Raw genomic sequence first — 113,261 nt, 5'->3', positions numbered from 1 at the left:
CTGATCTGCTGGTTGCTGCACCGGCCGCTGCTGGCCGCGCGCAGGCACCACCGGCGCGCGCCCGAGTGACCGCTGTGGACACCCCGGGCCGCCTGCTCGCGGCGCTCACCGCGGTCGCGCTGACCGCGTGCGCCCCCGCCCCCGCGCCCGCCCCACCCCGGGCACCGCTGCCCGGGCCGGCGCCGCTCACCGCCGAGCGGGTGCGGCCCGTCGGGCTGCGCATCCCGGCCATCGGGGTCGACGAGTCCGCGCTGGTCCCGCTCGGGCTCACGGCGGGCGGCGAGCTCCAAGCGCCCGCCGACTTCGCCCGCGTCGGCTGGTTCACCGGCGGCTCCGCGCCGGGCGACCCCGGTCCGGCCGTGCTGGCGGGCCACGTCGACTCCCGGAACGGGCCCGCGGTGTTCGCCCGGCTGCGCGAGCTGCGCCCCGGCGACCTGGTCGAGGTGCGGCGCTCGGACGGTGCCGACGCGGTTTTCGCCGTCGACACCGTCCAGCGCCACCCGAAGGACGCCTTCCCCACCGGGGCCGTCTACGGCCCGGTCCCCGGCGCGGCCCTCCGGTTGATCACCTGCGGCGGCGTGTTCGACCGCCGCCGGTCGTCCTACCGGGACAACGTCGTGGTGTTCGCGTCGCCGTCCCGCTGATCCCGCCCGGTTCGTCCGGTCCATCCAACCGGACCGACCGATCCGCGCGCCCGCTACCCCAGTCCGCCGAGGAACGCGCCGGTCACCGACACCGCGGGCGCCGACGTGCCCGCGTCCTCGACCAAGATCGCGAACGCCACGTTCCCACGGTAACCCGCGAACCAGCCGTGGGCTTGCGCACCACCGCCGAACTGGGCCGTCCCGGTCTTGCCCGCCACCGCGCCGTACCCGCGCAGCGCCTTGCCGCTGCCCGCGGTGACGACCTCGCGCATCATCGATTGCAGGTTGGCCACGACCGCGCCCGACGGTCCACGGTACCCCTTGCGGACCACGGTTTTGGTATCGACGAACAGCTGCGGGGTCACCGCGCCGCCGTGGGCGACCGTGGCCGACATCAGCGCCAGGCCGAACGGGCTGGCCTGCACGGTGCCCTGGCCGATCGAGTTCTCCACCTGCGCCGCCGTGCTGTCGGCCGCGACGACCTTGCCCGCCTGGGTGGTCAGCCCGGGCACCTCGAAGTCGGCGCCCAGGCCGAGCTGCTCGGCCGCCTTGGGCAGCGCGTCCATCGGCAGCTTGGTCGCCAGGCCCGCGAAGGTGGTGTTGCAGGAGTCGGCGAACGCCTTGTGCAGCGGCACGTCGCCGTCGTCGAAGCCCGCGTTGCGGATGGTCCGCTGGCCGAACACCGCCGACCCCGGGCACGGCAGGACCGTGTTGACGTCCGCGGTGCCCGAACCGAGCACCGCGGCGGCGGTGGCGACCTTGAACGTCGACCCCGGCGCGTAGAGCCCGTTGAGCGCCTTGGGCGCCGACCCGGCCGCCTGGTTCTGCGCGACGGCCAGGATGCCGCCCGTCTTGGAGTCGATCGCGACCAGGTACGCGGGCTTGGACACCGAGTCGACGGCCTCCTGCGCCGCGTACTGCGCCTTTACCGACAACGTCGTCTTGACCGGCCCCTTGGCGGGCTTGACCACGCCGAACAGGTTCTCGATCTCCTTGCCGCCCGCGTCGAGCAGGGCCACGCGCACCGCGGGCTCCGCGGTGCCACCGTTGGTCGCTCCGCCGCCCGCCGAGTCGGTGGCGGCGAGGGCGCGGGTGAGCAGCGGGGCGAAGTCGCCGCTGTTCGGGATCTCGACGCCGTCACGATCCACCTTCCCCTGCGCCGAAGCGGAGTCCAGCACGACGACGAACCGGTTCCCGTCCACCAACTTCGGGTGGACGATCGTGGGCATCCAGTGCACGACCCAGGCGCCGTTCGGCGCCTTCACCATCGGCAGCTCGCTGGAATACGCCCACGACTGACTCCTGAGCGACCAGGTGAACCGCAACCCGGCGGTGGCGCGGTCCCCCACCTCCGCGGGCTGGGTGACGACCTCGACCTGCACGCTCTTGGCGTCGACCGTGCCGACCAGGGCCTGCAACCCCTTGGTCGCGGCGGCCCGGTCGTCCGTGTACATCCCCGCGCTGACCAGGTTGTCCGCGCTGATCGCCGTGGCGAAGTCCCGCGCGACCTCCGGTGCCGAAACTGGCAGCACGGGTGGGGCCTCGGTGGTCGTCGTGAACGCGGGCACCTCCGGCGCCGCGGTCTCCTTCGGCGGCTCCGCCTTACCCGGTACCAGGAAGAAGACGGCAGTGGCGATCAACGCCACCGCCACGACCCCGCTCAGCACCAAAACCCAACGTTTGCGCGTCGTGGACACGCCTACCCCCAAATCCCCCAAAGAACACGCGACTATCGCGCGAACGGGGAACACCTTGCCAGGAACCGGCTTTCCCCGACCGGATCGGCCGGGGAAAGCCACCTTTCCGACGCCTTCTCGTTACGCCTTGCGCACATTCACACGCACGAGCAGGCCATCTCCGACAGTGCCGGAGACACCGTCACCCGCGCCGACGCCCGCGAATTCGACCACATCGGCCAAGGTCTCGCCCGCCACGTATTCACGGTATTCCCGAATAGGCGCCTCGGCGTCCGGCGCGGCCGAAACGTCGACGGTCAAGGCAATCCGGTCCGAGACCTGCAACCCGGCGTCCCGGCGGGCCTGCTGCACCAGGCGCACCGCGTCGCGGGCCACGCCCTCGGCGGCCAGCTCGGCGGTGACCCCGGTGTCGAGCACGACCAGGCCCGAGCTCGCGGGCAGCTCGGCGGTGGCGCCCGCGTCGGTGGCCACCAGCCGCCGCTCGTACTCGCCCTCCAGCAGCTCGATGCCCGCCGCGACCACGGCCCCGGTCTCGGTGGTCGACCACTCGCCCGCCTTGACCGACCTGATCACCTTCTGCACGTCCGGACCCAGCCGCGGGCCGCAGGCGCGGGCGTTGACCGCCAGCTCGAAGTGGCCGTGCGCGGCCACGTCCGTGGTCAGCTCCACCGCCTTGACGTTGACCTCGTCGCGGATCAGGTCGGTGAACGGCGCCAGCACCTCGGCGTCGTCCGCGGCCACCAGCAGCTTCGCCAGCGGCAGCCGCACCCGCAGCTTGTTGGCCTTGCGCAGCGCGAGCGCGGCCGAGCAGACCTGCCGCACCCGGTCCATGCCCGCGACGAGCGCGTCGTCACCGGGCAGGTCGTCGGCGGCGGGCCAGTCGGTCAGGTGCACCGAGCGACCACCGGTGAGACCGCGCCAGACGACCTCGGTGGTGAGCGGCAGCAGCGGCGCGGTCACCCGGGCCACGACCTCCAGCACGGTGTGCAGGGTGTCGATGGCGTCGGTGTCGCCGTCCCAGAACCGGTCCCGGGAGCGGCGCACGTACCAGTTGGTCAGCACCTCCAGGTACTCGCGCACGGTCTGGCAGGCGCCGGAGATGTCGTAGTTGTCCAGCGCGGCGGTCACCGACTCGACGAGCTGCCGGGTCTTGGCCAGCGCGTACCGGTCGAGCACGTGCGGCGAGTCGGTGCGCCAGGTGCCCTCCTTGCCCTCGGCGTTGGCGTAGAGGGCGAGGAAGTAGTACGAGTTCCACAGCGGCAGCACCGCCTGCCGCACCGCGTCGCGGATGCCGCGCTCGGTGACGACCAGGTCGCCGCCGCGCAGGATCGGGCTGGCCATGAGGAACCAGCGCATCGGGTCCGACCCGTCGCGGTCGAAGACCTCGTTGACGTCCGGGTAGTTCTTGAGCGACTTGGACATCTTCTGCCCGTCGTCGCCCAGCACGATGCCGTGCGCCACGCAGTTGACGAACGCGGGCCGGTCGAACAGCGCCGTGGCCAGCACGTGCATGGTGTAGAACCAGCCGCGCGTCTGGCCGTTGTACTCGACGATGAAGTCGCCCGGGTAGTGGTCCTCGAACCACTCGCGGTTCTCGAACGGGTAGTGCACCTGGGCGAAGGACATCGCGCCGGACTCGAACCAGCAGTCCAGCACCTCGGGCACCCGGCGCATGGTGGACTTCCCGGACGGGTCGTCCGGGTTGGGCCGGGTCAGCTCGTCGATCGCCGGGCGGTGCAGGTCGGTCGGGCGCGCGCCGAAGTCGCGGGCCAGCTCGTCGAGCGAGCCGTAGACGTCCACGCGCGGGTGGTCCGGGTCGTCCGAGACCCACACCGGGATCGGCGAGCCCCAGAACCGGTTGCGGGAGATGTTCCAGTCGCGGGCGTTCTCCAGCCACTTGCCGAACTGGCCGTCCTTGATGTGCCCCGGCACCCAGTTGATCTGCTGGTTCAGCTCGACCATCCGGTCCTTGAACCGGGTGACCGCGACGAACCACGACGACACCGCGCGCTGGATCAGCGCGTTGTCGCAGCGCCAGCAGTGCGGGTACGGGTGGTCGTAGGTCTCGTGGCGCAGCAGCAGCCCCGCGTCCTTGAGGTCGCGGATGATCTGCTTGTTGGCGTCGAAGACGTGCACGCCCTCGTACGGCGCGACCTCGGCGGTGAACCGGCCGTGCGGGTCCACCGGGATGACGACCTCGATGCCCGCCGCGTCGGTGACGAGCTTGTCCTCCTCACCGAAGGCGGGGGCGATGTGCACGACACCCGTACCGTCCTCGGTGGTCACGTAGTCCGCCGCCAGCACCTGGTGCGCGTTCTCGCGGCCGACGAAGAAGTCGAACGGCGGCCGGTAGCGGGTGCCCAGCAGGTCCGCGCCCTTGTAGCGCGCCAACACCTCCGGGTCCTCGCCGAGTTCCCGCGCGTACGCGCCGACGCGGGCCTCGGCCAGCAGGTAGCGCTTCTCACCCGCGGACACCACGACGTAGTCGACGTCCGCGTGCACGGCGGCGGCCAGGTTGGACGGCAGCGTCCACGGGGTCGTCGTCCACACGAGAGCCTCGACGCCGTCGAGGTCCGTGCCCGGGGCGATCAGCCGCAGCCCCACCGTGACCGCCGGGTCCTGCCGGTCGCGGTAGGTGTCGTCCATCTTGGTCTCGGTGTTGGACAGCGGCGTCTCGCAGCGCCAGCAGTACCAGAGCACGCGGAAGCCCTCGTAGACCAAACCCTTGTCGTACAACGACTTGAAGGCCCACATGACCGACTCCATGTAGTCCAGGTCGAGGGTCTTGTAGTCGTTGTCGAAGTCGACCCAGCGGGCCTGGCGGGTCACGTAGTCGCGCCACTGGTCGGTGTAGCGCAGCACCGAGGTGCGGCAGGCGTCGTTGAACTTGTCGATGCCGAAGGTCTCGATGTCGCTCTTGGACGAGAAGCCCAGCTGCTTCTCCGCCTCCACCTCGGCGGGCAGGCCGTGGGTGTCCCAGCCGAAGCGGCGCTCGACGTGGCGCCCGCGCATGGTCTGGTAGCGCGGTACCAGGTCCTTGACGTAGCCGGTCAGCAGGTGGCCGTAGTGCGGCAGGCCGTTGGCGAACGGCGGGCCGTCGTAGAAGACGAACTCGTTGGCGCCGTTGTCGCCCGCGGGGCGCGCCTCGACGGACGCGGTGAAGGTGCGGTCGGTGGACCAGTAGTCCAGGACCGCGGTCTCCAACTCGGGGAACGACGGCTGGGCGGGCACGGTCGGCTCGCCGGAAAAGGCCCTGGGGTAACCCATGGGTGGTACTCCTCGTACGGATCGGTCGGACCCACACGGGGACGACTCGCGCGGACCTCGTTGCCCTCGCGCGCCGCGGTACCACCCCGCTTGCCGCGGGCTCGACGCCCGCGACCACTCGTTCGTCCGGCTGTCACGGGCCGGTCCCGTCCGGTTCTACTGGGGCTGACGCCCGTTCTTCCGGAGGCTCCCCGGTGATAGCCGGATCAGCGCCATGTGCCCTCGAGTCTAACCCTCGTCCGCAACCGGCTTTGCCGCGCGGTCGACCGCCACCCGGATGAGCAGGTACAGGACCACCGCGTTGAGCAGGTGCCAGGCGAAGTGCGTACCGAGCGGGAAGCCGCCGCAGACCCGGGAGTCGACCGTGCGCAGCGCGAGGGACACACCGAACACCACCGCGGTGCCCGCGAACCACAGCGCGTAGGCGCGTTCACCGCGCACGGCCAGGATCACCGCGAACGCCACCATGCCGAGCAGCGCGGGCAGGTACGCGCCCGCGCCCGCCAAGGCGCCCCCACCCGCGATCAGGTTCACCAGCACGGCGAACCCGACGAACAGCGGGCAGCCCAGCCAGGCCCACCGCCACGGCAGTTCGAGGAACAGCTTCGGGAACACGACCACGTACGTGATCATGAAGACCAGGATCGGCGTCACGTCCATCGCCGCCGCCCACCGCGTCGCCACAGTGTGGAAGGTGAAGCTCCCCAGCGCGATCGCCACCAGCACCACTACGAGCGCCCGCACGCACCACGGCGCACCCCGGCGCCGAACCTCCCTATAGGCGAAGAAGGCCGCGACCAGGAACGCCGCGTTCGTCCACGCGTTGACCGGCTCGGACCAGAACTCAGGCCCCGTGCGCTCGCAGTAGGCGTCCACCGGCATCGCGGTCACCCTTCCGGTTGGTCCTGTTCCCCAGGCAGGGCCTCATCGAACACCGCAGGCCGGAAGACACGCCAGACCGCCGCGGTCAGCACGACCATGGCCACCCCGGCGACCCAGAACGGCGCGGTGATGCCGTACCCCCGTGCGATAAACCCACCGACCAGTGACCCGATGCCCGCACCACCGATGATCAGCAACATGTAGACGCTGCCGACCCGACCGCGCAGGGCCTCCGGTACCGCTCGCTGCCGCGCCGAGGTCAGCACCACGCCGAACACCGAGCCGTGCACCCCGAACACCAGGATGACCGCGCCTGCGACCCACGGGTCCGTGGTGGTGGCCAGCAGGAAGTGGGTCGCGGTCTCGATCACCAGCCCGACCCGCACCAGCGGGCTGTCGCCGAAGCGGCGGCGCAGCCACGGCGCCACCGCGGACCCGATGAGCCCGCCCGCGGCGGTCGCGGCGAACAGCAGGCCGAACCCGACCTCGTCGAGGCCGAGCCGCTGCTCGGCGTAGAGCACGAGGATCGCCAGCGTCGCCATCAGCAGCACGTTCATCAGGCACAGCGACACCGCCATCGCCCGCAGCAGCCGGTGCGACCACGCCCACCGCACGCCCTCGGCGATCTCCGCGCGGATCCGGGTGCCCGCCGCGCGCGGGCGCGGCGGCGGCCGGTGCCGCAGGGTGCCCGCGACCACCGCGCCGACCAGGAACAGGCCCGCGTCCACCCAGAACGGCAGGGCGACCGCGACCGCGAACAGCGCGGCCCCCATCGGCGGGGCGACGAGCATGTTGCCGACGATTCCGACCGCCTGCTGCCGGGCGTTGGCGGTGGGCAGCGCGGCCACCGCGACGATGTCGGGCACCAGCGCGCTGGCCGCCGTGTCGACCAGCGTCTCGGCGGTGCCCAGCAGGAAGAACACCGCGTAGACCAACCACACGGTGAGCGCGTCCACGGCGATCGCGGCGACCAGGACCCCGATCAGCGCGGCGCGGAAGGCGTTGACCGCGACCAGCACGCGGCGCCGGTCCCAGCGGTCCACCAGCGCGCCGCTGACCAACGAGAACAGCAGCCACGGCAGGTTCTGCGCGAACGCGGCGGCACCGATCGCGACCGGGTCGCGGGTGAGCGAGGCGACCAGCAGCGGCCCGGCGGCGATCACCACGCCGTCGGCGAGGTTGGTCGCCGCGGAGGACCACCACAACCGGGTGAAGTCGGGCCCGGGGCGGGTGTCGGTGGTCACATCGGCCATCAGCCCAGGATGCCGACGCCCCCGCTCCCGTGGGGGAATTCGGGGGTGACGCCGGTCACCCCGCGTCGGTGGGGCGCGGCTGTCGGGGACCCCGGCCCTCGCGGTGCCGGGCGGCGAGCACGGCGTCCGGGGTGCAGATCGCGCAGGGGGTGAACCCGAGTTCCCTGGCCTCGGCGGCGGGCAGGGTGATCGACGGGCGGGCGCCCAGCCACGCGCAGCGCGGCAGGTGGTAGCGCGGCCGCTCGTCGAGGACCCGCACGTCGACCCGCAGGTCGGCGACGATCAGCAGGTCCGCCGCGTCGGTCGCCTCCTCCGGCGGCTCGCGGTCCGGGTCCAGGTTGGTCGGGAGGTCGGCGAGCGCGACGGGCTCGTGCTGCCCGGAGTCCTCGAACCGCGACGGCGGCGCGTGGAAACCCGTGGCTTCGAGCTGGTCGTCGCCGATGTCCGCGGACCGGCTGCCCGAAGTCCGACTGCCCGAAGCCGGACTGCCCGGGGTCTGGCTGCCCGGGGTCTGGCTGCCCGAGGTGTACCCGACCGGGGTCCGGTTGTCCGGGGCCCGCTCCGGCGGCGCGTCCGCGCCGAGCCAGGCGAGATCGCCGGACGGCGGTCCCTGGTCGGTGAACGGGTCGACGTCGAGGTCGTCGCGGTCCGCGGCGGCACCCGTCCCGGCGGGGGACGAGGCGATCCCGGTGTCGCGGGTGGCCGTCGGTTCGGCGTCCGCGGCCGCCCGGCGTCGGCGGCGGGCGCCGACCCAGTCGACCACCAGGATCACCGCGGCCACCACCGAGATGGTGACCGAGATCCAGGCCCACAGCGTGTTGGCCGTGGTGAGCGCGGCGATCAGCAGCCCGAGGGCGGCGAGCACCAGCAGCAGGACGAGGGCTAAGACCATGGGTCCGCAGCCGAACGGCCCCGGGCGCGGTGAGCGGGGCGGACCGGGTTCACCCGGTCACACCACCCCCGCGCCCGAGCCGTCAGCCAGCCTCGGCCCGGGGGCCGAACGAGTAGCCGCTCTGCTGCCCCGCGCGCGCCTCGGTGGTCGGCGCGGCGGAACCCCGGTCGCCCAGCTCACGCAGGCTGGACTCCAGGAAGGTCTTCAGGCGGGTGCGGTACTCGCGCTCGAACGTGCGCAGCTCGTCGATCTTCTTCTCCAGCGTGGTGCGCTCGGCCTGCACCGCACCGATGATCTCGGTGTGCTGGCGCTGGGCGTCGCGCTCCAGCGTGGTGGCCTTCTCGCGGGCCTGCCGCTCCAGCGTGTCGGCCCGGGTGCGCGCGTCGTTGAGCATGGTCTCGGCGCGGGTGCGCGCCTCGTTGACCATGGTGTCGGACTTCGCCCGCGCCTCGGCCAGCATGCCGTCGGCCTCGGCCTTGGCCTCGCCGGTGAGCCGGTCGGCCATCTCCTGGGCCAGGCCGAGCACCTTCGCCGCCTGCACGTGGTGGTCGCCGCCACCGCCGGGGCTGGTCTGCTCCAGCGAGCTGGGCGGCGGGACCGGCTGCAGGCGCCGGGGCTCCTCGGGGGCCCGCACGGGCGCCACGGAGGCGCTGGAACGGGCGTCCTCGAGGTCGGCGCGGGCCGACTCGAGCTGCGCGTCGAGCTGCTCGACCTGCGCGCGCAGGTCGTTGTTCTCCTCGATCAGGCGGGACAACTCCACCTCGACCAAGTCGAGGAACGCGTCCACCTCGTCCTCGTTGTAGCCCCGCTTGCCGATGGGAGGCTTGCTGAACGCGACGTTGTGCACGTCAGCGGGGGTCAACGACATCTGATCACCTCACGCACTCCAGGGCTGCAGGCACCCAGGTTTCCCCGTCACCTGGGATACGCCAGTCGCATCAGAATGAACACGACCAACAGCAGCACCATAATCGATAGGTCCAGGCCGACGCCGCCGATCCGGATCGTCGGGATGAGCCGACGAACCAAACGCACCGGAGGGTCGGTCACTGTGTAGATGGTCTCCAGCGTCACCGCAACCCCACCCGCCGGACGCCACTCCCTGGCGAACATCCGGACCATCTCCACCACGACGCGCGCGGTGAGCAGCAGCCAGAAGGCGAAGAGCACCCAATAGAGGGCGAGGAGCAGTGGTTCCACGGGTCAACTCTGCCATCACTCAGCTCCGGGAGGCGAATCCACCCTCGGCCAGCCTGCGCTTGTCCTCCGCCGTCGGGTCGACGTTCGGCGGTGAGATCAAGAACACCTTGTTGGTGACCTTGTCCATGGCGCCGCGCATGGCGAACGCGAGCCCGGCGGCGAAGTCGACCAACCGCTTGGCGTCCGCGTCGTCCATCTCGGTCAGGTTCATGATGACCGGGCGGCCGTCGCGGTAGTGCTCGCCGATGGTCCGCGCCTCGATGTAGCTGCGCGGGTGCAGCGTGACGACCCGGCCGAGCGGGTACGCCGCAGGCGCCTGCGGCTCGGGCGCGCGGGTGCGCGGTCCCGGGTCGCGGCGGGCGTCCACGGCCAGCGCCCCGTGGGTCTGGGCGCCGTGGTTGCCGGTGTCGGCCTGGGCCGCGGGCGACCACACCTGCCGGGGCCGGGGCCGCTCGGCGGGCTCGTAGTCGTCCTCGATCTCGTCCCGGTAGCCGGGGCGCTGCTGCCCGCCGAACCAGCGGCGGCGACCGCCCTGGTACTCGTCGAACTCGTCGTCCGCGGCGTACTCGGGGCGGTGGTAGCCGCGCCGGTCGTACTCCTCGGCGTCGTAGTCGTCGAGCTCGTCGGCCGGGACCATGCCGAAGTAGGCCTTCAGTTTCTGCAAGGTACTCATGGCGTTCCTCCGACTCCCCGAGCGTGGCCCAGCGCTTGCGACTACCACGTCCCGGTCGAACTCAACCCGGGCGGCCGACACTGGTCCTGTCCCGGCCGATCTTGCCCATCGGGGACCGTTCTTGCTATGGGGAGGCTAACCCGCGGCCCCCCAGCAGGGCGGTTCCGACACGCACGCACGTCGACCCGTACTCGATCGCGTCCTCGAGATCGTTACTCATGCCGCAGGACAGCTCGACGGCCGAGGGGAACTCGGCCCGCAGCCGCCCGGCCGCATCCGCAAGACGTGCGAACGCCGCCCGGGGTTCTGTGCCCAGCGGCGCCACGGCCATGATCCCGCGGAGGCGAAGATCACTCGATCGAATTACCCGCTCGGCGAGCTCCGGGAGCCCGTCGAGTGGGCAGCCGCCGCGCGCGGGGTCGCCGTCGATGCTCGCCTGGAGCAACACGTCGAGCGGCGCGGTCCGCTCGCCCGCCGCGATCGCGTTGGCCGCGGCGCGGCCCAGCGCCTCGGCGAGGCGGTCGGAGTCCACGGACTGCACCTCGGCCGCCCAGCGCACCACCGCGCGGGCCTTGTTGCGCTGGAGGCTGCCGACCATGTGCCAGCGCGGGGCCGCGCCGGGGCGCAACGCGGCCACCTCGTCGGTCTTGGGCCCGGCCTCCTGCTCGCGGTTCTCGGCGAGGTCGCGCACACCGAGGTCGAGCAGCGCGGCGGCGTCGGCGGCGGGGAAGGTCTTGGTGACGGCCAGCAGCCGCACCCCGGCCGGGTCCCGGCCCGCGCGGGCGCAGGCGGCGTCGACGCGGGCGCGGACCTCGGCGAGGTTGGCGGCGATCTCGGCCGCGCGGCCGGTGTCCCGGTCGGTCACGGCTCCACCCAGGTGACCGCGGCCAATCGCCCAGTGGTCCCTTCCCTGCGGTGGCTGAACAGCGCGCGCTCCTCGTTCGTGCACCGCGGGTCGATGCCGATGCGCGCCACGCCCGCGTCGGCGAGCTGGCGCCACAGGCCCGCGCGCAGGTCGAGCCCCGGGGTGCCCTTGCGGGTGCGGCAGGCGCTGCCGGGCACGTGGCGCTCCACATCGGCCTGCATGTCGGCGGGCACCTCGTAGCACTCGCCGCAGATCGACGGCCCGAGCAGGACCTCCAGCCTGCGCACGTCCGCGCCCGCCTCGGCCATCGCGGCCAGCGCGGCGGGGACGACGCCGATCCGGGCACCGACCCGGCCCGCGTGCACGGCCGCGACCACACCCGCCTCGGGGTCGGCGAGCAGCACCGGCACGCAGTCGGCCACCAGCACGACCAGCGCCAGGCCGGGCTCGGCGGTGACCACGGCGTCGGTGGCCTCCAGCTTGTCCGGGGCGGGCTCGCGCACGACGGCGGCGGTGCGGCCGTGCACCTGCTCCATCCACACGAGACGCTCGGCGGGCAGCCCCAGCTCCCCGGCCAGCCGCGCGCGGTTGGCGGCCACCGCGGCCGGGTCGTCCCCGACGTGGTCGCCGAGGTTGAACGACTCGTACGGCGGCGCGGACGCCCCGCCCTCCCGCGTGGTGACCACCCGACGAATCCGCACCCGTGCTCCCGTCCCTCGTCCGTGCCAGCCAACTTAGCGCGCACACGCCGAAGACCCCGGCGTGGGCCGCCGGGGTCTTCGGTCTGTCTCCGAGCGCGCTGTCCGGCCGCTTACCGGCGCATGAACGGCGGGACGTCGACCTCGTCGTCCGGGTCCTCGGTGACCGGCACGTGCCTGCCGCCGATCCCGCCCTGCCGCGCGGCCTGGTACTCCCCCGCCCGGTAGGAGCTGGGCTCCGGCTGGACCTGTGAGTGCTGCTGCGGCAGGTGCACCGGCTGCGGCGCCTGCTGCACCGGCTGGACGTGCTGCGCCTGCTGGACCGGCTGCGCGTGCTGGGTGTGCGCGGGCTGGACCGGCTGGACCTGCTGCACCGGCGCGGGCTGGTAGGCCTGCTGGGTCACCTGCGGCTGGGGCGGCTGGACCTGCTGCACCGGCGCGGGCGCCTGCTCCACGGGCGCGGGGGCGACCGGCGCCTGCGCCGCGGTGTTCGACGCGGCGCCCGCCCGGGACCCGAAGGCCGTCGGGTCGAGCTTCTTGTGCGTCGGGCCGCCGCTGTCGAAGCCCGCGGCGATCACCGTGACCCGGACCTCGTCGCCGAGGGAGTCGTCGATGACCGTGCCGAAGATGATGTTGGCCTCGGGGTGCGCGGCCTCCTGCACCAGCGACGCCGACTCGTTGATCTCGAACAGGCCGAGGTCGGAACCGCCCGCGATGGCCAGCAGCACGCCGTGCGCGCCGTCCATCGAGGCCTCCAGCAGCGGCGAGTTGATGGCCTTCTCGGCGGCGGTGACCGCCCGGCCCTCGCCGCGCGCGGACCCGATGCCCATCAGCGCGCTGCCCGCGCCGGACATCACGGACTTGACGTCGGCGAAGTCGAGGTTGATCAGACCCGGGGTGGTGATCAGGTCGGTGATGCCCTGGACACCGGAGAGCAGGACCTCGTCGGCGGAGCGGAACGCGTCCATCAGGCTCACCCCGACGTCGCCGAGCTGCAGCAGCCGGTCGTTCGGGATGACGATGAGCGTGTCGCACTCGTTGCGCAGCTCGGTGATGCCGTCCTCGGCCTGCCGGGCCCGGCGCTTGCCCTCGAAGGAGAACGGCCGGGTGACCACGCCGATGGTCAGCGCACCGAGCTTGCGCGCGATGGAGGCGACCACGGGCGCGCCGCCGGTGCCGGTGCCGCCGCCCTCGCCCGCGGTCACGAAGACCATGTCGGCCCCCTTGAGGACCTCCTCGATCTCCTCGCGGTGGTCCTCGGCGGCCTTGTGCCCGACCTCGGGGTTGGCGCCCGCGCCGAGACCGCGGGTCAGCTCGCGGCCGATGTCGAGCTTGACGTCGGCGTCCGACATCAGCAGCGCCTGCGCGTCGGTGTTCACCGCGATGAACTCGACGCCCTTGAGGCCGACCTCGATCATCCGGTTGACGGCGTTCACGCCGCCGCCACCGATGCCGACGACCTTTATCACGGCGAGGTAGTTGTGCGGGGGCGTCATCGAAGCCGCCTTCCTTTTCGTGGTCCTGCTGTGCGGATCCGGACCCTCGACCTCAACCAGAGAGTGAGAGTTATGTCAACCCCGGACCTGGCAAGGAAGGTATGCACAGGACTCGCCGCGATCCAGCCGCCACGCCGTGGGAGGTCCCGGTTGTTCGTCACCGACCGTGCAAGATCACCGTTTCACTCGCCCGTGGCGCCGTCCAGCAATTCGCGGATGACGTCGAGGTGGCCCGCGTGCCTGCCGGTCTCCTCGATCATGTGCAGCAGCACCCAACGCGGGTTGAGGCGCTGGTCACCGCGAAAGGGGACGGTGTCGTCGAGCGCCAGTCCGGCGATGATCTCGCGGCTGCGGGCGCACTGCTCGGCGTAGTCGGCGAGCAGTTGGTCCAGGGTCAGTTCGGCGGCGATCTCGAACTCGCCGTCCGGGTGTTCCTTGCTGTAGGGGGCGCGGTCGGGGTTGCCCGCGAGCGCGGTGTCGAACCAGTAGGCCTCGACCCAGCGCAGGTGCGAAAGCAGTCCGGCGACGGTCATCAGCGGCGAGGGCAGCACCGAGCGGTGCGCGTCCGCTTCGGACAGGCCCTCGGACTTCCGGGCGATCGTGGCGCGGAGGAAGTCGAGGAAGGCGTTGAGCTGGTCGAGTTCGCCGCCCGCGTAGGGCGGGGCGACTCGGGTATCCGGTGCGGTCATGCGGCGGAGTCTGGCGGACCGGGACCGGTGGCGCACCCGGGTTTAGCGATCATCCATTCCGGACACCGCACGGTCGGGACGCCCGCGCCTAGGAGATGGTCGGGAAGTCCGGGGCGGCCACGTCGAAGGTCTTGCCCTCCTGGGACAACAACGCGGCCAGGACGGCGGATTTGCGCCGGGTGTTGTCCGAGTCGCCCCACTTGACCGCGCGGCCGTCGGCGAGGTTCAGGCGGATGTCGCTGGGCGTGCGCGCGGTGACCGACACGACCTGCTTCGACAGCTGCGGCGGGATCGCGGCCAACACCGTCACCGCGCCCCTGGTCGCCTGCTCGCCGCCGGAGTCCAGCGTCGGCAACCCGGCCGGTGGCGCCTTGAGCACGCCGTAGTCGACCGCGGCCGCGTCGAGCAGGTGGGCGCCGTCGTGCGCGACGACGACCGCGACCGGGGTCCGCTCGGTGATCGCCACCTCCAGCGTGCCGGGGAACGACCGGCGCACCTCGACCGTGCCGACCCTGGGCAGCTGCCGGATCCGGGTGGCCACCTCGTCGGTGTCGACCCGCACCAGCGGCGTGCCGCTCTCCACGGCCGCCGCGGCGCGGACCTCGTCCGGGGTGAGCCCCTGGACACCGGTCACCTCGATCGCGCGCACCCCCAACACCGGGGTGAAGAACACCAGGCACACCACGACGGTGACCACCGCCATGGTGCCCAGCACCGCCCACCGGCGGGTGGACAGGACCGGCAGCGCGGTCGCGGTCCGCACCGGTCGGCGCGCGGCCTTCCGGCGTGGCCCGCGCCGCGCGCGGCCACCCACCCGCCCGGGGGCGGCGCCGGTCACGGGGTGCCCGACCCGGGTTCCAGGGCGGCGAGCACCTCGGGGCCGAGCATGGTCACGTCGCCCGCGCCCATGGTGAGCACCAGGTCGCCCTCGCGCACGAGCCCGGCGACCAGGCCGGGTACGCGGTCGAAGGCGGGTTCGTAGTGCACCTGACCGGCGGGCAGGTCGACGGCGTCGGCGACGAGCGCGCCGCTGACACCGGGCTCGGGCTCCTCGCGGGCGCCGAACACGTCGAGCACGACGACCTCGTCGGCCAGGGACAGGGCGGCGCCGAACTCGCGCGCGAACGTCTTGGTGCGCGAGTACATGTGCGGCTGGAACACCACTACGACGCGCCCGTCGCCCGCGGCGGGCCGGACCGCGCGCAACTGGGCGTCGACCTCCGTGGGGTGGTGGGCGTAGTCGTCGTAGACGCGCACCCCCGCCGCCGCGCCCTTGTACTCGAACCGCCTGCGCACGCCGCCGAACGCGGCGATGCCCGCGCCCAGCCCGGCCAGCGGGGCGCCCAGCTCCAGCCCGGCCAGCAGCGCGGCGAGCGCGTTGCCCGCCATGTGCTCACCGGGCACCGCGACGCCCAGCTCGATCTCCTGGCCGTCCAGCGACACCCGGGCCAGGCCACCGCCGTCGGCGGGCCGGTAGTCCAGCAGCGTGGCGTCGCCCGGCGCGGTGGCGGCCCGGCCGTAGCGGCGCACCCGCAGGCCCTTGGCGGCGGCCCGCGCGGCCAGCGCCACGGCACCGGGGTCGTCCGCGCAGGTGATCAGCACACCGCCGGGGGCGAGCCGGTCGAGGAACCGGTCGAACACGGCCACGTAGGCGTCGACGGTGCCGTGGTGGTCGAGGTGGTCGGCCTCGACGTTGGTTACCACCGCGACCGACGGGGTGAAAGCCAGGAACGACCCGTCGCTCTCGTCGGCCTCGGCGACGAAGATCCCGCCGGTGCCGTGGTGGGCGTTGGCGCCGGACTCGTTGAGGTCGCCGCCGATGGCGAACGACGGGTCCAGGCGGCAGTGCTGCAACGCCACGGTGAGCATCGACGTGGTCGACGTCTTGCCGTGGGTGCCCGCGACGCACGCGACGCGGTGCCCCGCCATCAGCGCGGCCAGCGCCTCCGACCGGTGCAGCACGGGCAGGCCGCGCCGCCGCGCCTCGACCAGCTCCGGGTTGGTCTCCTTGATCGCGGTGGACACCACGACCGCGGTGGGACCGCCGGGCAGCAGGTCGAGGTTGTCGGCCGCCTGCCCGACGGCGATGCGCGCGCCCTGGGCCCGCAGCGTCAGGAACGCGCGGGTCTCCTTGGCGTCGGAGCCGGACACCGCGTGGCCGCGGGCGAGCAGGATGCGGGCGATGCCGCTCATGCCCGCGCCGCCGATGCCGACCAGGTGCGCGCGGTCGAGCGGGTCGACCTGGCGCGCGCGGTCGAGCGGGCCGCTCACGACGAGCGGCCCGAGTGTTTGAACGCCGCGTCGAGGACCATGCGGGCCAGCACGTCGGCGGCCTCGCGGTGCCCGGTGCCGCGCGCGGCGGTGGCCATGTCGACCTGCCTGCGGTGGTCGGTGAGGATCGGGACGACCAGCTCGGCGACCTTCGACGGGGTGAAGTCGGCGTCGTCGACCAGCAGCGCGCCGCCGTTGCGCACGACCGGCTTGGCGTTGTGCGCCTGCTCGCCGTTGCCGATCGGCAGCGGCACGTAGACGGCGGGCAGGCCCACCGCCGACACCTCGGCCACCGTCATGGCGCCCGCCCGGCACACGACGGCGTCGGCCGCCGCGTAGGCCAGGTCCATGCGCTCCAGGTAGGACACCGTGACGTACGGCGGCCTGCCGGGCACCGACTGCACCGCGAGGGTGTGCTTGGGGCCGTGCGCGTGCAGCACGCCGATGCCCGCGTCGGCCAGGTCGCGCGCCGCGCCGGAGACCGCGTTGTTGATCGTGCGGGCGCCCTGCGAGCCGCCGAACACCAGCAGCGTCGGGGCGTGCGGGTCGAGGCCGAAGAACTCCCGGGCCCGGGCGCGCAGCGCGGCCCGGTCCAGGTTGATGATCGACTCGCGGAGCGGGATGCCGATCACCTCGGCGTCGGGCAGGCCGGAGTCCTCGACGGCGACCGCGACCCGCTCGGCGAACCGGGCGCCGACCTTGTTGGCCAGGCCGACCTTGGCGTTGGAGTCGTGCACGATGATCGGCACCCGGCCGCGGGCGGCCAGGTAGGCGGGCAGCGCCACGTAGCCGCCGAAGCCGACCACGACGTCGGCGCCGACCCGGTCGAGCACGTCACGGGTGGTCTTGACCGCCGAGCGCACGCGCAGCGGCAGCTTGAGCAGGTCGAAGTTCGGCTTCCGGGGCATGGGGACGGGCGGGATCATCTCCAGCGGGTAGCCGCGCGCGGGGATGATGGTCTTCTCCAGGCCGCGCTCGGTCCCCAGCGCGACCACTCGGGCGTCCGGGCGCAGCCGCCGGACCGCGTCGGCCAGCGCCAGCGCGGGCTCGATGTGCCCGGCCGTGCCACCCCCCGCGACCACCACGCACGGGCCCTTGCGGGTCGGCTGACTCCCACCGGTGGGACCAACGGTCAACGACGTCCTCCTTTAGGTGCCCGCGGGTTACCGCGGGTTGCCTTCTGCCGGGCCTGGGGCGCACCCGCCCGGCTGTATCCCTGTCGTTCCGGGGCCCGCCTGCGACCCTCCGCCTGCGGCACGTTCCGACGGGGCGGAACGCCCCCGCGCCGGTCGGCGCCCCGCGGCGGGGCGGTCGGTCGGGCGGGCTTGCGCTTCTTGGGCGGCTGGTACGGGTCCGGCGCGGGCAGCTTCATGAGCTTGCCGAAGCGCCCCGGTCCCTGCGAGCGTAGCGCCGACACCGCCTCGGGCTCGTGCCGCGCGCAGTTGGCCAGGATGCCGAACACCATCATGGTCACCACGACCGAGGTGCCACCCGCGGAGATCAGCGGCAGCGTGATGCCGGTGACCGGCAGGATCCCGATCACGTAGCCGATGTTGATCGCGGCCTGGGCCACCAGCCACACCGTGAGGGTGGCGGCGACCATGCGGATCCACGGGTCGATGTTGCGGGTGGCGATGCGCATGCCGACCACGGCCAGCATCGCGAACAGGCCCAGCACGGCCAGGCAGCCGACGAAGCCGAGCTCGTCGCCGATGAGCGCGAAGATGAAGTCGTTGTGGATGTTGGGCAGGAAGTTCCACTTGGACGGTCCCTGCCCGAGGCCCCGGCCGAAGAACCCGCCGTCGGCCAGCGCGAGCTTGGCCTGCTGGGCCTGGAACGCCTTGCCGCTGAGGTCCTTGTCCGGGCTGAGGAAGCTCAGCACGCGGTCGAGGCGGTAGGTGGTGCCGACCGCGAGGAGCGCGACGCCCGCGATGCCCCCGGCGGCGAGCGCGCCGAAGAGCCGCATCGGGGCGCCCGCGAACCACAGCAGGGCGGTGAGCACGATGCCGAGGGTGATCGTGCCGCCGAGGTCGGGCTGGAGCATGACGAGCGCGAACATCAGCAGCGCCACCGGGAGCACGGGCACCAGCAGGTGCCGGTACTTGTGCAGCACGGCCTTCTTGGTGACCAGCACGTGCGCGCCCCACAGCGCCAGCGCCAGCTTGCACAGCTCGATGGGCTGGAAGGAGATGGGGCCCAACCGGAACCAGCTCTGCGCGCCGTTGCTCTTGACGCCCAACGGGGTCAGCACGACCGCGAGCAGCACCAGGCCCACGACGATCGAGGACGGGCTCAGCGCGCGGATGCGGGCCAGGGGGACCCGCAGGCACACCCAGAACAGCACCGCGCCGATGAGGACGTAGAGCAGCTGCTTCTTGAAGACCGTGTAGAGGCCCGCGCCGGTGTTGAGCGACACCACCGGCGACGCGGACAGCACCATGACCAGGCCGAGCACGGTCAGCAGCGTGAAGATCGCCAGCACCACGTGGAAGGAGGCCAGCGGCCTGCCCAGCCAGCCGGTGAGCGCGACGCGGATGGCGCTGACCCGGCGGGGGACGCGCGAGGCCCGCCGCGGCCGGGCGGGCGCGGTGTCCGGGACGGCGACCATCACCGACCCCCGGCGGGGCCGCTGTCCCTCTCGCCGCGCCACCGGTCGACCGCGGCGACGAACGCGTCGCCGCGGTGGGCGTAGTTGGCGTACATGTCCAGGGAGGCGGCGGCGGGCGCGAGCAGTACGACATCACCCGATCGTGCCATTGCGCCTGCCGCGCGGACCGCTGCGATCATGGCCTCATCGTCTCCCGGAGCCACCCGCTCGACGGGGACATCCGGGGCGTGTCGCGCCAGTGACGCGGCGAACACGCCCGCGTCCGCGCCCAGCAGCACCACCCCGCGCAGCCGCCCGGCGACCCGCTGGACCAGGTCGTCCACGCTCGCGCCCTTGAGCTGGCCGCCCGCGACCCACACCACCGACCCGAAGGCCAGCAGCGAACCGGCGGCGGCGTGCGGGTTGGTCGCCTTGGAGTCGTTGACGAACTCGACGCCGTCGACGGCGCCCACCGGGACCGCGCGGTGCGCGCCGGGCACGAAGGCGCGCAAGCCCTCGCGGACGGCCTCCGGCGGCACGCCGTGCGCGCGGGCGAGCGCGGCGGCGGCGAGCGCGTTGGCGACGTTGTGCGGTCCGGCCGGTCGCACGTCGGCCAGCGCGGCGAGTTCCTCGGCCGCGTTGGCCGGGTCGGCGACGAGAGCCCGGTCCACCAGCAGGTCCTCGACGAGCCCGAGCTCACCGGGCCGGGGCACGCCCAGGCCGAAGCCGACCCGGGTGCCGTCGTGCTCCGCGGCCAGTCGGGTCGACCACTCGTCGGCGAGGTTGTGCACCACGGTTTTGGCGCCGTTGTGCGCGCGGCCCTTGGCGCGCGCGTACTCCTCTAGGGACCCGTGCCAGTCGAGGTGGTCCTCGGCGACGTTGAGCACCACCGAGGCTTCCGCGCGCAGGGAGGACTGCCAGTGCAGTTGGAAGCTGGACAGCTCCACTGCCAAGACCTCGTGCCCGGCGCGGATGGCGTCGACCACGGGCAGGCCCACGTTCCCGCACGCGACCGCGTTGAGACCGGCGGCCTTGAGGATCGACTCCAGCATGCAGACGGTGGTGGTCTTGCCGTTGGTGCCGGTCACGACCAACCACGCGGGCGGTTCCGGCAGCCGGGCCGACATCCGCCAGGCCAGCTCGATCTCGCCGATCACCTCGACGCCCGCGGTCGCGGCGGCGACCAGCAGGGGGCTGGTCGGGTGCCAGCCGGGGCTGGTGACCACGAGGTCGGTGCCCGGTGGCGGTTCGGCCAGGCCCGGGACGAGCGCGGCGCCGGTGTCGGCGAGTTCGGCCAACCGGTCGGCGTTCGCGTCGGTCACGGTGACCTCGGCGCCCATCGCGACCAGCGCGGCGGCCACCGAGCGCCCCGTCACCCCGGCACCGGCCACCAGGACCCGGCGACCGGTGACCAGGCCCGCCCAATGCTCCCCGGGGGTCACCGGCCTCCGCCCGCGGCGAGCCAGTCCGCGTAGAACAGGCCGAGGCCGAACATCGCGCAGACGCCCGCCAGCAGCCAGAACCGGATGATGACCGTGGTTTCCGCCCACCCGGCGAGCTCGAAGTGGTGGTGGAACGGCGCCATCCGGAACAGGCGTCTGCGGGTGGTGCGGAAGATCGCGATCTGCAGCACCACGGAGACCATCTCGACCACGAACAGACCGCTGATCACGATCATCAGCAGCTCGGTGCGGGTGGCCATGGACAGACCCGCGACCAAGCCGCCCAGCGCCAGCGAGCCGGTGTCGCCCATGAAGATCTTCGCGGGCGCGGCGTTCCACCAGAGGAAGCCGATGCACGCGCCCATCGCCGCCGCGGCGACCACCGCCAGGTCGAGTGGGTCCCGGACGTCGAAGCAGGCCGCCTCGGCCACCCGCGAGCAGTCGTGGCTGAACTGCCAGAACGAGATGACCACGTAGGTGCCCATGACCATCGCCGACGAGCCGCCCGCGAGGCCGTCGAGGCCGTCGGTGAAGTTCACCGCGTTCGACCAGACGCCGACCGCCAGGTAGCAGAAGACGATGAAGCCGATGCCGCCGAAGGAGACGATGGAGATGTCGCGGACGAACGACAGGTTGTCCGAGGCCGGGGTGAGCTGCCGCTCGTCGGGGAAGCGCAGCGCGAGGATGGCGAAGGCGACCGCGACGACCAGCTGGCCGACCAGCTTCGCGGTCTTGTTCAGGCCGAGGTTGCGCTGCTTGCGGATCTTGATGAAGTCGTCCAGGAAGCCGACCAGGCCCAGGCCGGTGGCCAGCATCAGCACCAGCAGGCCGGAGGCGGTGGGGCTGTCGCCGCGCTCGGACATGGCGTTGGCGACGTGCGAGGTGCCGTACCCGGCCCACATGGCGACGATGATCGCCACGCCACCCATCGTCGGGGTGCCGCGCTTGCTCTTGTGGCCCTGCGGGCCCTCCTCGCGGATCTCCTGGCCGAAGCCCTGCCGGGAGAAGACCCGGATCAGGTAGGGCGTCAGCAGGATCGACACGACCATGGCGATCGCCGCGGCGATCAGGATGGACTTCACTGGGCGTCCTCCGCGAGCAGCGCCTCGGCGACCCGCCACAGCGCGGCGGACTTCGACGCCTTCACGAGCACGAGGTCACCCGGCGCCAGTTCGGCGCGCACCAGCGCGACCGCGGCATCGACGTCCGGCACGAGTACCGACTCCTCTCCCCACGAGCCCTCCAGGCTCGCCCCCTGGTGCATGGCGCGGGCTTGGTCGCCCACCACCACCAGGCGGTTGATGTCCAGTCGAACGGCGAGCCTGCCGATCTCGTCGTGCCCCCGCACCGACTCGTCGCCGAGTTCCGCCATCACCCCGAGGACGGCCCAGGACCGGCGGCGGTTGCCTGCCCGCGCCATGGTGGCCAACGTCTTGAGCGCGGCGGTCACCGATTCCGGGTTCGCGTTGTAGGCGTCGTTGATGACGGTGACGCCGTCCGCGCGGGTCGTGACCTCCATGCGGCGGTCGGAAACGCGTTGTGCGCCGGTGAGCCTGTCCGCGACCTCTTGCGGCGTCGCGCCCAGCTCCAGGCCGATCGCGGCGGCGGTGAGCGCGTTGCCGACGTGGTGGGCGCCGTGCAGGCCGAGGGTGACCTGGGCCTCGCCCTTGGGGGTCACCAGGCGGAAGCTCGCGCGGGCCTGGTCGTCGAGGGTGATGTCGACGGCGCGCACGTGCGCGCTCTCGGCGACGCCGACCAGCACGACCCGGGCCCGCGTGCGGCTCGCCATGGCGGCGACCAGCGGGTCGTCGGCGTTGAGCACGGCCACGCCGTCCTCCGGCAGCTGCTCGACCAGCTCGCCCTTGGCCTTGGCGATGTCCTCCCGGGTGCCGAACTCGCCCAGGTGCGCGGTGCCGACGTTGATCACGGCGCCGATCCGCGGCGGGGCGGTGTGGCACAGGGACGCGATGTGGCCGGGTCCGCGCGCGGAGAGTTCGAGCACGAGGTGCTTGGTGTGCTCGTCGGCGCGCAGGACGGTCCAGGGGTGGCCGAGTTCGTTGTTGAACGAGCCCGGGGGCGCCACGGTGGCCCCCGTCGGGGCCAGGACCTGGGCGATGAGGTCCTTGGTGGAGGTCTTGCCGGAGGACCCGGTGACGCCGACGACGGTCAGACCGGCCTCGATGAGCCTGCCCGCGACCAGGCGGGCGATCTTGGCGAGGGCCGCCATGACGGCCGCGCCCGAGCCGTCCTTGTCCGCCGCGAGGGCGAACGCGCGCGTGTGCGCCTCGGACACCGGGGGGACGACCACCGACGGGGCGTCGACCGGGCGGGCGGCCAGCACGGCGACCGCGCCCCGCTCGACGGCCGCGGCGGCGTAGTCGTGGCCGTCGAAGGCCGCGCCGGGCAGGGCGAGGAACAGGCCGCCGGGGGTGACCTCCCGCGAGTCGAACTCGACGGTGCCGGTGACGACCTCGGTCCCGTCCACGTCGTGCAGGGTGCCGCCGACGGCGTCGGCGATCTCGCGCAGGGTAAGTCCGATCATCGGTTCGTGGCTCCCAACCGCTCGCGGATGGCCGCGGCCAGTTCGTCGCGGTCGGAGAACGGGTGCACCACTCCCGCGACCTCTTGTCCGGTTTCGTGCCCCTTGCCCGCGATCACCACAACGTCGCCGGGACGGGCGTTGGCCACGGCGGTCGCGATGGCGAGCCTGCGGTCGCCGATGTCGACGACCTCCCCGCGCTGGCCGTCGGGCACGGCCACCGCGCCCGCCAGCATCGCGGCGCGGATCCGCGCGGGGTCCTCGGAGCGGGGGTTGTCGTCGGTGACGACCAGCAGGTCGCTGCGGCGGGCGGCGGCCTCGCCCATCAGCGGGCGCTTGGCGGTGTCGCGGTCGCCGCCGCAGCCGAGCACCGCGATGACGCGGCCCTCGGTGCGCGCGCGGACCGCGTCCAGGGCGAGCGCGACGGCCTCGGGCTTGTGCGAGTAGTCGACGACGGCGGTGAAGTCCTGCCCGAGCGCGACGCGCTCCATCCGGCCCGGGACGCGCACCTCGGCCAGACCGCGGACGATGGCCTCCAACGGCACGTCCACCGCGTGCAGGACACCAGCGGCGAGCAGCGCGTTGGCGATGTTGAACGGACCCGGGATCGGCAGGGTCGCGCGCACCGGGCCGCTGTGCGGGGGGTGCAGCAGGAAGGACTGCTCACCGGTGCGGGAGACCTCGACCTCGGAAGCGGTCCAGGACGCGTCGCCGGTGGTCGAGACGGTGACCGTCTCCGGTCTGACCAGCCTGCGGCCCCACTCCTGGTCGACGCAGACCACCTCGGCGGCGGAGCGGCCGTCGAACAGCAGCGCCTTGGCCTGGAAGTAGTCCTCCATGTCCCGGTGGAAGTCGAGGTGGTCCTGGGACAGGTTGGTGAACGCGCCGACGGCGAAGCGGGTGCCGGAGACCCGGCCCAGGCTCAGCGCGTGGCTGGAGACCTCCATCGGCACGTGCGTGACGCCGCGCTCGAGCATCACGGCGAACAGCGCCTGCAGGTCCGGGGCCTCGGGGGTGGTGAAGGCGCTGGCCAGCCGGGCGCCCGCGATGCGGGTCTCGACGGTGCCGATCAGGCCGGTGGTGATCCCGGCGGCGACCAGGCCCGCGTCGACCACGTGGCTGGTGGTGGTCTTGCCGGACGTGCCGGTCACGCCGAGCACGCGCAGCGCCAGTGACGGCTCGCCGTAGACCCACGCGGCCACGGGGCCGAGCGCGGCCCTCGGGTCGGGGTGCACGAGCACGGGCACGCCCGCGTCGCGCACGGCGGGGCGCTCGGCGCCCGCCTGGTCGGTGAGCACCGCGACGGCGCCCGCGGCCACGGCCTGGGCGGCGAAGTCGGCCCCGTGCGCGCGGGCACCGGGCAGAGCGGCGAAGAGGTCTCCGGGGAGGACATGCTGTGCGCGCAGCGTCGCGCCCGTCACGACCACATCGGACGACCGGGCCGCGGTGCGGCTGCCGGTGTCGTGGCCGGTTCCGGCGCCCTCGACCGCGGTCAAGCGCGCGTCCGCGCGCGCGAGCAACGCGGCGAGCGGCACGGGCTGGGTCCGGGTGGGGCGAGGCGGCGCTGTGACAGCCTTGCCTTCGAGCTTGGCGGGCACGTCGCGGAAGGCTACCCGCGCACGCAGGGCGACCACGCGGCCCCTCGATCGCGGGCCCCCGAGGGGATGCGGTAGGCGACCGAGCGGTGGCCGCCCCCGCCCGCCCCGGTGCTCATCCCCCACCGATCGACTTGACCCTGTTTTCGCACGTCAAACCCGGTTTCGAGCCACCTGGTTCGAACATGCGTTCACTCGGATCCGCGTACGGCCGCGGTCATTCCCCGCCGTCGCCGCCGACCGTCCCGCGCGGACGATCACGGCTGGACCAGGGGCACGATCGGGGCCTGCTCCTTGGACAGCGGGATGTTGTAGCGCTGGGTCAGGAACGCGGCCACGTCGTGGAAGAACGGCGCGGCCGAGTGTCCGTCCGATGTGGAGTACACGGGCGTGTCGTAGACCATGCCCACCACGAACCGCGGGTCGTCCGCGGGCAGGATGCCCGCGAAGGTGATCCAGTACTTGCTGTCGCTGTAGCGGCCGATCGTCTGGTCGTACTGCTGCGCGGTGCCCGTCTTGCCCGAGATCTGGTAGCCGGTCACCGCGGCACCCGGCGCCGTGCCGCTGTTGCCACCGGGTGCCTTCTGCATCACCGCGCGCAGCATGTCGCGCGCGGTGCGGGCGGTTTCCGGGCCCACCACGCGCACGCCCTCGGGTCGCGGCTCCTCGATCCGGGTGCCGTCCGGGGCGATCCTGGCCTTCACGATCCGGGGCGGCACGCGCACGCCGTCGTTGGCCAGCGCCTGGTACATCCCGGCCATCTGCAGCACGGTCATCGACAGGCCCTGGCCGATGGGCAGGTTGCCGAAGGTGCTGCCGGACCACTGGTTCCGCGCGGGCAGCCGCCCGGCGCTCTCGCCCGGCAGGCCGACGCCGGTGCGCTTGCCGAGGCCGAGCCGCTCCAGCATGTCGGCGAAGCGGTCCGGACCGACCTGCTGGGCCAGCAGCAGCGTGCCGACGTTGGAGGACTTGGCGAAGATGCCCGCGGTGGTCATGTTGAGCCGACCGTGCGACCACGCGTCGCCGACCGTGCGGTCGGCCACCTGGATGGACCCGTTCACCGCGTGCATGGCGTCGGGGGTGGTGACCCCGTACTCCAGCGCGGCCATCGCGGTGACGACCTTGTTCACCGACCCCGGCTCGTACGGCGTGGTCACCGCCGGGTCGTTGAGCGCCTGCCCGCCCGGCGAGGTCGACGGGTCGAACGTCTTGTCGTTGGCCAGCGCGTAGACCTCGCCGGTCTTGGCGTCGAGCACCACCACGCTCGCGCTCTTGGCCCCGCTGCGCTTGGCGTACTCGGCGGCCTTCTGCTGCACGAAGTACTGCAGGTCGGCGTCGATGGTCAGCTCGACGTCCGAGCCGTCCACGGCGGGTTTCACGTCCCGGCCGGAGCCGGGCAGGACCACGTCGGAGCCGCCCTCGGTCTCCACGACCTGGCTGCCGGGCGTGCCCGAGAGCTCGGAGTCCCGCAGCATCTCCAGGCCGAAGAGGCCGTGCAGGTTCTGCTTCTCGGCGGGGTCGTTCATCCGCCAGTTCGCGTACCCGATCACGTTGGCGGCCAGCGACCCGCCGGGGTACTCCCGCCGGGCCCGGGCCTCCAGGTTGAGGTCGGGGTGCAGGTCGGAGAGCTCCCGGGCCTTGGCCGGTTCGACGTTGTTGGCCAGGTACACGTAGGAGTTGTCCGACCGCAGCTTGGTCAGCAGCTCCGGCTCGGACACCGCCGACCCCAGGATCCGCGCCATGTCCCGGGCGATGTTCGCGGTGTCGTCGTCGAACGACAACTGCTTGTTGGGCGCCAGCTTCTTGTTGGCCTCCGCGGTCCGCGCCCGCATCGCCTTGGGGCGGTAGGCGATGGACCGGGTCTCCACGCTGAAGGCCAGCTCCACCCCGTTGCGGTCCACAATGGACCCGCGGGTGGCGGCGATCGGGATCCGGGTGATCCGCTGCTTGGCGGCCTGCGCCGCCAGCGCCTCGGACTGGAAGCCCTGGACCTGCACCAACTTCAGCCCGGCCACCACCAGGGCGGCGATCAGCAGGAACCGCGTGACCACCACCCGCACCCGGTGGTCCGACCCAGCCGCCCGCTTGCCGACCCGCCGCATCCGGCCGGGCGAGACCCGTTCCCGGACGGCCACACCGCCCTTGCCCGGGCCCTGCTTCCCACGGGGCCGTCCCTGCCCGCTCTCGGGACGCCACCCCCCGTTTCCACTAGTACGGCCCCCACCCGCACGCCCGGCAATCCCCCGCCCATCACGCGCTCCGGCACCACCGGCACCACGCCCGGCGCTCACGCTCCGGGCAGTCCCGCCCGCGCGCCCGCCGGCATCACGACCCGCTCCACCGGCGCCACCACGCCCGCTCACCGCGCGCGGCTCACCCGCGCGCCCAACTCCGCCCCGGGGATCCCCCGCGCGTCCGCCCCCGGCCCGGCCACGCGCGTCACCGGCGGCACCCCCGCCGATCCGCCGCTCGTTCCCCCGCCCCGCACCGCGCCCGTCGTCCCCACGGCCACCACCCACGTCCCCGACTCCCCGCTGCTCGCCACCACGCCCTGCGCCCCGCTGACCGGCTCCCCCCGCCCCAGCGCGACCGGTTCCACCCGCCCCGCGTCCGGTGGAACCCGCTTGCCCGGCACGCCGCGCCCCGGAGCCGCCCGGCACGGCCCCACCGCGCGCGGACCTCCGGTTGGTGCCACCGTCCCGGCCGTCGTGGTCCCCGCGGCCGCCCTGCCCAGAACTGTCCCGTCCCATCACGACCACCTTCGTCCCCGCACCGCACCGGACAGTTCAACGCACCGATCACCCAGGCCCGCACCACGACGCCCCGGCCACCCATCGCCCCGGACAACGCGCCCGCCGACCCGCTCGCTCTTTCGATCCCGGGGACCAACGCCCCGACTTCGGGTACCCCGCGCCCCGCACGCCGCCCAGCGCGGATCGCGACCGCCCGCGACACCGGCGGAGTTCACTCGCCCACCGGCGAAGGCCACCCACCGGCCGACGCGATCGGCGGCATTCCCGCCCGGCATCCGCCGCCACGCGTCGGCGCGAAGTCGGCCGCCCGTCGCGGTCCCCGGCGTTGTCCCGCTCGACAAGGGCCTACCAGGGGCACCGGCCGGTGCGGGCAGGCCACGGATGGTGTGGGAGTGATCGCGCTCGGTGGTCGGTTCCGCGCGCACGCCGGTGCTGTGCCGTCGCATGGCACGACCAGTGCGCACAGCGCTCTCCCCGCCCTCGCCGGCCCGCGCTCCCACACCGGCCACCGGTGTGCCGACCGGCGCTCCACTGTGGAGCACGGCAAGCACCTGTCCGTCCACACCGGTTCCCGGTCCGCCCCGGGTCCCGCTGCCCGTCCCCGCCGTCGAGGACGGCCGGGTCTACCTCGCCCCGTCAGCCACCACCGGTGCCCGGCTGGGGGTTCCCCTCCGGCGCGGGCGGTGTCCCGGCCGGGGGCTGTTCCCCCGCCGGGGGCTGCTGGCCCGGGTCCGGCTGGGTCGGGTCCGGTGTGGCCGGTGCCGGTGCCGCGGGCTTCGGCGTGCCGACGACCTTGATCCGCCCGTCGGGGGTGACCACGAGCCACGCGGCGTCGCCCGCGGGCACCATGCCCAGGGCGCGGGCGCGGTCGGCCAGCGCGGGCGCCGACTCCTGCTTGGCCACGTCCTGCTGCAACCGCTCCACCTGCTCGGCCAGCAGGGTGGCCGCCTGCTTGGCGCCCTCCAGCCGGTACGAGTCGGCGACGGCCTGGGTGGTCAGCCACAGCGTCGCGGCGACGCCGACGACCAGCAGGCTGATGATCAGCACCACGAAGCTCGCGCGGCCGGAGGTGTTCTCCTGGGTGGCCGCGGCGCGCGCGGTGGAGTGCGACCGGGCCGCGCCGTCCCGCTGCGGACGGCGGGCGCGTTCGACGACGCCGGGACGGCGCTCAACCGCGGGGGGCGCGTCCAGCACCTCGACGCCACTACGCCCGCGCGCCGCGGATCTGCGCGGTGCGGTGCCCTCGGTCTTCTTCCGCGCACCCGTCCGCGTGGCGCCCCCGCGCCCCGCGGTCGAGCCCGCCGAACCACGCGTCCCCAACCCCAACCCCCCGCTTACCCCGGCCCGCCACCCCGACGGACCCCGCGTCCCCGCACCGGGACGGTCTCGCTCCACCTCGCCCGAGTCACCCTCAGGCGGTTCCCCGTCCCACTCGAGCCCGGGTTCGTCATCCCCACCGGATCGGTGGGTCGCGTCCACCTCGGACGGGGCGGGCACGACCTGCTCGACCCCGCCGTCCTCCGGATCGGTCCCGCTCTCGTCGCGCCGGGACCGCGGGTCCTCGGGCTCGGTCGGGCTCGGCGCCCGCCGCCCGAGCCGCCAGAAACCCCCGGGCTGCACGCGCTCGGTGGCGCGGCGGCGCCGGGGGACGCGGGGCGCCGGTTGTTCATCGCCGGGACGGCGGGACTGCTGCGGCAGGTGCGCGGAATCGGTGCCGGGCACGGTGGTCATGTGGCCTCCCGGATTCGTTCCGCGGCGCGGAGCCGGACGGACTGGGCGCGGGCGTTGGCCGCGACCTCCCGCTCGTCGGCGACCTCGGCGCCGCGGGTGAGCAGGCGGAAGTACGGGCGGTGCTCGGGCAGTTCGACCGGCAGGCCCGGCGGCGTCGTCGACTTGGCCAGGTCGGTCAGGCACCGCTTGACGATGCGGTCCTCCAGGGACTGGTACGACTCCACGACGATCCGGCCACCCACCCGCAGCGCGGACAGGGCGGCCGGGATGGCGCGCCGCAGGACGTCCAACTCGGCGTTGACCTCGATGCGCAGCGCCTGGAACGTGCGCTTGGCCGGGTGGCCGCCGGTGCGGCGGGTCGCGGCGGGCACGGCCGCGTACAGCAGTTCCACCAGCCGGGCGCTGGTGGTGAACGGCTCGCGGTCGCGTTCGGCCACGACGGCCTTGGCGATGCGGGAGGCGAAGCGCTCCTCGCCGTAGTCGCGCAGGACGCGGGTGAGGTCGCCCGCGGTGTAGGTGTTGAGCACGTCGGCCGCGGTCTGCCCCGTGGTCTGGTCCATCCGCATGTCCAGCGGGGAGTCCCGGGCGTAGGCGAAGCCGCGGTCGGCCACGTCGAGCTGCATGGACGACACGCCGAGGTCGAACAGCACCGCGTCCACCCGGGACAGTCCCAGCCCGGACAGCGCCTCGGGGAGTCCGTCGTAGACGGTGTGCACGAGGTGCACCCGGTCGCCGTGCCTGGCCAGCCGCTCCCGGGACCTGGCCAGCGCGTTCGGGTCCCGGTCGAGGCCGACCAGGACCAGCTCCGGGTGCGCGGACAGCAGCGCGTCGGAGTGCCCGCCCAGGCCGAGGGTGGCGTCGACCAGCACCGCGGGTCGGTCGGCCAGGACCGGGGCGAACAGCTCGATGATGCGCTCCAGCAGCACCGGCTCGTGCCGTGGCTGCTCCGTCATGGGCACACCTCGGTGCCGACGACCACGGAGCTCACCAGGTCGCCCGCGGCGGGCGGGCGGTCACCGTCGCGGGGCGCGTCCACCAGCCGCCAGGCGTAGTCGCGGTCGTCCCGCTCGCGGGCGTGGCGGGGGCGGGTGGGTTCATCCTCGACCAGGGTGACCCCGCGGCCGTGGGCCGGGTCGGGCTTGGCGTGCGCGCCGGTGCCCGGCACCAGCCGCAGCGGCCGGTCGACCGCCCGGGAGTCGGTGTCGGACCGCGGGTCGTGCGACTTGTACGACGTCGGCGGGTCCGCGGCGATTGGGCGCGCGGGGGCCGGACCGGTCCCTGCACGCGCTCTCATCGCCGAACCTCTCTCCCACGCACCGCCCGGACACAACGGGTGCCGCCAGGTCCCCGCCCGCTCGTCGGACCTGGCACCGGGGAAGGTGTGCCAGGGCCGAAAGCGAGCGGACCGAGGCCTCACGGCACCCGTGCCTTCTCTCGTCCCAGACCCGTCAGAACACTCCGGGCAGGACCTCCTCCCGGGCCTGGGCGTAGCTCTCCTCGTGCTCGTCCAGGTAGGTCTGCCACGCCTGCGCGTCCCAGATCTCCAACCTGGTGATCGCCCCGATGACCACGCAGTCCTTGGTCAGGCCCGCGTACTTGCGCAGTTCCGGTGCGATCGCGACCCGCCCCTGGCCGTCGGGTCGCTGTTCGTCCGTTCCGGCGAACAGGTACCGCTGGTAGGCGCGGACCGCTTCGTTCGTCAGGGGTGCCGCGGCGACCTTGCGTGCCATGTCCTCGAACTCCGCGCGCGGGAACACGTAGAGGCAGTGATCCTGACCCTTCGTGACCATCAACCCACCCGCGAGCGCTTCCCGGAACTTGGCGGGCAGTGTGAGCCGCCCTTTGTCGTCGAGCTTGGGGGTGTGCGTGCCGAGGAACATCCCGACACCCACCTCCCCACCGATACCGATCGCATCGGCCATGGAGCCCCCGTGTGCCCCACTTGGCGCCACAGTACCCCACTTTTCACCACAGTCAACGCGAATCGCGTGGGTTCCGGCGCCGCTCCATCAGCGTTTTCCCAGCTAGAGTGCGGGTGGGCGCGGTGGGGCGCGGTGGGGGGCATGACCGGCTCGGGTTACCCGGGAGCCGTCCCGGAAAGCGTGAAACGAACTTCGAAACGGCGTCACGAATCGCGCGAACCGCATGTCACGGCCATGAGTGGGGTGTCGTGGGGGACCCGGGGGCGGCCCGGTGGGGCGTCGTGGGGCGGTCGCCGCGCTCACCCATTCGGGTAGCGCTCGCGCCGTCGCACCCCGATCACGCAGAGTCAACGAACTCGGCGGTCCACCCACGGCCGTCCGGCCCAGCACCCGCCACCGGACCGCCCACGCCACCCCACGGGCCGCCCGGCGGGACGCGGCGGACACCGCCGCCGGACCAACCCCGGCGGGGGCCGCGCGTCCTACTCGACGCAGTCCGTCACAGGTGGGTTCCGGGCGGCGCGGGCACCGGTGGACCGGCCCGAGGGCCCGCCCGGCGGACAACCTGTGGAACCCCGGTCGCCCGCACCCCGTACGACCTACCCTGGCAAGATCGGACCGGCGCGGACCGCGCGGCGGCGCCGTGGACGACGTTGGGTACTTCGCCCTTGTTTGACACACTTCATGGCAGGCTGTCGCGGCCACACCCCGGTGTGGCGGGCGATTGTCCGGGCGCGGGCCACCAGCCCCCGTCCCGGCGGGCCCCGGTGGCGCCGGGCGAGCCGGACAGCCGCCGAGATACCAGGAGGTCGCGTGACGTCGAGTACCCCGCCCACCGCTCTGCCCGGTAGCCACTACCCGGGTCCGGGCGGCGAGCCGTTCGCGGGGCAGAACGGGCCCTACGCGCCTCCCGGGCACCAGCACGCGCCGCAGCCGCACCCCGGCCAGCAGGCGCCGCAGCCGCACCCGGCGCAGTACGCCCCCGCCCAGCACGCCCCGCAGCACGGCCAGCACGGCGCGGGCCAGCACGGCACCGGTCAGCACGCGCCGGTGCCCGCGGGCCCCGGCGGCAAGCTGGAGGAGCTGCACGCGATCACCCAGCGGATCGCGGCGAACGTGGAGCGGGTGCTGGTCGGCAAGCCCGAGGTGGTGCGCATCGCCCTCGTCGCGCTGCTGGCCGAGGGCCACCTGCTGGTCGAGGACGTGCCCGGGGTCGGCAAGACCTCGCTGGCCAAGGCGCTGGCCCGGTCCATCGACTGCTCGGTCAGCCGCATCCAGTTCACCCCGGACCTGCTGCCCAGCGACGTCACCGGGGTCTCGATCTTCAACCGGCAGACCAACGAGTTCGAGTTCCGGCCCGGCCCGGTGTTCGCCAACATCGTGGTCGGCGACGAGATCAACCGCGCCTCCCCCAAGACCCAGTCCGCGCTGCTGGAGTGCATGGAGGAGCACCAGGTCACCGTCGACGGCAACACCTACGAGCTGCACTCGCCGTTCATGGTGATCGCCACGCAGAACCCGATCGAGATGGAGGGCACCTACGCGCTGCCCGAGGCCCAGCGCGACCGGTTCACCGCGCGGGTGTCCATCGGCTACCCGGACCCGCAGGCCGAGCTGGCCATGGTCGACGAGCACGCGGGCCACGACGTGTTCGCCACGCTGCGCCCGGTCTCCGACGCCGACCAGGTGCGCGCGATGATCGAGACGGTGCGCGCGGTGCAGATCACCCAGGAGGTGCGCCGCTACGCCGTCGAGGTCGTCTCGGCCACCCGCAGGCTCTCGGAGATCCGGATCGGCGCCTCGCCCCGCTCCACGCTGCACCTGGTGCGCGCGGCCCGGGCGCAGGCCGCGCTGTCGGGCCGCGAGTACGTGGTGCCCGACGACATCCACTCCGTCGCGATCCCGGTGCTGGCCCACCGCCTGGTGCTCACCCCGGAGGCGCAGGCCTCGCGCCGCTCCCCCGCCGAGCTCGTCCGCGGCCTGATCCAGCGGGTGCCGGTGCCCCAGGCGACGCCGGAGGGCGGCGCGCAGTGGTCCACCGCCCGCGGGCGCTGAGGGGCAGCCGATGCGCGGAGCCCTGTCCGGCCTGACCACGCGGGGCCGGTGCCTGCTGGCCGCGGGCCTCGCCGCCGCGCTGTGCTCGGTGATGCTCAACGAGCGCGACCTGCTGCGGGTCTCGGTGTTCGTGGTGGCGCTGCCGCTGCTGGTCTGCGTGTTCACCGCGATGACCAGGGTCGGCCTGCACGCGCGCAGGCACATCTCGCCGCTGCGGGTGCCGGTCGGCGGCCGGGCGGACGTGGCGCTGGACGTGCACAGCACGGGCAGGCTGCCCACGGTCGGCCTGCTGGTCTCCGACGGCGTCCCGTACGCGCTCGGCGGCAAGCCGCGGTTCCTGATCGAGCACCTGCCCCGGCACACCGGCACCCAGCTGCGCTACTCGCTGCAGCCGATGCTGCGCGGCATCCAGCAGCTGGGCCCGCTCAAGGCGACGGTCACCGACCCGTTCGGCCTGGCCGAGTTCGAGCGCGAGCTGGCCGGGGTGTCGCGGCTGGTCGTGGTGCCCCGGGTGGTGGCGCTGTCCGGGTTGCCGGGCGGCTCCGGCCTCGGCTCGGGTGACGACGGCTCGGTCCGGCTCAACGCCGGTCAGGGCGAGGACGACGCCATCGTGCGCCCGTACCGGCAGGGCGACGACCTGCGCAAGGTGCACTGGCGGTCCACGGCCAAGCGCGACGAGATGATGGTCCGGGTCGAGGAGAGCCCCTGGCGCGGCGGCACCACGGTGCTGCTGGACCGGCGGATCAGCGGCCACCGCGGGGTGGGCGCGGCGTCGAGCCTGGAGTGGGCGGTGTCCTTCGCCGCGAGCATCTGCGTGCACCTGCACCGCCACGGCCACCCGGTGCGGCTGGTGTCGGAGACCGGCGCCGTGCTGGTCAGCGACGCGGGCGACGGCGGGCACAGCGACGCCGCGGTGCTCGACGCGCTGGCCGCGCTGCAGCCGGTGCACCAGCGGGAGATCTCCTGCCCGGCGGACCCCGGCCACGGCCAGGAACTGATCGCCATCCTCGGTGCGGCCACCCCGGACTCGATCAGCAGGCTGATCCGGTACCGCACGCGCGGCGTGCGCAGCATCGCGGTGCTGCTGGACACGCCCGCCTGGGGCGCGGGCGAGGACGACGACGTGGACCCGAGGGCGACGGGCGCGCTGCTGGCCGCCGCGGGCTGGGGCGTCACCACCGCCCGCCCGGACGTGCCGATGGGCCAGGTGTGGGGCGGCGTGTGCCGCACCGGCACGCGGCGCGGCGATTCGATGATCGCGGGAGCTGGTTCATGAGCGAGCGGACGACCGCGCAGGCCCAGTGGTCGACCACGGTCACCCCGGTGGTCGCGGCGGTCACCACGCTGTGCGCGTCGACCGCGCTGTCCGGGGTGATCGAGGGCGCGCGGTGGCTGGGGCACGCGGGTGTCGCGGTGATCGTGGTGACCGCCATCGGCCTCGGGCTGCGGGCGCTGCGCACGCCGACCCTGCTGGTGGTGCTGGCCCAGCTGGTCGGCCTGCTGTGCCTGCTGACCGCGCTGTTCACCGACAGCGGTGTGCTGGGCCTGTTACCGGGCCCGGACGCCTTCGACGCCCTGGGCCGGGTGCTGACCGACTCGGTGGAGGCGGTGCGCACGGGCGTGCCGCCGGTCGCCGAGACCCGGCCGGTGCTGTGCCTGGTGGTGATCGCCATCGGCCTGGTCGGGGTGCTGGTCGACACGCTCGCGGTGGCCGCGGGCACCCCGGCGGCCTGTGGCCTGGTGCTGCTGTGCGTCTACGCGGTCCCGGCGTCGCTGGCCGACGACCTGCTGCCCTGGTGGTCGTTCGTGCTGGGCGCCGGGTCGTTCGCGGTGCTGCTCGCGGTGGACGGCACGCACCGGCACCGGCTCTGGCGCAACCAGGCGGCGCTGCCGACCCGGGGCGCCGGGTTCGGTTCCCCGACGGCCATGGTGTCCTCGGCGCTGGTGCTGGGCCTGCTGGCCGGTGGGCTGATCACCGGGATCGGCACGGTTGGCAGCCTGCCGGGCGACGGCACCGGCGGCGGCACCGGCGGCGGGCTGGCGCTCAAACCGTTCACCAAGCTGCGCGGCATGCTGGAGCAGGGCGGCAACCGGGAGCTGCTGCGGGTGCGCGGCCTCGGCAACGAGACCCGCTACCTGCGCGCGCTGACCCTGCCCCGGTTCGAGCGCGACGGCGGCTGGGTGCCCGCGAGCGCGCTGGCCACCAACGTCCGCGCGGCCGGGCCGCTGCCCGCGGCCCCCGGCGACGACGGCCAGGGTCCGCAGACGCGCATCGAGATCGAGCCGATCAACTACGAGGACAACTGGGCGCCGGTGTACGGCACCCCCCGCCAGATGTTCGACCTGCCGGACAACATGTTCTACGACCTGGGCGGCGGGATGGTCTACGCGCGCAACGCGCGCAAGCTGGACCGCTACGTCGAGGCGGCCGACCTCAGCCAGCCCACGGCGGGCGACCTGCGGCTGGCGGGTTCGGACTTCAGCGAGGTCCACGAGATGTACTTCGACGCCGAGGGCATCGACCCGCGGGTCGTGCAGCTGGCCAAGGACCTCACCCGCGACCAGCCGACGATGCTGGACAAGGTGCTGGCGCTCAAGACGCACTTCACCAACTCGGCCAACGGCTTCAAGTACCAGACCCAGACCGGCCAGGGCAGCGACGAGACCGCCCTGCGGGACTTCCTGTTCGACTCGAAGGTCGGCTACTGCGAGCAGTACGCCTCGGCGATGGCGCTGCTGGCCAGGGCGGTCGGCATCCCGTCGCGGGTGGCCATCGGCTACACGGCGGGCTTCCTGACCGGCGACTACCGGTCGATCACCACCCAGGACGCGCACGCGTGGGTGGAGGTCTTCTTCCCCGACCACGGCTGGGTCACCTTCGACCCGACGCCGCTGTCGGACGGCCGCACGTACAACCCGCCCTACGCCAGCTCCCCGCCGAGCTCCGGCCCGGCGACGGGGGTCAGCGAGGAGAAGCCGCCGACCGCGACCACCACCACCGCGGCGGCGCCGCGCACGGACCCGGGCAAGGACCAGACCCCGCAGGCGGGCGCCAAGACGCCCGGCGAGGTGGCGACGCCGTGGTCGTGGCAGGCGTGGACGGCCCTGGGGCTGGGCGTGGTGGCGGCGGCGCTGGTGGCGCTGGCCTACGCGGCGCGATTGCGGATCGCGCGACCGCTGGCGATCGGGGTCGGCGTGCTGGCGCTGGTGTTCCTGCTTTCGCTGCTGTCGTGGTGGCTCAGCGCGCTCCTGGTGCTGGCCGTGCTGGGCGCGGTCCCGGCGCTGGTCCGGGACTGGCGCAGGCGGCAGCGCCGGGACGCGGTGCTGGGCGACTCGCCGGACGCGGCGTCGGCGGCCTGGACGGAGCTGCTGGCCGAGTCGTGGGACCGGGGCACGCGGGCGCCGGACACCGACACGGTCCGCACGGCCGCGCGCAGGCTGGTCAAGGAGCACAGCCTGGACGACGGCAGCAAGCAGGCGCTGCGCACGGTGGTGAACTCGGTGGAGCGGTCGTGGTACGGCGGCAGGCGCGACCGGGACCCCGAGCTGGCGGCGGCCTTCGACGAGGTGGTGCGCGGTCTGCGCCGCTCGTCGCCGCTCGACTGGCGCGGCAGGCTGTTGCCCCGCTCGGTGCTGCGGCCCCGCAAGCGCAAGCGCGGGGACGACGAGAACTGAGAGGCACCCCGGATTCGGACTCGGGTGGCCGTCACACCCGCTGCGGTGTGGCGGCCACCGCCGTTCCAGGGGCGAACGGGAAGCCAGGCAGGCCCGCGCACTTCGGCCCGCGACCGGGCGCCATACCGCGGGGTGGGGTCCGACCTGACCCCGGACATGGCTGTGCGCCGGGTCCGCGTGGTGCGGTTCCCGGCGCTAAGCCGTGGGTTCTGCTGAGTTAACGCTCGTCGTCGAAGCGCTTCTTGAAGCGCTCCTCCATGCGTTGCGAGAACGAGCCTCGGCGGTGGTGGGCGGCGGCGCCGCCACCCCCGCCCGCGGACTCCTGACCCGACTCCGTTTCGGAGCCGCCCTGGCGCAGCGCCGTCAGCGTCAGCAGAGCGCCGACGAACATCACCAGGAAGCCGAGCAGGCTCACCACGGGGATACCAGCCGGTTTGAACGGCAGCATCACACCGAGCACGAGGAGCGCGACCCCCAGGACGAACAGGGCGATACCCTGCAGCCTGCGCCGTCGAGACGGCTTGCGGAGACGGGCACCTCGGACGGTGGAGGCGAACTTGGGATCCTCGGCGTAGAGCGCGCGCTCGATCTGGTCGAGCAGTCGCTGCTCGTGCTCGGAGAGTGGCATACGTTCCTCCTCCGGCACAGCGGTCGCGGGCGCCGGGCGATCACGGTTGCCGCCGGACCCGGCGGGCACTCCTCGGTGGGGGTGTCGCCTCCAGGATACGGGGCGTTTCCCCCCGCGACTACCCGATCCCGGATCACGACGTGGCCGCTGTTGCCGGGTTTGCCCGGGTGTCCTCCGTACGGGGTAGCGCCCCGGCGCCGGGAGGCGTCTCGTGACGCCGTTGCGCGTCTTGTCGATCACGCTCCGCCCCGGTGGCGATCGGCGCCCCGACCAGCGGCTCCGGGATGGCGAAGGCGTCGACCAGGGTCCCGGCGTGCGGGCGCAGGCCGCGGCAGAGGTCGTTGACCGCGCCCGTGACGGCTTTCGCCCGGGTCGTGCTGAGCCTGCCGTGGCCGAGGAACCAGTCGAGGTCGGCCTCCACCGCCGAGAGCACGTGCAGGTCGCACACCCGGTTGAGCAGGGCGGCCGCGTCCGGGTCGGCGCACCGGTCGACGCCCGCGACGAACGCCTCCAGCACGACCCGCTCGACGTGCACGCGCGCGGCCCGCAGGACGTGGTCCTGGGCGTTGTTGAACACCTCGAACGCGTCGGCGCCGGGTGCCCCGGCCCGGCGCAGTCGGCGGGCGAGGGTGTCGAGGACGTGCTTCTCGCGGTCCTCGAACAGCCGCAGGTGCCAGCCGCGGTCGAGCAGGTCGGTGTCGTCGTTCTGCGGGCTGACGGCGGAGACCAGGCGCTCGATGAGCGATCGGGCGGCGGTGCGCTCGATGACGGTGCCGACGAACTGGTCGGCGATGAACCGGGCCATGCCCGCGGTGCCCAGGTCGTGCACGTGCTGGCGGTAACCGGTCAGCAGGCCCTTGGCGACGAGTTGGTAGAGCACGGTGTTGTCGCCCTCGAACGTGGTGAACACGTCGGTGTCGGCCTTGAGCTGCGGCAGCCGGTTCTCCGCGAGGTACCCGGCGCCGCCGCAGGCCTCGCGGCAGGTCTGGATGGTGCGGGTGGCGTGCCAGGTGGTGGCGGCCTTGAGCCCGGCGGCCCGGGACTCCAGCTCGCGTTGGCGGCGGTCGTCGGGTTCGTCGGCGAGTTCGTGCAGGGTCGTGACGAGCTGTTCCTGGGCGAAGTGCAGGGCGTAGGTGGTGGCCAGGGCGGGCAGCAACCTGCGCTGGTGGGCGAGGTAGTCGAGGAGGACGACCTCCTCCGGTTCCCCCGGGCGCGGGAACTGGCGGCGTTCCAGCGCGTACCGCACGGCGATGGTGAGCGCGCTCTTGGTCGCGCTGCCCGCCGCGCCCGCGACGCTGATCCGGCCGCGGATGAGGGTGCCGAGCATGGTGAAGAACCGCCGCGAGTCACCCTCGACGGGGCTGGTGTAGGTGCCGTCGGGGGCCACGTCGCCGTAGCGGTTGAGGAGCGCTTCCCGGGGGACGCGGACGTTGTCGAACCAGAGGCGGCCGTTGTCGACGCCGTTGAGGCCCGCCTTGCGCCCGCAGTCGGCGATCCGGACGCCGGGCAGCGGGGCGCCGTGCTCGTCGCGCAGCGGGACCACGAGCGCGTGCACGCCCCGGCTCTCGCCGCCGGTGATGAGCTGCGCGAAGACCACGGCGGCGCGGCCGTCGCGGGCGGCGTTGCCGATGTAGTCCTTGCGGGCGGCCTCGTGCGGGGTGTGCACGACGAACTCGCGGGTGACGGGGTCGTAGGTGGCGGTGGTGCGCAGGTTCTGCACGTCGGAGCCGTGGCCGGTCTCGGTCATGGCGAAGCAGCCGGGCAGGTCGAGGTCCATGATCGCGCGCAGGTAGCGGTCGTGGTGGGGCTCGGTGCCCAGGGCCGCGACGGCGCCGCCGAACAGTCCCCATTGGACACCGGCCTTGACCATGAGGGAGAGGTCGCCGAAGCCGAGCATCTCGAAGGAGGTCAGGGTGGCGCCGGTATCGCCGTCGCCGCCGTGGCTCTTGGGAAAACCGGCGCGGGGGTAGCCCGCTTCGGCCAGCTCCTGAAGTTCGGCGTAGACCTGTGCGCGGTGCTCCTCGGTGCTGAGGTCGTACGTGTGGGGTGAGGGCAGTTCGGCCATCCGTTGCCGCGCGTCCCGCCGCACTCGCGCCCATCGGCCGTCGAGCACCTCGGTCAACCGGGCTGTCGCACTACCGTCCATCGTGGCCTCCTTCTCCCCCGACGCTAACCGCGCGGGGCGGCGTGCGCCGGTCGTGGCGATGGGGTTTCCTGGGGCCATGGACGCCGTGTCTGCCCTCAAGCAGATAGCCCTGTACCTGGAACGGTCCGCGCAGCCGACGGGCAAGGTCCGCGCGTTCCGGCGGGCGGCGGCGGTCGTGGCGGAGTTGCCCGCGGGGGAACTGGAGCAGCGGGTCGCGGCGGGCACGCTGACCGCGATACCGGGGATCGGGCAGAGCATCGCCACGATCCTCACCGAGACGGTGCGGCTCGGTGAGCCGACGTACCTGACCAACCTGCTGGCGGAGAACGCGGAACCGGTGGCGGGCGGCACAGCCCTGCGGGCCGCGTTGAAAGGCGACTGCCACACGCACTCGGACTGGAGCGACGGCGGCAGCGGCATCGAGGAGATGGCCCGCGCGGCCATGGCCCTGGGCCACGAGTGGATGGTGCTGACCGACCACTCCCCGCGCCTGCGGGTGGCCCGCGGCCTGACCGCCGACCGACTGCGGCGGCAACTGGAGGTGGTGGCGGAGCTGAACGTGGCGCTGGCCCCGTTCCTGGTGCTGACCGGGATCGAGGTCGACATCCTCGACGACGGCGGCCTGGACCAGGAGGAGGACCTGCTGGCGGAGCTGGACGTGGTCGTCGCCAGCGTCCACTCCAAGCTGCGCATGCCCGAGGCGGAGATGACCGAGCGGATGTTGACGGCGGTGGCCAACCCGCACGTGGACGTCCTGGGCCACTGCACGGGCAGACTGGTAACGGCCAAACCCCGCCCCGAGTCGACCTTCGACGCCCGCGCCGTGTTCACCGCCTGCGCCGAGTACGGCGTGGCGGTGGAGATCAACGCCCGCCCCGAACGCCGCGACCCACCCCGCCGACTCCTGAGCCTGGCCTCGGACCTGGGCTGCGCCTTCGCCATCGACAGCGACGCCCACGCGCCGGGCCAACTGGACTGGCTGCCCTACGGCTGCGAACGGGCGGAGGACTGCGGGATCACCGCGGACCGGATCATCAACACCCGCACAGCCGACGCCCTCCTGGCAGGCATCGCCGCCCGCGCGAGGTGATCACGGCGCGACCCGCACCCACCGAACGCCACCGGGCCGCCCCCGCCGGTCGCCAGGAGACCGCTGTCGCCGTCGTCTTCGGCGTAGTAGGCGACCAGCGTCATCACGCGTTTTCGTTGGCAGGCACCTGAGCCATGTCGCGAAGGTGCCGAGCGTGCCCGATTTCGGCAGGCATCCGCCGATCGCTTCGGCGGGCCGGGGCAGGAGCACAGTCGGGCCGGAGGGATTCCGGGATGGGAGCAGGCCGAACCGGGTACATCGGCGCGCCAGTCGGTACTCCCGCGCCGCGGGGCCGATCCGGGCGGGTGCTGTTCAGGCGGTTATCTGGTCGTCGGTCAGCGTGCGGCGTTCTACGGCCGCGGTGAACTCTCGGAGGCCGTAGAGGAGGGCCGTACGAGCCTGGTCCGGCATGACGGCCAGGACCTGGGCCAGATCGGATCTTCGCGCCGCTCTCAGCCGGTCCAGCAGTTCCCGCCCCCGCACCGTCAGCACGATCTCCACTTCCCGCCGGTCGGTGACCGCGGCGTGGCGGTCCAGCAGGCCCGCCGTCTGGAGGCGGTCGCACAGGCGGCTCGCCGAGGACGGGATGGTGCCCAGCTCCTCGGTCAACCTCGTCAGGTTGACCGGTTCCAGTGCCTCCACGAAGTGCAGCGCCCGCAGCTGCATCGCGGGCACCTTCGGGTAGACGTCCGCGTTGGCCCGGGTCAGGACCAGGCCCAGGGCCCGCGCGGCGACCTCGGTCTCGGTTGCCTCGTCCGGTGCCGTGGGGGACATGCGCCCACTCTCGCACACCCGCCGGTCGATCCGGGCGAATCCCCCACCGTCACGCGGGTTCGGGGGCGCCGCCGAGGAGGGGGATGACGGCGTTGAGGCCGGTGATCGCCAGGATCCTGGACAGGAACGGGGGTACGCCGTCGAGCAGCACCCGGGCGCCGCGGGGCAGGGAGCGCTTGTGGGCGGCGATGAACACGCTCAGGCCGCTGGAGTCGATGAACGTCAGGCCGCCGAGGTCGACGACGATCTCGGCGTTGTCCTCGATCAGTTCGAGCAGGGCCCGCTTGAACTCGACGGCCGTGTGGGTGTCCAGCTCGCCCTTCGCGCTGACCACCAGCCGGTCGCCGTCGGTGCTGACGGTGTGCGAGAAGTCCCTCACGGGCGGCCCGCCGTGAGCGCGCCGTCGGTCCAGTGCCGGTCGACCAGGTCCCTGGCCAGCGGGAAGTCGCGCAGGTCGGCGGCCAGCAGCCTGCCGAGCTCGTCGACCAGCCCGGGCTCCACGCCCCGGGCGAACAGCAGGGCCGCGGTCCAGGCCGCGGTCTCGGACAGGGTGGTGGGGTCGCCGGTGAGCAGGGCCGACCAGACCGCGTGCAGCGCCTGGTTGACCACGTCGACCGCCACCGCCGCCACGCTGTCGAGCGGCAGCTGCTCGGTGGTCACCACCTGCGCGGCCAGCGCCCAGCGCTCGCGCAGGCCGGTGAACAGCCGGTGGTGGATCAGTTCCAGCGCGGCCTGCTCCCCCACCGCCGGGCCCGGCAGGGGGGCCGCCTCCGGCACCACCGTCGGCAGCTCCGCCACCACCGCGACCGCGTCCCGCGCGCTCGCCGCCCACGCCGTGGCGCCCAGCGCCGTCGCGCGGCGGCCGTCGACGCCGAACGCGGATCCGCCGACCACGACCGGGATCCCGGCGGACGTGCTGGCCTCGATGAACCGGCGCGTGGTCGGCAGGGCGCCCAGCACCGAGCAGCTCACGGCGGTCGCGTCGGGCCCCAGGTCCTGCAGGTACTGGCTCAGCCGCAGCGGCGGGGTCGACGCGCCCAGCAGCGTGACCTCCCAGCCCGCGCCGCGCAGCGCGGTGCCGACGATCATCGCGGGCAGCGCGTGCCACTCGCGTTCCGCGCAGGCCACCACGACCCGGCCGCGGGTCGCGGGCACCCGGCGTGCGTAGCGGGCGACGGCCTCGGTGGCCGACACCGCGACCGCGGTGGCCGCGTGCTCCTCGGCGACGGTCCACTCCCCGCGTTGCCAGCGGTCCCCCACAATGCGCTGCGCCGACGAGATCACGTCGACCAGCACCGTCGCCGGGTCCACACCGTCGTCGAGCAGGCCCTCGACCGCGGCGACGGCCGCGTCGACGTCCACCGAGGCGAGCGCCCCGTCGAAGCGACCGAGCGCGTCGAGCACGGCGTCCGACTGGTCCGACTGCTCTGCCAAAACCGCCTACCTCTCGCAGGACACCGCGAACAGGGCCATGTCGTCGTGCGCCCGACCGCCGAGGTACTCCACGACGTCCCGCTCGACGGCTTCGCACACCACCGCGGGGCTCGCGCCCGCGTACGCGGGCAGCAGGGCGCGCAGCCGGTCCATGCCGTAGCAGCCGTCGGGGCCGCGGGCCTCGTAGATGCCGTCGGTGAACATCAGCAGCGTGTCGCCGGACTCGAGGCGCAGCGCGGTCTCGGTGTAGGCGACGTCCGGGAGCACGCCCGCGACGGTGCCCGCGACCTCGGTCTCCACCACCGACCCGTCGGCGCGCACCAGCAGCGGCGGCGGGTGGCCCGCGACGGCGAGGGTGACCTCGGCGGAGCGGCCGTCGGCGGCCGGGCGGACCCGCGCGCACACGACCGTGACGAACCGGTCCGAGTCCTCCTCGTAGAGGACGGCGTTGAGCGCGGCCAGCACACCGCCGGGGCGCCGGTCGAAGTGGTACGCGGTGCGCACGCTCTGCCGGGCGCGGCCGGTGAGCACCGCGGCCTCCACGCCCTTGCCGCAGACGTCGCCGAGCACCACCAGCCAGTCGTCACCGGAGCCGTGCACGTCGTAGAAGTCGCCGCCGATGTCGAGGTGCTGGGCCGCGGCGCGGAACCGGGCGGCCAACCGCAGGCCGTCGGGGCGCGGCAGCACCGGCGGGCGCAGGCCCGACTGGAGCACGGACGCGACCCGGGTGCGCTCCTCGTAGAGCCGCGCGGAGTCCAACGCCGTGGCGGCGCGAGCGGCGACGACCTCGGCGAGCGCCACGTCCTCCTCGGTGAACCCGCGGCCCGCGCCGCGCACCAGGACCAGCACGCCGACGGTGGAGCCGCGGGCGGTCAGCGCGACGCCGAGCACGTCGGCCGGGCGCAGCGCGGTGGCCTCGGACCGCAGGCCGTCGTGCGGGATCATGCTGTCGAGGCCGTCGGCGTGGCCGGTGTCGACGACGTGCAGCAGCTCGGAGCGGCCGGAGCGCAGCACTCGGGTGAGCCCGAGGTCCTCGGCCTCCGCGCGGTGCACGGCGGTGGAGAACGTGGGGTTCTTCCCGCCGAAGAGGGACAGGCGGCTGGAGCTGTCGTCGGCCATGGCGAGCATGACCCAGTCCGCCATGCCCGGCCGGACCAGCGCGAAGAGGCGCAGGATGGTGCGCCGCAGGTTCAGCGAGCCCGCGAGCTGGGTGGTGACCTCGGCGGTCAGCGCGATCCGCTCCCGGGCCCCGGCGAGCAGTTGCTGGTCGCTGAGCAGGGAGCGCGTGCCGTGCTCGGCCTCGGCGGGTGCCGCTCGCTCACCGAGCGGCGGTGCCTGCGCCCCCGGCGCGGCGGGCTTGCTGCCCGTCATCGGTCACTCCTCGCTTCTTCGGTCGAGGACAGCGGAGGGGATCAACGGTACTAGCAACCGCGGGCGGGCTACTTCGCGGACTCGCGGTGCCGGGCAACCGGTTCCACCATCCGACCGCCGACACCCGACCCCGCCGGGACGGCGAAGTCGGCCCACACCCACTTGCCGACGCCGTCGGCCTCGTGCCCCCACGCGTGGCTGAGCGCGTCGACGATGGTCAGGCCGCGGCTGCGCTCGGACAGCAGGCTCGGCGGCTTGCGCACCGGCACCTCGCGGGTGTCGTCCCAGACCCGCAGCCGGACCCGCGGCGCGACCAGCGACAGCTCCACTCGGATCTCGCCGACGCCGTGTTCGATCGCGTTGGTCACCAGCTCGGACGCGGCCAGGATCACATCGCAGACCAAGGTCTCCACCACACCCCACGAGCGCAGCGCCGCGCCCACGAACTCCCGGGCCTCCCCCGCGGACCGGCTGGCAGAGGGCAGGCGGGTGGCCAGTTGTCGCACCCGTCCGCCGTTCTCGGCCTCGTGGCGCACCCGGCCGTCGTTCGCCGCCTCGCTCACGTTCTCCGCACCACCCCTCGCGCGCACCGCGCGTCGGTCCAGCATCCCTGCCCGCGCTGTCCCCGTATCCCCCGGTCCCCGGCGGGACCCACGTGCCGAGGGGACAGCACGACGTTCACGCCGGGAGGGATACCCCGGTCGGAATCGGGTGAACCAACCGCGGGGTGAACAGCGTCGACCGCACCACCCACCACGAGCCGCCCCGGCCCGGTCTCGGTGCCGGGGCCGGGGCCGGGGCGCGCCGCCCGCCGGTCCCGGGGACCGGCGGGCACGCGGCCGATCGGTCCGGGCGCGGGCCCGGACCGGGAAGCCGTCAGGCCTTGTCGGAGCCCGCGAGGCCGAAGACCTCGGCGAGCCCGGTGATCTCGATGATCCGGCGGACCCGCTCGTGCGGGGAGTCCAGCACCAGCGAACGGCCGGACTCCTCGGCCTTGCGCAGCGCGGCGACCAAGACCCGCAGCCCGGCGGAGTCCATGAACTCCACTCCGGACAGGTCCACCCGCACCCCGCCGCCGGGCTGCGCCAGCGCGTCGTCGAGGGCCTGCTCAAGCTGCGGCGCGGTGGCCAGGTCCACCTCGCCGGTGACCTCAACGACAACCGGGTCGGTGCCCGAGCTGTTGATCTCCACTGTCTGTCCTTCCCTCACCGCAGGCGCATGCGCCGCGCTCCCGCGCGGCCGTCCACGCCGACGTCACAGTAGTAGTCGCCGCCGCACCGGGCCGGACGCCCGGCGGCGGGGTACCGATCGCCCCTCGTCAGACGGCCGAACGGCCGGTTGCCGGGTACGCCGTTTCGGGCTCCGGGCCCCGGGGTAGTTCCCGGTCGAACCCGCTGTGCGGAGCGGGCACCGAGGAGGGACCGACCATGGCCGAGATCACGCGACTGCCCAAGCCCGTCTCCGACGAGTGGTCGTGGCAGCTCAACGGCTCCTGCCGGGGCGCCGACAGTATGATGTTCTTCCACCCCGACGCCGAGCGCGGTCCCGCCCGGCACGCCCGCGAGGAACGCGCCAAGGCCGTCTGCCGCGCCTGCCCGGTGCTGCAGCAGTGCCGCGAGCACGCGCTGGCCGTGCAGGAGCCCTACGGCATCTGGGGCGCGATGGGCGAGGGCGAGCGCCGCACCCTGATCGCGCAGCGCAGGCGCTCGCTCCGCGTCTCCTGAGCGCGGGCGGCACCCCACGGGCCCGACGGCGGCGCGTGGGGTGGGTAAACCCGGCAGTCTTCGGCTCGTGCGCCGCGGACCGCGCGCGGACCACCGCTGTCGTGACCGCCACCCCCGTGCGGGGACTGGCGGTGACGAGACCGGTGGCCGCGCGGGCACTGTCGAGCGGCGCAACTCAGCCCGCCAGCGTGTCCTCGCCGAGAGCGGCGCGCAGCCGCTCCAGCGTCTTCGCCAGCAGCCGCGACACCTGCATCTGCGACACCCCCACGCGGCGGGCGATGTCGGCCTGCGACATGCCGCGGAAGAAGCGCAGCACGATGATCTTCTGCTCGCGCTCGGGCAGCTCGGCCAGCAGCGGACCGAGCGCGCGGCGGTTGTCCACCTCGACGAGCCGGTCGTCCTCGTAGCCGAAGCGGTCGCCCGCGGGTTCGGCGAGCCGGGCGTCGAGCGAGGTGCCCTGCTTGGCGGCGCTGGCCACGAGCGCCTCGTAGACCTGCTCCTTGGTCAGCCCTAAGTGGTCGGCCAGCTCGCTGGGCTTGGGCGCGCGGCCGAGCTTCTGGCTCAGCTCGTTGCGGCCCGCGGCGACGGTGACGTGCAGTTCCTTGAGCTGGCGGGGCACCCGCACGGCCCAGCCGGTGTCCCGGAAGTGCCTGCGCAGCTCACCCATGATGGTGGGGATGGCGAAGGCGTAGAAGTTGCCGCGCTCGGCCTCGAAGCGGTCCACGGCCTTGATCAGGCCGATGGTGGCGACCTGGACGAGGTCCTCCAGCTGGTCACCGCGCCGGTCGAACTTGCGCGCGAGGTTGCGCGCCAGGTCCATGTGGTCGGAGACCAGGTCGCCGCGCAGCTGCGCGCGGCGCGGGTCGTCCGGGGCGAGCGCGGCCAGCTCGCGGAACCGCTCGACGTCCGAGCTGTCCCGGTCCTCCGATCTCGGTTGGGAGGTCACCGCGGGTCAGCCCCGGCGGGGCCGGGCACGGCCAGCAGCTCGACGCGGATGCGGAAGCCGCCCTCGACGGGCGCGACCTCCTCGGTGACGGAGGTGGCCAGGGCGGTCAGGATCTGCCAGCCCATCGCGTCGGCGGACGGTGGCTGCCCGTGCTCGGCGTCGACCTCGGCGCGCACCCGGATGCCGTGCTCCGCGGGCTCGAACCGGCAGACCAGCGCGCTGTCCCCGGCGGCGGCGCGGACCAGCAGCGAGCAGGCCTCGTCGACGGCCATCCGCAGGTCCTCGATGGCGTCGAGGTCGAAGTCCATGCGCATCGCGATGTCGGCCGCGAAGGACCGCAGCAACGGCACCTGCTCGGCGTCGGCCCACACGCGGACGTCGACGTCGCGCACCCCGTGGGCACGTGAGACCGGGCTGGTTTCCACCTCAGACACGCTGCTCCTCCTGCCGTCCTGGCACTCGCGGTGGACCGTACCGCGCTTGTCGAAATGGTGGAGCGGGGTGGGACTCGCGCCCAGCGGGCACCTTCGCCACCCCGCCCCACAGCGAGAAGTTCGCGGGGCAGGACCCTGCTGACTGTTACCCCTCCACCTCCCACCTCAAACGGGTGATGCGGAGAGATTTCGCGACCGGCCATCGCGCCAGGTCAGACCGCCGGGCGGTCAGCGGTCGGGTTTGGGTTCGGTGGCGCCCGCGCGGTCCGGGTGGGCGCCGAGGAGGGACGCGGGGCGGATGGCGGCCGTGCCGAAGCGGGTGCGGGCCTTGTCCGCGGCCTGGTCCGCTTCCCGCCACCCCTGCGCGGGCGCGTCGATCGCCAACTGCTCCGCCCCGTCGGTGGACAGCTGCTCCACCCGGATCCCGATGAGCCGGATGGCGCCGGGCGGGGTCTGCTCCGCCAGCAGCTGCGCCGCGGTCCGGTAGATCTGCTGGGTGACGTCGGTCGCGACCGCGAGCGTCTTGGCGCGGGTGATGGTGGTGAAGTCGGCGTACCTGACCTTGATGGACACGGTTCGCCCGCGCAGCCCGCGTTCGCGCAGGGTGGCGGCCGTGCGTTCCGAGAGGCGGAGCAGTTCGCGGCGCATCAGGTCGCGGTCGAAGTGGTCGACGTCGAAGGTCTCCTCGGCGCCGATCGACTTCTCCGCCGTCTCCGGGACCACCGCGCGGTCGTCGTGGCCGCGGGCCAGGGCGTGCAGGTGCTCGGCCATGGCGGTGCCCAGCAGCCTGCGCAGCCGGGGCAGCGGGGCCGCCGCCACGTCGGCGACGCGTTCGAGGCCGATGTCGACGAGGCGTTGCGCGGTCTTCTTGCCGACGCCCCACAGCGCGGAGACCGGGAGGGGGTGCAGGAAGTCGGTGAGGTCGGCGCGCGGGACGACCAGCATGCCGTCGGGTTTGCCGAGGCCGGAGGCGAGCTTGGCGATGAACTTCGTCGGGCCGACACCGACCGAGCAGGTGATGCCGTGCTCGGCGCGCACCCGTCGGCGGATCTCGGCACCCACCTCGGCGGGCGTCATCCGCAGCCGCCGCAGGGCGCCGGCGACGTCGAGGAACGCCTCGTCCAGGCTGAGCGGCTCGACCAGCGGGGTGACGTCGCGGAAGATCGCCAGCACCCCGGCGGACACCTGCTGGTACAGCGCGAAGGTCGGCGGCAGGTAGACCGCCTGCGGACACAGCCTGCGGGCCTGGCTGGTCGGCATCGCCGAGCGCACGCCGAAACCGCGGGCCAGGTAGTTCGCCGACGACACCACCCCACGCGGGCCGATCCCGCCGACCACCACCGGCCGGTCGACCAGTTCGGGGCGCTCGCGGATCTCCACCGACGCGTAGAAGGCGTCCATGTCGACGTGCAGCATCGGGCACCCCGTGTCGTCCGGCCACGTGTCGTCGCGGCCGGGGCCACCCACCGCCCGGAACCGCTCGACCAACCCCCGCGGCAGGTCCCCGCTACGCCCCATGGCCCCAGCGAACCACAGACCCCCGACAGGGGATCAGCGCCGGGCGACGCCGTGCAGGCGGGTCGCGATGTCGCGCAGCGGCGGCGTGACGGCCGCCACGACCTCCAGCTCGGCCAGCGCCTCCGCGGCACCCGGGTTGGCCTCCAGCACCGACCCCGGCACCAGGTCCGCCACCACCGACTGGCCCTGCACCAGCTCCACCGCCAGCCCCGCGCCCGCCAGCAGCGCGCGCAGCCCCTCGGTGTCGAACCGGCGGACCAGGCCGGTCGCGCCGAACGCGCCGGTCTCGTGGGTGAGCAGTTCGCGGGCCTCGGTCAGCTTCCCGGACACCGCGCGCTGGAGCACGGCCGCGTACCGGTTGGCCACCAGCACCGACAGCGCCCCGCCCGCGACCAGGGACCCGGCCAGCGCGGCGACGGTGGCCGCCGGGTCGTCGACGACCTCCAGCAGCCCGTGCGCCAGCACCACGTCGGCCGACCCGGGCTCGACGAGTTCCCCGAGGGCGTCGCTGTCGCCCTGCACGGCGGTGATCCGGTCGGACACCCCGGCCTCCGACGCCCGCCGGTGCAGCGTGGCCAGCGCGTTGGGGCTCGGCTCGACCACGGTCACCGCGCAGCCCCACACGGCCAGCGGCACGGCGAGCACGCCGCTGCCGCCCCCGACGTCGAGGACGCGCGGCGCCGCCCCGCCCCGCCGCTCGCGCGCGGCGATCAGCTCGGTGTCGAGCACACGGCGAACAGCATCCGGTCGCATGGGACGAACTGTAGAGACTGGGAGCGGGCGTTCCCGAACCCGGCCCACCGCGGGTCCCGCGAAGTCCGGACGCTGGGTCGGGTTCGTGGCAGCAACTAAGGTCTGGGGTGTGCAGACGGTGGCAGTGCTCAGCCTCAAGGGCGGCGTCGGGAAGACCACGGTGGTGCTCGGGCTGGCCTCCGCGGCGCTGCGGCGCGGCGCCCGGACGCTGGTGGTCGACCTCGACCCGCAGTGCAACGCCACCACCACCCTGGACCCCGCCGAGACCGAGGCCACGCTCGCCGACGTGCTGGAGACCCCCCGCCCCGCCGTGCTCCGGGCGGCGATCGCGCCGTCGGCGTGGGGCAACGAGGTGGACGTGATGGTCGGCTCCGAGGAGCTGGAGTCGCTCAACGACCCGGACCCGGGGCTGCGCAGGCTGGAGAAGCTGGGCCGGGCGCTGGCCGAGCTGGGGTCGCTGCTGGCCGACGGGGAGCTGCCGTACCAGCTGGTGCTGCTGGACTGCCCGCCGTCGCTGGGCCGGTTGACCCGGTCGGCGCTGGTGGCCGCGCAGGGCGCGCTGCTGGTGACCGAGCCGACGCTGTACGCGGTGTCGGGGGCGCAGCGGGCGTTCGAGGCGGTCGAGCAGACCCGCGAGGAGCAGAACCCGAACCTGGTGCCGCTGGGCGTGGTGGTCAACCGGGTCCGCACGCACTCCTACGAGCACCAGTTCCGGATCGCCGAGCTGCGCGAGAGCTTCGGCCACCTGGTGATGCCGGTGGCGCTGCCGGACCGGCTCGCGGTGCAGCAGGCGCAGGGCGCGTGCACGCCGATCCACCACTGGCACACGCCGGGCGCGCGCGAGGTGGCGCTGGCGTTCAACCTGCTGCTGGCCCGGGTGCTGCGCACCGGCGGGCGCGGCAGGCACCAGGCCATAGCGTGGCCGGAGGACGAGGCGTCGGGCGAGTGAGCCGCGATGCCCGAGGGTGACACGGTCTACCGGACGGCCGCGCGGCTGACCGAGGCACTGGCCGGACAGGTGCTGGCCCGCGGCGAACTCCGCCACCCCCGTCTGTCCACTGTGGATCTCGCGCGGCGGGAGGTCACCGGTGCGCGCACGGTCGGCAAGCACCTGTTCCTGCGCTTCGACCGGAACCTGAGCTTCCACCACCACCTCGGCATGGACGGGCTGTGGCAGATCACGGCACCGCGGGCGCGGTGGCGCCGGGCCGTCCACCAGGCCAGGGCCGTGCTGACCACGGCGGACCACCAGGCGGTCGGCTTCCTGCTGGTCGAGATGAGCCTGGTCCCGACGACGGAGGAGGACCGGCTCGTCGCGCACCTGGGCCCGGACCTGCTGGACCCGTCGTGGGGCGCCGAGCACGCCGCCTCGGCGCTGGCGCGGCTGACCGCGGACCCGGCGCGCGAGATCGGCGACGCGCTGCTGGACCAGCGGGTGATGGCCGGGGTGGGCAACGTGTTCAAGGCGGAGATCTGCTTCCTGCTCGGCGCGTCGCCGTGGACGCCGGTGTCCGATGTGGACTGCCCACGCGCGGTGTCGCTGAGCCGGGAGCTGTTGGACCGCAACAAGATGAGCGTCGACCGGATCACCACCGGGGACGCGCGGCGGGATCGGCAGCTGTGGGTGTACGGGCGGCGGACGTCGCCGTGCCTGGTCTGCGGCGGACACGTCGTCACGACGACGCAGGGCGAGGCGCCACGGGAGCGGGTGGCGTACTACTGCCCGCACTGCCAACCGGGGCCGACCCCTTAGACCCCTTGGGTCAGCAGAAGAGAAGCCCGCACGGTTCGCGCGTTGTCGTGCGCGTGGTTCGGGTCGTAGTGGTAGTTGGTGGAGTTGTAGTCGTGGTGGGCGCGACAGTCGTAGTGGGACTGTGGGTGGTCGTGGTGGTGATGGTCGGGGCTGCGGTCGTAGTAGTGGTGGTGGTGGTACTCGTCGGCGGGGCCGACGAACTCCCCTCGGGAGCACTGGTCGACGTCTGCGCCGTCGAGCTCTCCCCCACCGGTGGCGGTGGGGCGACGTCCGTGGGGATAGCCTGAGCGGACCCGGAGGCCGGGATGGGCACCGGCACCACCTCCGCCGCGGGCTTGGGCGCCGGGAGTCCGCCGGACGCCACCCCGATCCCCTCGGTGAACAACACCGCCGCGGCCACACCGAGCACAACACCCGCCGCGATCCGTCCAGGCCGATCCGCTAACGCTCGCACCCTAGGCACACCTTAGTGAGTGATATTCACACACGCTGTGTATGTGGTTGGTCACCCTAGCATCGTCCGACCGGGTGACGGGAGAAATCCGTTTGTCGCCTCCCGGCGCAGCGCCTAGGTTCGGTGGTACACGAGAGAGGAGGTGGTCCAACGGTGTATTCCCATAGGACTCGTGAGGTGGCTGTCCGCTAGGACCACCCCATCCGTCAAACGATGGCAGCCGGCCTGACGCACACGGCTGACACCGGGCCAACCCGGTGCCGTAGGGCGCGGGCGCGTGGTCGGCGAATACCAGGCAGTCACCCAGCCCTCGGGCATCCGGGACCCAGTCCGCCCCGGACCCGTCCGCCGCCTTGTCGGACGGGAGCGCGCCCGGGGGCTGTCCTATACCCGGCCCCGGCCACCACACCCCACGCGAGGCAGTGGCCGCCTGCCGCGGGCGCTCCCCACCGGCCACCACGTCCACCGGAGCCGACCCCGCGACCACCGATCTCCGGCTCCCGATTTCCACCGCGCTCCTCGGCACACCACCGGCACTCGGCAACTCGCGGATCGCCGGCGTCACGCCCGAGCACCCGCGGCCCAACCGGTCACCACAACCGATCAGCCGCTACCGATCAGCCGCAGGCGCACTCCCCCATCGCGACTTCCCCTGAGCCGACCCCGGCGACCACGGATCCCCGAGGCCGCTGCCGGCATCGTGGCTCCGCACCCCTCCTCGGCACACCGCCGCCGCCCAGCGATTCACAGCGCGGATCCGCGCATCACCCCTGAGCACGCCACAGCCCAACCAGGCACCACACCCCACGCGAGGCAGTCGCCCCAGCCGCAGGCGCTCCCCACCCACCGCGACTCTCACCTGAGCCGATCACGCCTACAACGATTCCCGGCACCGTCGCGGGCGTCATCGCGCAGCTCGGCGGCCAGACCCCGCTCGGTCTGGCCCGGCGGTTGGCCGAGGTCGGCGTGCCGATCGTGGGCACCCCGCCGGAGGCCATCCACCCGGCCGAGGCCCCGGCGCCCGCAGCCGCCAACCGGACAGCCCGGTTCCCGCACCGCCACCGACCGACAATTCACGCGGATCACCCGTCCCGGCACCGCGCCCGAGCGCCCCGCAGCCAACAGCCACCACCCCACGCGAGGCCGTGGCCGATCGGTGACCTCCACGACGCCCACCAGCCCCACAGGCGAACCAGGCGCCCCGCGCGACGCGACGGCCCACCCCGTTCTCCGCCTGACGCGCCTTCCGCCCAGTCGACCCCGCCGCCCGTCAGTCCTCCGCGCTCTCCACCTGTTGCAGCTTCCGCCAGGCCAAGCCCGCCGCGCGCTCCGCCGCCTTGGCGTCTCGGCGGGCCGTCTGGAGGGTGCGGCGGGCGTCCAGTTCCGCGTGTTCGGCGGCGTCCAGCGCCGCGTTGAGTTCGCGGACCCGGGACTCCGCCTCGGCCACGGCCGTCTCCGCGTCCCCCACCGCCCGGTCGGCCTCCGCCCGCTGCGCCTCCGCGTCCTTCACCGCTGCCTTGGCCTGCGTCAGCGCCGCTTTCCGGCGGGCCGACGGCGACTCGCGGCGAGGTGCCGGGTCGCTGCGCGGCGCGATGGTCAGGCCCGGCCACGGCTCCGCCACCACCAGGTCGCGCGCCGCGGCCAGGCGGGCCGCGCGCAGCCGTTCCCCGGATGACGGGTCGGCGACCGCGGCGGACAGCATCTCCGCCAGTTCCCTGGTGATCGCCTCGCTCAACGCCTCGCCCGCCAGGGTGACCAGCCGATCCACCAACCGCGTGCGTTCCTGCACAAGTTCCCGCAGGCGGCTGCCCGCGCCGTCCTCGTGGGCGGTGCGCAGGCCGTCGCCCACGGCCAGCAGTTCCTCGACCTCGTCCGGGTGGGCGCGCACCAGGCGGTTCAGCAGCCAGGCCGCGGTCGTGGGCTTGGGCAGCTTCTCGATCCGGGCGGCGGCCTCCCGGTCACCCGCCGCGCGGGCGGCGCGGGCCAGGTCGCGGCGGGCGGGGACGAACTCATCCCTCGGCAGGGTGTACAGGTCGTCCTCCGTCACACCGTCCATCATGGTCCAGGTGACCGGGTGACACGATGGGGTCCGTGGTCTACAAGCAGCTCCTCCGCCGCACCCTGTTCTCCCTCGGCCAAGGCGACCCCGAGGTCGCGCACGAGCGCACCATGGCCGCCCTGGTCCGGCTGTCGAAGGTCCCCCCGGCGGTCACCGCCCTGCGCCGCGCGTTCGGCGGGAAGACCCAGCACACGGTCTTCGGCGTGACCTTCCCCGGGCCGGTCGGGCTCGCGGCGGGCATGGACAAGGACGGGCGGGCGCTCAAGGCGTGGCCCGCGATGGGGTTCGGGCACGTCGAGGTCGGCACCGTCACCCGGCACGCGCAGCCGGGCAACCCGAAGCCGCGCCTCTACCGGCTGCCCGAGAGCGAGGCGATCATCAACCGGATGGGCTTCAACAACGCCGGTGCCGACGCGCTGGCCGCCCGGTTGGCGGAGGTCGGCCCGGTCGGCGTGCCGCTGGGCATCAGCATCGGCAAGTCCAAGGTCACCCCGGTGGACGAGGCCGTCGAGGACTACCGCCACTCGCTGCGCGCCCTGCACCCCTTCGGCGACTACTTCGCCATCAACGTCAGCTCCCCCAACACCCCGGGCCTGCGCGGCCTCCAGGACCGCGCCGCCCTCGACGCCCTGGTCGGCGAGCTGCGCCGGGAGTCCCAGGAGCTGTCGAGCACGCCGAAGCCGCTGCTGGTCAAGATCGCCCCCGACCTGACCGACCAGGCCATCGCCGAGGTCCTGCAGGTCTGCGCCGACCACGGCGTCGCGGGCGTCATCGCGACCAACACCACCCTGGCCCGCAACGGCCTCACCGCCGCCGAGCGCCCGGTCGGCGCCGAGGCGGGCGGCCTCAGCGGCAGGCCCCTCGGCCTGCGCGCGCGCGACGTCGTGGCCTTCGTCGCCAAGGAGACCGGCGGCGCGCTCCCGGTCATCGGCGTGGGCGGGGTCTTCGACGTCGACGGCGCCCTGCGGCTGCTGGACGCGGGCGCCGACCTGGTCCAGTTGTACACCGGTTTCGTCTTCGAGGGCCCGCAGCTGGTCCGGCGGATCAACCGCGCGGTCGCGGCCCGGTAGTCCGGCCGTCGCGGCGGGTGCGGAGCCAGCGCAGCAGCGGGTACGCCGTGACCACCGCGACCGCGCCCCAGGCGATACCCCCGACCGTCACGCCCCCGATGGCGATCTTCAGGTCGCCGACCCCGGCGACCACCGCCACCGCGACCACGGCCAGGTTGACGGGGTCGGCGAAGTCCACCCGGTCGGTGAACCAGATCCGCACGCCGACCAGCGCGATCATGCCGTAGAGCAGGATCGTGGCGCCGCCGAGGACGCCGTCGGGGATGGTGTTGACCAGCGCGCCGAACTTGGGGCTCAGGGACAGCGCGATGGCGGTCAGCCCCGCCACCCCGTACGCGGCGGTCGAGTAGACGCGGGTCGCGGCCATCACACCGATGTTCTCCGCGTACGTCGTGGTGCCGGAGCCGCCGCCCGCCCCGGCCAGCACGGTGGCCAGGCCGTCGGCGATGAGCGAGTCGCCGACGCTGCCGTCGAGGTCGCGGCCGGTGACCGCGGCGACCGCCTTCACGTGGCCGACGTTCTCCGCGACCAGCACCAGCACGACCGGGATGACCAGCAGGATCACCGACGGCCGCACCTGCGGCGCGTGGAACTCCGGCAACCCCAGCCAGGCCGCCGAGGACAGCGCGTCGAGCCGGTCCTGGCCGAGCGCACCGCTCACCGCGGCCACGACCCAGCCGACGACGATGCCCGCCAGGATCGACAGCCGCGACAGCAACCCGCGCGCGACCACCGCGCAGGCGACGATCACCGCGAGGGTCAGCAGCGCGATCCACGGCTGCGCGGCGAACGACCGGGTGGCCGCGGGCGCCAGGTTCAGCCCGACCAGCACGATCACCGCCCCGGTGACCACCGGCGGCATGACCGACTCCAGCAGCCGCACGCCCAGCGCCTTGACCGCGACCCCCACGCCGACCAGCAGCAGCCCGGCGACCAGCACGCCGCCGAGCTGCGCGGCCATGCCGTCCTGGGCGGCGGCGGTGAGCGGGGCGATGAACGCGAACGACGAGCCGAGGTAGCTGGGCACCCGGTTGCGGGTGATCACCAGGAAGAGCAGTGTGCCCACCCCGGAGAACAGCAGGGTGGTGGTCACGGGGAACTTGGTCAGCGTCGGCACCAGCACGGTGGCGCTGAACATGGCGGCGACGTGCTGCGCGCCGAACCCGATGGTCAGCGGCCAGCTCAGCCGCTCGCCCGGGGCGACGACCGCGCCGTCAGGGACACGGCGGCCGTCGCCGTGCACCGACCACAACGCCAACGCTGCCTCCGCCGCCCGCCCCGCCGACTCGCTGCCGTGCATGGTGCCACAGCACGTAGTCGGCAAGTCGATACGACACCGTGATGTTCACACAAATGACCTAGCGGCTGTCGAGCCCACTGGGAATTCGTGACGGAACGTCAGCGATGCCAACTCCACGCGGTCAGCCGCGGTGGATCCAGGACAGCGCGAGTGCGTACGGGTCGCACGTGGCGCCGCGACCGGAGCCGATCCAGGAGACCGCGGTGTCGAGCAGGCAGCCCGCGCGGGCCCGGTCCAGGCCCATGCCGTCGGCGATGACCCAGAACTCGGTCTCGTAGTCGACCATCCTGGCGACCTGCGTGGTGACGCTGGTGCGCAGTCCGGTGGCGTCCATCGTCGAACCCTCCTCTCGCGGGTACCAGTGGTGACACGGATTCGGCGCCGCCGCATGATGCGCCTGACCGGGTGACAACGATCACCGCCCGTCGACCGGTTCGCCGGCTCGCTGTGCCGAACGGGTGAACCCACCCGCCGCCGCGGACCCCCAGGACCGCGGCGACGACACCGACCATTGTGGACGGCCAAGGAATCCTCGGACGGTCTTTCGATCCAGTTCGAACGAACCGGCCTACCGGCCGGGGAACTGGCGCAGCGCCTCGGCCACCCCGGTCAGGTGGTCGGCGGCCTCGGTCAGGTCCGGCCCGCCCTCGGCGAGCGCCGCGACCGCCGCCCCGGCCGCCACCAGCAGCCCCCGGTACGCGGTCAGCCGGGCCTCCATCCGCCCGTGCAGGGTGCGGATGTGCTCGGTGAGGCCGTGCGCCTGCGCGGACCGGGCCACCTCGCGGGCCCGCTCGACGGACAGCAGGCGCTCGCCCAGCGTCCGGATGATCGCCGCCGCGTCCGCCGCGCTCTTGCGCGCCTCCCGGACACCGAGCCCATCGGCCTCCAGCAGGTCGAGCAGCTCGGCCAACGCGTGCTCGACCTCGGCCAGGTCGAGCAGCGGCTGGTAGGCCCACGAAGTCGGCCCCGGCTCGGTGTTCCGCTCGGGGGCGGTGATCATCGCGTCGTACACCGCGCGCGCCAGGTCCGCGTTGGCGGTCGAGCGGACGTGCCGACGCAGCTGCAGGGCCCGGTTGAGCGTCGCGACCGACATCACCAGCAGGAACAGCGCATAGAAGACGGCCTCACCGTCGTCACCGTTCTCGAGCGACTCGTAGACCCCGACCAGGGGGAACAGCGTGACCAGGCCCTCGAGGACGACGAGCACGAGCTGCCGCAAGTGGTACCAGTTGTTCCTGCGGGTGTCGCGGGCGAGGTCCGCCGCGGTGTACGCGGGCTCCTCGGGGACCCGTGCGGTCGGCTCGGTCACCGCGCCTACCCCTTGGACAGGTCACGCAGCGCGGACGCCAGCGCGGCCATCCGGTCGGTCTCGTCGGAGAGGTCCGGCCCGCCCACGGCCGACGCGGTGACCGCGTCGCCCACCGTGACCAGCAGCTGCCGGTAGGCCGCGATCTGACCGGTGATCTTCTCGTGCAGGGTGCGGACGCTGGTCGACAGGCCGTCGGCCGCGGACTGCGCCCGCTCGAGCACGACCAGCCGGTCCGCGAGCGCCCGGACGGACGCGGCGGCGGACTTGGCCGTCGACCGCACCTCGGCGACGTCGATCCCGTCGGCGACCAGCAGGTCCAGCAGCTCGGCCAGCGCGGACTCGGAGTCCGCCAGCTCCCGCAGCGGCTGGTGGGCCAGCGACGACTCGGGTGGCCCCGCCGGCTCGGCGGGCACCGGCGGCGGCGCCTGGGCGGGCACCGTGAAGGGGTGCGGACCGTAGAGCGGCGACCCGTACGGCGGCGGGCCGTAGGGCGGGGGCACGAAGGGCGGCAGGGCGTTGTAGGGCGGCGCGGGCGGGGTGCCGTAGCGGGCGGCCAGGGTACTCAGCCGGGCCTGGACCAGCAGCGGACGCGGGTCCTCCCGCAGGTGCCGGGCCCGCCTGCGGGCCGTGCGGATCATCGCCGAGCCGGTGATGGTCGCGACGACCGCGCAGACGACCGCCGCGCCGACTTCGGGCTCGATCAGGCTGGCGAGGAGGCCGAGGGTGAAGGAGAGGGCCATCAGCCCTTCGAGCCATAACCACGCCAGCATGGCCGCACCGCGCAGGCGGTGCCTGCGCACGGCGGCGACGAGGTCGGGTGGGTCGGCCAACGCGCGCTACCCGCGCGAGAGGTCGCGCAGCGCGGACGCCAGCGCGGCCAACCGGTCGGTGGCGTCGGTCAGGTCTTGGCGCGGGGTGGCGGCCGAGCTGGCCGCCAGCGCGCGGGCCGCGGCGGCGAGCAGGCCACCGTAGCCCTCCAGGCCGTGGTCGAGCTGCTCGCGCAGGGCGCGGACGGCGTCGGTGAGGTGGCCGCGTTCTACCGGCGGCGCGTGGTCGCGGGCCCGCTCGACGGCCTGCAACTGGGCCGCGACCCCGCGCAGCGCGGCGGCGGCCTCGGCGCCGGTGGCCCGGGCCTCGACCACCGAGTCCGGCGGCACGAGCGCGCCACGGGACAGCTGGTCGAGCAGCTCCCGCAGCGAGTCCTCGGCCTCGCCGAGCCGCGTCATCGGCTCGCGGGCCGCGGACCCGCGGGCGGGCAGCACGACCGGCGGTGGCGGCGGCTCGGGCAGCGGCTCCTTGTGCAGCCGCCACGCCCGGAAACCCGAGGTGACGGCGGCCAGCCCGGACAGCGCCGCCGCCCCGATCAGGGCCGGACCGGCCAGGCCGGGCGCGGCGGACGCGGTTTCCACCACGACCGCCCCCGCTCCCGTGCCGACACCGGTCACGGCCCACATCTTCGTCTGGCGCACGGCCGCGCGCCTGCGCCGCAACGCCTTGGCCCGGGGGTCGCGCCACCCGGAGAACGCGGTGCGCACCACCTCGGCGTACTGGCCCCGCCAGTCCTTCATGGCCTGGGAGACCAGCTCGTTGCCCACCTTGAACAGTTCGTGGCGCCGCGGCCGCATGGGCGCCCGCTCAGGAACCAGCCTGCGGGTTGGCCTTCTGCTCCTGGGCCACCCGCTGCTGGATCTCGGCCTGGATGTTCGCCGTCGCGGACCCGGCCGCCGAGTTCCCGCTGGTCACCTGGCCCGCGACCGCGCCGCCGCCCATGGAGGCGCGGATCTGGTCGAGCCGCGAGCGCCCGGCCAGCTCGGTCGTGGAGGCCTGGACCTCCAGCATCCGGCCCTGCACCGAGTTCTGCGCCAGCTCCGCGGAGCCGAGGGCGGTGGTGTACCGCTTCTCGATCTTGTCGCGGATCTCGTCGAGCGACGGCGTGTTGCCGGGCGCGGCGAGTTCGCTCATCTGGTTGAGCGAGCGCGACACCTGCTCCTGCATCTTGGCCTGCTCCAGCTGGCTGAGCAGCTTGGTGCGCTCGGCCAGCTTGTTCTGCAGCAGCATGGCGTTGCGCTCGACGGCCTGCTTGGCCTGGGCCGCGGCCTGTAGCGCCTGGTCGTGCAGCGTCTTGAGGTCCTCGATGCCCTGCTCGGCGGTCACCAACTGGGTGGCGAAGCCGGTGGCGGCGTTCTCGAACTGGACCGCCTTCTGCTCGTCGCCCTTGGCCCGGGCCTCGTCGGCGAGCACCAGGGCCTGCCGGGCGGAGGACTGCAGCTTCTCCACGTCGCCGAGCTGCCGGTTGAGCTTCATCTCCAGCTGCCGCTGGTTGCCGATGACCGAGGCGGCCTGCTGTGAGAGGGCCTGGTGCTGACGCTGGGCCTCCTCGATGGCCTGCTGGATCTGTACCTTCGGGTCGGCGTGCTCATCGATCTTCGACGAGAACGACGCCATCATGTACTTCCAGAACTTGACGAATGCGTTGGCCATCGTCTCCCGCCCTGCCTTCTTCCCTCTGCCGGTTTCTCTGGACCCACCGCCGCTCGCACCGACGAAACGGCAACGCACCGGCACCGCTGTGGGTTCCATCGTGTCAGGTGCGACCCGGCCGTTCCACCGGACCCGCCAGAAATCAGGGATCAGCCCCTAGGCGGCCCTGAGGAACCGGACCGGCCTTCGGGGTATCCCCGGACCCCGGTACGCCTACCCCGGGTGGTCGACGCGCCACCGCCCGGCGCCGTGATCATCACGGGCCGGGCGGTGGCGGGGTGTCTTGGCTGTTCAACCGCCTCTACGCGGCGTAGACGGCGCCGGCGCGAGCCGGGTTCATGGTGGCGCCGATCGAGGTCTCGATGCGGTGCGACAGGGCCGGTTGGATGCGCAGGTCGGCCAGGTTCTCGCCGATCACCGCGGGCACCAGGCGACCGCCCTCCGCGGCGGCCCGGGGGCCGGTGTCGCGGGTGGACTCCAGCGCCTCGACGGGTTCGCGCTCGCGCTCGGGCACGCCGTCGCGGACGGTGGCCAGGGAGCCGAGGTCCGAGGCCGCGCCGATGTCGGACGCGACGTTGTACATCAGCTCGGACAGCGGCAGCGCCAGCGCGTCGCAGATGGCGGCCAGCAGCTCGCTGGAGGCCTCCTTGCGCCCGCGCTCGACCTCGGACAGGTAGCCCAGGCTCACCCGTGCGGAGCGGGAGACCTCGCGCAGCGTGCGCCGCTGGTTGGTGCGGGCGTGTCGGAGCCGATCACCGATCGCCTCGCGCAACAGCACGGTCATCGCGCACCTCCCTTCCTCGACGGGCCCGGTCCGCGCGCCGCACCCGATCCCGCGGGGGCGGGTCGGCGCGTTGCCGTCATGGAGACAACGTTACCGACCGGAACTGACAGAGCGCAGCGACTTCCCGGGTAGTCCGCCAAGAGCGAACGATCCGGAGGGGCCGCGTGTTCCCCGGACCGGGGCGGACGTGGGTGCGGGCGGGGCGGTGCGGGGTGTACCGAGGGTGACGCTGGGCTCACACGAAAAGGGTACCCAGGTCGTCGCCGAGGTCGGCGGCCACCAGCCGCAGCCCGGCCAGGACCGCGGCGGCGCGCACGTGCTCGCGGTCCCCGACCGTGGTGATCGTCACGGCCCGTGGTCCCCGCGGTCCGTCGAGCGCGACGTGCGCGGTGCCGGGTGGCACGCCGTCCTGCGGGTCCGGTCCGGCCACCCCGGTCAGCCCGACGCCGATGTCCGCGCCGCAGCGCGACCGCGCGCCCGCCGCGAGTTGGGCGGCCACTTCGGGGTCGACCGCGCCGCGAGCCGCCAGGAGCCCGGCGTCCACACCGGCCAGTGACGCCTTGAGGTCGGTGGCGTAGACGACGAGCCCACCGCGCACGACGGCGCTGGAGCCGGGCACGCCGGTCAGCACGGCGGTGAACAGCCCGGCGGTCAGCGATTCGGCGGCGGCGATCGTCTCGCCCCGGTCGCGCAGCGCGGCCACGAGCGCCGCGACCGGCACCCCGGGCAGCAACGCGACCTGGGTCACTGGCCGACCGCGCGCAGCCCGCGCGCGCGGAGCTTGACCGCGCGGACGACGTAGTCCACGCCGGTCACAACCGTCAGCACCACGGCGGCCCCCATCGACACGTACGCGACCGGTTCCAGCCAGGACGGCAGCGGCAGCAGGTAGGCGCCGATGGCGAAGATCTGGGTGAGGGTCTTGACCTTGCCGCCGCGGCTGGCCGGGATCACGCCGTGCCGGATGACCCAGAACCGCAGCAGGGTCACGCCGACCTCGCGGGCGGCGATGACCAGGGTGATCCACCAGGGCAGCTCGCCGAGGGCGCTGAGCCCGACGAGCGCGGCCCCGGTCAGCGCCTTGTCCGCGATCGGGTCGACGATCTTGCCGAAGTCGGTGATCAGGCCGTGCTTGCGGGCGAGCCTGCCGTCGATGTGGTCGGTGATCGAGGCGATGGCGAACACCGCGAACGCCACCAGCCGCCACCCGGTGTGGGCGCCGTCCTCGGCGAAGAGCGCGAGGAGGAACACCGGCACCAGCAGCAGCCGGGACAGGGTGAGCAGGTTGGCCACGTTGAGCAGCGGCACCCGGGTCGGCTCGGGCAGGTCCGGGACCGCTTGGGCCACCGGTTCCGGCGCGGCTGGCGGCCCGTCGAGCAGCTCGGCGTCCACCGGTCCCATGACGTCGGCGCGGTCGTCGCCGACGGTCTCCCCCGGCCCCCCGGTGGCCGCCGAACTCACGGCGACACCGGTTCGCGCTGGACGATCTCGATGGGTTCCACGATCAGGTCGACGCCCTCGGTGTCGACGACGCGGGCACGCACCAGGTCGCCGACCGCGAAGGAAGCGCTCTCCAGGCCTTCGGGACCGTCGATGACCACGCACTCGCCGTCGACCTCGGGGGCCTGGTGGGCGGCGCGGCCGACGCAGTCCTCGTCCTCGTCCTCCGCGCGCTCGACGAGCACGACGACCTCGGTGCCGATCCGGTCCTCGGCGCGCTGCGCGGTCAGCTCCTCGGCGAGCGCGGAGATCCGGGCGACGCGGGCGGCGACGGTGTCCACGTCGTGCTTGCCGTCGAGCTTCTCGGCCTCGGTGCCGTCCTCGTCGGAGTAGCCGAACACGCCGACCGCGTCGAGCCGGGCGGCGGTGAGGAACTTGACCAGCTCCGCCACGTCGTCCTCGGTCTCACCGGGGAACCCGACGATGACGTTGCTGCGGATGCCCGCCTCCGGGGAGTGCGCGCGGATCTGCTCGACCAGGCCGAGGAAGCTCTCGGTGTTGCCGAAGCGGCGCATCCGGCGCAGCACGGTCTCGCTGGCGTGCTGGAAGGACATGTCGAAGTAGTCGGCGACCCCGGGGGTGGTGGCGATGGCGCGCACCAGGTTCGGCCGGGTCTCGGCGGGCTGCAGGTAGGACACCCGGACCCGGTCGATGCCGGGTATCGCGGCCAGCCGGGTGATCACCGCCTCCAGCGCCCCCTGGCCCGCGTGCTCGCGGCCGAGGTCCTTGCCGTACGAGGTGGAGTTCTCGCTGACCAGCACCAGCTCGCGGGCGCCCTCCCGGGCCAGCCACGCGCCCTCGGCGACGATCTCGTCGGGGTGCCGCGACACGAACGACCCCCGGAAGCTCGGGATCGCGCAGAACGAGCACCGCCGGTCACACCCGGAAGCGATCTTGAGCGAGGCCACCGGACCGTCGTCGAGCCGCTTGCGCAGGACCGTCGGCCCCCACGCGTGCCCGGGAACGCTCACCTCGGTCTGCGCGGCGGGCCGCTCGACCGGGGAGATGGGCAGCAGGGTGCGCCGGTCGACGGGCACGTGCGAGGGCACCGCGTGCCCCGCGACCACGTCGCCGAGGCGCTCGGCCAGGTCCGGGTAGTGGTCGAACCCGAGCACGGCGCTGGCCTCGGGCAGGCTGTCGGCCAACTCGGCGCCGTAGCGCTCGGCCATGCAGCCCACGGCCACCACCTTGGCCCCGGTGTCGGCCGCGGCGAGCAGCGTGTCCACCGAGTCCTTCTTGGCCGACTCGACGAACCCGCAGGTGTTGACCACGATCACGTCGGGGGCGGCCTCGTCGAGGTCCACCAGCTCCCACCCGCCGCCGGACAACCGCCCCGCGATCTCCTCGGAGTCGACCTCGTTGCGGGCACAACCGAGCGTGAGCATGGCGACGCGACGTGATGTGGTGGGAGAGGACACGGTCAAAGGGTAACCGCCTGGTGTCGAGGTGCTGGACCCGAGCGGACCGGACGGTTCCGCGACGGGTCCGCCGGGCATGATCGGCGCAGGTGCCACCGCGGTGAAGGGAAGATCGACATGGCCAGCGAGGACGACGTCCGCAGAGCGGCCCTGGAACTACCGGCGACAACGGAGAAGCCGTCGTACGGAACCCCCGGCTTCCGGGTCAAGGACAAGCTCTTCGCCAGAATCAAAGACAAAGACACCCTGGTCGTGTGGTGCGCGGACGAGTCGGAGAAGCAGGCCCTCATCGCAGCGGACCCGGACCGCTACTTCACCACCCCCCACTACGACGGCTACCCCTCCGTTCTGGTCCGCCTCTCGACCCTGGACAACACGACCCTCACCGACCTCCTCCTAGAGGCTTGGCGAGTCCGCGCCCCCAGCAAACTCGTCGCCGAGTTCGACGCCACCTAACCCGCCCCGCTCCCCCACCCACTTTTCAAGATCGCCCCCGCCGCCCCCCAAAAAAAGTCCCCTCCCGCCCGGGGGCAGGGCCTGCCCCCGGGCGGGAGGGGACTCGTTTTCGGGGCGGCGGGACTCGTTTCGGGGCGGCGGGGGGATCTTGAGAAGTGGTCAGGGGTGTTCGTGGACGACGGGCGGGAGTGGGCGCTTTCGGGGAGAGCGGATCGTTTCCGGAGCGGCAAGCTGGACTTGAGGCAGTCAGGGACACTCGACGACGGCGTTGATGATCGTGGGCAGGCTCGCGTTGCGCCGGTGTGCGGCTCGCGCGTCGCGGCTCGACGTCTCTCCAGGGGCGGTCGGGCCACCGGGCCGATCAGTGGGCGTGCGGAAGTCGACGCCGCCGTCCGTGGTGGCAGCTGTCCGCGCGTCCACTGACCTGGATCCGGCGATCGGCCTGTCCGTTGAACTCGCTCCAGCCGAAGCCGCGCCCACCGAATCCGTCAACCGGGCCCGAACAGCCCCAGCACCGAACCCGGCCGGCCCGCCGCAGGTCCGCGACGCTTCCGCAAAGTTCAGCACGGCGAGGCAGAGGACGGCCGGAGGAAGAGGGCTGACAAGCGGTCAGAGGCGTTCGAAGACAGCCGCCAGGCCCTGTCCGCCGCCGATGCACATCGTCTCCAGGCCGTACCGGGCGTCGCGGCGGCTCATCTCGCGCAGCAACGTGGCCAGGATGCGCCCACCGGTCGCCCCCAGCGGGTGCCCCAGCGAGATCCCCGACCCGTTCACGTTCGTCCGGTCCCAGTCGCCCTCGCCGAACCCCCACTCCCGCGTCACCGCCAGCACCTGCGCCGCGAAAGCCTCGTTCACCTCGATCAGGTCGATGTCCGCCAACGTCAACCCGGCCCGCTCCAGGGCGCGCGCGACAGCCGGAACCGGCCCGATCCCCATCGTCGAGGGACCCACTCCCGCCACGGCCCAGCTCACGACCCGGGCGAACGGGCGCAAGCCGAGTTCGGCAGCCTTCTCCGGGGTGGTCACCAAACACGCCGCGGCGCCATCGTTCTGGCCGCTGGCGTTCCCGGCCGTCACAGTCGCGTCCGCGTCCTGCCGCCCCATGATCGGCCTGAGCTTCGCCAGGGTCTCCGGCGTCGAATCCGGACGGGGGTGTTCGTCGCGGTCGACGACCCCGAGCTTCGGCACCGACACCGGCACGATCTCGTCCGCGAACCGCCCCGCCTCGATTGCCGCCACCGCCCGCTGGTGGGACCGCGCCGCCAGCTCGTCCTGCGCACCGCGCCCGATCCCGTACTCGCGGCGCAGGTTCTCCGCCGTCTCCACCATCCCGCCCGGCACGGGGAAGTTCACCCCGCCCGCCGTCACCCGGGCCCGCGCCAGCCGGTCGCGCAGCTCCACCCCGGTTCCCTTGACGCCCCACCGCATGGCCGACGAGTAGAACTCGACCTGGCTCATGTTCTCCGCGCCGCCCGCGATGACCACGTCTTGCGCGCCGGTCTGCACCCGCATGGCCGCGTCGAGCACCGCCTGCAGGCCGGACCCGCAGCGCCGGTCGACCTGCGTCCCGGGCACGGCCACCAGGAGCCCGGCGTCCAGGGCGGCGACCCGGCCCAGTGCGGGGGCCTCGCCGTTGGGGTGGCACTGGCCGAAGACCACGTCCTCGACGAGTTCGCCCGCTCCGGTGCGGCGCAGCAGTTCACGGATCACCGTCGCGGCCAGCTCCGTGACCGGGACGTCGGTGAACACACCGCCGAAGCGGCCGACCGGGGTGCGGATCGGCTCGCAGATGACCGCTTCGCGCATGGCTCCTCCGCGGGGACGCTGGTTCGCTTCCCGCCGATTCTGCCCCGTCACCGCCCGCGCCCGACGCGCGACTATCTTCGCCGGTGTGAAACCGCTGGTACGCCGGGCGCGGGCGACGGACGTCCGCGCCATGAAGGCCGTGATCGACACCTACGTCGGCAAGGTCCTGCTCGCCAAGCCCCTGGTCACGCTGTACGAGGACATCCAGGAGTTCTGGGTCGCCGACCTCGACGGGCAGATCGTCGGCTGCGGGGCGCTGCACGTGCTGTGGGAGGACATCGCCGAGATCCGCACGATCGCGGTGTCGCAGGCGGCGCGCGGCCGTGGCGTGGGGCACCTGCTCGTCGAGCGGCTCATCGGTGAGGCCAGGGAGCTGGGCCTGGCGCGGATCTTCGTGCTCACCTTCGAGACCGACTTCTTCGCCCGGCACGGGTTCGTGGCGATCGACGGCACGCCGGTGAGCCCCGAGGTGTACGCGGAGATGCGCCGGTCGATGGACGAGGGCGTGGCGGAGTTCCTCGACCTGGAGTACGTGAAGCCCAACACCCTGGGCAACACCCGGATGCTGCTCAAGCTCTGACCGGCGGTCACCGGACCTTAACCGGTATTTCGGTCCGGGTAGCCCGAACGGTGGTGCCCTCGGACCGGGCGCTCGGTGCGTAATTGGCACACCGACTCCCTGCCCGGTCAGTCGGTTGTCCCCGAGGAGTGAGACGTGCCGACCTCAACCCTGCGCCGGTTAGCCCGGTCCGCCGCCACCGCCGTCACCGTCACCGCCACCGTGGTGGTCGGTGCGGGCGTCGCCGCCGCCGACCTGCCCCCCGCCCAGCTCCAGTCCACGACCGACGGCTACCTGTTCGGCCAGAGCCTGAACCAGTTCCAGTCCACACGGGCCGCCCAGCCGTACGCCAACCAGCTCGACTGGTCGTCCGACGGCTGCTCGAACTCCCCGGACAACCCGTTCGGCTTCAACTTCGTGAAGGCCTGCTACCGGCACGACTTCGGCTACCGCAACTACAAGCGACAGGGCCGGTTCACCGAGGACAACCGCCTGCGGATCGACAACAACTTCAAGTCCGACCTGTACACGATCTGCGCGGGAAACTGGGCCTGCAACCGCACCGCGGACATCTACTACGCGGCCGTGCGCCAGTTCGGCAACAGCTGACAGAGGACAAAAAGGGGTGGAGGGCGTGAGTGCCGCTCACGCCCTCCACCCGTCTATCAGACCCTGTCCACCACCAAGGTGGCCACGACACCGTCGACGTCCAGCTTGGCGAGCTTGACGCGGTAGCCGCCTGCCGCGGCCTCGACGGCGAACTGCTTGTTCGTGTGCACCTCGACCTCCGAACCGGCGAGGTTGAGCACGACCGTGGCGTCGCCTTCCCAGATGCACGTCTGGCCAGGCTTGCACCGGCTGTCGGCCGTCACCTCCCGGAAGGTGATCTGGACACCGGGTGCGGCCCCGGTCCCGGAGACCGTGGTGGTCTTCCCCCGGGCCAGGTCGAACTCGGCGCCCAGTGGCGCGCCCGGCGCGGCGGTGGGGTCCGGTGTGCCCGGGGTGCCGCCCGCGCCGCCGGCGGTGCCGGATGCCTGTGGGTCGGCCTTGCCGCACGCGGAAAGAGCCAACAACGCGAACGCCACTACCAGTAGCCGGATTACCGCTTTCGCCTTCATCACCACTCCTCACCTTCACCGACTGGACGGAGCCGGTGGGGTGGGGGGTTGCACCGGAAGGTGATCAGCCGCTGTACGGGGGCTGCTGCGGGTAGCCGCCGCCCTGCTGCGGGTAGCCCTGCTGGGGGTAACCCTGCTGCGGGTACCCCGGCTGCTGCTGGGGGTAGCCGGGCTGCTGCTGCGGGTAGCCCTGGGGGTAGCCCTGCTGCTGCGGGTAACCCGGCTGCGGGTAGCCCTGCTGGTACGGCTGCTGGTAACCCTGCTGCGGGTAGCCGCCGCCGGGGTAGCCGCCGTGGCCGCCCGCCGCGAACGCCGGGTCCGCGACCGGGCCGAGGTAGCGGGCGCTGCCGAAGGCGAGGATGAGCATGCCGATGAAGCTGAAGAAGATCAGCACGAAGGCGAAGCCGCCGCCCTTGCCGAAGGCCTTGGCCAGGTCGACCACGACGATGATCAGGATCACGATGTTGACCAGCGGGATGAACAGCAGCGCCAACCACCAGCCGGGCCTGCCGACGATCTTCAGCAGGGTGTAGGTGTTGTAGAACGGCACGATCGCCGCCCAGCCGGGCTGCCCGGCCTTGGTGAAGATCCGCCACATCGCCACGATCCCGACGACGGCGAACGCCAGGCCGATCAGCGCCAGCGCCACGACCAGCCCGGTCGGGAAGCTGGTTGAGTAGTTGCCCACTTGGTCCCTCTCCTAGGACGCGCCCGCCCGGGCACGTACGCACAGTCCGCCGGAACCATGTCCCCGTTAGCCCGTTCGTGCAGCCGATCGATCCAGTCGTTAGCGGTTCGAGACCTAAGCGGACCGCCGTCCCGCGCCTGCGGTCCGGGCCGCCACGCGCGGAGGGGGCGGACCGGTCCCGGTCCGCCCCCTCCGCGCGTGTGCTCAGTCCTCGTCGTCACCGCCGTCGTCGGCCGCCGGGCCGCCGCGGATGGTCCACAGGACGTTCTCCAGCTCGTCCGGTTTGATCAGCACGTCGCGGGCCTTGGAGCCCTCGGACGGGCCGACCACGCCGCGGGTCTCCAGCAGGTCCATGAGCCGCCCAGCCTTGGCGAAGCCGACGCGGAGCTTGCGCTGCAGCATCGAGGTGGAGCCGAACTGCGAGGTCACGATCAGCTCGGTGGCCTGCAGCAGCAGGTCGAGGTCGTCGCCGATGTCCGGGTCGATCTCCTTGGCCTCGCCCGCCTTGGCCGCGGTGACGCCGTCGGTGTAGTCGGGCTGCGCCTGCTCCTTGGTGAACGCCACGACCTCGGCGATCTCCTCGTCGCTGACGTAGGCGCCCTGCACGCGCACCGGCTTGGACGCGCCCATCGGCAGGTAGAGGCCGTCGCCCATGCCGATCAGCTTCTCGGCGCCCGGCTGGTCGAGGATGACCCGGGAGTCGGTCAGCGAGGACGTGGCGAAGGCCAGCCGGGACGGCACGTTGGTCTTGATCAGGCCGGTGACCACGTCCACCGACGGCCGCTGCGTGGCCAGCACCAGGTGGATGCCCGCGGCGCGGGCCTTCTGGGTGATCCGCACGATGGCGTCCTCGACGTCGCGCGGCGCGGTCATCATCAGGTCGGCCAGCTCGTCGACGATCGCCAGGATGTACGGGTACGGCCGGTACTCGCGCTCGCTGCCAGGCGGTGCGGTGATGTCGCCCGACTTCACCTTCTTGTTGAAGTCGTCGATGTGCCGGACCCGGTTGGCCTGCATGTCCTGGTAGCGCTGCTCCATCTCCTCCACCAGCCAGGTCAGCGCGGCGGCGGCCTTCTTGGGCTGGGTGATGATGGGCGTGATCAGGTGCGGGATGCCCTCGTACGGGGTCAGCTCGACCATCTTGGGGTCGATGAGGATCATCCGGACCTCGGACGGGGTGGCCCGGGCCAGCAGCGACACCAGCATCGAGTTGACGAAGCTGGACTTACCGGAACCGGTGGAGCCCGCGCACAGCAGGTGGGGCATCTTGGCCAGGTTCGCGGTCAGCATGTGGCCCTCGATGTCCTTGCCGAGGCCGACCACCATCGGGTGGGTGTCCTTCATGGCGGTCGAGGAGCGCAGCACGTCGCCGAGGCGGACCATCTCGCGGTCGCTGTTGGGCACCTCGATGCCGACGGCGGACTTGCCGGGGATGGGCGCGAGGAGCCGGACGTTGTCGGTGGCCACGGCGTAGGCGATGTTCTTGGTCAGCGCGGTGATCTTCTCGACCTTCACGCCGGGGCCGAGCTCGACCTCGTAGCGGGTCACCGTGGGGCCGCGGGTGAAGCCGGTGACCTGGGCGTCGATGGAGAACTGGTCGAGGACGCCGGAGATCGCCTCGATCATCGTGTCGTTGGCCTTGCTGCGGGCCTTGGGCGCGTCGCCGGTGACCAGCAGACCCGGGTCGGGCAGCTGGTAGTCGCCGTCCACGACCCGGGTGACCATGATCGCGTCGTTGTCCGGCTTGGGTTCGGTGACCTGCGGGGTCTCCTTGACCTGCGCGGCCTTGACCCGCTTGGGCTTGGCGGGCGGTTCGTCCAGCGGCAGCGGCGGCTGCTCGGGTTCGGCCGCGGCCTCCGGGGCGGGCTTGCGGCGCGGGGCCTTGCGCGGCTTGAGCGGCGGCTCGGCCTCGTAGGCGGACTCGTCGGCCTCGCCTGCCTCGCCGAAGATGTCGTCGACGTCGGCGGCGCGGTCCTCCGGGTCGCGGCCGAGGTCGCGGATGCGCTGCGGGACGTCGCGGATGCGGGTGCCGGTGAAGACCAGCACGCCGAAGCCGAGGAGCAGCAGCAGCACGGGGACGGCGACCCAGGACGTCACGCCGCGGGCGAGCAGGCCGCCGGAGACGTAGCCGAGCGCGCCGCCCGCGTAGCTGCGGCCCGCGTTGTCCTTGGGGAGCCCGGCGAAGACGTGCAGGACGCCGAGCAGGGCGAGGACGAACAGCAGGGAGCCGACGGTGTAGCGGGGGCGCTTCTCTGGCTGCGGGTCGGAGCGCATGAGGATGATGCCGAGGACGAACAGCACCAGCGGCGTGGCGACGCTGAGCGCGCCGATGACGCTGCGGACGCCGATCTCCAGCCCGCGACCGACCCCACCGGCGGCGTGCCACCACACGGCGGCGCCGAGCACGACGCCCAGCGCGACGAGCGCGAACCCGATGCCGTCGCGGCGGTGCGCGGGGTCCAGTTCCTTGGTGCGGCTGACCGCCCGCACCAGCGACCCGGCCCCCTTGGCCAGCAACCCCCAGGCGGAGGCGATGACGCCCTTGCTCGGCGGCGGTGGCGGCGGCTTGCGCGTGGACGGGCGTCTGGCGGTCGAGGCGGGTTTGCGCGCTCCGCCCCGGCTCGCCCCCTTGGAGGTCGACCCCTTGGAGGAAGTTGTCCGGCTCGCCATGTCTGGACACCGTAGTCGCCCGATCGGGAAGGGGCGGGCTGCCACACCGTGGGCCTCGAAGTCGGCGCTGACCTGGGACATGTCATGCTCACGCGCATGTCAGCCCCGCAGTCCCCCCGACGAGCCCAGACCCCGCTGGTCTGGCGGGTCATGTGCGCCATCGACGCGGCCGTGGTCCGCAGCGTGGGAAAGATCGAGATCACCGGTGAGTTCCCGGCGGAGCTGCGCGGGAAGCCGGTGCTCGTGACCGCCAACCACATCGGCATGTTCGACCCGTTCGTGCTGATGGAGGCGTGCCGCAAGGCGGGGTTCCTGCCCCGGTTCATGCTGACCGGGGGCCTGCTGGACGCCCCGGTGCTCGGCTTCTTCCTGCGCGCCGCCGGACACCTGCGCGTGGACCGCGGCAAGGCGAACATCGCGGACGCCTTCGGGCGGGCCACGGAGACGCTGAAGACGGCCCAGGTGCCGCTGCTGCTGTACCCGGAGGGCCGGGTCAGCCGGGAGCCGGGCCTGTGGCCGGAACGCGGCAAGACGGGCGCCGCGCGGATGGCGTTGAACGGTGGCGTGCCGGTGGTGACGATCAGCCAGTGGGGCGCGCACGAGGCGGTGTGCTGGGGGACGGAGACGGTCAGCGGGTGGGCGGACGTGAAGCCGCTCGTGGTGTCGTTCTTCAAGGCGGTGCGCAGGCGACCGGTGTTCCGCGTGCACTTCGGGCCCCGGGTCGACCTGTCGGATCTGGCCGACGGGAAGCCGGGGGACGCGGTGAAGGCGCACGCCCGGATCATGCGGCAGATCACCGAGCACCTGGTGGAGCTGCGGAAGTCGGAACCGGACACCCCCGCCTTCCACGACCCGACCCGCCCCACGGACTCGGTCAGCCCCTGGCGCCCAACGGTGGAGACCGCCCAACCGAAGTGAAGGAAAACGGCCGCTGCGGCCTGTGAACCCGCAGGTCACCAAGTGTCGTCCCCGCGCACGCGGGGCTGATCCCCCGATCCCCTCCGCCCCCGCACGATCCGTCAGGTCGTCCCCGCGCACGCGGGGCTGATCCGCCGCTGGCGGCCGAGGCCGACCGGTACACCGGGTCGTCCCCGCGCACGCGGGGCTGATCCGCCCGGCCGGATCTCCGCCGCCAGTCCCCTCATGTCGTCCCCGCACACGCGGGGCTGATCCAGACAACATGACGTCCGTGCCCGTGAAGTTCGAGGCGTCCCTGCGCACGCGGGGCTGATCCGCCAAGGTACGCGTCATGCTCTGGCGGACCCACGTCGTCTCCGCACACGCGGGGATGGTCATCCAGCAACCGTCCAAACCGTGGGCGTCACCCCGGGTCGCCCTAACCACCCCGGCACCCACCACCACCTGACGTAGCAGGGCGCCGAACCCAACGCAGTCCGCTGGCGGTCGCGTACTGGATCCGTCCAGGGCCCACGCACACGGTGCGACCGTCCCGTCGCACCAGGTAAACCCGTGCGCACCTTGCCGGAAACGTCCTACCATCCCCGCAAAGCGCGACCCTGGGGGCTCTGTGACGACCGTCGAACTTCGCACGCCCGCGCAACACCGGGTGCGCGGAACACTCCTCATCCTCTTCGCCTCCGCCGCCTTCGGTAGCTCGGGCCCCCTAGCCAAGTCCGTCATGCAGGCAGGCTTCGCACCCCACCAGGTAGCCAGCGCCCGCGCGGGCATCGCAGCCCTCGTCCTCCTCGTCACCGTCGCCGCGATCCGCCCCGACATCCTCCGCGTGCGCCGCGAGCACCTCAAAACCCTCGTCGCCTACGGCCTCATCGGTGTAGCCCTCGTCCAGCTCCTCTTCTTCGTCGCCGTCTCACGCCTCCCCGTCGGCATCGCGATGCTCCTCGAATACGTCTCCCCCGTCCTGGTCGCCCTCTGGGTGCGGTTCGTCCGCCGCGTGCACCTGCCCGCCCTCTTCTGGGTCGGCACCGCGCTGGCGCTCACGGGCCTCGGGTTGATCACCCAGTTCTGGGACGGCCTCCAACTCGACACCACCGGCCTGCTGGCGGGCATGGGCGCCGCCCTCTGTTCCGCGGGCTATTACCTGCTAGGCGAAAAGGGTGCGGGTGAGCAACACCCGATCGGGATGGTCACCTGGGGCATGGTCGTGGGCGCCGTGGGGCTCTTCGTCGTCTCCCCGCCATGGGCGCTGCCCTTTGACCGCCTCGGCGACCTCGGCGGCGAGGACGGTTCGGGGGCACCGGTGTGGGTGCTGCTGGTGACCGTCGCGGTGGTGAGCACGGCGCTCGCGTACACGCTAAGCACCAGTTCACTGCGTTATCTGCCGTCCACAGTGGCCAGCGTGCTCGCGCTGTCGGAGCCGGTGCTGGCCACGCTGCTGGCGTGGGCGCTACTTGACGAAACCCTGTCCTCCGCCCAGATTGTGGGCATGGTGGTGCTGCTCTCCGGTGCCGCGTTGGTGCAGATGGCCGCTCGGACCCCTGTCACACCAGCCGAGCCTTTGCCCACCAAATGAGACCGTCGTCACGGTGAAGTTCACTCCGTCGAGTGAATGTTGACCATGCCTGGCCGTCACCGGAACCGTGAAAGGTAAAGAGTCGTTTACCTCGCGGACGCGACACATCGTGGTCGATCGGTCACCATGTGCTCACCGACGTCCGCCAAGGCTCGGCTCATTCGACACCTGGAGGTTCTCATGGGTGCCGTACGCACCAACGGTCCCGCCCACGCCCCGCCCTCGGCGCGCGTGCGCCAGTGGCTCACCCGGGACGCCCGGTTCGACCTATCCGCCTCGCTAGTCGTCTTCCTCGTCGCCATCCCCCTGTCCGTCGGCATCGCGGCCGCCTCGGGCGCGCCGGTGATGGCCGGTCTCATCGCCGCCGTGGTCGGCGGTCTCGTCGCCGGTGCGCTCGGCGGCTCTCCCCTGCAGGTCAGCGGCCCCGCCGCCGGGCTCGCCGTGGTCGTGGCCGAACTCGTCGACGAGTTCGGCTGGGCCACCACCTGCGCGATCACCGTGTGCGCGGGCGTGCTGCAAGTCGCGCTCGGCGCCTGCCGGGTCGGTCGCGCCGCGCTCGCCATCTCCCCCACCGTCGTCCACGCCATGCTCGCGGGCATCGGCGTGACCATCGTCCTGGGCCAGCTGCACGTCCTCGCGGGCGGCTCGGCCGGGTCGACCGCCTGGGAGAACGTCCGCGACCTGCCGGAGACCGTCCTGGGACTCGACCCGGCGGCGACCGCCGTCGGGTTGGTGGTCATCGCACTGCTGCTGGCCTGGCCGCGCGTACCCGCGAAGCTGCGCGGCGTGCCCGCGCCGCTGGTGGCGATCGTGGGCGTGACCGCCTTCGCCGCGCTGACCGCGCTGGAGGTCGCCAGGGTCGACCTGCCGGACGACCCGCTGTCCGCGATCACGCTGCCGTCGCTGCCCGACGGCCAGTGGGGCGCGTTCGCCGTCGGCGTGCTGACGATGACGATCATCGCGAGCGTGGAGAGCCTGCTCTCCGCGGTCTCGGTCGACAAGATGCGCGAGGGCCACCGCAGCGACCTCAACCGGGAGCTGGTCGGCCAGGGCGGGGCGAACATCACCTCCGGCCTGCTCGGCGGCCTGCCGGTCACGGGCGTGATCGTGCGCAGCTCCACCAACGTGCGCGTCGGCGCTCGCACCCGGGCGTCGGCGATCCTGCACGGGGTGTGGGTGCTGCTGTTCACCGTGCTGCTGGTCGGCCTGGTCGAGCAGGTGCCCCTGGCCGCGCTGGCGGGCCTGCTGGTCGTGATCGGCCTGCGCCTGGTCCGGTTGCGGGACATCGCGAACGCCCGCGAACACGGCGAACTGCACATCTACGCCGTGACCCTGGTCGGCGTCGTGATGCTCAACCTCCTGGAAGGTGTCCTAATCGGACTCGCCGTCGCCCTCCTCGACATGCTGCGGCGCGTGGTGTGGGCGCGGGTGCGGGTCGAGACAGGTGAGGAGGTCGACGCCGAAGGCCGCCCGATGTGCGCGGTCATCGTCGAGGGCACGCTCAGCTTCCTGTCCGTCCCGCGGATTTCCCGGGTGCTGTCGCAGGTGCCCGACGGCAGCGCGGTGCACCTGGAGCTGGTGGCCGACTACCTCGACCACGCGGCGTACGAACACCTCTCCGCCTGGCGCCGCCAGCACGGGTCCACCGGCGGCACGGTCCTGGTCGACGAGATCGGCCGGATCGGCAAGCGGGACGGTCGGGGCCTGCGGTGGTTCTCGCCGTGGTCGGACTGGCAGGTGACGGAGCCGATGATCCCGCGCCAGCGCTCCGACGGCCCGGACGACGTGCTGAAGCCCCTGGTGACGGGTGCGCAGGAGTACGCCCGCACCGGCGCCCCGGCCATCCGCCCGCACCTGCGGAAGCTGGCGGGCATCCAACGCCCCCACGCGGTGTTCCTGACCTGCGCGGATTCCCGGATCGTGCCGAACGTGATCACCGCGTCCGGCCCGGGCGACCTGTTCACGATCCGCAACGTCGGCAACCTGGTACCGGACCCCAAGGGCTACGACCAGTCGGTCCAAGCGGGCGTCCTCTACGCGTTGAACACCCTGGAAGTCCCGACCCTGGTCGTCTGCGGCCACTCCCGCTGCGGCGGCATGGGAGCCCTCCTGGCAGACCCCACCGACGACAACCCGATCACGCAGTGGCTGCGCTGGGGCAAACCCTCGGTCGCCGCCTACCGCGACGGGCACCCGGTGGCCCAACGGGCCGCGGCGGAGGGGTGGTCGGAGGTCGACCAGCTCTCGATGGTGAACGTGGCCGTGCAGCTGGAGAACCTGCGGAAGATCCCTGAGGTGGCGAAGAGCGACGTGCGACTGGTCGGCCTGTTCTTCGACATCCCCACAGGAACGCTGCACATGCTGGCGGGCGACAGGTACACCCCGCTGGAGGACGCAGCGCTAACTGGGTGACGCCTGTCACACCGGTCCGGGCACCGACGATGTAGAAAGACGAACTCGGTGCCCGGACCGGAGGTGACCCGTCATGCCCCGCACAACCCGCTCACAACGCGCCGCCCGCCGCGCGTTGTTCAGGCAGCTGCTCACGGCAAGTCTCGCGATTCTGGTCGCCTCGGCCACCGGTGGGCATCGAGGACGGAACGCATCGCCTTCAAGGTCCGTTCGTCAATGACGGCCTCCGCGACTCCCCAACGAGCCTCGTACTTCGCTCGAACTTGATCGATAAGCTCCTGCTCGTCCTCCTCGAGACTCGAGTTGCCCAACCTCAACATCAACAGAATCCCGCGGTCGGCAACATCCAAAAGCTGATTTTCCACATCTGGAATCTTACTAAGAATGCGCGGGTGCGCCAGCAGCGAGGCCGCCAGCGCATATCGATCGATATACTCCCCAGGGCGAACCAAAAACAGGTATCGGACCATCTCTACAACAGATTCGAAAGTCTGCACAAGCGCACCGGATACGAGGGTCCGCTGGACCAACATGCCAAGATCTACCGGAGGATCATCTCCACCAAGGCGCAACGCCCCGGTATCGGCCCGCGATAGCGCGACTGGTCGCTGCCGGACCAGCGACACGACCATTTCCGTCGCAAGGCCAACTGAACGGAACCCGCCTCTCGCATCGCGGCGAGCGTAGTCTGAAAAGAGCTCTCCACCGAGCCGCAGAAGTTGGTGCGTGTGCAGGTCGCCCGCGAGGTCCGCGTGGTTGATAGCCTCGCTGACCAGATAGTCCGAAGTCGCGTGGACCACGCCGCCCTCGTTGTGCAGCGCGGCCAGCATCACCAACCAGGACTCGGGGGCCAAGCCCGCTCGCCACAACGAGAGCATGGCCCGCCAGGGCACCAGCGGGTCCGCTTGGTCAGGCCACAACGCGGCGAGTCGAACACCATCCGGCTCAAGCGCGATGCAGAGCAGCACCAGGTTGGCCGAGTAGGCCGCAAGGGCACGGACCTGGTCTGCCGATCTCGGTCGGTAATCCTGGTACTCATCGGATCCGTGCCGGTCCCGGTACTCGGCGATCAGCGCACCCAGAACATCCGCCACCAGAATCCGATCGGTCTCGTCCAGCCGAGCCAACAGGTCCCTGGCGAAGCCAACGATGTTCGCCCGCGACTGGAGGACCTCGTGCGACAGCAGGGCGAACAGCAGATCGTCATCCGGCTTGCGCATGCCCCGCCGACCGGCCGACGCCACCCGCATGACGTCGACCAGTTCCTCCACCACCCGGTTCGCGACCAGGTATTCGCTGAAAGTCGCGTGCAGGAACTCATGGCGGCGCTGGGGTGATTCCGTCGAACCGAACCGCGCTTCCGAGGTGTGCACGAAGAAGAACTCCCCCAGAACCCGCTGCCCTGTGTCGATGGGCAGGTCCTTCGTCTTCTCCAGCGCGGCGATGTCCGCGTGCAGCTCCTCCGCCGTGATGTCCTGCCTGCCCCGGTTGAACATCGCCAACGCGACGATCGCCAAGCGGTCCAGGTGGTCGTCCACGCGCTTGGCGACTTCCCGTGCCGCCAAGCCTGTCGGTGACTTCGTCGCCTCCCGTTCGGCGAAGTGCCGGAGCAAGCGCTCGTACAGGTCGACCGGGGCGAGTTCGCCATCGAGGCCCGGTGCCAGCGGGTCGGCGACGTAGAGCGCCATCATGAGCAGCAGCAAAGGCTGCCCGGTCAGGTCCTGGTGCGCGAGGGCCAGTTCGAGGGGGACCATGCCGACCGTGTCCCGAGCGATCTCCATCGCGTTGGCCTCGTGCCACACGCGCAACCAGGCCGCGATCTGGTCCTCGTCGAACGACTCCAGCTTGATGATCGGTGTGTTGTTCGGGATCTCCACCCGATCGGCCACAACCGTCCGCGAGGTCACCACCACGGCCACCGGGCGCCCGAGGTCGGCCTCGCAGCGCTGGAACTCGGCGACGGCGTGCAGGTAGCCGTTGAGCCGGGTGTGGGTCTGGTGGACCAACTCGTCCAGGCCGTCCAGTAGAACCACGCGGACGGTGTCCAGGCTCTGGGCGTCGAGGTCCTTCCACTCGACGCGGGCGTGGGTGGAGCGGCTGAGCGCCTGCTGTATCTGGTCGTAGACCGGCAGGTCCCCACCCACGTGCCGGAGCGGGACCCGAACCACGGTGTAAGACGGCGTGGACAAGCGAGCGGCCAGGACCTTGGTCAGCAGGCTTTTGCCCGCCCCCGGGTGGCCGAGGATCAGCAGCGGTCGGCGGGCGGCTTCCGCCGAGGTCAGGTGGGCCACCAGCCGGAGGTCGAGGTCGTGCTGGACTTCCCTGTCACCCCACCACTTCTCGGCCGACGGCTGTGCATCGGGCCCATACACCGCGAACCGGTAGCGAGGGTTGACGAACAACCGATCCACGGTCGGGAAGACGACGAAGCTGCCGTACTTGGCAGCCGCGGACTCCGGGATGATCTGCTCCCGCAGTTCCGCCCGATTGCCGGTATGCACGGTCGCACGAGCATCGCCGGCAGGATCGGCGGGTGCCGACAGCGCCAGCATCGACTCGATGCGCGCGAGGGCATCGGTCTGGCCGATCAGCGCGATCTCGAAGTCGGCCCGCAGATCGCGGATCGACGAGCGGGTCGCGGCGTGTTCGCCGAAGGACGCCCAGGCGAGGAATTCCGGGACCGTGGCGGCCAGACGCAGGTAGTGCGACTGGTAGCGCACACCCGCCCGCACCACGACACTCTTGTACAGCCGGTGATGGGTGTGCTCGTTCACCGCGAGACCGTCGATGAACTCGCGCACCCGGAAGTCGAGGGCGGTAAGCCAGTCCTCGACCCTCCCCTGGTTCTCGACGAACCCCGCCGACGCCGACGGCACCGGGATCTCCGCCTGGTAGAGCACCCGCGCGCTCGGTTCGGCGAGGGCGCGCATCTCCGCGTCCGTCAACTCAAGCGCCTTGAAGCGCTCCTCGCCCAGGCTTTCGCGCAGGGCCTCGAAGTAGGAGGTGACCACCAGCGTCGAGTGAGCCGCGAGGATCAACTCTCGACGTTCGACGCCGTTGAGGTTCTTGGCCCGGCCCGAGACCTTGTCGATGGCCGCGCGAACCAACCCCATGGCCTCGTTCTTCTGGTCGACCCACGACCACACCGACGCGAACAGCGCCGCCGCGGCAGCCGGAGCGAACAAGGACGCCACACCAGCGCCAATGATGCCCACGCCCAATGCCAGGTCGACCGCCTTCAAGCCCTTGGGCTCGTGGCGGCCGAGGATCCGCAGAGCGCCTTCGTAGGTGAGGGCGGGGTCTTTGCTCACCCCGCCCTTCTACTGGAGGGCGGGGTGAGCCAGGTCCGAAGTGGAGTCGGACCCACCGAATGGAGCAGTCAGCCGCCGTTGGTCGGGGCGTAGGCGGTGCGGGAAGTCGTTGCGGGGACGGCGTTCAGGAAAAGCGGGCCGAGGGCGGCTCGGGCCTTGATCGCCGGGTGGGTGCCGCCGAAGTCGTTGGGGTCCGGGCCCGCGCCCTGGGAGAAGAGGGCGTAGATGAGGGCGGGGTTGTTCTGGGCGTCGAAGACGATGCCCGCTTCGTTGCGGCCGTCCTTGAACCAGCCCGCCTTGGTGGCGACCCGGGCGCGGTCGACCGACGACATGTCGCGGCGGATGCCGTCGGTGTGGGCGGCCTGGGAGCGGAGGATGCCGAGCAGGTACGCGGTGGAGGCCGGGCTCAGCAGGGTCCCGGCGGCGAGGGCGCGGAGCAGGTCGTGGGTTTCGCGCGGGGTCGTCTTGCCCAGGAAGAACCGGTTGGGGTTGGCGACGGGATCCACCTGGGTCTTGGGGAAGCCCTTGTCGACCAGGATCTGGTTCACCTCCAGCGCCGGGACCACCAGGCCGCAGAGGCGGACGCAGGTGTCGTCGGAGACGGTGAGCAGCAGGGCCAGGACGTGCCCCAGGGTGATCGAACTCGGGTACGCCCCGTCCAGGGGGATGATGCCGTCCCCGGTGGTGAGGACGATGTCGGCGGTCACCTCGACGCGCTGGGTCAGGGTGAGCAGGCCGCGGTCGACCTTGTCCAGGACGGCCGTGGCCACGGCGACCTTGTTGACGCTGTAGGCCTCGACCACGTCGTCGGCGCGGGCGGCGACGAGGTCCTGGCCGTTGAGGCTGATGACCGACTCCCAGGCCCCGCCCGCGCGGCCGGTGTGGAACCGGTAGGCGCGGCGGATGTCGTCCGCGCAGGTCGGTTGGGTGGCCGAAGCCGCGGCGGGCGCGGTGACGGCGGCGGTGACGGCCGCGCCCAGTCCGAGCGCGGCCCGTCGGGTGAGAGATGCCCCCATGGTGTTGTCCTCTCGGGTGTGCTGGTGTGCTTCCCCAGAACTACGCCGAGTGGGGGCGACCGGTTGCCCGCCGGCCGATTCCCGCCATCAGACGGGAATCACCGTCGGCACGATCATCGGCCGCCTGCGGTACGTGTCCGCCACCCAGCGCCCCACGACGCGGCGGACGGACTGGGCGATGCGGTGGGTGTCGGTGATGCCCTCGGACTCGGTGTGCGACAGCTCCATCTCCACCAGCGACACCACGTTGTCCAGGGCCTTCGGGTCGTCGGAGAAGCCGCGGCCGGAGATCGTCGGCGGGGACACCGCGCGGCCGGTGGCCGAGTCGACCACGACGGTGATCGCGATGAACCCGCCCTCGCCCAGCACCAACCGGTCCGACAGCGTCGACTCGCCGACGTCGCCGACGGACAGGCCGTCGACGTACACGTGGCCCACCTCGACCCGGCCGGTGATCGCCGCGCGCCCGTCGACCATGTCGACGACGACGCCGTCCTCCGCGATCACCACGTTGTCCGCGGGCACCCCGGTCTTGACCGCCAGCGCCGCGTTCGCGCGCAGGTGGCGCCACTCGCCGTGCACGGGCATGACGTTGCTCGGCCGGACCGCGTTGTAGAGGAACAGCAGCTCACCGGCGGGCGCGTGGCCGGAGACGTGGACCTTGGCGTTGCCCTGGTGGACCACGTGCGCGCCCAGCCGGACCAGCCCGTTGACCACGTTGAACACCGCGTTCTCGTTGCCCGGGATCAGCGACGACGCCAGCACCACGGTGTCGCCCGGGCGGATGGCGATCTGCCGGTGCTCGCCGCGCGCCATCCGCGACAGCGCCGACAGCGGCTCGCCCTGCGACCCTGTCGAGACGAACAGCACCTCGTCCTCCGGCATGCCCATCGCCTCGTCGAGGTTGATCAGCAGGCCGGGCGGCACGTTGAGCAGCCCCAGGTCGGCGGCGATGCCCATGTTGCGCACCATCGACCGGCCCACCAGCGCGACCCGCCTGCCGTGCGCGACGGCCACGTCGAGGACCTGCTGCACGCGGTGCACGTGGCTGGCGAAGCAGGCGACGATGACCCGCTGGTCGGCGCGCGCGATGACCCCGTCGAGCACCGGCCCGATCTCCCGCTCGGAGATCACGAACCCGGGCACCTCGGCGTTGGTCGAGTCGACCAAAAACAGGTCGACGCCCTCGTCGCCGAGCCGGGAGAAGCCCGCGAGGTCGGTGAGGCGGCCGTCGAGGGGCAGCTGGTCGAGCTTGATGTCGCCGGTGTGCAGCGCGACGCCCGCGGGCGTGCGGATGGCCACGGCGAGCGCGTCGGGGATGGAGTGGTTGACGGCGAAGAACTCGCAGTCGAACTCCCCGTACGAGACCTTGTCGCCCTCCTTGACCTCGCGCAGCTTCGGGTCCAGGCGGTGCTCGCGGCACTTGGCCGCGACCAGGGCGAGGGTGAACCGCGAGCCGACCACGGGCAGGTCGGGGCGCAGGCGCAGCAGGAACGGGACGGCGCCGATGTGGTCCTCGTGGCCGTGCGTGAGGACCAGCGCGTCGATCTCGTGCAGCCGCGACTCGATGGGCCGGAAGTCGGGCAGGATCAGGTCGACCCCGGGCTGCTGGTCCTCGGGGAACAGCACCCCGCAGTCGACGATCAGCAGCCGGTCCGCGTACTCGAACACGGTCATGTTGCGCCCGACCTCGCCGATCCCGCCGAGCGCGAACACCCGCAGCGCCCCGTCGGGCAGCGCGGGCGGCGGGTTCGTCGGCCACCGCCCCGACCGCGGCGACGGCTGCGACCCCGAACGCGGTGGCTGCGACGGGTTGTTGGTGTGCCTCACGCCCGAACCCCTAACCCGGTGACAGCGGATACGACTCCTCGACCGACCGGAGCACCGAGCGCCTGCCCGGCGGCCGCGCGGACCCGACCGGTCCGCGAGACGGGCAGCGGCACCGCACCGGTCTGGACCACGGCCCGCGGCGGGGCGGGCCGGAGGTGGGTCCGGGTCACTGGCGCACCGTCCCGGTGCTGGTGTGGGTCGTGGTGGCGACGTAGGCGGCGTTGGCGTCGGCGTGGGCGACGCGCGCGCTGGCGACGTGCGCGGCCGGGGCCTCGGCCAACGGTACGCCCGCCTCGGCGAGGTCGCTCGCGATGGCGGCGACCTGCTCGGCGGTGGCCGGGGGCAGCGGCAGGCGCGGGTCGCCCACGTCGTGGCCGCGCAGGCGCATGCCGGTCTTGCTGAACACCACGCCACCCACCCGGCTGAACGCGCGCAGCACCGGCAGGAGTCCGTTGTGGATGTTGCGGGCGGCGGTGACCTCGCCGTTCTCGTAGGTGTCCAGCATGGACCGCAGGCGGCCCGCGACCACGTGCCCGATGACGCTGACGAAGCCGACACCGCCGATGGACAGCCACGGCAGGTTCAGGGCGTCGTCGCCCGAGTAGTACGCGAGGTCGGTGCTGGCGATGACCTGGCTGCCCGCGAGCAGGTCGCCCTTGGCGTCCTTGACCGCCTGGATGCGCGGGTGCTCGGCGAGCCTGCGCAGCGTGTCGACCTCGATGGGCACGACCGAGCGCGGCGGGATGTCGTAGAGCATGACCGGCAGGCCCGTGGCGTCGGCGGCGGCGGTGAAGTGCGCCAGCAGCCCGGCCTGCGGCGGCCGCGAGTAGTACGGGGTGACCACGAGCAGCCCGTGCGCGCCCGCCTTCTCCGCTTCGCGCGCGAGGTGGACGGTGTGCGCGGTGTCGTACGTGCCGACCGAGCCGACCACGGTGGCGCGGTGCCCGACGGCCTCGACCACGGCCCGCACCAGGTCGGACTTCTCCCGGTCGGTGGTGGTGGGCGACTCGCCCGTGGTGCCGTTGACGATCAGGCCGTCGTTGCCCAGCTCCACTAGGTGCTCGGCGAGGGCCTGGGCGCGGTCGAGGTCGACCGTGCCGTCGGCTGTGAAGGGGCTCACCATGGCGGTGAGCACCCGGCCGAACGGGCGGCCCGGGGCGGCGGTGGGGCATGCGGTCATGGGGTTGACGCTACCCGCTGGCCACCTGCGTGACGCCTACCACTGCCAGGTTGTGGACAACTTCCGGGCATGTGGACAGTCCGCGGTGCCGTCTCACAGTCCGCGCGCCAGATTCCGGACGATCTCCACCGAGTCGGGCGGCCCGTCCAGCGCGACCCTGGCCTGCGCGCGACCGAAGGCGTCGAGCAGCAACTCCCCCGGTTCGCCGGTGATCGTGACCGGCGATGGCCCTGGACGCGCGGTGAGTACCCGGTCACCCGAGCGCAGGACAACGCCTACCGGGCTCTTGCGGTAGTGCAGCTTCGCCACGCGCGTGAGGTTCGTCCACAAGGAACTGTCGCGTTGTGCGTCCGCGGGCCGTGGTTCCCACTCCGGTGCCGCGCGCCGCACGTCTTCGTGGTGGATGAAGAACTCGGCGGTGTTGACCAGGTCGTCCACCAGTCGCAGCGGCGAGTACACCGGCGGACCGGTGCGCACCAGGTCGACCAGTTCCGGCCACGGTTTGGCGGCGTAAGAGCGCTGCACCCGCTCGGTGTGACCTGCGAGCGGCTTGATGACGATGCCCGCCGCCGCGTCCAGCCGCCGTTCCCGGACGACCAGGTGCGCGGCGAGGTCCCGCGCGGTCCACCCGTCGCACAGGGTCGGCGCGTCCGGGCCGACCTCCAGGAACAGCTCCGACAACCGCGCGCGTTCATCCCCGACGACACCCATGGACCCGACCCTACCCACCGGTCGGGTGAGTCCACCTCACGAGTCGGCCTTGACCTGACTGCCGGTGAAGGAACTGAAGTCCTTGTTGTAGAGGGCGCAGACCAGGGTGTTCTCGCGACCGTCGGACGGCGAGGCGTCCCAGGAGTCCTTCGACGGGTAGACGACCGCGTACCGGAGGATGCCCTTGGTGTCGCGGTTGACCCGGTCGGTGGTGAACAGCCACCCGCAGTAGCTCTCGCCGATCGCGCGGATCTGGGCGGCGTTGTAGGCCCGTTTGGTGGCGCCGGAAGGGAAGTCGAGGTAGCCGAAGGTCTGCACTTGGAACGGCTTGGCGCAGTCGGTGTACGACGAGTACGACGACCCCTTCTGCAATCGGGCGTCGCCGCAGTTGCCGTCCGAGATCTCGTACGCGGGTAGGTCGCCGTTCTCGCCGTAGGTGAGCGCGAGGATCGGCTCGACCGGGTCGGGTGTGTTCATCGCCTTGTTCAGGAAGACCCCACCGACCACACCCAGCACCAACGCCACTACGACGCCGATGGCGAGCACCTTGAAGTTGGTCTTCGTCTTAGGCGGGGCGGGCACCGCGGTGGTGGGGTGCTGGTGCGGGTAGTAGGCCGTTCCCGCGTTCAGGGCTGTCGGACCCGTAGGTGGGCCTGTCGGCACGTGGGAGAGCATGCCGCGCACCTGTGCGGAAGTGAGACGAGCAGCGGGCGTACCGACCATCAGACCGGAGATGACCGACGCCAACGCACCCTGCGCGCGGGTCAGGTAGGGCACCTCGCTCAGGATCGCGTGCATCGTCGCGGCGGTCGTAGTGCGCTCGTAGGGCGAATAGCCCTCGATGGCATAGAAGAGCACCGCGCCCAGCGCCCACAGGTCGGAGCTCGCACCGGCCTCTTCGCCGCGCAGCCGCTCCGGCGCCAGGTAGGTCGGTGAGCCGATGAGCATGCCGCTGGCGGTCAGGCGGGGGTCGTCGAGCGACTGAGCGATCCCGAAGTCGGTGAGCTTCACCCGCCCGTTGGCCGCCAGCATGATGTTGCTCGGCTTGACGTCGCGGTGCACGACCCCGGCCTGGTGCGCCGCGTCGAGCGCGGACAGCAGCTGCTCGGCGACCTTGGCCACCAGGTCGGCGGGCAGCGGACCCCGCTCGCGGATCACGTCCGACAGCGTCGGCGCCTGGATCAGCTCCATGACGATGTAGGTGGCCCCGGTCTCCTGGACCACGTCGTACACCGTGACCACGGCCGGGTCGTTGAGCCGCCCGGCGGTGCGCGCCTCGCGCAGCACCCGCTCCTCGAAGATGGCCCGCTCGCTGTGCGGGACACCGTCGGGCAAGTGCAGCTCCTTGATCGCCACGTGCCGACCGATCATCCGGTCCTCGGCGAGCCACACCACGCCCATCCCGCCGCGGCCCAGCTCGTTGAGGATCGCGTAGCGCCCCGCGACGACCCGGGGTCCGTGCGCGACGGTCGGTCCCTGTTCCTGCGACACCGCAAACCTCCTCAGCCGCGCGGAATCCTAATGGTCCACGAGACTCCCGACCCCCAAACGGGTCAAGTTGAGTCGGAAACGCCGCTCACCACGTCGTGGCCTGCTTCGCGGAGGGCGGCGACCGCTCGGTCCAGGTCGGAGTCGTGCACCAGGACGTGGTCGGTGTCGAAGGTGGACAGCGCGAACAGCGGCACCCCGGCGGCGGCCAGTGACGAGGCAATCGACGCCATGATCCCCGTGAGGGTGAACTCCAGCGGGCCGCGCACGGTGAGCAACCGCCAGCCCAGTTCGGTCCGGCCGCCCTCCGGGGTGTGCTCGGCCGGGGTGACGATGGACAGCTCCGCCAGGGTCCGGGTGACCGACACCAGGCCGGGTGCCGCGAGCAGGTCGGGCGAGACCGCGGTGCCCGGGTCGAACCGGGTCACCGCGTAGCCGCCGTCGATCACGTCGATGACCAGCCGCCGCACGGCTCAGCCCTCGGCGACGAGCGGGCTGGAGGCGACCTCGGTGCCGTCGGCCAGCGCCGAGATGGTGAAGTCGGCGAAGACGTTCGCGGCGGCCTTCTGCAGCTGCCGCAGGCACTCGATGGCCAGTGCGCGGATCTCGACGTCGGCGTGCTCGGTGGCGCGCATGGCGATGAAGTGCCGCCAGGCGCGGTAGTTGCCGGTCACCACGATGCGGGTCTCGGTGGCGTTGGGCAGGATCGCGCGGGCCGCCTGGCGGGCCTGCTTCTTGCGCAGGGTCGCGCTGGGCACGTCGGCGAACTTCTGCTCCAGACCGGCGAGCAGCTCGTTGTAGGCGTCCTGGGCGGCCTCGGCGGCGGCGATGAACTTGGCGTGCAGCTCGGGGTCGTCGGCGATGACGTCGGGCTCGACCATGGCGGCCGACTTCTCGGGCACGTAGCGCTGGGACAGCTGCGAGTAGGAGAAGTGCCGGTGCCGGATCAGCTCGTGGGTCAGGGAGCGGGAGACGCCGCTGATGTAGAACGACACGCTGCCGTGCTCGAGGACCGACAGGTGGCCGACCTCGATGATGTGGCGGATGTAGCCCGCGTTGGTCGCGGTGGCCGGGTTCGGCTTGCGCCACGACTGGTAGCACGCGCGGCCCGCGAACTCGGCCAGCGCCTCACCGCCGTCGGCGTCGGTGGTCCACGGCACGTCGGACGGCGTCAGGAACTCCGTCTTCGCGATTAGCTGCACCTTCGGCGACACCGTTTCGGTCACTGCACGTCCTTTGGCTCGGCACCCTTGTCCGGGCGCCACAGTAGTCGCCATTCGGCCCAATCCCGGCGTGACATCAACTGACACCACGGTCCCCCTTGCATGACGTCAGCGATGACGCCATAGTGGTGTCATGGATCTGAGCAGCTACCTCTCCACGCTCCGCGACGACCTGACCACCACGGCGTCCGCGGGCGACGAGTCCACCCGCCGCGCGGCGGCCGTGCTGTCGGCGGCCATCGAACCCGCGGCGCGGCTGGCCATCATGAACGCGCTGGCCGACCTGGCCGCCGAGGTCACGGCGCACCTACCGGACCACGTGGTCGAGGTGCGCCTAGACGGCCGCGATGTGCGCGTAGTGGTCACGGGTACGAACACCGGCCCGAAGGTGGGCGAGGCGACACCACCGACGACACCACCCGCGGAAGGCGCGGGCGGTGACATGAGCCGCATGACGCTGCGACTGTTCGAGGAGCTCAAGGGCAAGGCCGAGCGCGCGGCGCAGGCGCAGGGGGTGTCGCTGAACACGTTCGTGCAGCAGACGCTCCAGGGCGCGCTGAGCGGCAAGAACTGGGGGCACCGCCACGACTACAAGAACGCGAAGGCCGACGAGGACAAGAACACCTCGTCCCGGGTGCAGGGGTGGTACGAGGGATGACCGAGACGCGGATGGAGCAGTTCACCACGGGCGACGACCCGGTGGAGATCACGGTCGGCACGGGCTCCGGGCTCGTCGACGTGCGGCTGACCGACGAGGAGGGCGTCGACGTCGAGATCCGGCACGCGCCGGAGGCGGCCAACCCGTGGACCGACGGGCTGACCAACCTGGTGTCGTGGTTCACCACCCAGTTCGGCGAGGGGTCCGAACTGGACGCGGCGGCGGAAGCGGTACGCCGGACGCGGGTGGAGTTCACCGGGGGCAGGCTCGTTGTCCGAGCGCCGAAGGAGCCGCAGCTGCGCAACATCCCGCTCGCGGTAAGCGTGCGCGCACCGGCCGGTTCGTCGGTTTCGGCCCGTAGTGGCGCGGGATCGGTGCGGGTGTCCGGTGTCGCTGACCGCGTTGACGTGACCACGGGGGCGGGCACGGTCGACATCGGGGAGACCACGGGTGCGGTCAGCGCCACCAGCGGCACCGGCGCGGTGCGCATCGGGACGGCCGCTGCGGGCATCCAGGCGCGCACGGGCCGGGGCGAGGTGGAGCTGTCGTCGATCGGGGGACCGACGAAGGTCGTGACCGGCGGCGGCGACGTCTGGCTGGGCGCGGTCGCCGCGGACGTGTCGGTCCGCTCCGGCACCGGTGACATCACCGTGGCCGACGCGGTCACCGGCAAGCTGGACCTGACCACGGGCTCGGGCGCGCTGCGCATCGGGATCCGGCCGGGTTCGCCCGCCGAGATCGACGTGTCGTCGGGGGCCGGGGAGGCCCGCAGCGAGCTGCCGATCACCGGGGCGAAGCCGGAGGGGGAACCGGGCCTGGTGATCAAGGGCCGGACGGGTCTGGGTTCGGCGCTGATCACGGCGGCGAGCAGCGCGAGTTAGCGGCGTCGGTGGGGATCGACGGGCGCCGGTGCCGTGCGGCACCGGCGCACCCGTTTCGTTCGGAGGTCGGTGATGTCGCGGTCAGCGACGCAGCCACTCGGCGACGATCGCGCAGTCGTCGGGGGTGAGGTCGAGCCGGGGGTTGGCCGGGCCGAACGGCCAAGTGGGGTAGACGGGCCTGTCGAAGGGGAGCGGCAGGCCGTCGAGGAAGAGGTGGGGGCGGGATACGGCTGGACGATTGCCGTGGCCCGCTTCCGCCTCTGTCCACCATCCATCTGGACCTAGCTGCGCTAGCCCCGCTCGCACGCGGTCACAGCGCCAAGGTGACGTCCGGCCGCCAACCGGGGGACGATGCCGGATGGGGATGTGGGGGTGGGTGGCGGGAGGAGATGTCACCGGCCGTTCTTGTCCACATCGACGCCTAGGGTCTTCGCCGCGATGTAGCCGGTGCCCGCGGCTTTGACGCCCATGAGCATGTCGTTCTTGAAGATCGTGTCCTTGGCGTTGGTGGTGTCGCGGCCGAGGTGGGAGGCGTACGGCGCGACGGCGAAGACCTTGTTGTTGAGCTTCTCGTCGAACATCAACTGCGTGACGAGCGCCTTGGTGTTGTTCACGTGCACCATGACGTGGATGTGCACCGTGCGGCCGGTGTACCAGCCCGGCCAGACGGTGGTGAACCGGACGACGCCCTGCGCGTCGGAGACCTGGGCGCCGCGCAGGTAGCGGGTGTCGTCCTGCGGGGTCAGGTCCGCCATGTCCCCCGACGACCCGGGCATCATCATCCCGGTCGGCATGGGCATGCCGCTGGGCATCGAGCCGCCCATGGAGCCGAAACCGCTGGCGGACAGCTTCTCCGCGCCGGAGTAGCGGCCCTTCGCGTCGCAGTGCCAGATCTCGACGACGAGGTCCTTGAGCGGGCCGCAGCTCTCGCTGTCGACCACCTTCAACGCCAGGTCGAGCCGCGTGCCGGGCCGGTCCTCCCGGACGTCGCCGCGCAGCTTGTCCGGGTCGAAGTAGTAGGGCCCCTGGGTCGTGGTCGGCGACAGGCCGCACGTCCCGGCGCCGGCCAGCAGGGTCACCGGGTCCGTGCCCGCCGCGACCGACGGCACCGCCGCGTCGGGCGCCGCGTCCGAGGAGTCGCCACAGGCCGCGAGCACCCCCGCGAGGGTCAGCCCGCCGAGGACCAGGGTGCGCCTGCTGACCCGCTTGCCCTCGTCCGCGTCCACGTCGAATCGGTCCACCATGGACACACCATACTGACCACCACCAGCGCACCGGTCCGCCACGTGGACGCGGTCGGTCCGCTGTGGATTGTCACCGGTTCGCGTGAATCGGGCCGCCGACGTGGCTGCCCGGCGGGGTCCCTGCGACGCTGGGTGGTACCAGCGGAGACTCCAGCGGAGGTCCCATGACCACGACCGTCAGTACGGGTGCGCCGATCGTCGAGCTGATGGGCGTCGCCGACGCCGACGTCGACGTCGCGTGGCTGCGCAAGGCGCTCCAGCACGCGATGGTCCTGGAACTGGCGACGATCCCGCCCTACTCCTGCGGCCTGTGGTCGATCATGGACCCGCCGCGCGCGGCGCTGGTGCACGGCACCATCCTCGAGGTCATCTTCGACGAGATGGCGCACTTCGGGCTGGTCGGCAACATGCTGTCGGCGGTCGGCGGCACGCCCCGGCTGACCGACCCGGCCGCGCTCCCCCAGTACCCGGGCGCGCTGCCCGGCGGGGTGCGGCCGGAGCTGGAGGTGCGGCTGTCCGGGCTGACCAGGGCCGCGCTGGACATGTACAGCGCGATCGAGGAGCCGGAGGAGCCGCTGGCCTCGCTGGACGAGTCGTACACCTCGATCGGCGCGTTCTACCGCAAGATCGGCCGGGCGTTCGACGTGGTGAAGCCCGCGCTGACGACCGCGCGGCAGATCGAGCACCCGCTGGCCAAGCGGGGCAGCCGGATCACCGTGCTGCCCGACCTGGCGGCGGTCCAGGCGGCGCTGGAGCTGATCACCGAACAGGGTGAGGGCACCTCCGCGAGCCCGGGGTCGCTGGAGGGCGGGCTGGCGCACTACTACTCGTTCCGCCAGCTCTACCACGGCCGCGCGCTGTCCAAGGACAACGACGGGACCTGGTCCTACACCGGCGACCAGATCGTGCTGCCGACGGTGTACGCCGCCGCGGAGGTACCCGCGGGCGGCTGGACGAACGACCCGGTGAACGACCCGACGGGCCGACCGGTCTCGGCGTTGCTGGACGCGTTCAACGACTCGTACAGCGACATGCTCAGCCAACTGGAGTTCGCGTGGCGCACCGACGACCCGGCGCCCCGCAAAACCATGGTGGACGCGGCGATCGGCCACATGGCCGAGCTGCGCAAGTGGGGACGCCTGATCGTGCAGATCCCCCTCCCCGACGGCAGCGGGTGGCACTACTGCCCGGAATTCCTGCTGACCCGCGCCGACACGACCCCGCCACCGAGGGCGGGCGACTAGCCGACCGGGCGCGGATCCGGCGAGGCCCGCGCCCGAGATGGACGAGAAGGCGACGATGGACAACACCGAAACACTCGAGCGACTGATCCCCCGGCCCCGCGTCAACCCCGACCTGATCGGCGGCCGAGCCCCGTCCTGGCCCCCGACGACGCCGGAGGACGACGAGGAGTACGAGCCGACGATCGTGCGCGGCAGGGACTAGCCGGCAGCGGTCCGCGACCCCGGTCGCGGACCGCTTTCGGTTTCCGGCTCGGTTTCCGGCTCGGTTTCCGGCAGACCCGCGATCAGCAGTGCGACCAGGTTCCTGGGGTTGTACCCGGGGGCCGCGTCGACGCAGAGGTTGCCGATGCCGCGCATGAGTTCGTACGCCGTGACGTCCGGGGCGATGCCGGCGGCGGCGAGCAGGTCCGCGCACGCCGGGACCAGGCGGTCGATGAAGTAGGTGTGCAGGGCGGCGTTGTCCGAGCGCAGGCCGTGTTTGGTGACCAGGAAGTCGACGAACAGGTCGATCCACCGCGTGAGCGCCTCGCGCGGGGTCGCGCAGTCGGCGAGCAGCGTCGGTCCCGCCTCGGCGCACGCGTCGACCTGGTGCCGGTAGACCGCGATGACCAGCTCCGCCCGGGTCGGGAAGTGCCGGTAGATCGTGCCCACGCCGACCCCGGCCCGCGCGGCGATGTCGCGCACCGGCGCGTCCACCCCCGAGGTCACGAAGACCGCGGCGGCGGCAGCCAACAGCGCCTCCTCGTTGCGCCGGGCGTCCGCCCGCTTGGCCTTGTCGCCCATCGACCCTCCTCGACAAACGGAACCGTGTTCCGTATCGTTAGCGGAGCAACGTTCCGCTTCACCATCATGCCAGGAGGGGCCATGCAGTACCGCACGTTGGGCCGCACGGGGGTGCGCGTCAGCACGCTCGCGCTGGGCGCGATGAACTTCGGCCGTGTCGGCCGCACCACCCAGGACGAGGCCACCGCCATCGTCGACGCCGCGCTCGAGGCGGGGGTCAACGTCATCGACACCGCCGACGCCTACGGGGCGGGCGAGTCGGAGGAACTGGTCGGCAAGGCGATCGCGGGCCGCCGGGACGACGTCGTGCTGGCCACCAAGGCGGGCCTGCCGATCGGCGAGAACCCCGACCACCGCGGCGGCTCCCGGCGCTGGCTGGTCACCGCGCTGGACAACAGCCTCCGCCGCCTCGGCGTCGACCACGTCGACCTGTACCAAACCCACCGCTGGGACCCCACCACCAGCGACGAGGAAACCCTCTCCACCCTCACCGACCTCCGCCGCGCGGGCAAGATCCGCTACTTCGGCTCGTCGACCTTCCCCGCGCACCGGATCGTCGAGGCCCAGTGGGCGGCTCGGGAGCACGGCCTGGGTCGGTACACGACCGAACAGCCCGGGTACTCGATCCTGCAACGGGCGGTCGAGGCGCACGTGCTGCCGGTGACCGAGTCCTACGGGATGGGGACGCTGATCTGGAGCCCCCTGGCGTCGGGCTGGCTCACCGGCGCGGTGCGCGCGGGGCGGGAGATCACCACCAACCGGTCGAGCTTCATGCCCGCCCGCTTCGACCTGGAGAAGCCCAACAACCGCGCCCGCCTGGCCGCGGTCGAGCGGCTGGTTCCGGTGGCGGCGGAGGCGGGGCTGACGCTGATCCAGCTGGCGCTCGGTTTCGTGACCGCCCACCCGGCGGTGACCAGCGCGATCATCGGCCCCCGGACCCTGGACCACCTGCGCTCCCACCTGGCGGCGGCGGACACGGTGCTGACGCCGGATGTCCTCGACGCGATCGACGCGATCGTGCCGCCGGGGACGGACCTCGCGCCGGAAGAGAAGCACGACACCCCGCCGTCCCTCCTCGACCCCGCCCTGCGCCGCCGCCGCTAGAGGGGTGGCGCACCACCAAGCGGACCGCACTGACCGGTTGCGCCGCGCTCCTCGGCGCGCTCCTCGGTCGCCGCGCACCAAGCTGCCGCGGTCGGACCTCGGACAGCGCGGCCTTTCCGGTCCTACCTTCCGCCGCGCCACTGCCCGTCGCCGTCTCTCGCCGGGCCGCCCCGCCACCGAAAATCGCCCTCCGCCCGGGTTATCCACATGGCGCTGAGCCGTCCACAGCTCCCGTAAGCCTCTTTCGCCTCTCTGACCAGCCGCAATAGGCTCAAGGCGGGGCCTGCCCCCGGATGGGCGGGGCCCTGTGTCGGGGGCGGTTGGCGATCTTGAAAAAGCGTGGAGGTGGGGCGTTAGAGGGCGGTGGCGAGGTTGGCGGAGAGGTTGCCGTTGGGGTGGGCGGCGATGTTCTCCAGCTGTAGCCAGTCGGCCATGGTGTGGAGTTCTTCGGCTAGTTCGTGGGCCACCCGGCCCGCGTCCTTGCCTGGTTCGAGAAAGGTGCCCTGGGCGCGCAGGGTGCTGGTTGCGCGGTCCGCCTTGAGGTCGACGCGGGCGACGAGTTCGCCGTCCAGCAGGAACGGGAAGACGTAGTAGCCGTACACGCGTTTGGGTTCGGGGACGTAGATTTCGATTCGGTAGTGGAAGTCGAAGAGGCGTTCGGTTCGGTCTCGTTCCCAGATGAGGGGGTCGAACGGGCACAGCAACGCGCGGCCTCGGACGGTGCGCGGGGTGCGGGCGTCCACGTGCCGGTAGGCCTGGTGACGCCAGCCGGGGACGATCACCGGTTCCAGCGAACCGGCCTCGACGAGCTCGGCGACAGCCCGCTGCGAACGGGCCGGTTCGAGCCGGTAGTAGTCGCGCAGGTCCTTCTCCGTGGCCACGCCGTGCGCGGTCGCGGCGCGGAGGGTGAGTTGGCGGGCGGCCTCGTCGTCATCGACCGGCGGGGCCGCGTAGACCGACGCCGGGATGACCCGTTCCGGCAGGTCGTAGAGCCGCTGGAAGCCCTTGCGCGTACCCGTGGTCAACCGGCCGGTGCCGAAGAGCCACTCGCACACGTGCTTCACGTCCGACCGGTTCCACCACCCGCCCTTGGCCTTCGGCTGGGCACCGCCCAAGGCGGTCTCCAGCGCCCCCGCGCCGATCGGGCCCAGTTCCTTGACCGCGGCCAGGACGTCGTCGACCAGCCCCGGCGCCCCGGCGGAGATCCGCTCGATGTGCCGCGCCCACCGCGTCTCGTACCGGGCCATCCGCCAGCGGAACAGCGGCCAGTCCTCGACCGGCACCAGGCTCGCCTCGTGCGCCCAGAACTCGGCCAGCAACCGGGGGCGGCGCGCCGAGTGCGACCAGGCCGCGTCGTCGACCAACGCCTGGTCGTAGGACCCCAGTCGGGCGAATAAGGGCATGTAGTGCGCACGGACCGCCACGTTCACCGAGTCGAGTTGCAGCAGCTGCACCCGCGACAGCACCTGCCGGAGGTGGCGTCGGTCGACGACCCCCGACGGTCGGGAGGTGGCGAAGCCCTGGGCGGCCAGGGCGGTCCGCCGGGCGGCGGCCGGGGTGAGTGTTTCCACGAGTGAGTCCTACCTGCTGGGAACGGGCTCAGCGATCGTCCCAGACCCCACCGACACTGACGACCGCTCGGCCCTGACCACCAGCACGACGGCCGCCAGGACGATCGCGCCACCGGCCCACTGCCACGCCCCGAACACCTCGTTGGCGAACACCACGCCGAGCAGGACCGCGATAACCGGGTTCACGTACGCGTAGGTGGCCGCCGTGGACACGGGCAGCTTCCCGAGGATGTAGACGTAAGAGCTGAACGCGAGCAAAGAACCGAATGTCACCAGGTAGAGCCACCCGCCCCAGGACGTGGCGCTGTAGTCGGAAAGCCGCGCCCGCTCTCCGGTGAGGAACCCGGTCGTGAGTAGGGCCGATCCGCCGACCAGCATCTCGACAGCCGTCATCGCGAAGGGGTTCGCGGGTACCGGCAACCGCGTACTCGCCACCGATCCCACCGCCCACCCCAAAGCGGCCACTACGACCAGCCACGGCCCGTACCAAGCCGACCCGTGCGCGCCCTCGACAGGCCCACCCAGCAACAGGACAGCCAATCCACCGATACCGAGCGCCACCCCCAGAATGGTCACCCGTGGCGGCTTCTCCCCCAGCACGAACCGCAGTACGACAACGTAAATCGGCATACAGGCCACCAGCAGCGCGGCGAGGCCCGAGGCGACGTGCCGCTCCGCGATCACCACCAGTCCATTGCCCCACGCGGGCAGCAGCAGCCCCGCCAGCGCCGACGTGCCGAACTGCGCCCAGGTCATCCGCAGCGCGCTCCGCCCGGCGAAGACGAGCACACCCGCGGTGAGCACCACCCCCGCCACCAGGAACCGGGACCCGCTCGACAGCATCGGCGGCATCGTCTCCACCGTGAACCGCACGGCCAGGTACGTAGACCCCCACACCGTGTACACGACGCCCAGCGCCGCCCACGGAAGCCAAGTCTTGGACATGCCCGCACCGTGCCACGAACCACCGTCAGGATGTAAGCGGTTATTTGCTAGGTTGCCGCCATGGCCGACGCCGCGGTGCGCCCCGCCCGCCCGGACGATGTCCCCGAGATCGCCCGCCTCCAGGTTCTGACCTGGCAGACCGCCTTCGAGGCGCTGCTGCCACCGGACGTGCTCGCGGGCCTCGACGAGCGCGCGGCGGCCCAGGAGTGGGCCCAGGTCATCGCCCAGGGCCCCGCCTCGGTGTTCGTCGCGACCGAGGGCGCGTGGACCGTCGGCTTCTGCGTCGCCGGGCCGTCGCCCGAGTCGGAGTCCGCCGCGGCCAACGACACCCCGGTCGAGGACGCGGCGACGGTCGCGCTCATCGGTACGTTGCTCGTCGAGCCCCGCTGGGGCCGCCGCGGCCACGGTGGACGCCTCTTGGCCGCCACGGGCCGCACGTTGCGCGAAGCCGGGTTGACGCGTGGCATCTGCTGGGTGCCCGAGCGCAACGTTTCGCTCACCGGTTTCTTCCGCCGCGCCGGGTGGGAGCCGGACGGTGTCGTGCGGACCCTGGACGCGGGCGGCGCACCGTTGCGAGAGGTCAGGTTGACCGGCGCACTGGACTTGGAACTGGTCCAGCCCTAGGACATTCGGTGGACCGCGCGTGCGGAAGCTTTCCCTTCCGCTCGAGTGGTGACAATGTTGCTTTTCGGTGTCCGCGTTGACTTTGCCGATGTTCCGGCGGGACCGGACCAGGGCTGGCGCGGGACGAGTTGGGGCGACGCATGGGCGGAACCGGGGCGACCTCGGAGATCGATGAGCTGGCCGGTTACCTGCGCGCGTTGACGGCCGACGTGCCCGTGCGCGATCTGGTGAGCCGCTACGACACGACGCGGGCGTTGTGGACGCAATACCGGGCGGGTACGCGGATAGTGCCGTGGCACCTGCTGGAGCGCGTAGTGGTCGATCGGACGCCGGACAGGATGTACCGGATGATCGCGCTGTCGCAGGCAAGGCAGCTCTACGACCGCGCGGAAGCGTCCGCGGTACGCGCCGAGTCCGTGCGGAGCGAAACGCCTAAGAGGCAGCCGGAAGCGCATCCGCGGCGGTGGGGTGTCGCAGCGGTCGGGTTGACGCTGATCGCGTGCGCAATGGCCGTAAGCGCGTCCGCGCCGTCGGAGGGGGTTGAAAACGCTCCCACGGGACTCTTCGCGATGTCCGCCGACCGGCGCGCGGTGTTGTGGTGGGACGAGGGCAACGGTAGTTGGGTGACGGTCGGGGGTCCCAAAGAGTCGTTGTTGGCCGGTGGCGCGGGGGTGTTCGCGACGGAACCGTCCAGTGGGCGGATCCTCCGGTATGGAGGGCACCCGGGCGACTGGGTGGTGGTGGGGGAACGCGCGTCCGACTTGGCCGTGAGCGATGTGTACCTGTACCGGTTATCGCCCGAACGGGACATGGTGTGGCAGTGGGCGCCGACGACGGCGGCGTGGACGATCATCGGCGGCCCGGCGGCGAAGTTGTACGCGGGCGGCGCGGGCCTGTACTCGGTGGATGAAGAAGGACGCCTGTCGCGATACGAGGGCACCCCCGGCGCGTGGACGGTTCTTGGCCCACCAGGGGATCCCGACGACTCTTACGCGGTCGGACGTGAACGCGTCTACCGGCGGTCCGGCGACGGGATGGTTTGGGAGTGGGCGGAAGAATCCTGGCGCTGGATAGGCGGACCGGCCAAGACCATCCACGCCGGCGGCGCGGGCCTCTTCGCACTGAACATGCAAGACAGCGCGGTGTACCACTACGACGGCGCCCCGGACGCGTGGACCCGAATCGGCGACCCGGCGGCGGAACTCGCGGTGGCGGACGACCGGGTGTACCGCCTGTCGGCCAACAGACGGGTCGTCTCGTGTTGGCGGAACAGCCCGCCCGCCTGGACCGTGCTGCGCGGCGCGACCCCGAGGTTCGGCGCGACCGCGCCGCGGTGACCCCGGGCGGCCTCCGCCCCCCGGAATCAATTTTACCGGTGGTCCCCGACGTTTTCCGGTGAAGATGATCAAGCCTGTGCGCAACTCAACGGGCGCGGGAAATGGCCGTGGCGCCCACTCGTGCGGCCAGGGCGAATCGGGTTCGCGCTGATCACGCCGCCGCGCTCGTCCAGGCCACACAATGGTTGTAGAGCGCAACAAGGTAACCGGGTTTGGTGTGCGGCCGGTAGCGGGCCGGGTGCGGGTCAGGCGAAAGTGATCGCCCGGGTGGGGTTGTCAGGTACCGTCGGTTAGCGGAATTCAGGACTTGACGGTGTCTGTACACCCTTGGAGGTACCAGCGGTGCTGGGCTGGCTCTGCGTGACGTTCGTCGTCGCGTTCAGTTCGGCGCTGGTGCCGTTGGTGAGCGTCGAGCTGTTCGTGCTGGGGTTGGCGGCGCAGGAGCCGCAGGTGCACTGGTTGGCGCTGGGCGCGGTGGTCGCCGTGGCGCAGGTGCTGGGGAAGATGTTGTTCTACTTGGCCGCGAAGGGCTCGATCCACCTTCCCGTGTTCATGCACCGGAAGCACGAGAAGGAGCGCCCGATGACCCCCCGCCGCGAGCAATGGCGGCGGCGCACGAAGCGGGTGCGGGACGCGGTGGCGGTGGTGCGGGAGAAGTGCGAGCGGCACCCGGGGTGGATGCTGGGGACCTACGGGACCAGTTCGGTGCTCGGGATGCCGCCGTTCATGGCGATGGTGGTGCTGGCCGGGTTGGTGCGGATGCGGCTGGTGACGTTCCTGGGCGTGGGTCTGCTCGGCCGGTTCGTGCGGTTCAGCGCCTTGGCGGCAACCCCCGCCCTGTTCGCGGGCTGGCTGCTCTAACCCCCACCCGGGCGACCACCCACCAGGTGATCTTCATTTCCAGTCCCCACCGCCCCAAAGCACAGCCCCCGCCCTTCCTCTGGGGGGACAGCCCTGCTCCAGTCTATCGGCGTCGGGGATGCGGGGAGGGGTGGGCGAAATGCTGTGGATGGGCGTGGGAGATGTGGACAAGTCGCGATCATGAGAAAACCGCGCCGCGGGGTGGCGCGGGCCAGGGGACACGGAGCTGAGCAGCGTCGGAGGACGTGGGTGGGGGCGAAGCCGGCCCAGCGTCGGAGGACGTGGGTGGGAGCGAAGCCGGCCCAGCGTCGGAGGACGTGGGTGGGAGCGAAGCCGGCCCAGCGTCGGAGGACGTGGGCCGGCTGGTGTGGTCTAGGGGGCCGGGGTGGTGAGGAAGGTTGCCCAGGCGGCGGGGGTGAAGGTGAGGATGCCCGCGGCGGGCTGCTTGGAGTCGCGGACGGCGATGGAGTCGGCGTAGGAGACCTCGACACAGTTGCCGTTGTCGCCGCTGAACGAACTCTTGCGCCACTCAACCTCTACGCAATTGCCGTTGTTGCCGCTGAAGCTGCTCTTACGCCAGCCCGTCCTGATCATCATGGTGGTGCGCTCCTGCTCGGTCGTAGTCGCTCGCATACTGCGCGAGCACTGACCGTGATTCTTGCGCACTCAGGGCCACGTCCGCGAGCTTGCCGAGGATCAACCGGTAGGTGGCGATGTCGACACTGTTCTCAAGAAAGAGGCTGCGGTTCTCGGTCTCCACATAGACCATCGGCCCTTGGTCCTGGTAGCTCATGATCCGGAAAGGACCGCTGATCGCCGGATGGGAGCCGATGCTGCTTGGGATCAAGCGGATGACACATTGAGGCTGCGAACTCAGGAAGAGCAGGTGCAGCACCTGCTCATGCATGATCTTGTGGCTGCCGACCGGCAGGCGAACTGCCTGTTCATGGATGAAGCAGGTTAGGTTCGGCGGCGATGGCCGCCAGAGGATGGACTGCCGGGTCCTGCGCGCCTCGACCCTGGGGGCGATCCCGCACTCGGGAATCAAGCCCGTTCCCCGGATGACTTCTGTCGCGTAGTCCTCGGTCTGCAGCAGCCCGGGGATGCGGTTCAGTTCGACCTCCTGGATCGAGGTCGCCAGCGTCTCGTGGAGAGTCAGGGTTCGCAGCTGGTCGGGAAGGCCACCGTTCTCGCGGAGCCAGGTGCCATCCGCGTCTCCGGCACAGAGGCCGACGATCTCGTCCAACTGCTTGCCGGTGATGCCGCAGAAGGCCAGGACGATCGCCGCCTCCACCTCGGAACAGGGCAGCTTCCCGTTCTCGATCCGCGACAGCTTGGAGGGGTGCCAACCCAGGTGGTGCGCCAGGTCGTTCAGCGAGATGCCCACCCGCTCACGCACGTCGCGCAATTCCTCGCCCAGTTCGCGACGGCGGACGGTGGCCTTCAATGCAGTCATGCCCGCACGCTATCGGCATCACCGTGCGATTCTCACTGTCCACACTGACAGATCAACCGAAGGTAGGCGGTTTTCCCCGCCCTTGCACGACGTGCAACAGCTAGCGGCCTCGAACCACCAGTTTCTCCAACAACTCCGCCGTGGCCGCCGCGACCGCTTCCACCGCGGCGTCGAACGCCTCCTGGTTGTGCGCGGCCGGGGCCCGAAAACCCGAGATCTTCCTTACGTACTGCAACGCCGCCGCGTGCACGTCCGTTTCCGTCGCGTCGTCGACGAACGGGGGCCTCAGCGTCTTGATGCTTCTGCACATGCGCCCATCATGCATCCTCACCACGACAAACGGGGCGGGCACCGTGACCGGCACCCGCCCCTCCACCCACAGACAGTTACTCCTTCTCGCTCTCCGTCGACTCGCTCGGCGCGTACGCGCAGCCGGGGGCGCCCACGTCGTGCAGCTCGCGCTTGCCCGGGACCCGGGAGTACGCGGGGCACAGACACACGCCCGTCGAGTCCGCCAGGTCGTCGGTGTCGGCTTCGTATGTGTTCAACAAGCCTGCCTTCGCCGGAGGATCGGTCGTACCACTTGGTGTCGCCGATGACCCGCGAATGTTAGGCCCCGGCCTCAGCCGACCACCCGGTAGGCCACCTCGGTGCGCCATTTCCCCAGGTCGGGCTCTTCCGCCGGGTCCGTGAGATACGACTCGAAACGGCCTGCCCAGACGCCGTCGACCAGGTCCCACTCGACCCCCTCGCGGTGGGCCCAGTCGTCGAGCTTGGCGAAGGTGTCGCGGATCCGGTCCGGGTGACCCTCGTGCACGAGCACGGCGTACGTACCTGCGGGTTTGCTGCCTGCCCGCACCCTTCCGTCACCCTCCTGCGGGGTGGCTACGGGGACACCGACCTCGACGCTCAACACGTCATCGGCGACCGAGTGGTAGCGGTAGAACAATGCGCCAACAGGGGGCACCCCACGCCGTGCGAGCCAGTCGAACACCTCCGGCACCAGGGCGTTGACCTTGCCCCACTCGCTCAGCGGGGCCTCGATGGCGATCGAGACGTACGGCTGCTCGGGGCGGGTCTCCAGGGCGGGTTCCAGGATGGGTTCCATGAGATCTCCTCTCGTCACCCACTGGTACGAACCGGGGCGCGCAAACTCATCGGTTGGTCGAACAACGGGAACAACGCCGGGTCGAGGTGGGTCACCGTTGCGACGATCTTGTCTTGTCGCGTGTCCAGGGTGACGATGGCGAAGGCGTTGCCGTCTGGGTCGTAGTGTGCGAAAGCCGGGCCGCCGTTGGCTTTGAGCGGCACCAGGGTCGCGTGGATGCACGGCGTACCGGTGGCGTGCTCCAGGGTGGCGCGGATGTGCGCCTTGCCGCGCAGCCACCAGGGGAACGGCGGCATGCTCGTGGTGGCGTCCTCGTGCAGGAGCGCGACCAGGGTCTCGATGTCGTGTTCCTGGAAAGCCTTGCAGTAGCGGTCGAGCAGCCGCTGGTCGACCTCCACTTCGGACGGTGCGAACGGGGCGACGGCGCGGGCCCGCTGGAGCGCGCTGGTGACCGAGGCCGTCGTCGTGCCCAGCAACGTTGCGACTTCCGCTGCCTGCCAACACAACACGTCCCGCAGGATCAGCACGACCCGCTGCTTCGGCGGGAGGTGTTGCAACGCGGCGAGGAACGCCAACCGCACCGACTGCGCGGACACCACCTGGTCGGCCGGGTCGAGGACCTTGTGGTCCGGCATCGGCCGCACCCACGCCCCCGGCGGCAGCGGCGCCCCGAGACCCGCCCCCGGCTCGGCGGCGGGCCCCAGGTCCACCGCGAGCGCCCGCCGCCGCGCGCCGCGCAGCATGTCGAGGCACACGTTCGTCGCGATCGCGTACAGCCAGGACTTGAGCGCGCCCCGGCTCTCGTCGTACCCGGCCCTGGTGGCCTTGACGAAGGTCTCCTGAACGGCGTCCTCGGCCTCGTGACCGTCGGCCAGCATGCGGTAGCAATAGCCGGTCAGCTCCACGCGGAACCGCTCCATGCGGCCAGCCTAGGTGAGCGCGCGCAGCTCAGGCGGGTGCCACACCGCGCTCCGGGCCCCCACGACCCGGGAACTCCACGACCTAGGCCCGACGCGGTCTCCCGAGGACCACCGTGACCGTGGTGCCGCGCCCGTAGTCGCGGCGGAGTTCCGGGACGGGACCGCCGTCCGGCATGACCAGGGCACCGACCTCCACCAGGTCACCGGTCACCATGTCGAGGCGGGTCACGACGTCGTGCCCGCGCCGCTTCTCGCCCCTGGGGACAGGTTTGTACCGGCCGACGCAGGTGGCGGTGCGCCCGTCGTAGGCCACGGCACTCGGGCCGACCAGACCGCTGCCGAACCCGCAGCGGCGGCCCCGGGCGTCGAGCAGCAGCACCGGCTCATCAGCGTCGGTGACCGCGATGACGCCGTGCGGGCCGGTGTCGAGGGCGTAGCAGGCACCGACCGGCACCCCGGAGTCGACGGCGGCGACCCAGTGGAACTCGCCGTGCTCGTCCCAGCGGACCACGCCGGGGTGCCAGTACTCCACTCCCGTGCGCCCGGTCGCGTCGGCCCCCGCGGGGTGCTCCCAGGGGATGGCCCAGCCGAGGTAGCCGCCCCAGACGCGCCGGTCGGCGTCCACGGCGAGCGCCCCGCAGTGACTCCCCAGCGAGAACTCCGACTCGACCGCGCCGTTCGCGTCGACAACGCAGGCGTTGCGGCCGCGCTCCTCGTCGACGAGCAGCAGGTACGAGTCGCCGATCCGGTCGCACTCCCGCGCGGTGGCCAGCCTGCCCGTCAGCTCCACGCGGCGGTCATCGTCGCGCAGGACGAGGCGGTCACCCTCGCGGGTCACGGTCAGCAGCGTCCCCTGGAGCGTGGGCTGGGCCATGACCACCTCGGTGTCGGGGTCGTGGTCGAGCGGGGTCAGCGGGAAGGTCTCCACCGGCTGGACCTCCACGGCGCGGACTCGGTGCGGTGGGCGATCATGCCACGAGCTCGGCGAGGTGGCGCAGTGAGTCGACGAGGTGGTCCGGGCCGAAGGGCGGGAACGGGATGCCGCGCGCGCGGATGAAGTCGGGCACCGCCGACCAGTCGTAGGTGAGGGTGACCTCGGTGCGGGAGTCGTCGAGGGGCACGAGGTCGTAGCGCCAGCTCCAGCCGCCGAGTTCGAGGTCGCCGTCGCCCTTCTCCTGCCCCGGCAGCCAGGCGATGGCGCGCGGCGGGTCGAACACCTGGACCTGGTTGACGGTCCGGTAGTCGCCGTCCGGGTGCCGGGCGTGGTGCATGGCCATGCGGAAGACCTGCCCGGCCGCGGTCAGCGGCGCGCGGTCGAGGGCTTCCTGGACCCAGCCGGTGCCGTCGATGGAGGAGTGGGTTGTCGGATCCGCGAGCACAGCGAAGATGTTCGCGGCAGGCGCGTCGATGGTCAGTGTGGCGCTCAGCTTTTCCTGATCGGTCACCGAGAAATCCCTTCCCTTGTCGCATGGACTGCCTACGGGCGTTCATGAAGGCGTGGAGCCGGAGCCAGGACGGCGCCCGGTCGTTGACGACGGTGATCGTCTCGAGGTCTTCCGGGGTCGACGTGGTCACGCTGTCGGTGGCTGCGGTGGTGCTGTCGAGGAAGGCCGTGACCAGGGCGGGGTCGGCCGTCGCGGTGGACGTGGCCGCCCGCCGGGTGCGGCACGATGGCGGTGTCCCAGCGGAGAACGGGTCCGACCGCGCCGGACTCGAGGTCGACGGCGCGACCGCTCATCAAGCCGTCGTCCGCCGACGGAGGGGACTGGGACCCACAGGGTTCGACCGTCGGGGCTGAACACCGCGTCGGGGCAGGTGAGCGGTGGCAGATCGTCCGGTGTGGACGGTCCGGCCGGGGTCCGGCGCCGCGGGCCGTTCTCGCCTAGCACCAGGAGCAGGGGTTTTTCGGGGTGCCAGACGGGTTTCGGCACGCGGCGGGTGCGGTGCTCGCCGCACGCGTCGCCGTCCGGGCCGCGTCGGCGCCGATGGTGTCGAGGTGGCGGAGATCGGTCGAATCCCAGACGTGGACGGCCGGGCGGTCGACGTCGACCCCGGCCACCAGCGGCAGGCCCGGGTGCGCGACCAGGCGCTCGATTCGGGGCGTCACAGGTAGCCCAGCAACAGGTCGGCGAGTTCGCGGGGGCGGGACAGCGACGGGACGTGACCCGAGTCGATCTCGTCCGGGGTGATCCCCAGCCGCTCCTGGAGGACGCGGCGTTGGAAGGCGGCGGGGAAGCAGCGGTCTTTCGCGCCGACGATGGCCGTGGTGGGGACGTCCGGCCAGGCGTCGAGGGGCCAGGTGTCGGCGAAGGGGGCGTCGGACTGGCCCGGGGGTTCGGGTTCGCCTGCCAAGGCCGCCAACCGCTCGGCGGGGACGTCGTGCAGGAAGGTGCGGACCTCGTCGAAGGGGGCGTCCGGGTCGCGGCCTTCCTCGACGTCGTAGGCGCGGCGGGCCGCGTTCTGGTCGGTGGCGGTCCACCACTCCCCCGCCGTCTCGCCCGGCTTCGGGACCATGGCGTTGACCAGCACGATCCGCGCGACCGGCACCCGAGCGGCCACCAGTGGCGCGACGAAGCCGGACAACGACTGCGCGACCAGGACAACGCCTTCGCGCGCGCCGATCGCGTCGACCGCGGCCTGCGTGTAGGCGTCGAGTCCGGCCGATGGGTCGGCGACCGGCAGGTCCGGCGCCACGACCTCGTGGCCCGCCGCTTCGAGCAGCGGGATCACGTCACGCCAGGATCGGGAGTCGTCGCCCGCACCGTGGAGCAGCACAAAGGTGGCCATGGCCGCAGACTATCGGCGAGGTCCGACACTCCGACAGCTAACTCTCGGCCAACTCCAGCGCTTTGCGCATGGACTGCCGCGCGCGGGTGCGGTCGCCCGCGGTGTCGTAGGCGACGGCCAGGCGGTACCAGGAACGCCAGTCGTCCGGGGCCGCTTCCGCCTCGGCCTGGATCTCCTCGAAGAACGCGTCGGCGGCCGTCCGGTCGACGCGGCCCGAGGGCAGGCGGGGCAGGTCGGAGGTGTCGGGGAGCCCGCCCTCCTCCTGCAACTGCCTGCCCAGGACCTGGGTGCGGAGGCCGAAGCGCAAGGTGGACCACGCGACCCAGGCCCCGACGAGCGGCAGCAGGATGACGCCCACGCCGAGCGCCACGGCGACCGGGGCGCCGTCGCGGAACAGCGCGACGGCCCGGCCGCCGAGTAGCACGAAGTAGACCGCCAGGACGGCGGTCAGCAGCAGCGAGACGGCGCGGGCGGACATCCTCACAGGGTCACCGGCTCACAGGTCGAGCAGGTTCTCCAGGCCGACGACCAGGCCCGGGCGGTGGACGATCGCGCGGACGCCGTGCAGCACGCCGGGCATGAAGGACTTGCGGTCCAGGGAGTCGTGCCGGACGGTCAGGGTCTCGCCCTCGCCGCCGAAGAGGACTTCCTGGTGCGCCACCAATCCGCCCAGGCGCACCGAGTGCACGCGGATGTCGTCGACCAGCGCGCCGCGCGCACCGTCCACTTCGGACGTCGTGGCGTCCGGGATGGCGCCGAGACCGGCCTCCGCGCGCGCCGCGGCCACCAGCCGGGCGGTGTGCGCGGCGGTGCCCGACGGGGCGTCGGCCTTGCGGTTGTGGTGCAGCTCGATGATCTCGACGGTGTCGTAGAACTTGGCCGCCTGCTGGGCGAAGCGCATCAGCAGCACCGCGCCGAGCGCGAAGTTCGGCGCGACGAGCACACCCACCTCGGGCTTGGCGCCGAGCCAACCCTGCACGGTGTCCAACCGGGACTGGTCGAAGCCGGAGGTGCCGACGACCGCGTGGATGCCGTGCTCCACGCAGAACCGCACGTTGTCCATGACCGCGTCGGGGTGGGTGAAGTCGACGACCACCTGGGCCGCGGTGATCGCGGACAGGTCGTCGCCGGTGTCGACCGCCGCGACGACCTCCATGTCGCCCGCGCCCTCGACCGCGCGGCACACCTCGGCGCCCATCCGGCCGCGCGCACCCAGCACGGCCACGCGAAGATCCGTCACTTGCCCACCTCGTGAAGTTCGACCGGCACGTCCTCGGCATGAGCGTACGGACCCACGACGGCCGCGGCGAGTGGCCTTGCCAACAGGTCCTTGGCCAGCGCGGCGACGTCCTCGGCGGTGACCGCCGCGTAGCGCTCCAGGGTCTCCTCGACCGTCAGGTAATCGCCGTAGGCGAGCTCGCCCTTGCCGATGCGCGACATGCGGGAACTGGTGTCCTCCAAGCCGAGCACCAGGCCGCCGCGCAGACTTCCCTTGGCCCGCAGCACTTCCGCGTCGGTGAAACCCGCACGCGCCACGTCGCGCAGCACCTCGCGGATCACGCCGGTGACCTCACCGAGCCGATCCGGTTGGCAACCCGTGTAAATCGACAGGTGGCCCGTGTCGGCGTACGCGGCGACCGAGGAGTACACCTGGTAGGCCAGCCCGCGCCGCTCCCGGACCTCCTGGAACAGCCGGGAACTCATCCCGCCGCCCAGCGCCGCGTTCAGCACGGCGAGGGTGAACCGGCGGTCGTCGTGCCGGTCGAGCGCGCGCACGCCGAGCATCATGTGCGCCTGCTCGGTGTCGTCGGTGTGCAGCACCAAGCGCGGCGAGCGGCCCAGCCTGGCCCGGCCGGTGCGCGGCGCGATCGGCGCGCGGTCGCCCGCCAGCCGGTCGCGCAAACCCTTGCGCACCAGCGCGAGCACGTTCTTGTGGGTCACGTTGCCCGCGACCGCGAGCACCATGCGGGGCATCGTGTAGCGGCGGCGGTAGAAGCCGTTGAGCGCGCCCCGGGTCATGTCCGTGATGGACTGCTCCGAGCCGAGCACCGGCCGCCCCAGCGGGTGGTCGGACATCAGCGCGGCGCAGAACGCGTCGTGCAGCAGGTCTTCCGGGTCGTCGTCGCGCATGGCGATCTCTTCGAGCACGACGCCGCGCTCGGTCTCCACATCGGACTCCGCGCACACCGCGTCGAAGACCACGTCGGACACCAGGTCGACGGCCAGCGGCAGGTCCTCGTCGAGCACGTGCGCGTAGTAGCAGGTGTGCTCCTTCGCGGTGAACGCGTTGAGCTCGCCGCCGACGGCGTCGATCTCCTCGGCGATCTGCGCGGCCGTGCGCTTCGCGGTTCCCTTGAACAGCAGGTGTTCCAGGTAGTGCGCGGCGCCGGCGACCGACACCGGCTCGTCGCGGGAGCCGACCGCGACCCAGATGCCGATCGAGGCCGACCGCACCCCCGGCACGTGCTCGGTGATCACGCGCAGGCCGCCGGGCAGCAGCGTGCGCCGCACCTCGGACTCGCCCGCGCGCTCCAGGAGCACGGTGCTGCCGGGCTTCTGGAGGTGTCCTTGGACTCTGGGTGCGGAACGGCCGCGGGTGCCGGTGGCACCCGCGGCCGTCGTCGAGCGAGAGGTCACTGGGCGGGAGCCGCCTCGACCTCGGCGGCCGGGGCGGCGGCGGTGGTGTCGGCGTTCTCGTCCTCGCCGACGAGCACCAGGCTGATCTTGCCGCGCTGGTCGATGTCGGCGATCTCGACGCGGAGCTTGTCGCCGACCTTGACGACGTCCTCCACCTTGTTGATCCGCTTGCCGTTGCCCAGCTTGGAGATGTGCACCAGGCCGTCCTTGCCCGGCAGCAGCGAGACGAAGGCACCGAAGGCGGCGGTCTTGACGACCGTGCCCAGGAAGCGCTCGCCGACCTTCGGCAGCTGCGGGTTCGCGATGGCGTTGATGAGGCCGATGGCGGCCTCGGCGGACGGGCCGTCCGCGGCACCGACGTAGATCGTGCCGTCATCCTCGATGGAGATGTCGGCGCCGGTCTGCTCGGTGATCGAGTTGATCATCTTGCCCTTCGGGCCGATGACCTCGCCGATCTTGTCGACCGGGATCTTCACGCTGGTCACGCGCGGCGAGTACGGGCTCATCTCGTCCGGGCCGTCGATGGCCTCGGCCATGACCTCCAGGATGGTGTAGCGCGCGTCGCGGGCCTGGCTCAGCGCCTGGGCCAGCACCTCGGAGGGGATACCGTCGAGCTTGGTGTCCAGCTGGAGCGCGGTCACGAAGTCCTTGGTGCCCGCGACCTTGAAGTCCATGTCGCCGAACGCGTCCTCGGCGCCGAGGATGTCGGTCAGCGCGACGTAGCGGGTCTCGCCGTCGACGTCGTCGGACACCAGGCCCATGGCGATGCCGGAGACCGGCGCCTTGAGCGGCACACCGGCGTTGAGCAGCGACATGGTGGACGCGCAGACCGAGCCCATCGAGGTGGAACCGTTGGAGCTCAACGCCTCCGACACCTGGCGGATCGCGTAGGGGAACTCGTCGCGCTTGGGCAGCACGGGCGCGAGCGCCCGCTCGGCGAGCGCGCCGTGGCCGATCTCGCGCCGCTTCGGCGAACCGACGCGGCCGGTCTCGCCGGTGGAGAACGGCGGGAAGTTGTAGTGGTGCATGTAGCGCTTGTGCGTCTCGGGGGACAGCGAGTCGATCTGCTGCTCCAGGCGCAGCATGTTCAGCGTGGTGACACCCAGGATCTGGGTCTCGCCGCGCTCGAACAGCGCCGAGCCGTGCGCCCGCGGGATCAGCGCGACCTCGGCGGACAGGCCGCGGATGTCGGTGAGGCCGCGGCCGTCGATGCGCACCTTGTCGCGCAGGATGCGCTGGCGCACGAGCTTCTTGTTCAGCGAGCGGAACGCCGCGCCGATCTCCTTCTCGCGGCCGTCGAAGGCGCCGCCCTCGACCGCGCCGACCTTCTCCAGGCACAGCGCCTTGACCTCGTCGAGGCGGGACTCGCGGGCCTGCTTGTCGCCGATGGTCAGCGCCTCGGCCAGCTCACCCGACACGGCCTGCTCGACGGCGGCGAACGCGTCGTCCTGGTAGGCCGGGTAGGTGGGGAACTCGCGGGTCTCCTTGGCGGCGGCGGCAGCGAGCTGCGCCTGCGCCTCGACCAGCACCTTGATGAACGGCTTGGCGGCCTCGAGGCCAGCGGCCACGACCTCCTCCGTCGGCGCCTGGGCGCCGTCGGCGATGAGGTCGGTGACGTTCTCGGTGGCTTCGGCCTCGACCATCATGATCGCGACGTCGTCGCCGACCACGCGGCCCGCGACGACCATGTCGAACACGGCCTTGCCGAGCTGCTCGTGGGTCGGGAAGGCGACCCACTGCTCACCGATGAGGGCGACGCGGACGCCGCCGATCGGGCCGGAGAACGGCAGGCCCGCGAGCTGGGTGGAGGCGGACGCGGCGTTGATCGCGACCACGTCGTAGAGGTCCTGCGGGTTCAGGCTCTGCACGGTGATCACGACCTGGATCTCGTTGCGCAGACCGTCCACGAAGGACGGGCGCAGCGGGCGGTCGATGAGCCGGCAGGTGAGGATCGCGTCGGTGGACGGGCGGCCCTCGCGGCGGAAGAACGCGCCGGGGATGCGGCCGACGGCGTACATGCGCTCCTCGACGTCCACCGTCAGGGGGAAGAAGTCGAAGTGCTCCTTGGGCTGCTTGGACGCCGTGGTGGCGGACAGCAGCATGGTGTCCTCGTCCAGGTAGGCCACGACGGAGCCGGCGGCCTGGCGGGCGAGGCGCCCGGTTTCGAAGCGGACGGTGCGCGTGCCGTACGAGCCGTTGTCGATCACGGCCGTGGTCTCGTGCACGGTGATGTCTGTCATGAAGTCAAGTACTCCTCGTCGTCGGGCGGGCAACCCCCGGCGGAGACGAGGCCGGTCTTCGATCGAAGCCCCCGGAGCCCTCCTGGCTCCCGGAGACCACTACCGAGGACCGGCGAACTGGTCCCGTGTGCGCGGCTGTGCCGCCCGTTCTAGTGATTCCGTCTTTGGTTCGGTCAAGCGCCCGGGGGGAGCGGCGTCGGCCACTCCCCCCGGGTTCGAGCTATCGGCGCAGGCCGAGGCGCTGGATCAGCGACCGGTAGCGCTCGATGTCCACCTTGGTCAGGTAGTTCAGCAGCCGCCTGCGGCGACCGACCAGCAGCAGCAGACCACGACGCGAGTGGTGGTCGTGCTTGTGCTGCTTGAGGTGCTCGGTGAGGTCCTTGATGCGCTTGGTCAGCAGCGCGATCTGAGCCTCGGGGGATCCGGTGTCCGAGTCGTGCACGCCGTACTCGGTGAGGATCGACTTCTTCTGCTCGGTGGACAGAGCCACGCGTCAACTCCTAGGTGGTGCCGTGCCGTGTTGGGAAGTCGGTACCGGCCGCCACGGACCGCAGCCGTACCCAATCACCAAGGCTAGCACCCTGCCCGGGAGCCGCTCGCGGCGAGCAGGGGCACGCGGCCGACGGGGGTGTATTCCCCGTCCTCGCTGGCGAAGAGCACCAGGTCGGCGGGGACCCACTCGGGGCCGCGGTAGCCGCTCAGCCCAGCCGCCACGGTCGTGTCGGGTTCGTGGTCCCTCGACCAGCGCCCGACGGTGACGTGGGGGATGTACTCGGGGTAGCCGCCCTCGTGGTGGTCGGCCGCCTCGGCAAGTATGCGCAAGAGGTGGGGGTCGGGGGTAGCGATTTTCGCGAGCACGACGTTGGCGAAGGTGCCGGAGCCCTGTATGCGCAGGCGGGGGGCCTGAAGGCCGGAAACCTTGGTGTGGAGTCTGGTGAGTTTGCGGGCGGGGTCGGTCTGGCCGTAGTAGCCGACGGTGACGTGCCACTGGTGGCGCGGGGTGGGGCGGACGTGGGGTGGGGGCACGGGGAGGTGCGCGGCCAGGTGGTCGGCGACGCGGTCGGGCAGGGTGAAGGCGGAGAAGAAGCGGGGCGACATGGGACTCCTGGGTCGCGGGACGAGTCGGCGGCCCGGCGGCTTCCGCGCTGGGGAGGCAGCCGCTCGCCCCCGGACGAGCCGACACCAAAGTACCCACGATCGACCGGGCGGATCCCACTGTCGGAGCAGTGGCCGCGGCGCGACTCCGCGACGGAACCTGCACTCTCCCTCGATCGGGCCTGCAACGACATCGCCGATGGTGTGAACATGGCTGCGAAGGGTTGCCACAGCCGACGCATTCTCCAGGAGGAGAGCGATGTCGATGGTTGACAACGAGCACACCCGCCACGAGACCTACCGTCGCGAGCGCGAGCGCCTTCTGGGTCTGTGGGCTCGACACGTGGCTGGCCCCTCGGGACCGCTGGCAGGAGCGGTCCTCGATCCGGCGCCGCTGCCGAAGGGCTGGTGCGGTCAAGTGCAACTGGTCCCGGGAGGACACCACAACGGCGACGTGGAGTAAGCGGCCGGTCTGATCGCCGAGATCTACGGATTGCCGTCGGACGCGGTCGTGGTCGAGGAGAGCCGGTCCGGCTCGGCGGACACTGCGTTCATCTGGGCCTTCCACACGAGCTCAGCGGCCGACTACCACCGGCACGTCCCGATGAGCACCCTCGACGTCCAGTCCCGCGGAGGCGAGCCCGCTCCTCCACGAGCCGAGTCGTGGGAACTCGAACACCTCTCCGACTGGGCCGGGAAGGTCAGCCACTCCTGGAAGGCGGCGCTCACCCAAGGCGGCCCTGCCGACCCCGCCCGGTTCATCCGCAGGTCACTGCGACTGCGCGGGGGCGTTCTGGACCTGCTACCGCGAACGGCACCCGGCCAGGTCAGGGAAGTACTGACAAGCCGGGGCGTCACCCGAGACATGGTGCCGACCGATCTCGCCGATGCCGTTGGGCTGCCGCCGAGCCGGCGCGCTTGCCCTGACCCGCCTGGGTGCCGCGGGCCGATGCCGCGGTTTCCTGGGCGATCCGTCGCAGTAGGCGTGGGCACGGACCGGGACGCCGAACCAAGATGGCGTCGCGTTCCACCGAGTCCACCCGGTCGGCGCGTGGTCGTGGACTTGTCCACAGATCGGCGCGGTGGCTCAGGTGCGGTTGGGACGGACGATGCCGTGGGCCGCCCTCACCCGGAGGGCGGCCCGCGGGTCGTCAGGCGCGTTTGCCCGCGCGGCGGAGCAGGTCGGCCAGGTCGGGGAAGCGGTCGTCGAGTAGGCCCGCGGCCTCGGTGAGGTCTTCCGGGCGGGCCAGCCTGCGCAGCGCCAGGATCGCGCTGCGGCCGACGTCGACGGGGAGGTTGTCCCTGGTCACGGCGGGTTTCGACGCGCGCACGTCGTCTAGGGCCTTTTGCAGGGCCTCGCGCCTGCCCGAGGCCACTTCGGGGGTGAGGATCTTGCGTTCCAGCATGATCAACCGGGCCAGGACGGCCGGGTTGCCGATCTTGGCGCGCCTGCCGCTCATCACCTGGCTCAGCATCGGCGCGCTGATCCCCAGCACATCCGCCAGGTTGGCCTGGGAAACGTCGAACGCCACGACTAACCTGCGGACCCGGTCACCGAGCGGCTCGCCGTACCACTCGCGCTGCAGCGCGATATTGCGTTGGACGATCTTGTGGTCCTCCACCCGGTGCCTCTCCCCTGCGCATTCCCCTGACCCCGGGAGTATCTTGCCGGCTGGGTGTTTCGTTTCGTGGAGGAACCACAAGCCTGGTCACATCAGGCTTGGCCTGGTGAACGACAAGCCTGGTCAGGACAGCAGTTCCCGGGTGCGGGCGACGTCGAGGTGCATTTGGTCGACCAGGGCGGCGCTGGAGTCGAACTTCTCCATCGCGCGGAGCCGTTCGACGAAGTCGACCGCGACGCGCTGGCCGTAGAAGTCCTCGCTGACGTCGAGCACGAACGCCTCGACCCGGCGTTCCCGGCCCGAGAAGGTCGGGTTGGTGCCGACCGAGACCGCGGCCGTCAGCGGCGGCCGGTTCTGGCCGTTGAGCAGCGTGAAGCGGCACGCGTACACCCCGTCGGCGGGGACGGCGGCGAAGCGCGGGGTCGACAGGTTCGCGGTGGGGAAGCCCAGCTCGTGCCCCCGGCCGTCGCCGCGCACGACGATGCCCTCAAGGCGGTGGTCGCGGCCCAGCGCGGTCGCGGCGGCGCGGACGTCACCGGCGTCGATGCAGGCGCGGATGTAGGTCGACGAGAACGTCAGCTCCCCGGCCGACACCAGCTTGGCGCCCTCGGTGGTGAACCCGAAGCGCTTGCCGAGGGCGGACAGCAGCTCCACGGTGCCCGCGGCCTTGTTGCCGAAGGTGAAGTTCTCCCCCACGACGACCGCCGCCGCGTGCAGGCGCTCCACCAGGATCTCGTGCACGAACTCGTCCGGCGGCACCTTCGACAGTTCGGGGGTGAACGGCAGGACGCAGAACACGTCGACGCCGAGTTCCTCGACCAGCTCCGCCTTGCGGCGCAGCGTGGTCAGCTGGGCCGGATGGCTCCCCGGTCGGACGACCTCGGACGGGTGAGGGTCGAAGGTCACCACGACACTGGGCAACGACCGGTCGGCGGCCAGGTCGACCGCCCGCGCGATCAGCTCCTGGTGTCCGCGATGGACCCCGTCGAACACGCCGATCGTCGCCACACAGCGACCCCAGCCACTCGGAAGGTCGGATAGACCGCGCAAACGCCGCACGCCACCGAGCCTAGTGGGACGGCGCGGGCCGCGCGCCGAGGCACCGGCCTGTGAGCACAGCCACCCTTAGGGTGGCTAAACATTTCCGGTCGCGCGGGGTGCAATGGGTAGGACGAAAGGAGCCTCCGTGCCGGGCACCCGCCGCGCCGCCGTGCTGGTCTGGGCGACCGCCGTGTTCGTCTACGTGCTGGCCCTGTTCCACCGCAGCTCCCTCGGCGTCGCGGGCTTGCAGGCCGCCGACCGGTTCGAGATCAACGCCGCCGCGCTCGGCACGTTCACCGTGCTGCAGATCGGCGTCTACGCGGCGATGCAGATCCCCACGGGCCTGCTCGTCGACCGCTTCGGCCCGCGCCG

Annotated in this window: 109 protein-coding genes and 1 pseudogene (2 of these 110 cut by a window edge); 28 read left to right on the top strand and 82 right to left on the bottom strand. The window is 72.2% G+C overall.

Features of this window, described 5'->3' with window-relative positions; translation table 11 throughout:
* Positions 1-69, top strand: the 3' end of a protein-coding gene (locus CLV40_RS15760; protein ID WP_181043526.1) for a DUF4397 domain-containing protein. The gene continues 783 nt to the left of window position 1, outside the view; only the last 69 of its 852 coding nucleotides appear in the window; its start codon lies off the left edge, out of view; its stop codon occupies positions 67-69.
* On the top strand, positions 66-644 hold the full coding sequence (locus CLV40_RS15755; RefSeq protein ID WP_245931318.1) for a class F sortase: 579 nt from the start codon (positions 66-68) through the stop codon (positions 642-644). Before CLV40_RS15760 ends, CLV40_RS15755 begins: the two co-directional genes overlap by 4 nt.
* A 53-nt stretch (positions 645-697) precedes the next feature.
* Here the strand turns inward: CLV40_RS15755 and CLV40_RS15750 are convergent, their stop codons facing one another.
* From CLV40_RS15750 to mraZ, 26 genes are all read right to left on the bottom strand, one after another.
* Positions 698-2,341 carry a penicillin-binding transpeptidase domain-containing protein gene (locus tag CLV40_RS15750; RefSeq protein ID WP_245931317.1) on the bottom strand — a complete coding sequence of 548 codons (1,644 nt, stop codon included), beginning with the start codon at positions 2,339-2,341 and terminating at the stop codon, positions 698-700.
* A 120-nt stretch (positions 2,342-2,461) separates the two neighbouring features.
* Positions 2,462-5,608 (bottom strand): isoleucine--tRNA ligase, encoded by a 3,147-nt coding sequence (gene ileS / locus CLV40_RS15745; protein ID WP_104479645.1) that lies wholly within the window; start codon positions 5,606-5,608, stop codon positions 2,462-2,464.
* A 228-nt stretch (positions 5,609-5,836) separates the two neighbouring features.
* Positions 5,837-6,499 carry a hypothetical protein gene (locus CLV40_RS15740; RefSeq protein WP_219823988.1) on the bottom strand — a complete coding sequence of 221 codons (663 nt, stop codon included), beginning with the start codon at positions 6,497-6,499 and terminating at the stop codon, positions 5,837-5,839.
* Positions 6,496-7,743, bottom strand: a complete 1,248-nt coding sequence (locus CLV40_RS15735) for an MFS transporter (RefSeq protein WP_104479644.1) — start codon at positions 7,741-7,743, stop codon at positions 6,496-6,498. The genes CLV40_RS15740 and CLV40_RS15735 overlap by 4 nt, the downstream gene beginning before the upstream one ends.
* Positions 7,744-7,798: 55 nt before the next feature.
* Positions 7,799-8,635, bottom strand: coding sequence for a hypothetical protein (locus tag CLV40_RS15730; RefSeq protein ID WP_104479643.1), 837 nt, complete (start codon positions 8,633-8,635; stop codon positions 7,799-7,801).
* Positions 8,636-8,717: 82 nt separating this feature from the next.
* Positions 8,718-9,503 (bottom strand): DivIVA-like cell division protein Wag31, encoded by a 786-nt coding sequence (gene wag31 / locus CLV40_RS15725; RefSeq protein WP_104479642.1) that lies wholly within the window; start codon positions 9,501-9,503, stop codon positions 8,718-8,720.
* A gap of 47 nt (positions 9,504-9,550) precedes the next feature.
* Positions 9,551-9,835, bottom strand: a complete 285-nt coding sequence (locus CLV40_RS15720) for a YggT family protein (RefSeq protein WP_104479641.1) — start codon at positions 9,833-9,835, stop codon at positions 9,551-9,553.
* Between the two features lie 19 nt (positions 9,836-9,854).
* Positions 9,855-10,508: a cell division protein SepF gene (locus CLV40_RS15715; RefSeq protein ID WP_104479640.1), complete on the bottom strand. Its 654-nt coding sequence runs from the start codon at positions 10,506-10,508 to the stop codon at positions 9,855-9,857.
* 124 nt (positions 10,509-10,632) lie between these two features.
* Positions 10,633-11,373, bottom strand: a complete 741-nt coding sequence (locus CLV40_RS15710) for a YggS family pyridoxal phosphate-dependent enzyme (RefSeq protein WP_245931316.1) — start codon at positions 11,371-11,373, stop codon at positions 10,633-10,635.
* On the bottom strand, positions 11,370-12,074 hold the full coding sequence (gene pgeF / locus CLV40_RS15705; protein WP_104479639.1) for a peptidoglycan editing factor PgeF: 705 nt from the start codon (positions 12,072-12,074) through the stop codon (positions 11,370-11,372). The genes CLV40_RS15710 and pgeF overlap by 4 nt, the downstream gene beginning before the upstream one ends.
* Positions 12,075-12,184: 110 nt before the next feature.
* Positions 12,185-13,567, bottom strand: a complete 1,383-nt coding sequence (gene ftsZ, locus CLV40_RS15700) for a cell division protein FtsZ (protein WP_104479638.1) — start codon at positions 13,565-13,567, stop codon at positions 12,185-12,187.
* 182 nt (positions 13,568-13,749) lie between these two features.
* On the bottom strand, positions 13,750-14,256 hold the full coding sequence (locus CLV40_RS15695) for a DinB family protein (RefSeq protein WP_104479767.1): 507 nt from the start codon (positions 14,254-14,256) through the stop codon (positions 13,750-13,752).
* Positions 14,257-14,344: 88 nt separating this feature from the next.
* The gene (locus CLV40_RS15690; protein ID WP_245931315.1) at positions 14,345-15,019 is read right to left on the bottom strand and encodes a cell division protein FtsQ/DivIB; all 675 of its coding nucleotides are present in this window, start codon (positions 15,017-15,019) and stop codon (positions 14,345-14,347) included.
* A 71-nt stretch (positions 15,020-15,090) separates the two neighbouring features.
* Positions 15,091-16,527: a UDP-N-acetylmuramate--L-alanine ligase gene (gene murC, locus CLV40_RS15685; protein WP_104479636.1), complete on the bottom strand. Its 1,437-nt coding sequence runs from the start codon at positions 16,525-16,527 to the stop codon at positions 15,091-15,093.
* Entirely contained in the window at positions 16,524-17,663 is a 1,140-nt protein-coding gene (gene murG, locus CLV40_RS15680) for an undecaprenyldiphospho-muramoylpentapeptide beta-N-acetylglucosaminyltransferase (protein ID WP_104479635.1), read from the bottom strand. Before murG ends, murC begins: the two co-directional genes overlap by 4 nt.
* A complete protein-coding gene (gene ftsW, locus CLV40_RS15675; RefSeq protein ID WP_104479766.1) occupies positions 17,660-19,135 on the bottom strand; it encodes a putative lipid II flippase FtsW in 1,476 nt (491 codons plus the stop codon). Before ftsW ends, murG begins: the two co-directional genes overlap by 4 nt.
* Positions 19,135-20,529, bottom strand: a complete 1,395-nt coding sequence (gene murD, locus CLV40_RS15670) for a UDP-N-acetylmuramoyl-L-alanine--D-glutamate ligase (protein ID WP_104479765.1) — start codon at positions 20,527-20,529, stop codon at positions 19,135-19,137. Before murD ends, ftsW begins: the two co-directional genes overlap by 1 nt.
* A gap of 23 nt (positions 20,530-20,552) precedes the next feature.
* The gene (gene mraY, locus CLV40_RS15665) at positions 20,553-21,638 is read right to left on the bottom strand and encodes a phospho-N-acetylmuramoyl-pentapeptide-transferase (protein WP_104479634.1); all 1,086 of its coding nucleotides are present in this window, start codon (positions 21,636-21,638) and stop codon (positions 20,553-20,555) included.
* Positions 21,635-23,098, bottom strand: coding sequence for a UDP-N-acetylmuramoyl-tripeptide--D-alanyl-D-alanine ligase (locus CLV40_RS15660; protein ID WP_104479633.1), 1,464 nt, complete (start codon positions 23,096-23,098; stop codon positions 21,635-21,637). The genes mraY and CLV40_RS15660 overlap by 4 nt, the downstream gene beginning before the upstream one ends.
* A complete protein-coding gene (locus CLV40_RS15655; RefSeq protein WP_245931333.1) occupies positions 23,095-24,720 on the bottom strand; it encodes a UDP-N-acetylmuramoyl-L-alanyl-D-glutamate--2,6-diaminopimelate ligase in 1,626 nt (541 codons plus the stop codon). The genes CLV40_RS15660 and CLV40_RS15655 overlap by 4 nt, the downstream gene beginning before the upstream one ends.
* Before the next feature lie 227 nt (positions 24,721-24,947).
* Positions 24,948-26,792: a peptidoglycan D,D-transpeptidase FtsI family protein gene (locus tag CLV40_RS15650; protein ID WP_104479632.1), complete on the bottom strand. Its 1,845-nt coding sequence runs from the start codon at positions 26,790-26,792 to the stop codon at positions 24,948-24,950.
* Between the two features lie 257 nt (positions 26,793-27,049).
* Positions 27,050-27,325: a hypothetical protein gene (locus CLV40_RS38020; RefSeq protein ID WP_181043525.1), complete on the bottom strand. Its 276-nt coding sequence runs from the start codon at positions 27,323-27,325 to the stop codon at positions 27,050-27,052.
* Positions 27,326-28,079: 754 nt separating this feature from the next.
* The gene (gene ftsL, locus CLV40_RS15640) at positions 28,080-29,174 is read right to left on the bottom strand and encodes a cell division protein FtsL (protein ID WP_104479630.1); all 1,095 of its coding nucleotides are present in this window, start codon (positions 29,172-29,174) and stop codon (positions 28,080-28,082) included.
* Complete coding sequence (gene rsmH, locus CLV40_RS15635) at positions 29,171-30,127, bottom strand: 16S rRNA (cytosine(1402)-N(4))-methyltransferase RsmH (RefSeq protein WP_104479629.1); 957 nt, start codon at positions 30,125-30,127, stop codon at positions 29,171-29,173. The genes ftsL and rsmH overlap by 4 nt, the downstream gene beginning before the upstream one ends.
* On the bottom strand, positions 30,124-30,468 hold the full coding sequence (locus CLV40_RS15630) for a hypothetical protein (RefSeq protein WP_104479628.1): 345 nt from the start codon (positions 30,466-30,468) through the stop codon (positions 30,124-30,126). The genes rsmH and CLV40_RS15630 overlap by 4 nt, the downstream gene beginning before the upstream one ends.
* A gap of 154 nt (positions 30,469-30,622) precedes the next feature.
* Entirely contained in the window at positions 30,623-31,054 is a 432-nt protein-coding gene (mraZ, locus tag CLV40_RS15625; RefSeq protein WP_104479763.1) for a division/cell wall cluster transcriptional repressor MraZ, read from the bottom strand.
* A gap of 855 nt (positions 31,055-31,909) precedes the next feature.
* Here mraZ and CLV40_RS15620 point away from each other — a divergent pair.
* The 3 genes from CLV40_RS15620 to CLV40_RS15610 are packed head-to-tail and all read left to right on the top strand — an operon-like array spanning position 31,910 to position 36,826.
* Positions 31,910-33,151: an AAA family ATPase gene (locus tag CLV40_RS15620; protein WP_245931313.1), complete on the top strand. Its 1,242-nt coding sequence runs from the start codon at positions 31,910-31,912 to the stop codon at positions 33,149-33,151.
* 10 nt (positions 33,152-33,161) lie between these two features.
* Entirely contained in the window at positions 33,162-34,427 is a 1,266-nt protein-coding gene (locus CLV40_RS15615) for a DUF58 domain-containing protein (RefSeq protein WP_104479627.1), read from the top strand.
* Positions 34,424-36,826: a transglutaminase TgpA family protein gene (locus CLV40_RS15610; protein WP_104479626.1), complete on the top strand. Its 2,403-nt coding sequence runs from the start codon at positions 34,424-34,426 to the stop codon at positions 36,824-36,826. The genes CLV40_RS15615 and CLV40_RS15610 overlap by 4 nt, the downstream gene beginning before the upstream one ends.
* A gap of 217 nt (positions 36,827-37,043) precedes the next feature.
* Here the strand turns inward: CLV40_RS15610 and CLV40_RS15605 are convergent, their stop codons facing one another.
* Both CLV40_RS15605 and CLV40_RS15600 read right to left on the bottom strand, forming a co-directional pair.
* Positions 37,044-37,454: a DUF3040 domain-containing protein gene (locus CLV40_RS15605; protein WP_104479625.1), complete on the bottom strand. Its 411-nt coding sequence runs from the start codon at positions 37,452-37,454 to the stop codon at positions 37,044-37,046.
* Positions 37,455-37,587: 133 nt separating this feature from the next.
* Entirely contained in the window at positions 37,588-39,600 is a 2,013-nt protein-coding gene (locus tag CLV40_RS15600; protein WP_104479624.1) for an acyl-CoA dehydrogenase family protein, read from the bottom strand.
* 76 nt (positions 39,601-39,676) lie between these two features.
* Here CLV40_RS15600 and CLV40_RS15595 point away from each other — a divergent pair, with 76 nt between their 5' ends.
* Positions 39,677-40,690, top strand: coding sequence for a PHP domain-containing protein (locus tag CLV40_RS15595; protein WP_104479623.1), 1,014 nt, complete (start codon positions 39,677-39,679; stop codon positions 40,688-40,690).
* Positions 40,691-41,002: 312 nt separating this feature from the next.
* Here CLV40_RS15595 and CLV40_RS15590 read toward each other — a convergent pair whose 3' ends face one another.
* The 6 genes from CLV40_RS15590 to CLV40_RS15565 all read right to left on the bottom strand — a co-directional run bounded on the left by CLV40_RS15590 (position 41,003) and on the right by CLV40_RS15565 (position 45,460).
* Entirely contained in the window at positions 41,003-41,464 is a 462-nt protein-coding gene (locus tag CLV40_RS15590; protein ID WP_104479622.1) for a MarR family winged helix-turn-helix transcriptional regulator, read from the bottom strand.
* Between the two features lie 49 nt (positions 41,465-41,513).
* Positions 41,514-41,843, bottom strand: coding sequence for an STAS domain-containing protein (locus CLV40_RS15585; protein WP_181043524.1), 330 nt, complete (start codon positions 41,841-41,843; stop codon positions 41,514-41,516).
* Entirely contained in the window at positions 41,840-42,898 is a 1,059-nt protein-coding gene (locus CLV40_RS15580; RefSeq protein WP_219823987.1) for a cobalamin B12-binding domain-containing protein, read from the bottom strand. The genes CLV40_RS15585 and CLV40_RS15580 overlap by 4 nt, the downstream gene beginning before the upstream one ends.
* A 6-nt stretch (positions 42,899-42,904) precedes the next feature.
* Complete coding sequence (locus CLV40_RS15575; RefSeq protein ID WP_104479621.1) at positions 42,905-44,269, bottom strand: PP2C family protein-serine/threonine phosphatase; 1,365 nt, start codon at positions 44,267-44,269, stop codon at positions 42,905-42,907.
* Positions 44,270-44,337: 68 nt separating this feature from the next.
* Positions 44,338-44,832: an ATP-binding protein gene (locus tag CLV40_RS15570; protein ID WP_245931312.1), complete on the bottom strand. Its 495-nt coding sequence runs from the start codon at positions 44,830-44,832 to the stop codon at positions 44,338-44,340.
* A 313-nt stretch (positions 44,833-45,145) separates the two neighbouring features.
* Entirely contained in the window at positions 45,146-45,460 is a 315-nt protein-coding gene (locus CLV40_RS15565; protein WP_219823986.1) for an STAS domain-containing protein, read from the bottom strand.
* 236 nt (positions 45,461-45,696) lie between these two features.
* Here CLV40_RS15565 and CLV40_RS15560 point away from each other — a divergent pair, with 236 nt between their 5' ends.
* Complete coding sequence (locus CLV40_RS15560; RefSeq protein WP_104479618.1) at positions 45,697-45,993, top strand: WhiB family transcriptional regulator; 297 nt, start codon at positions 45,697-45,699, stop codon at positions 45,991-45,993.
* 175 nt (positions 45,994-46,168) lie between these two features.
* On the opposite strand, the gene CLV40_RS15555 is transcribed toward CLV40_RS15560, so the two are convergent.
* From CLV40_RS15555 to CLV40_RS15540, 4 genes are all read right to left on the bottom strand, one after another.
* Complete coding sequence (locus CLV40_RS15555; RefSeq protein ID WP_104479617.1) at positions 46,169-46,939, bottom strand: SigB/SigF/SigG family RNA polymerase sigma factor; 771 nt, start codon at positions 46,937-46,939, stop codon at positions 46,169-46,171.
* Positions 46,936-47,373 carry an ATP-binding protein gene (locus tag CLV40_RS15550; protein ID WP_104479616.1) on the bottom strand — a complete coding sequence of 146 codons (438 nt, stop codon included), beginning with the start codon at positions 47,371-47,373 and terminating at the stop codon, positions 46,936-46,938. Before CLV40_RS15550 ends, CLV40_RS15555 begins: the two co-directional genes overlap by 4 nt.
* Positions 47,374-47,601: 228 nt before the next feature.
* Positions 47,602-48,891, bottom strand: coding sequence for a DNA polymerase IV (locus CLV40_RS15545; protein WP_104479615.1), 1,290 nt, complete (start codon positions 48,889-48,891; stop codon positions 47,602-47,604).
* A gap of 33 nt (positions 48,892-48,924) precedes the next feature.
* On the bottom strand, positions 48,925-49,644 hold the full coding sequence (locus tag CLV40_RS15540; protein ID WP_104479614.1) for a class I SAM-dependent methyltransferase: 720 nt from the start codon (positions 49,642-49,644) through the stop codon (positions 48,925-48,927).
* Between the two features lie 109 nt (positions 49,645-49,753).
* Between CLV40_RS15540 and CLV40_RS15535 the strand changes: the two genes are divergently transcribed.
* The 4 genes and pseudogenes from CLV40_RS15535 to CLV40_RS41000 form a co-directional block, all read left to right on the top strand.
* Positions 49,754-50,593 (top strand): ParA family protein, encoded by an 840-nt coding sequence (locus tag CLV40_RS15535; RefSeq protein ID WP_104479613.1) that lies wholly within the window; start codon positions 49,754-49,756, stop codon positions 50,591-50,593.
* Between the two features lie 6 nt (positions 50,594-50,599).
* Positions 50,600-51,397, top strand: coding sequence for a DNA-formamidopyrimidine glycosylase family protein (locus CLV40_RS15530; RefSeq protein ID WP_104479612.1), 798 nt, complete (start codon positions 50,600-50,602; stop codon positions 51,395-51,397).
* A gap of 92 nt (positions 51,398-51,489) precedes the next feature.
* On the top strand, positions 51,490-51,684 hold the full coding sequence (locus CLV40_RS38015) for a hypothetical protein (protein WP_181043523.1): 195 nt from the start codon (positions 51,490-51,492) through the stop codon (positions 51,682-51,684).
* Positions 51,685-52,739: 1,055 nt separating this feature from the next.
* Positions 52,740-52,862, top strand: a pseudogene (locus CLV40_RS41000) (carbamoyl phosphate synthase preATP-grasp domain-containing protein); the annotation flags it as partial.
* A gap of 259 nt (positions 52,863-53,121) precedes the next feature.
* Here CLV40_RS41000 and CLV40_RS15520 read toward each other — a convergent pair.
* The gene (locus CLV40_RS15520; protein WP_146108043.1) at positions 53,122-53,898 is read right to left on the bottom strand and encodes a hypothetical protein; all 777 of its coding nucleotides are present in this window, start codon (positions 53,896-53,898) and stop codon (positions 53,122-53,124) included.
* A 44-nt stretch (positions 53,899-53,942) separates the two neighbouring features.
* Here CLV40_RS15520 and CLV40_RS15515 point away from each other — a divergent pair, with 44 nt between their 5' ends.
* The gene (locus tag CLV40_RS15515) at positions 53,943-54,980 is read left to right on the top strand and encodes a quinone-dependent dihydroorotate dehydrogenase (protein ID WP_181043522.1); all 1,038 of its coding nucleotides are present in this window, start codon (positions 53,943-53,945) and stop codon (positions 54,978-54,980) included.
* Here CLV40_RS15515 and CLV40_RS15510 read toward each other — a convergent pair.
* The 10 genes from CLV40_RS15510 to rimO all read right to left on the bottom strand — a co-directional run bounded on the left by CLV40_RS15510 (position 54,955) and on the right by rimO (position 63,739).
* A complete protein-coding gene (locus CLV40_RS15510; RefSeq protein ID WP_181043521.1) occupies positions 54,955-56,280 on the bottom strand; it encodes a uracil-xanthine permease family protein in 1,326 nt (441 codons plus the stop codon). The two genes, CLV40_RS15515 and CLV40_RS15510, sit on opposite strands and share 26 nt — an antisense overlap.
* Positions 56,281-56,401: 121 nt before the next feature.
* Complete coding sequence (locus CLV40_RS15505; RefSeq protein ID WP_104479608.1) at positions 56,402-56,614, bottom strand: hypothetical protein; 213 nt, start codon at positions 56,612-56,614, stop codon at positions 56,402-56,404.
* Between the two features lie 234 nt (positions 56,615-56,848).
* Entirely contained in the window at positions 56,849-57,589 is a 741-nt protein-coding gene (pspM, locus tag CLV40_RS15500; RefSeq protein WP_104479607.1) for a phage shock envelope stress response protein PspM, read from the bottom strand.
* A gap of 5 nt (positions 57,590-57,594) precedes the next feature.
* On the bottom strand, positions 57,595-58,419 hold the full coding sequence (gene pspM, locus CLV40_RS15495; RefSeq protein WP_104479606.1) for a phage shock envelope stress response protein PspM: 825 nt from the start codon (positions 58,417-58,419) through the stop codon (positions 57,595-57,597).
* Between the two features lie 6 nt (positions 58,420-58,425).
* Positions 58,426-59,214 carry a phage shock envelope stress response protein PspM gene (gene pspM / locus CLV40_RS15490; RefSeq protein WP_245931311.1) on the bottom strand — a complete coding sequence of 263 codons (789 nt, stop codon included), beginning with the start codon at positions 59,212-59,214 and terminating at the stop codon, positions 58,426-58,428.
* Positions 59,215-59,224: 10 nt separating this feature from the next.
* Positions 59,225-60,070 carry a PspA/IM30 family protein gene (locus CLV40_RS15485; protein ID WP_104479605.1) on the bottom strand — a complete coding sequence of 282 codons (846 nt, stop codon included), beginning with the start codon at positions 60,068-60,070 and terminating at the stop codon, positions 59,225-59,227.
* Positions 60,071-60,371: 301 nt separating this feature from the next.
* On the bottom strand, positions 60,372-60,854 hold the full coding sequence (locus CLV40_RS15480; protein WP_104479604.1) for a helix-turn-helix domain-containing protein: 483 nt from the start codon (positions 60,852-60,854) through the stop codon (positions 60,372-60,374).
* Positions 60,855-61,089: 235 nt separating this feature from the next.
* Positions 61,090-61,602: a CinA family protein gene (locus tag CLV40_RS15475; RefSeq protein ID WP_104479603.1), complete on the bottom strand. Its 513-nt coding sequence runs from the start codon at positions 61,600-61,602 to the stop codon at positions 61,090-61,092.
* Positions 61,599-62,255: a CDP-diacylglycerol--glycerol-3-phosphate 3-phosphatidyltransferase gene (gene pgsA, locus CLV40_RS15470; protein WP_104479757.1), complete on the bottom strand. Its 657-nt coding sequence runs from the start codon at positions 62,253-62,255 to the stop codon at positions 61,599-61,601. Before pgsA ends, CLV40_RS15475 begins: the two co-directional genes overlap by 4 nt.
* A 56-nt stretch (positions 62,256-62,311) precedes the next feature.
* Complete coding sequence (gene rimO / locus CLV40_RS15465; RefSeq protein ID WP_104479602.1) at positions 62,312-63,739, bottom strand: 30S ribosomal protein S12 methylthiotransferase RimO; 1,428 nt, start codon at positions 63,737-63,739, stop codon at positions 62,312-62,314.
* Positions 63,740-63,889: 150 nt separating this feature from the next.
* Here rimO and CLV40_RS15460 point away from each other — a divergent pair, with 150 nt between their 5' ends.
* Complete coding sequence (locus tag CLV40_RS15460; protein WP_104479601.1) at positions 63,890-64,228, top strand: MmcQ/YjbR family DNA-binding protein; 339 nt, start codon at positions 63,890-63,892, stop codon at positions 64,226-64,228.
* Positions 64,229-64,837: 609 nt separating this feature from the next.
* Here CLV40_RS15460 and CLV40_RS15455 read toward each other — a convergent pair.
* A complete protein-coding gene (locus CLV40_RS15455; RefSeq protein WP_104479600.1) occupies positions 64,838-66,034 on the bottom strand; it encodes an acetyl-CoA C-acetyltransferase in 1,197 nt (398 codons plus the stop codon).
* Between the two features lie 85 nt (positions 66,035-66,119).
* Between CLV40_RS15455 and CLV40_RS15450 the strand changes: the two genes are divergently transcribed.
* Together CLV40_RS15450 and CLV40_RS15445 are read left to right on the top strand one after the other, a co-directional pair.
* Positions 66,120-66,614 carry an amino-acid N-acetyltransferase gene (locus CLV40_RS15450; protein WP_104479599.1) on the top strand — a complete coding sequence of 165 codons (495 nt, stop codon included), beginning with the start codon at positions 66,120-66,122 and terminating at the stop codon, positions 66,612-66,614.
* Positions 66,615-66,749: 135 nt separating this feature from the next.
* On the top strand, positions 66,750-67,202 hold the full coding sequence (locus CLV40_RS15445; RefSeq protein WP_104479598.1) for a phospholipase: 453 nt from the start codon (positions 66,750-66,752) through the stop codon (positions 67,200-67,202).
* A 56-nt stretch (positions 67,203-67,258) separates the two neighbouring features.
* Here CLV40_RS15445 and CLV40_RS15440 read toward each other — a convergent pair whose 3' ends face one another.
* From CLV40_RS15440 to CLV40_RS15430, 3 genes are all read right to left on the bottom strand, one after another.
* On the bottom strand, positions 67,259-67,711 hold the full coding sequence (locus tag CLV40_RS15440; RefSeq protein WP_146108042.1) for a hypothetical protein: 453 nt from the start codon (positions 67,709-67,711) through the stop codon (positions 67,259-67,261).
* A gap of 64 nt (positions 67,712-67,775) precedes the next feature.
* Complete coding sequence (locus tag CLV40_RS38925; RefSeq protein ID WP_245931309.1) at positions 67,776-68,399, bottom strand: DUF5684 domain-containing protein; 624 nt, start codon at positions 68,397-68,399, stop codon at positions 67,776-67,778.
* A 204-nt stretch (positions 68,400-68,603) separates the two neighbouring features.
* Complete coding sequence (locus CLV40_RS15430; protein ID WP_104479596.1) at positions 68,604-71,069, bottom strand: FtsK/SpoIIIE family DNA translocase; 2,466 nt, start codon at positions 71,067-71,069, stop codon at positions 68,604-68,606.
* Positions 71,070-71,165: 96 nt separating this feature from the next.
* Between CLV40_RS15430 and CLV40_RS15425 the strand changes: the two genes are divergently transcribed.
* The 3 genes from CLV40_RS15425 to CLV40_RS15415 all read left to right on the top strand — a co-directional run bounded on the left by CLV40_RS15425 (position 71,166) and on the right by CLV40_RS15415 (position 75,972).
* Positions 71,166-71,987, top strand: coding sequence for a lysophospholipid acyltransferase family protein (locus CLV40_RS15425; protein WP_245931308.1), 822 nt, complete (start codon positions 71,166-71,168; stop codon positions 71,985-71,987).
* A gap of 610 nt (positions 71,988-72,597) precedes the next feature.
* Entirely contained in the window at positions 72,598-73,560 is a 963-nt protein-coding gene (locus CLV40_RS15420) for an EamA family transporter (RefSeq protein WP_245931307.1), read from the top strand.
* Positions 73,561-73,740: 180 nt separating this feature from the next.
* Complete coding sequence (locus CLV40_RS15415) at positions 73,741-75,972, top strand: SulP family inorganic anion transporter (RefSeq protein ID WP_104479594.1); 2,232 nt, start codon at positions 73,741-73,743, stop codon at positions 75,970-75,972.
* A gap of 131 nt (positions 75,973-76,103) precedes the next feature.
* On the opposite strand, the gene CLV40_RS15410 is transcribed toward CLV40_RS15415, so the two are convergent.
* The 8 genes from CLV40_RS15410 to thyX all read right to left on the bottom strand — a co-directional run bounded on the left by CLV40_RS15410 (position 76,104) and on the right by thyX (position 86,734).
* A complete protein-coding gene (locus tag CLV40_RS15410; RefSeq protein WP_104479593.1) occupies positions 76,104-79,283 on the bottom strand; it encodes an NACHT domain-containing protein in 3,180 nt (1,059 codons plus the stop codon).
* A gap of 68 nt (positions 79,284-79,351) precedes the next feature.
* Positions 79,352-80,299 carry a serine hydrolase gene (locus CLV40_RS15405; RefSeq protein ID WP_104479592.1) on the bottom strand — a complete coding sequence of 316 codons (948 nt, stop codon included), beginning with the start codon at positions 80,297-80,299 and terminating at the stop codon, positions 79,352-79,354.
* A gap of 87 nt (positions 80,300-80,386) precedes the next feature.
* Positions 80,387-82,036 (bottom strand): ribonuclease J, encoded by a 1,650-nt coding sequence (locus CLV40_RS15400; RefSeq protein WP_181043539.1) that lies wholly within the window; start codon positions 82,034-82,036, stop codon positions 80,387-80,389.
* 259 nt (positions 82,037-82,295) lie between these two features.
* On the bottom strand, positions 82,296-83,309 hold the full coding sequence (dapA, locus tag CLV40_RS15395) for a 4-hydroxy-tetrahydrodipicolinate synthase (RefSeq protein WP_104479590.1): 1,014 nt from the start codon (positions 83,307-83,309) through the stop codon (positions 82,296-82,298).
* A gap of 93 nt (positions 83,310-83,402) precedes the next feature.
* A complete protein-coding gene (locus tag CLV40_RS15390) occupies positions 83,403-84,020 on the bottom strand; it encodes a TIGR03085 family metal-binding protein (RefSeq protein ID WP_104479589.1) in 618 nt (205 codons plus the stop codon).
* Positions 84,021-84,056: 36 nt separating this feature from the next.
* Positions 84,057-85,511 (bottom strand): serine/threonine-protein kinase, encoded by a 1,455-nt coding sequence (locus tag CLV40_RS15385; RefSeq protein WP_245931306.1) that lies wholly within the window; start codon positions 85,509-85,511, stop codon positions 84,057-84,059.
* A 62-nt stretch (positions 85,512-85,573) separates the two neighbouring features.
* Entirely contained in the window at positions 85,574-85,978 is a 405-nt protein-coding gene (locus CLV40_RS15380) for an ACT domain-containing protein (RefSeq protein ID WP_104479588.1), read from the bottom strand.
* Between the two features lie 3 nt (positions 85,979-85,981).
* A complete protein-coding gene (gene thyX, locus CLV40_RS15375; protein WP_104479587.1) occupies positions 85,982-86,734 on the bottom strand; it encodes an FAD-dependent thymidylate synthase in 753 nt (250 codons plus the stop codon).
* Positions 86,735-86,864: 130 nt separating this feature from the next.
* Here thyX and CLV40_RS15370 point away from each other — a divergent pair, with 130 nt between their 5' ends.
* Positions 86,865-87,389: a toxin-antitoxin system HicB family antitoxin gene (locus CLV40_RS15370; RefSeq protein WP_104479586.1), complete on the top strand. Its 525-nt coding sequence runs from the start codon at positions 86,865-86,867 to the stop codon at positions 87,387-87,389.
* A complete protein-coding gene (locus tag CLV40_RS15365) occupies positions 87,386-88,270 on the top strand; it encodes a DUF4097 family beta strand repeat-containing protein (RefSeq protein ID WP_104479585.1) in 885 nt (294 codons plus the stop codon). Before CLV40_RS15370 ends, CLV40_RS15365 begins: the two co-directional genes overlap by 4 nt.
* Before the next feature lie 392 nt (positions 88,271-88,662).
* Here the strand turns inward: CLV40_RS15365 and CLV40_RS15360 are convergent, their stop codons facing one another.
* Complete coding sequence (locus CLV40_RS15360) at positions 88,663-89,514, bottom strand: intradiol ring-cleavage dioxygenase (protein ID WP_104479755.1); 852 nt, start codon at positions 89,512-89,514, stop codon at positions 88,663-88,665.
* Positions 89,515-89,678: 164 nt separating this feature from the next.
* Between CLV40_RS15360 and CLV40_RS15355 the strand changes: the two genes are divergently transcribed.
* Both CLV40_RS15355 and CLV40_RS38010 read left to right on the top strand, forming a co-directional pair.
* Positions 89,679-90,758 carry a ferritin-like domain-containing protein gene (locus CLV40_RS15355; RefSeq protein ID WP_104479584.1) on the top strand — a complete coding sequence of 360 codons (1,080 nt, stop codon included), beginning with the start codon at positions 89,679-89,681 and terminating at the stop codon, positions 90,756-90,758.
* A gap of 55 nt (positions 90,759-90,813) precedes the next feature.
* Positions 90,814-90,960, top strand: a complete 147-nt coding sequence (locus tag CLV40_RS38010) for a hypothetical protein (protein WP_181043520.1) — start codon at positions 90,814-90,816, stop codon at positions 90,958-90,960.
* Here the strand turns inward: CLV40_RS38010 and CLV40_RS15350 are convergent.
* Positions 90,957-91,541, bottom strand: coding sequence for a TetR/AcrR family transcriptional regulator (locus CLV40_RS15350; RefSeq protein ID WP_104479583.1), 585 nt, complete (start codon positions 91,539-91,541; stop codon positions 90,957-90,959). The genes CLV40_RS38010 and CLV40_RS15350 overlap by 4 nt on opposite strands.
* Positions 91,542-91,622: 81 nt before the next feature.
* Between CLV40_RS15350 and CLV40_RS15345 the strand changes: the two genes are divergently transcribed.
* A complete protein-coding gene (locus tag CLV40_RS15345) occupies positions 91,623-92,645 on the top strand; it encodes an aldo/keto reductase (protein ID WP_104479582.1) in 1,023 nt (340 codons plus the stop codon).
* A 353-nt stretch (positions 92,646-92,998) separates the two neighbouring features.
* On the opposite strand, the gene CLV40_RS15340 is transcribed toward CLV40_RS15345, so the two are convergent.
* Both CLV40_RS15340 and CLV40_RS15335 read right to left on the bottom strand, forming a co-directional pair.
* Entirely contained in the window at positions 92,999-94,216 is a 1,218-nt protein-coding gene (locus tag CLV40_RS15340) for a winged helix-turn-helix domain-containing protein (protein WP_104479581.1), read from the bottom strand.
* A gap of 9 nt (positions 94,217-94,225) precedes the next feature.
* The gene (locus CLV40_RS15335; RefSeq protein WP_104479580.1) at positions 94,226-95,161 is read right to left on the bottom strand and encodes an EamA family transporter; all 936 of its coding nucleotides are present in this window, start codon (positions 95,159-95,161) and stop codon (positions 94,226-94,228) included.
* A gap of 60 nt (positions 95,162-95,221) precedes the next feature.
* Between CLV40_RS15335 and CLV40_RS15330 the strand changes: the two genes are divergently transcribed.
* The 3 genes from CLV40_RS15330 (at position 95,222) to CLV40_RS15320 (ending at position 97,983) form a co-directional block, all read left to right on the top strand.
* Positions 95,222-95,785: a GNAT family N-acetyltransferase gene (locus tag CLV40_RS15330; protein WP_104479579.1), complete on the top strand. Its 564-nt coding sequence runs from the start codon at positions 95,222-95,224 to the stop codon at positions 95,783-95,785.
* Between the two features lie 140 nt (positions 95,786-95,925).
* Entirely contained in the window at positions 95,926-97,122 is a 1,197-nt protein-coding gene (locus tag CLV40_RS15325) for a hypothetical protein (RefSeq protein ID WP_104479578.1), read from the top strand.
* 342 nt (positions 97,123-97,464) lie between these two features.
* Positions 97,465-97,983: a YqaA family protein gene (locus CLV40_RS15320; protein WP_104479577.1), complete on the top strand. Its 519-nt coding sequence runs from the start codon at positions 97,465-97,467 to the stop codon at positions 97,981-97,983.
* Positions 97,984-98,355: 372 nt separating this feature from the next.
* Here the strand turns inward: CLV40_RS15320 and CLV40_RS15315 are convergent, their stop codons facing one another.
* From CLV40_RS15315 to CLV40_RS15285, 8 genes are all read right to left on the bottom strand, one after another.
* Positions 98,356-98,580 carry a DUF397 domain-containing protein gene (locus CLV40_RS15315; RefSeq protein ID WP_104479576.1) on the bottom strand — a complete coding sequence of 75 codons (225 nt, stop codon included), beginning with the start codon at positions 98,578-98,580 and terminating at the stop codon, positions 98,356-98,358.
* The gene (locus CLV40_RS15310; protein ID WP_104479575.1) at positions 98,555-99,439 is read right to left on the bottom strand and encodes a helix-turn-helix domain-containing protein; all 885 of its coding nucleotides are present in this window, start codon (positions 99,437-99,439) and stop codon (positions 98,555-98,557) included. Before CLV40_RS15310 ends, CLV40_RS15315 begins: the two co-directional genes overlap by 26 nt.
* Before the next feature lie 100 nt (positions 99,440-99,539).
* On the bottom strand, positions 99,540-99,749 hold the full coding sequence (locus CLV40_RS15305) for a DUF2277 domain-containing protein (RefSeq protein ID WP_104479754.1): 210 nt from the start codon (positions 99,747-99,749) through the stop codon (positions 99,540-99,542).
* Positions 99,750-99,825: 76 nt separating this feature from the next.
* Positions 99,826-99,987 carry a hypothetical protein gene (locus CLV40_RS38005; RefSeq protein ID WP_181043519.1) on the bottom strand — a complete coding sequence of 54 codons (162 nt, stop codon included), beginning with the start codon at positions 99,985-99,987 and terminating at the stop codon, positions 99,826-99,828.
* 74 nt (positions 99,988-100,061) lie between these two features.
* The gene (locus CLV40_RS15300) at positions 100,062-100,547 is read right to left on the bottom strand and encodes a GyrI-like domain-containing protein (protein ID WP_245931305.1); all 486 of its coding nucleotides are present in this window, start codon (positions 100,545-100,547) and stop codon (positions 100,062-100,064) included.
* Between the two features lie 14 nt (positions 100,548-100,561).
* Positions 100,562-101,467, bottom strand: a complete 906-nt coding sequence (locus tag CLV40_RS15295) for an RNA polymerase subunit sigma-70 (protein ID WP_104479574.1) — start codon at positions 101,465-101,467, stop codon at positions 100,562-100,564.
* An 82-nt stretch (positions 101,468-101,549) separates the two neighbouring features.
* Entirely contained in the window at positions 101,550-102,395 is an 846-nt protein-coding gene (locus CLV40_RS15290) for a hypothetical protein (protein ID WP_245931304.1), read from the bottom strand.
* A gap of 40 nt (positions 102,396-102,435) precedes the next feature.
* On the bottom strand, positions 102,436-102,912 hold the full coding sequence (locus tag CLV40_RS15285; RefSeq protein ID WP_104479573.1) for an SRPBCC family protein: 477 nt from the start codon (positions 102,910-102,912) through the stop codon (positions 102,436-102,438).
* 23 nt (positions 102,913-102,935) lie between these two features.
* On the opposite strand from CLV40_RS15285, the gene CLV40_RS15280 reads away from it, so the two are divergent.
* On the top strand, positions 102,936-103,265 hold the full coding sequence (locus CLV40_RS15280; RefSeq protein ID WP_104479572.1) for a hypothetical protein: 330 nt from the start codon (positions 102,936-102,938) through the stop codon (positions 103,263-103,265).
* A gap of 305 nt (positions 103,266-103,570) precedes the next feature.
* On the opposite strand, the gene CLV40_RS15270 is transcribed toward CLV40_RS15280, so the two are convergent.
* The 9 genes from CLV40_RS15270 to CLV40_RS15230 all read right to left on the bottom strand — a co-directional run bounded on the left by CLV40_RS15270 (position 103,571) and on the right by CLV40_RS15230 (position 112,907).
* Positions 103,571-104,254 carry an alpha/beta fold hydrolase gene (locus CLV40_RS15270; protein WP_104479570.1) on the bottom strand — a complete coding sequence of 228 codons (684 nt, stop codon included), beginning with the start codon at positions 104,252-104,254 and terminating at the stop codon, positions 103,571-103,573.
* 37 nt (positions 104,255-104,291) lie between these two features.
* The gene (locus CLV40_RS15265; RefSeq protein ID WP_104479751.1) at positions 104,292-104,732 is read right to left on the bottom strand and encodes a tetratricopeptide repeat protein; all 441 of its coding nucleotides are present in this window, start codon (positions 104,730-104,732) and stop codon (positions 104,292-104,294) included.
* Positions 104,733-104,750: 18 nt separating this feature from the next.
* A complete protein-coding gene (dapB, locus tag CLV40_RS15260) occupies positions 104,751-105,494 on the bottom strand; it encodes a 4-hydroxy-tetrahydrodipicolinate reductase (RefSeq protein WP_104479569.1) in 744 nt (247 codons plus the stop codon).
* On the bottom strand, positions 105,491-106,891 hold the full coding sequence (locus CLV40_RS15255) for a M16 family metallopeptidase (RefSeq protein WP_104479568.1): 1,401 nt from the start codon (positions 106,889-106,891) through the stop codon (positions 105,491-105,493). The genes dapB and CLV40_RS15255 overlap by 4 nt, the downstream gene beginning before the upstream one ends.
* Entirely contained in the window at positions 106,888-109,131 is a 2,244-nt protein-coding gene (locus CLV40_RS15250; protein WP_104479567.1) for a polyribonucleotide nucleotidyltransferase, read from the bottom strand. The genes CLV40_RS15255 and CLV40_RS15250 overlap by 4 nt, the downstream gene beginning before the upstream one ends.
* 220 nt (positions 109,132-109,351) lie before the next feature.
* On the bottom strand, positions 109,352-109,621 hold the full coding sequence (rpsO, locus tag CLV40_RS15245; protein ID WP_104479566.1) for a 30S ribosomal protein S15: 270 nt from the start codon (positions 109,619-109,621) through the stop codon (positions 109,352-109,354).
* Between the two features lie 83 nt (positions 109,622-109,704).
* Positions 109,705-110,229, bottom strand: coding sequence for a 2'-5' RNA ligase family protein (locus CLV40_RS15240; protein ID WP_104479565.1), 525 nt, complete (start codon positions 110,227-110,229; stop codon positions 109,705-109,707).
* Between the two features lie 1,148 nt (positions 110,230-111,377).
* A complete protein-coding gene (locus CLV40_RS15235) occupies positions 111,378-111,848 on the bottom strand; it encodes a transcriptional regulator (protein ID WP_104479564.1) in 471 nt (156 codons plus the stop codon).
* A gap of 123 nt (positions 111,849-111,971) precedes the next feature.
* The gene (locus tag CLV40_RS15230; RefSeq protein ID WP_104479563.1) at positions 111,972-112,907 is read right to left on the bottom strand and encodes a bifunctional riboflavin kinase/FAD synthetase; all 936 of its coding nucleotides are present in this window, start codon (positions 112,905-112,907) and stop codon (positions 111,972-111,974) included.
* Positions 112,908-113,010: 103 nt separating this feature from the next.
* Between CLV40_RS15230 and CLV40_RS15225 the strand changes: the two genes are divergently transcribed.
* Positions 113,011-113,261 carry the 5' portion of an MFS transporter gene (locus CLV40_RS15225; protein ID WP_104479562.1) on the top strand. It continues 1,093 nt past the right edge of the window, so 251 of the gene's 1,344 nt are visible here — the first part of the coding sequence; it begins with the start codon at positions 113,011-113,013; the stop codon falls past the right edge of the window.

Source organism: Actinokineospora auranticolor, assembly GCF_002934265.1.
Taxonomy (GTDB): Bacteria; Actinomycetota; Actinomycetes; order Mycobacteriales; family Pseudonocardiaceae; genus Actinokineospora; species Actinokineospora auranticolor.
Note: the sequence above shows the minus strand (reverse complement) of the source record. Positions and strands in the feature narration are given on the sequence as shown.

Bases quoted from the DNA above. Each gene is read 5' to 3' on its own strand.
- ileS (WP_104479645.1), bottom strand. From the start codon at position 5,608: ATGGGTTACCCCAGGGCCTTTTCCGGCGAGCCGACCGTGCCCGCCCAG.
- CLV40_RS15735 (WP_104479644.1), bottom strand. From the start codon at position 7,743: ATGGCCGATGTGACCACCGACACCCGCCCCGGGCCCGACTTCACCCGG.
- CLV40_RS15730 (WP_104479643.1), bottom strand. From the start codon at position 8,635: ATGGTCTTAGCCCTCGTCCTGCTGCTGGTGCTCGCCGCCCTCGGGCTG.
- wag31 (WP_104479642.1), bottom strand. From the start codon at position 9,503: ATGTCGTTGACCCCCGCTGACGTGCACAACGTCGCGTTCAGCAAGCCT.
- CLV40_RS15715 (WP_104479640.1), bottom strand. From the start codon at position 10,508: ATGAGTACCTTGCAGAAACTGAAGGCCTACTTCGGCATGGTCCCGGCC.
- ftsZ (WP_104479638.1), bottom strand. From the start codon at position 13,567: ATGACGCCCCCGCACAACTACCTCGCCGTGATAAAGGTCGTCGGCATC.
- CLV40_RS15695 (WP_104479767.1), bottom strand. From the start codon at position 14,256: ATGACCGCACCGGATACCCGAGTCGCCCCGCCCTACGCGGGCGGCGAA.
- ftsW (WP_104479766.1), bottom strand. From the start codon at position 19,135: ATGGTCGCCGTCCCGGACACCGCGCCCGCCCGGCCGCGGCGGGCCTCG.
- CLV40_RS15660 (WP_104479633.1), bottom strand. From the start codon at position 23,098: ATGATCGGACTTACCCTGCGCGAGATCGCCGACGCCGTCGGCGGCACC.
- CLV40_RS15650 (WP_104479632.1), bottom strand. From the start codon at position 26,792: ATGCGGCGGGTCGGCAAGCGGGCGGCTGGGTCGGACCACCGGGTGCGG.
- ftsL (WP_104479630.1), bottom strand. From the start codon at position 29,174: ATGACCACCGTGCCCGGCACCGATTCCGCGCACCTGCCGCAGCAGTCC.
- rsmH (WP_104479629.1), bottom strand. From the start codon at position 30,127: ATGACGGAGCAGCCACGGCACGAGCCGGTGCTGCTGGAGCGCATCATC.
- CLV40_RS15630 (WP_104479628.1), bottom strand. From the start codon at position 30,468: ATGAGAGCGCGTGCAGGGACCGGTCCGGCCCCCGCGCGCCCAATCGCC.
- mraZ (WP_104479763.1), bottom strand. From the start codon at position 31,054: ATGTTCCTCGGCACGCACACCCCCAAGCTCGACGACAAAGGGCGGCTC.
- CLV40_RS15615 (WP_104479627.1), top strand. From the start codon at position 33,162: ATGCGCGGAGCCCTGTCCGGCCTGACCACGCGGGGCCGGTGCCTGCTG.
- CLV40_RS15610 (WP_104479626.1), top strand. From the start codon at position 34,424: ATGAGCGAGCGGACGACCGCGCAGGCCCAGTGGTCGACCACGGTCACC.
- CLV40_RS15605 (WP_104479625.1), bottom strand. From the start codon at position 37,454: ATGCCACTCTCCGAGCACGAGCAGCGACTGCTCGACCAGATCGAGCGC.
- CLV40_RS15600 (WP_104479624.1), bottom strand. From the start codon at position 39,600: ATGGACGGTAGTGCGACAGCCCGGTTGACCGAGGTGCTCGACGGCCGA.
- CLV40_RS15595 (WP_104479623.1), top strand. From the start codon at position 39,677: ATGGACGCCGTGTCTGCCCTCAAGCAGATAGCCCTGTACCTGGAACGG.
- CLV40_RS15590 (WP_104479622.1), bottom strand. From the start codon at position 41,464: ATGTCCCCCACGGCACCGGACGAGGCAACCGAGACCGAGGTCGCCGCG.
- CLV40_RS15575 (WP_104479621.1), bottom strand. From the start codon at position 44,269: ATGACGGGCAGCAAGCCCGCCGCGCCGGGGGCGCAGGCACCGCCGCTC.
- CLV40_RS15560 (WP_104479618.1), top strand. From the start codon at position 45,697: ATGGCCGAGATCACGCGACTGCCCAAGCCCGTCTCCGACGAGTGGTCG.
- CLV40_RS15545 (WP_104479615.1), bottom strand. From the start codon at position 48,891: ATGGGGCGTAGCGGGGACCTGCCGCGGGGGTTGGTCGAGCGGTTCCGG.
- CLV40_RS15540 (WP_104479614.1), bottom strand. From the start codon at position 49,644: ATGCGACCGGATGCTGTTCGCCGTGTGCTCGACACCGAGCTGATCGCC.
- CLV40_RS15530 (WP_104479612.1), top strand. From the start codon at position 50,600: ATGCCCGAGGGTGACACGGTCTACCGGACGGCCGCGCGGCTGACCGAG.
- CLV40_RS15510 (WP_181043521.1), bottom strand. From the start codon at position 56,280: ATGCACGGCAGCGAGTCGGCGGGGCGGGCGGCGGAGGCAGCGTTGGCG.
- CLV40_RS15505 (WP_104479608.1), bottom strand. From the start codon at position 56,614: ATGGACGCCACCGGACTGCGCACCAGCGTCACCACGCAGGTCGCCAGG.
- pspM (WP_245931311.1), bottom strand. From the start codon at position 59,214: ATGCGGCCGCGGCGCCACGAACTGTTCAAGGTGGGCAACGAGCTGGTC.
- CLV40_RS15485 (WP_104479605.1), bottom strand. From the start codon at position 60,070: ATGGCCAACGCATTCGTCAAGTTCTGGAAGTACATGATGGCGTCGTTC.
- CLV40_RS15480 (WP_104479604.1), bottom strand. From the start codon at position 60,854: ATGACCGTGCTGTTGCGCGAGGCGATCGGTGATCGGCTCCGACACGCC.
- pgsA (WP_104479757.1), bottom strand. From the start codon at position 62,255: ATGGGACCGGTGGACGCCGAGCTGCTCGACGGGCCGCCAGCCGCGCCG.
- rimO (WP_104479602.1), bottom strand. From the start codon at position 63,739: ATGCTCACGCTCGGTTGTGCCCGCAACGAGGTCGACTCCGAGGAGATC.
- CLV40_RS15460 (WP_104479601.1), top strand. From the start codon at position 63,890: ATGGCCAGCGAGGACGACGTCCGCAGAGCGGCCCTGGAACTACCGGCG.
- CLV40_RS15455 (WP_104479600.1), bottom strand. From the start codon at position 66,034: ATGCGCGAAGCGGTCATCTGCGAGCCGATCCGCACCCCGGTCGGCCGC.
- CLV40_RS15440 (WP_146108042.1), bottom strand. From the start codon at position 67,711: ATGAAGGCGAAAGCGGTAATCCGGCTACTGGTAGTGGCGTTCGCGTTG.
- CLV40_RS15430 (WP_104479596.1), bottom strand. From the start codon at position 71,069: ATGGCGAGCCGGACAACTTCCTCCAAGGGGTCGACCTCCAAGGGGGCG.
- CLV40_RS15425 (WP_245931308.1), top strand. From the start codon at position 71,166: ATGTCAGCCCCGCAGTCCCCCCGACGAGCCCAGACCCCGCTGGTCTGG.
- CLV40_RS15415 (WP_104479594.1), top strand. From the start codon at position 73,741: ATGGGTGCCGTACGCACCAACGGTCCCGCCCACGCCCCGCCCTCGGCG.
- CLV40_RS15405 (WP_104479592.1), bottom strand. From the start codon at position 80,299: ATGGGGGCATCTCTCACCCGACGGGCCGCGCTCGGACTGGGCGCGGCC.
- dapA (WP_104479590.1), bottom strand. From the start codon at position 83,309: ATGACCGCATGCCCCACCGCCGCCCCGGGCCGCCCGTTCGGCCGGGTG.
- CLV40_RS15390 (WP_104479589.1), bottom strand. From the start codon at position 84,020: ATGGGTGTCGTCGGGGATGAACGCGCGCGGTTGTCGGAGCTGTTCCTG.
- CLV40_RS15370 (WP_104479586.1), top strand. From the start codon at position 86,865: ATGGATCTGAGCAGCTACCTCTCCACGCTCCGCGACGACCTGACCACC.
- CLV40_RS15365 (WP_104479585.1), top strand. From the start codon at position 87,386: ATGACCGAGACGCGGATGGAGCAGTTCACCACGGGCGACGACCCGGTG.
- CLV40_RS15360 (WP_104479755.1), bottom strand. From the start codon at position 89,514: ATGGTGGACCGATTCGACGTGGACGCGGACGAGGGCAAGCGGGTCAGC.
- CLV40_RS15355 (WP_104479584.1), top strand. From the start codon at position 89,679: ATGACCACGACCGTCAGTACGGGTGCGCCGATCGTCGAGCTGATGGGC.
- CLV40_RS38010 (WP_181043520.1), top strand. From the start codon at position 90,814: ATGGACAACACCGAAACACTCGAGCGACTGATCCCCCGGCCCCGCGTC.
- CLV40_RS15350 (WP_104479583.1), bottom strand. From the start codon at position 91,541: ATGGGCGACAAGGCCAAGCGGGCGGACGCCCGGCGCAACGAGGAGGCG.
- CLV40_RS15345 (WP_104479582.1), top strand. From the start codon at position 91,623: ATGCAGTACCGCACGTTGGGCCGCACGGGGGTGCGCGTCAGCACGCTC.
- CLV40_RS15335 (WP_104479580.1), bottom strand. From the start codon at position 95,161: ATGTCCAAGACTTGGCTTCCGTGGGCGGCGCTGGGCGTCGTGTACACG.
- CLV40_RS15330 (WP_104479579.1), top strand. From the start codon at position 95,222: ATGGCCGACGCCGCGGTGCGCCCCGCCCGCCCGGACGATGTCCCCGAG.
- CLV40_RS15325 (WP_104479578.1), top strand. From the start codon at position 95,926: ATGGGCGGAACCGGGGCGACCTCGGAGATCGATGAGCTGGCCGGTTAC.
- CLV40_RS15315 (WP_104479576.1), bottom strand. From the start codon at position 98,580: ATGATGATCAGGACGGGCTGGCGTAAGAGCAGCTTCAGCGGCAACAAC.
- CLV40_RS15310 (WP_104479575.1), bottom strand. From the start codon at position 99,439: ATGACTGCATTGAAGGCCACCGTCCGCCGTCGCGAACTGGGCGAGGAA.
- CLV40_RS15305 (WP_104479754.1), bottom strand. From the start codon at position 99,749: ATGTGCAGAAGCATCAAGACGCTGAGGCCCCCGTTCGTCGACGACGCG.
- CLV40_RS15300 (WP_245931305.1), bottom strand. From the start codon at position 100,547: ATGGAACCCATCCTGGAACCCGCCCTGGAGACCCGCCCCGAGCAGCCG.
- CLV40_RS15295 (WP_104479574.1), bottom strand. From the start codon at position 101,467: ATGGAGCGGTTCCGCGTGGAGCTGACCGGCTATTGCTACCGCATGCTG.
- CLV40_RS15280 (WP_104479572.1), top strand. From the start codon at position 102,936: ATGGACTGCCTACGGGCGTTCATGAAGGCGTGGAGCCGGAGCCAGGAC.
- CLV40_RS15270 (WP_104479570.1), bottom strand. From the start codon at position 104,254: ATGGCCACCTTTGTGCTGCTCCACGGTGCGGGCGACGACTCCCGATCC.
- CLV40_RS15265 (WP_104479751.1), bottom strand. From the start codon at position 104,732: ATGTCCGCCCGCGCCGTCTCGCTGCTGCTGACCGCCGTCCTGGCGGTC.
- CLV40_RS15250 (WP_104479567.1), bottom strand. From the start codon at position 109,131: ATGACAGACATCACCGTGCACGAGACCACGGCCGTGATCGACAACGGC.
- CLV40_RS15240 (WP_104479565.1), bottom strand. From the start codon at position 110,229: ATGTCGCCCCGCTTCTTCTCCGCCTTCACCCTGCCCGACCGCGTCGCC.